The organism is Streptococcus sp. SM5 (genome assembly GCF_027497975.1).
The window spans coordinates 1-115,343 of record NZ_JAJNSC010000003.1; the positions used below are offsets into that span (position 1 = coordinate 1).

Annotated in this window: 103 protein-coding genes, 1 pseudogene and 1 other annotated feature (1 of these 105 running past the window's edge); of the genes and pseudogenes, 82 read left to right on the forward strand and 22 right to left on the reverse strand. The window is 40.6% G+C overall.

All coding sequences use genetic code 11. The annotated features are described in order from the left end of the window. The 21 genes from PAN07_RS02580 to PAN07_RS02680 form a co-directional block, all read left to right on the forward strand. The coding region (locus tag PAN07_RS02580; RefSeq protein ID WP_276593304.1) for a CorA family divalent cation transporter at window positions 1-187 on the forward strand (187 nt) is incomplete at its 5' end. Window positions 188-203: 16 nt separating this feature from the next. Beyond that, window positions 204-731, forward strand: a complete 528-nt coding sequence (locus PAN07_RS02585; protein ID WP_269796932.1) for a YqeG family HAD IIIA-type phosphatase — start codon at window positions 204-206, stop codon at window positions 729-731. 2 nt (window positions 732-733) lie between these two features. Further along, on the forward strand, window positions 734-1,840 hold the full coding sequence (gene yqeH / locus PAN07_RS02590; protein WP_269796933.1) for a ribosome biogenesis GTPase YqeH: 1,107 nt from the start codon (window positions 734-736) through the stop codon (window positions 1,838-1,840). A gap of 213 nt (window positions 1,841-2,053) precedes the next feature. Then, window positions 2,054-2,365 carry a ribosome assembly RNA-binding protein YhbY gene (gene yhbY / locus PAN07_RS02595; protein WP_000060171.1) on the forward strand — a complete coding sequence of 104 codons (312 nt, stop codon included), beginning with the start codon at window positions 2,054-2,056 and terminating at the stop codon, window positions 2,363-2,365. 50 nt (window positions 2,366-2,415) lie between these two features. Then, a complete protein-coding gene (locus tag PAN07_RS02600) occupies window positions 2,416-3,045 on the forward strand; it encodes a nicotinate-nucleotide adenylyltransferase (protein ID WP_269796934.1) in 630 nt (209 codons plus the stop codon). Next, on the forward strand, window positions 3,045-3,638 hold the full coding sequence (gene yqeK, locus PAN07_RS02605; RefSeq protein ID WP_269796935.1) for a bis(5'-nucleosyl)-tetraphosphatase (symmetrical) YqeK: 594 nt from the start codon (window positions 3,045-3,047) through the stop codon (window positions 3,636-3,638). The genes PAN07_RS02600 and yqeK overlap by 1 nt, the downstream gene beginning before the upstream one ends. Next, window positions 3,639-3,992, forward strand: a complete 354-nt coding sequence (rsfS, locus tag PAN07_RS02610; protein ID WP_269796936.1) for a ribosome silencing factor — start codon at window positions 3,639-3,641, stop codon at window positions 3,990-3,992. It abuts the gene before it with no gap. 110 nt (window positions 3,993-4,102) lie between these two features. Further along, complete coding sequence (locus tag PAN07_RS02615; protein WP_269797137.1) at window positions 4,103-4,843, forward strand: class I SAM-dependent methyltransferase; 741 nt, start codon at window positions 4,103-4,105, stop codon at window positions 4,841-4,843. Between the two features lie 9 nt (window positions 4,844-4,852). After that, window positions 4,853-5,950, forward strand: coding sequence for a nucleotidyltransferase (locus tag PAN07_RS02620; protein WP_269796937.1), 1,098 nt, complete (start codon window positions 4,853-4,855; stop codon window positions 5,948-5,950). Between the two features lie 209 nt (window positions 5,951-6,159). Next, window positions 6,160-7,773: a ribonuclease Y gene (locus tag PAN07_RS02625; RefSeq protein WP_269796938.1), complete on the forward strand. Its 1,614-nt coding sequence runs from the start codon at window positions 6,160-6,162 to the stop codon at window positions 7,771-7,773. A gap of 136 nt (window positions 7,774-7,909) precedes the next feature. Continuing rightward, window positions 7,910-8,536, forward strand: coding sequence for a guanylate kinase (gene gmk, locus PAN07_RS02630; RefSeq protein ID WP_000775049.1), 627 nt, complete (start codon window positions 7,910-7,912; stop codon window positions 8,534-8,536). 24 nt (window positions 8,537-8,560) lie between these two features. Continuing rightward, entirely contained in the window at window positions 8,561-8,875 is a 315-nt protein-coding gene (rpoZ, locus tag PAN07_RS02635; protein WP_004251389.1) for a DNA-directed RNA polymerase subunit omega, read from the forward strand. A gap of 84 nt (window positions 8,876-8,959) precedes the next feature. Next, window positions 8,960-11,356, forward strand: a complete 2,397-nt coding sequence (locus tag PAN07_RS02640) for a primosomal protein N' (RefSeq protein ID WP_269796939.1) — start codon at window positions 8,960-8,962, stop codon at window positions 11,354-11,356. Between the two features lie 12 nt (window positions 11,357-11,368). Further along, window positions 11,369-12,304 carry a methionyl-tRNA formyltransferase gene (fmt, locus tag PAN07_RS02645; RefSeq protein WP_269796940.1) on the forward strand — a complete coding sequence of 312 codons (936 nt, stop codon included), beginning with the start codon at window positions 11,369-11,371 and terminating at the stop codon, window positions 12,302-12,304. Beyond that, window positions 12,297-13,610: a 16S rRNA (cytosine(967)-C(5))-methyltransferase RsmB gene (gene rsmB, locus PAN07_RS02650; RefSeq protein WP_269796941.1), complete on the forward strand. Its 1,314-nt coding sequence runs from the start codon at window positions 12,297-12,299 to the stop codon at window positions 13,608-13,610. The genes fmt and rsmB overlap by 8 nt, the downstream gene beginning before the upstream one ends. 15 nt (window positions 13,611-13,625) lie before the next feature. Then, complete coding sequence (locus PAN07_RS02655; protein WP_269796942.1) at window positions 13,626-14,366, forward strand: Stp1/IreP family PP2C-type Ser/Thr phosphatase; 741 nt, start codon at window positions 13,626-13,628, stop codon at window positions 14,364-14,366. Continuing rightward, window positions 14,363-16,222, forward strand: a complete 1,860-nt coding sequence (gene pknB, locus PAN07_RS02660) for a Stk1 family PASTA domain-containing Ser/Thr kinase (RefSeq protein ID WP_269796943.1) — start codon at window positions 14,363-14,365, stop codon at window positions 16,220-16,222. The genes PAN07_RS02655 and pknB overlap by 4 nt, the downstream gene beginning before the upstream one ends. Before the next feature lie 106 nt (window positions 16,223-16,328). Next, window positions 16,329-17,090, forward strand: a complete 762-nt coding sequence (locus PAN07_RS02665) for a threonine/serine exporter family protein (protein ID WP_269796944.1) — start codon at window positions 16,329-16,331, stop codon at window positions 17,088-17,090. 1 nt (window position 17,091) lies between these two features. Next, window positions 17,092-17,541: a threonine/serine exporter family protein gene (locus PAN07_RS02670; RefSeq protein WP_075567996.1), complete on the forward strand. Its 450-nt coding sequence runs from the start codon at window positions 17,092-17,094 to the stop codon at window positions 17,539-17,541. Window positions 17,542-17,718: 177 nt separating this feature from the next. Further along, window positions 17,719-18,891: a hydroxymethylglutaryl-CoA synthase gene (locus PAN07_RS02675; RefSeq protein WP_269796945.1), complete on the forward strand. Its 1,173-nt coding sequence runs from the start codon at window positions 17,719-17,721 to the stop codon at window positions 18,889-18,891. Then, window positions 18,891-20,165 carry a hydroxymethylglutaryl-CoA reductase, degradative gene (locus tag PAN07_RS02680; protein WP_269797138.1) on the forward strand — a complete coding sequence of 425 codons (1,275 nt, stop codon included), beginning with the start codon at window positions 18,891-18,893 and terminating at the stop codon, window positions 20,163-20,165. Before PAN07_RS02675 ends, PAN07_RS02680 begins: the two co-directional genes overlap by 1 nt. A 39-nt stretch (window positions 20,166-20,204) precedes the next feature. Here the strand turns inward: PAN07_RS02680 and PAN07_RS02685 are convergent, their stop codons facing one another. Together PAN07_RS02685 and PAN07_RS02690 are read right to left on the reverse strand one after the other, a co-directional pair. Beyond that, window positions 20,205-21,170 carry a LacI family DNA-binding transcriptional regulator gene (locus PAN07_RS02685; RefSeq protein WP_269796946.1) on the reverse strand — a complete coding sequence of 322 codons (966 nt, stop codon included), beginning with the start codon at window positions 21,168-21,170 and terminating at the stop codon, window positions 20,205-20,207. Next, on the reverse strand, window positions 21,151-22,605 hold the full coding sequence (locus PAN07_RS02690) for a sucrose-6-phosphate hydrolase (protein ID WP_269796947.1): 1,455 nt from the start codon (window positions 22,603-22,605) through the stop codon (window positions 21,151-21,153). Before PAN07_RS02690 ends, PAN07_RS02685 begins: the two co-directional genes overlap by 20 nt. Window positions 22,606-22,970: 365 nt before the next feature. On the opposite strand from PAN07_RS02690, the gene PAN07_RS02695 reads away from it, so the two are divergent. Both PAN07_RS02695 and scrK read left to right on the forward strand, forming a co-directional pair. Beyond that, complete coding sequence (locus PAN07_RS02695; protein WP_269796948.1) at window positions 22,971-24,866, forward strand: sucrose-specific PTS transporter subunit IIBC; 1,896 nt, start codon at window positions 22,971-22,973, stop codon at window positions 24,864-24,866. 140 nt (window positions 24,867-25,006) lie between these two features. Continuing rightward, window positions 25,007-25,894, forward strand: a complete 888-nt coding sequence (gene scrK, locus PAN07_RS02700; protein WP_006148929.1) for a fructokinase ScrK — start codon at window positions 25,007-25,009, stop codon at window positions 25,892-25,894. A 43-nt stretch (window positions 25,895-25,937) separates the two neighbouring features. On the opposite strand, the gene PAN07_RS02705 is transcribed toward scrK, so the two are convergent. Next, window positions 25,938-27,128 (reverse strand): cation diffusion facilitator family transporter, encoded by a 1,191-nt coding sequence (locus PAN07_RS02705; RefSeq protein WP_045615335.1) that lies wholly within the window; start codon window positions 27,126-27,128, stop codon window positions 25,938-25,940. A gap of 269 nt (window positions 27,129-27,397) precedes the next feature. Here PAN07_RS02705 and PAN07_RS02710 point away from each other — a divergent pair, with 269 nt between their 5' ends. The 13 genes from PAN07_RS02710 (at window position 27,398) to PAN07_RS02770 (ending at window position 43,850) form a co-directional block, all read left to right on the forward strand. After that, a complete protein-coding gene (locus PAN07_RS02710) occupies window positions 27,398-30,082 on the forward strand; it encodes a cation-translocating P-type ATPase (protein WP_269796949.1) in 2,685 nt (894 codons plus the stop codon). 106 nt (window positions 30,083-30,188) lie between these two features. Then, the gene (locus PAN07_RS02715; RefSeq protein WP_269796950.1) at window positions 30,189-30,599 is read left to right on the forward strand and encodes a peptide deformylase; all 411 of its coding nucleotides are present in this window, start codon (window positions 30,189-30,191) and stop codon (window positions 30,597-30,599) included. Between the two features lie 45 nt (window positions 30,600-30,644). Next, a complete protein-coding gene (gene yaaA, locus PAN07_RS02720) occupies window positions 30,645-31,367 on the forward strand; it encodes a peroxide stress protein YaaA (protein WP_269796951.1) in 723 nt (240 codons plus the stop codon). Window positions 31,368-31,504: 137 nt separating this feature from the next. Next, entirely contained in the window at window positions 31,505-32,791 is a 1,287-nt protein-coding gene (locus PAN07_RS02725) for a homoserine dehydrogenase (protein ID WP_269796952.1), read from the forward strand. 1 nt (window position 32,792) lies between these two features. Beyond that, window positions 32,793-33,662, forward strand: a complete 870-nt coding sequence (thrB, locus tag PAN07_RS02730) for a homoserine kinase (protein WP_269796953.1) — start codon at window positions 32,793-32,795, stop codon at window positions 33,660-33,662. A gap of 122 nt (window positions 33,663-33,784) precedes the next feature. Then, a complete protein-coding gene (gene msrB, locus PAN07_RS02735) occupies window positions 33,785-34,723 on the forward strand; it encodes a peptide-methionine (R)-S-oxide reductase MsrB (RefSeq protein WP_269796954.1) in 939 nt (312 codons plus the stop codon). A 48-nt stretch (window positions 34,724-34,771) separates the two neighbouring features. Then, complete coding sequence (locus PAN07_RS02740; RefSeq protein ID WP_269796955.1) at window positions 34,772-36,496, forward strand: ABC transporter ATP-binding protein; 1,725 nt, start codon at window positions 34,772-34,774, stop codon at window positions 36,494-36,496. A 1-nt stretch (window position 36,497) separates the two neighbouring features. Next, on the forward strand, window positions 36,498-38,246 hold the full coding sequence (locus tag PAN07_RS02745; RefSeq protein WP_269796956.1) for an ABC transporter ATP-binding protein: 1,749 nt from the start codon (window positions 36,498-36,500) through the stop codon (window positions 38,244-38,246). A 121-nt stretch (window positions 38,247-38,367) separates the two neighbouring features. Next, window positions 38,368-39,627, forward strand: coding sequence for a TRZ/ATZ family protein (locus tag PAN07_RS02750; RefSeq protein WP_269796957.1), 1,260 nt, complete (start codon window positions 38,368-38,370; stop codon window positions 39,625-39,627). Between the two features lie 177 nt (window positions 39,628-39,804). After that, window positions 39,805-40,900, forward strand: a protein-coding gene (gene prfB, locus PAN07_RS02755) for a peptide chain release factor 2 (RefSeq protein WP_142324070.1) whose coding sequence is annotated in 2 segments (ribosomal slippage) — window positions 39,805-39,876 and window positions 39,878-40,900 — 1,095 coding nt in all. Because the reading frame shifts where the segments join, the coding sequence is not laid out codon by codon here. 15 nt (window positions 40,901-40,915) lie between these two features. Beyond that, window positions 40,916-41,608 carry a cell division ATP-binding protein FtsE gene (gene ftsE / locus PAN07_RS02760; protein ID WP_269796958.1) on the forward strand — a complete coding sequence of 231 codons (693 nt, stop codon included), beginning with the start codon at window positions 40,916-40,918 and terminating at the stop codon, window positions 41,606-41,608. Continuing rightward, on the forward strand, window positions 41,601-42,527 hold the full coding sequence (ftsX, locus tag PAN07_RS02765; protein WP_269796959.1) for a permease-like cell division protein FtsX: 927 nt from the start codon (window positions 41,601-41,603) through the stop codon (window positions 42,525-42,527). The genes ftsE and ftsX overlap by 8 nt, the downstream gene beginning before the upstream one ends. Before the next feature lie 168 nt (window positions 42,528-42,695). Then, the gene (locus PAN07_RS02770; RefSeq protein WP_269796960.1) at window positions 42,696-43,850 is read left to right on the forward strand and encodes an MFS transporter; all 1,155 of its coding nucleotides are present in this window, start codon (window positions 42,696-42,698) and stop codon (window positions 43,848-43,850) included. A 37-nt stretch (window positions 43,851-43,887) separates the two neighbouring features. Here the strand turns inward: PAN07_RS02770 and PAN07_RS02775 are convergent, their stop codons facing one another. Next, entirely contained in the window at window positions 43,888-44,514 is a 627-nt protein-coding gene (locus tag PAN07_RS02775) for a TVP38/TMEM64 family protein (protein WP_269796961.1), read from the reverse strand. A 135-nt stretch (window positions 44,515-44,649) separates the two neighbouring features. Between PAN07_RS02775 and PAN07_RS02780 the strand changes: the two genes are divergently transcribed. The 16 genes from PAN07_RS02780 (at window position 44,650) to dtd (ending at window position 64,263) form a co-directional block, all read left to right on the forward strand. Then, window positions 44,650-47,295 (forward strand): DEAD/DEAH box helicase family protein, encoded by a 2,646-nt coding sequence (locus PAN07_RS02780; RefSeq protein ID WP_269796962.1) that lies wholly within the window; start codon window positions 44,650-44,652, stop codon window positions 47,293-47,295. A 40-nt stretch (window positions 47,296-47,335) separates the two neighbouring features. Then, entirely contained in the window at window positions 47,336-47,740 is a 405-nt protein-coding gene (locus PAN07_RS02785) for a YbgA family protein (protein WP_269797139.1), read from the forward strand. Next, the gene (locus PAN07_RS02790) at window positions 47,724-48,089 is read left to right on the forward strand and encodes a TIGR02328 family protein (RefSeq protein WP_269796963.1); all 366 of its coding nucleotides are present in this window, start codon (window positions 47,724-47,726) and stop codon (window positions 48,087-48,089) included. The genes PAN07_RS02785 and PAN07_RS02790 overlap by 17 nt, the downstream gene beginning before the upstream one ends. Before the next feature lie 490 nt (window positions 48,090-48,579). Further along, window positions 48,580-50,829, forward strand: a complete 2,250-nt coding sequence (metE, locus tag PAN07_RS02795) for a 5-methyltetrahydropteroyltriglutamate--homocysteine S-methyltransferase (RefSeq protein ID WP_269796964.1) — start codon at window positions 48,580-48,582, stop codon at window positions 50,827-50,829. A 62-nt stretch (window positions 50,830-50,891) separates the two neighbouring features. Beyond that, window positions 50,892-51,758 carry a methylenetetrahydrofolate reductase [NAD(P)H] gene (gene metF, locus PAN07_RS02800; protein ID WP_269796965.1) on the forward strand — a complete coding sequence of 289 codons (867 nt, stop codon included), beginning with the start codon at window positions 50,892-50,894 and terminating at the stop codon, window positions 51,756-51,758. A 649-nt stretch (window positions 51,759-52,407) separates the two neighbouring features. After that, a complete protein-coding gene (gene pnp / locus PAN07_RS02805; protein WP_269796966.1) occupies window positions 52,408-54,630 on the forward strand; it encodes a polyribonucleotide nucleotidyltransferase in 2,223 nt (740 codons plus the stop codon). A gap of 14 nt (window positions 54,631-54,644) precedes the next feature. Further along, window positions 54,645-55,262, forward strand: a complete 618-nt coding sequence (gene cysE / locus PAN07_RS02810) for a serine O-acetyltransferase (protein ID WP_269796967.1) — start codon at window positions 54,645-54,647, stop codon at window positions 55,260-55,262. An 11-nt stretch (window positions 55,263-55,273) separates the two neighbouring features. Continuing rightward, window positions 55,274-56,140: a GNAT family N-acetyltransferase gene (locus tag PAN07_RS02815; protein ID WP_269796968.1), complete on the forward strand. Its 867-nt coding sequence runs from the start codon at window positions 55,274-55,276 to the stop codon at window positions 56,138-56,140. A 3-nt stretch (window positions 56,141-56,143) separates the two neighbouring features. Beyond that, window positions 56,144-56,905: a nucleoside phosphorylase gene (locus PAN07_RS02820; protein WP_269796969.1), complete on the forward strand. Its 762-nt coding sequence runs from the start codon at window positions 56,144-56,146 to the stop codon at window positions 56,903-56,905. Window positions 56,906-57,067: 162 nt separating this feature from the next. Then, window positions 57,068-57,589, forward strand: a complete 522-nt coding sequence (locus tag PAN07_RS02825) for a dihydrofolate reductase family protein (RefSeq protein WP_000301974.1) — start codon at window positions 57,068-57,070, stop codon at window positions 57,587-57,589. A 17-nt stretch (window positions 57,590-57,606) separates the two neighbouring features. Beyond that, window positions 57,607-58,950, forward strand: a complete 1,344-nt coding sequence (gene cysS / locus PAN07_RS02830; protein WP_269796970.1) for a cysteine--tRNA ligase — start codon at window positions 57,607-57,609, stop codon at window positions 58,948-58,950. Continuing rightward, the gene (locus PAN07_RS02835; protein WP_269796971.1) at window positions 58,943-59,329 is read left to right on the forward strand and encodes a Mini-ribonuclease 3; all 387 of its coding nucleotides are present in this window, start codon (window positions 58,943-58,945) and stop codon (window positions 59,327-59,329) included. The genes cysS and PAN07_RS02835 overlap by 8 nt, the downstream gene beginning before the upstream one ends. A 3-nt stretch (window positions 59,330-59,332) precedes the next feature. Continuing rightward, the gene (locus tag PAN07_RS02840; protein WP_269796972.1) at window positions 59,333-60,202 is read left to right on the forward strand and encodes a helix-turn-helix domain-containing protein; all 870 of its coding nucleotides are present in this window, start codon (window positions 59,333-59,335) and stop codon (window positions 60,200-60,202) included. Window positions 60,203-60,314: 112 nt separating this feature from the next. Further along, window positions 60,315-61,445 carry a sn-glycerol-3-phosphate ABC transporter ATP-binding protein UgpC gene (gene ugpC / locus PAN07_RS02845; RefSeq protein ID WP_142556692.1) on the forward strand — a complete coding sequence of 377 codons (1,131 nt, stop codon included), beginning with the start codon at window positions 60,315-60,317 and terminating at the stop codon, window positions 61,443-61,445. A gap of 127 nt (window positions 61,446-61,572) precedes the next feature. Continuing rightward, window positions 61,573-63,789: a bifunctional (p)ppGpp synthetase/guanosine-3',5'-bis(diphosphate) 3'-pyrophosphohydrolase gene (locus PAN07_RS02850; RefSeq protein WP_269796973.1), complete on the forward strand. Its 2,217-nt coding sequence runs from the start codon at window positions 61,573-61,575 to the stop codon at window positions 63,787-63,789. 30 nt (window positions 63,790-63,819) lie between these two features. Then, on the forward strand, window positions 63,820-64,263 hold the full coding sequence (dtd, locus tag PAN07_RS02855) for a D-aminoacyl-tRNA deacylase (protein WP_269796974.1): 444 nt from the start codon (window positions 63,820-63,822) through the stop codon (window positions 64,261-64,263). Between the two features lie 77 nt (window positions 64,264-64,340). On the opposite strand, the gene PAN07_RS02860 is transcribed toward dtd, so the two are convergent. The 5 genes from PAN07_RS02860 to PAN07_RS02880 all read right to left on the reverse strand — a co-directional run bounded on the left by PAN07_RS02860 (window position 64,341) and on the right by PAN07_RS02880 (window position 68,373). Continuing rightward, on the reverse strand, window positions 64,341-64,991 hold the full coding sequence (locus PAN07_RS02860) for a metal-dependent transcriptional regulator (RefSeq protein ID WP_269796975.1): 651 nt from the start codon (window positions 64,989-64,991) through the stop codon (window positions 64,341-64,343). Between the two features lie 238 nt (window positions 64,992-65,229). Continuing rightward, window positions 65,230-65,724 carry a thiol peroxidase gene (tpx, locus tag PAN07_RS02865; RefSeq protein ID WP_269796976.1) on the reverse strand — a complete coding sequence of 165 codons (495 nt, stop codon included), beginning with the start codon at window positions 65,722-65,724 and terminating at the stop codon, window positions 65,230-65,232. A 121-nt stretch (window positions 65,725-65,845) separates the two neighbouring features. Then, a complete protein-coding gene (locus PAN07_RS02870) occupies window positions 65,846-66,778 on the reverse strand; it encodes a metal ABC transporter substrate-binding protein (RefSeq protein ID WP_269796977.1) in 933 nt (310 codons plus the stop codon). Between the two features lie 27 nt (window positions 66,779-66,805). Beyond that, on the reverse strand, window positions 66,806-67,654 hold the full coding sequence (locus PAN07_RS02875) for a metal ABC transporter permease (RefSeq protein WP_269796978.1): 849 nt from the start codon (window positions 67,652-67,654) through the stop codon (window positions 66,806-66,808). Beyond that, window positions 67,651-68,373, reverse strand: coding sequence for a metal ABC transporter ATP-binding protein (locus tag PAN07_RS02880; RefSeq protein ID WP_269796979.1), 723 nt, complete (start codon window positions 68,371-68,373; stop codon window positions 67,651-67,653). The genes PAN07_RS02875 and PAN07_RS02880 overlap by 4 nt, the downstream gene beginning before the upstream one ends. A 179-nt stretch (window positions 68,374-68,552) precedes the next feature. On the opposite strand from PAN07_RS02880, the gene PAN07_RS02885 reads away from it, so the two are divergent. Next, window positions 68,553-70,445, forward strand: coding sequence for a M13 family metallopeptidase (locus PAN07_RS02885; protein ID WP_269796980.1), 1,893 nt, complete (start codon window positions 68,553-68,555; stop codon window positions 70,443-70,445). A gap of 38 nt (window positions 70,446-70,483) precedes the next feature. On the opposite strand, the gene PAN07_RS02890 is transcribed toward PAN07_RS02885, so the two are convergent. Together PAN07_RS02890 and PAN07_RS02895 are read right to left on the reverse strand one after the other, a co-directional pair. Beyond that, window positions 70,484-71,113, reverse strand: coding sequence for an MBL fold metallo-hydrolase (locus PAN07_RS02890; RefSeq protein WP_075567911.1), 630 nt, complete (start codon window positions 71,111-71,113; stop codon window positions 70,484-70,486). 115 nt (window positions 71,114-71,228) lie between these two features. Beyond that, a complete protein-coding gene (locus PAN07_RS02895; protein ID WP_269796981.1) occupies window positions 71,229-72,305 on the reverse strand; it encodes a DUF2974 domain-containing protein in 1,077 nt (358 codons plus the stop codon). A gap of 95 nt (window positions 72,306-72,400) precedes the next feature. Between PAN07_RS02895 and PAN07_RS02900 the strand changes: the two genes are divergently transcribed. From PAN07_RS02900 to PAN07_RS02920, 5 genes are all read left to right on the forward strand, one after another. Then, complete coding sequence (locus PAN07_RS02900) at window positions 72,401-73,078, forward strand: response regulator transcription factor (protein ID WP_269796982.1); 678 nt, start codon at window positions 72,401-72,403, stop codon at window positions 73,076-73,078. Further along, window positions 73,071-74,045: an ATP-binding protein gene (locus tag PAN07_RS02905; RefSeq protein ID WP_269796983.1), complete on the forward strand. Its 975-nt coding sequence runs from the start codon at window positions 73,071-73,073 to the stop codon at window positions 74,043-74,045. Before PAN07_RS02900 ends, PAN07_RS02905 begins: the two co-directional genes overlap by 8 nt. Before the next feature lie 324 nt (window positions 74,046-74,369). Beyond that, window positions 74,370-75,128 carry an ABC transporter ATP-binding protein gene (locus PAN07_RS02910; protein ID WP_006152604.1) on the forward strand — a complete coding sequence of 253 codons (759 nt, stop codon included), beginning with the start codon at window positions 74,370-74,372 and terminating at the stop codon, window positions 75,126-75,128. A 1-nt stretch (window position 75,129) separates the two neighbouring features. Then, window positions 75,130-77,118 carry an ABC transporter permease gene (locus PAN07_RS02915; protein ID WP_269796984.1) on the forward strand — a complete coding sequence of 663 codons (1,989 nt, stop codon included), beginning with the start codon at window positions 75,130-75,132 and terminating at the stop codon, window positions 77,116-77,118. 433 nt (window positions 77,119-77,551) lie between these two features. Next, the gene (locus PAN07_RS02920; protein WP_269796985.1) at window positions 77,552-78,601 is read left to right on the forward strand and encodes a DUF389 domain-containing protein; all 1,050 of its coding nucleotides are present in this window, start codon (window positions 77,552-77,554) and stop codon (window positions 78,599-78,601) included. A gap of 211 nt (window positions 78,602-78,812) precedes the next feature. Here the strand turns inward: PAN07_RS02920 and thrS are convergent, their stop codons facing one another. The 3 genes from thrS to PAN07_RS02935 all read right to left on the reverse strand — a co-directional run bounded on the left by thrS (window position 78,813) and on the right by PAN07_RS02935 (window position 81,889). After that, window positions 78,813-80,756, reverse strand: coding sequence for a threonine--tRNA ligase (gene thrS, locus PAN07_RS02925; protein WP_269796986.1), 1,944 nt, complete (start codon window positions 80,754-80,756; stop codon window positions 78,813-78,815). Between the two features lie 31 nt (window positions 80,757-80,787). Continuing rightward, window positions 80,788-81,186, reverse strand: a complete 399-nt coding sequence (locus PAN07_RS02930) for a hypothetical protein (protein WP_269796987.1) — start codon at window positions 81,184-81,186, stop codon at window positions 80,788-80,790. Between the two features lie 340 nt (window positions 81,187-81,526). Then, on the reverse strand, window positions 81,527-81,889 hold the full coding sequence (locus PAN07_RS02935; protein WP_269796988.1) for a hypothetical protein: 363 nt from the start codon (window positions 81,887-81,889) through the stop codon (window positions 81,527-81,529). 205 nt (window positions 81,890-82,094) lie between these two features. Between PAN07_RS02935 and rpsO the strand changes: the two genes are divergently transcribed. From rpsO to PAN07_RS02950, 3 genes are all read left to right on the forward strand, one after another. Continuing rightward, window positions 82,095-82,364: a 30S ribosomal protein S15 gene (gene rpsO, locus PAN07_RS02940; protein ID WP_001018251.1), complete on the forward strand. Its 270-nt coding sequence runs from the start codon at window positions 82,095-82,097 to the stop codon at window positions 82,362-82,364. Between the two features lie 468 nt (window positions 82,365-82,832). Continuing rightward, window positions 82,833-84,176 (forward strand): DEAD/DEAH box helicase, encoded by a 1,344-nt coding sequence (locus PAN07_RS02945; protein WP_269796989.1) that lies wholly within the window; start codon window positions 82,833-82,835, stop codon window positions 84,174-84,176. A gap of 173 nt (window positions 84,177-84,349) precedes the next feature. Further along, window positions 84,350-84,559 (forward strand): hypothetical protein, encoded by a 210-nt coding sequence (locus PAN07_RS02950; RefSeq protein ID WP_269796990.1) that lies wholly within the window; start codon window positions 84,350-84,352, stop codon window positions 84,557-84,559. 70 nt (window positions 84,560-84,629) lie between these two features. Here the strand turns inward: PAN07_RS02950 and guaA are convergent, their stop codons facing one another. Further along, window positions 84,630-86,192: a glutamine-hydrolyzing GMP synthase gene (guaA, locus tag PAN07_RS02955; protein ID WP_269796991.1), complete on the reverse strand. Its 1,563-nt coding sequence runs from the start codon at window positions 86,190-86,192 to the stop codon at window positions 84,630-84,632. A gap of 140 nt (window positions 86,193-86,332) precedes the next feature. Between guaA and PAN07_RS02960 the strand changes: the two genes are divergently transcribed. Together PAN07_RS02960 and metK are read left to right on the forward strand one after the other, a co-directional pair. Continuing rightward, a complete protein-coding gene (locus PAN07_RS02960) occupies window positions 86,333-87,031 on the forward strand; it encodes a GntR family transcriptional regulator (RefSeq protein ID WP_269796992.1) in 699 nt (232 codons plus the stop codon). 236 nt (window positions 87,032-87,267) lie between these two features. Next, the gene (gene metK / locus PAN07_RS02965) at window positions 87,268-88,458 is read left to right on the forward strand and encodes a methionine adenosyltransferase (protein ID WP_269796993.1); all 1,191 of its coding nucleotides are present in this window, start codon (window positions 87,268-87,270) and stop codon (window positions 88,456-88,458) included. Between the two features lie 58 nt (window positions 88,459-88,516). On the opposite strand, the gene PAN07_RS02970 is transcribed toward metK, so the two are convergent. The 5 genes from PAN07_RS02970 to PAN07_RS02990 all read right to left on the reverse strand — a co-directional run bounded on the left by PAN07_RS02970 (window position 88,517) and on the right by PAN07_RS02990 (window position 93,053). Further along, on the reverse strand, window positions 88,517-89,149 hold the full coding sequence (locus tag PAN07_RS02970; RefSeq protein ID WP_269796994.1) for a GNAT family N-acetyltransferase: 633 nt from the start codon (window positions 89,147-89,149) through the stop codon (window positions 88,517-88,519). A gap of 271 nt (window positions 89,150-89,420) precedes the next feature. Continuing rightward, entirely contained in the window at window positions 89,421-89,720 is a 300-nt protein-coding gene (locus PAN07_RS02975; protein ID WP_269796995.1) for a DUF1827 family protein, read from the reverse strand. A 63-nt stretch (window positions 89,721-89,783) separates the two neighbouring features. Further along, entirely contained in the window at window positions 89,784-90,233 is a 450-nt protein-coding gene (locus PAN07_RS02980; protein WP_269796996.1) for an NUDIX hydrolase, read from the reverse strand. Between the two features lie 84 nt (window positions 90,234-90,317). Beyond that, complete coding sequence (locus tag PAN07_RS02985; RefSeq protein ID WP_269796997.1) at window positions 90,318-92,582, reverse strand: ATP-dependent Clp protease ATP-binding subunit; 2,265 nt, start codon at window positions 92,580-92,582, stop codon at window positions 90,318-90,320. A gap of 240 nt (window positions 92,583-92,822) precedes the next feature. Beyond that, window positions 92,823-93,053 (reverse strand): DUF1797 family protein, encoded by a 231-nt coding sequence (locus PAN07_RS02990; protein ID WP_004253825.1) that lies wholly within the window; start codon window positions 93,051-93,053, stop codon window positions 92,823-92,825. 197 nt (window positions 93,054-93,250) lie between these two features. Between PAN07_RS02990 and PAN07_RS02995 the strand changes: the two genes are divergently transcribed. From PAN07_RS02995 to PAN07_RS03015, 5 genes are all read left to right on the forward strand, one after another. Further along, window positions 93,251-93,934 (forward strand): amino acid ABC transporter permease, encoded by a 684-nt coding sequence (locus PAN07_RS02995; RefSeq protein ID WP_269796998.1) that lies wholly within the window; start codon window positions 93,251-93,253, stop codon window positions 93,932-93,934. Beyond that, window positions 93,934-94,668 carry an amino acid ABC transporter ATP-binding protein gene (locus PAN07_RS03000; protein WP_269796999.1) on the forward strand — a complete coding sequence of 245 codons (735 nt, stop codon included), beginning with the start codon at window positions 93,934-93,936 and terminating at the stop codon, window positions 94,666-94,668. Before PAN07_RS02995 ends, PAN07_RS03000 begins: the two co-directional genes overlap by 1 nt. A gap of 530 nt (window positions 94,669-95,198) precedes the next feature. Continuing rightward, entirely contained in the window at window positions 95,199-96,056 is an 858-nt protein-coding gene (locus PAN07_RS03005) for a bifunctional methylenetetrahydrofolate dehydrogenase/methenyltetrahydrofolate cyclohydrolase (protein WP_346658441.1), read from the forward strand. A gap of 4 nt (window positions 96,057-96,060) precedes the next feature. Further along, window positions 96,061-96,834 carry an HAD hydrolase family protein gene (locus PAN07_RS03010; protein ID WP_269797001.1) on the forward strand — a complete coding sequence of 258 codons (774 nt, stop codon included), beginning with the start codon at window positions 96,061-96,063 and terminating at the stop codon, window positions 96,832-96,834. Window positions 96,835-96,889: 55 nt separating this feature from the next. Then, window positions 96,890-97,738, forward strand: a complete 849-nt coding sequence (locus PAN07_RS03015) for an NAD(P)H-hydrate dehydratase (RefSeq protein ID WP_269797002.1) — start codon at window positions 96,890-96,892, stop codon at window positions 97,736-97,738. 23 nt (window positions 97,739-97,761) lie between these two features. Here the strand turns inward: PAN07_RS03015 and PAN07_RS03020 are convergent, their stop codons facing one another. Next, a complete protein-coding gene (locus PAN07_RS03020; protein ID WP_269797003.1) occupies window positions 97,762-97,947 on the reverse strand; it encodes a hypothetical protein in 186 nt (61 codons plus the stop codon). 118 nt (window positions 97,948-98,065) lie between these two features. Here PAN07_RS03020 and PAN07_RS03025 point away from each other — a divergent pair, with 118 nt between their 5' ends. From PAN07_RS03025 to PAN07_RS03070, 10 genes are all read left to right on the forward strand, one after another. Further along, entirely contained in the window at window positions 98,066-100,525 is a 2,460-nt protein-coding gene (locus PAN07_RS03025; RefSeq protein ID WP_269797004.1) for a bifunctional DnaQ family exonuclease/ATP-dependent helicase, read from the forward strand. A 24-nt stretch (window positions 100,526-100,549) separates the two neighbouring features. Then, entirely contained in the window at window positions 100,550-101,773 is a 1,224-nt protein-coding gene (locus PAN07_RS03030) for an FtsW/RodA/SpoVE family cell cycle protein (protein WP_269797005.1), read from the forward strand. Between the two features lie 11 nt (window positions 101,774-101,784). Next, the gene (locus PAN07_RS03035) at window positions 101,785-102,333 is read left to right on the forward strand and encodes a DJ-1 family glyoxalase III (protein ID WP_269797006.1); all 549 of its coding nucleotides are present in this window, start codon (window positions 101,785-101,787) and stop codon (window positions 102,331-102,333) included. 257 nt (window positions 102,334-102,590) lie between these two features. Next, window positions 102,591-104,537, forward strand: a complete 1,947-nt coding sequence (gene gyrB, locus PAN07_RS03040) for a DNA topoisomerase (ATP-hydrolyzing) subunit B (protein ID WP_269797007.1) — start codon at window positions 102,591-102,593, stop codon at window positions 104,535-104,537. A gap of 78 nt (window positions 104,538-104,615) precedes the next feature. Further along, window positions 104,616-106,343: a septation ring formation regulator EzrA gene (gene ezrA, locus PAN07_RS03045; RefSeq protein ID WP_269797008.1), complete on the forward strand. Its 1,728-nt coding sequence runs from the start codon at window positions 104,616-104,618 to the stop codon at window positions 106,341-106,343. A 102-nt stretch (window positions 106,344-106,445) separates the two neighbouring features. Beyond that, the gene (gene pgdA / locus PAN07_RS03050; RefSeq protein ID WP_269797009.1) at window positions 106,446-107,834 is read left to right on the forward strand and encodes a peptidoglycan-N-acetylglucosamine deacetylase PgdA; all 1,389 of its coding nucleotides are present in this window, start codon (window positions 106,446-106,448) and stop codon (window positions 107,832-107,834) included. 100 nt (window positions 107,835-107,934) lie between these two features. Further along, window positions 107,935-108,065: a sequence feature (ribosomal protein L20 leader region), on the forward strand. Between the two features lie 15 nt (window positions 108,066-108,080). After that, window positions 108,081-108,611 (forward strand): translation initiation factor IF-3, encoded by a 531-nt coding sequence (gene infC, locus PAN07_RS03055; RefSeq protein ID WP_000848177.1) that lies wholly within the window; start codon window positions 108,081-108,083, stop codon window positions 108,609-108,611. A 32-nt stretch (window positions 108,612-108,643) separates the two neighbouring features. Beyond that, on the forward strand, window positions 108,644-108,844 hold the full coding sequence (rpmI, locus tag PAN07_RS03060; protein ID WP_001125942.1) for a 50S ribosomal protein L35: 201 nt from the start codon (window positions 108,644-108,646) through the stop codon (window positions 108,842-108,844). A 50-nt stretch (window positions 108,845-108,894) separates the two neighbouring features. Further along, entirely contained in the window at window positions 108,895-109,254 is a 360-nt protein-coding gene (rplT, locus tag PAN07_RS03065; protein ID WP_000124834.1) for a 50S ribosomal protein L20, read from the forward strand. 56 nt (window positions 109,255-109,310) lie between these two features. Further along, window positions 109,311-109,691: a VOC family protein gene (locus tag PAN07_RS03070; protein WP_269797010.1), complete on the forward strand. Its 381-nt coding sequence runs from the start codon at window positions 109,311-109,313 to the stop codon at window positions 109,689-109,691. A 17-nt stretch (window positions 109,692-109,708) separates the two neighbouring features. Here the strand turns inward: PAN07_RS03070 and PAN07_RS03075 are convergent. After that, window positions 109,709-110,215, reverse strand: a pseudogene (locus tag PAN07_RS03075) (hypothetical protein). Between the two features lie 133 nt (window positions 110,216-110,348). Between PAN07_RS03075 and PAN07_RS03080 the strand changes: the two are divergent. From PAN07_RS03080 to pyk, 4 genes are all read left to right on the forward strand, one after another. Next, window positions 110,349-110,783, forward strand: a complete 435-nt coding sequence (locus tag PAN07_RS03080; RefSeq protein WP_269797011.1) for a hypothetical protein — start codon at window positions 110,349-110,351, stop codon at window positions 110,781-110,783. 157 nt (window positions 110,784-110,940) lie between these two features. Beyond that, the gene (locus PAN07_RS03085) at window positions 110,941-114,042 is read left to right on the forward strand and encodes a DNA polymerase III subunit alpha (RefSeq protein WP_269797012.1); all 3,102 of its coding nucleotides are present in this window, start codon (window positions 110,941-110,943) and stop codon (window positions 114,040-114,042) included. A gap of 82 nt (window positions 114,043-114,124) precedes the next feature. After that, window positions 114,125-115,132, forward strand: coding sequence for a 6-phosphofructokinase (pfkA, locus tag PAN07_RS03090; RefSeq protein ID WP_269797013.1), 1,008 nt, complete (start codon window positions 114,125-114,127; stop codon window positions 115,130-115,132). A 62-nt stretch (window positions 115,133-115,194) separates the two neighbouring features. After that, a protein-coding gene (gene pyk / locus PAN07_RS03095; protein WP_269797014.1) for a pyruvate kinase crosses the window boundary here: on the forward strand, window positions 115,195-115,343 show its start. It continues 1,357 nt past the right edge of the window; only the first 149 of its 1,506 coding nucleotides appear in the window; the start codon lies at window positions 115,195-115,197; the stop codon falls past the right edge of the window.

A 115,343-nucleotide genomic window follows, 5' to 3' on the forward strand; every position in this document is an offset into this window, starting at 1 on the left:
TAGTTTGTCAATTTTGACTATTATCTCCGTCTTACTAGCAGTACTTGCGGTTATTACAGGTTTCTTCGGAATGAATGTTCCTCTACCATTTACAGAAGAGCCAAATGCTTGGATTTATATCTTAATGGCTAGCTTGATTTTATGGGCAGCCTTATCTCAATGGCTGAAGAAAATTACTAGAAAATAAAAGAAAAGGAGCCAAAATGGTGATTGAAAACTACATGCCAGACTTTGCTGTAGAAGCAGTATATGATTTGACAGTCCAAAGCCTGAAAGATCAAGGGATCAAAGCTGTTTTGGTCGATTTGGATAATACCCTCATTGCTTGGAATAACCCTGATGGGACTCCAGAGATGAAGCAATGGTTACATGACCTTCGTGATGCGGGTATTCGCATTATCGTAGTGTCTAACAACTCTAAAAAAAGAGTTCAACGTGCGGTTGAAAAATTTGGGATTGACTATGTTTATTGGGCTTTGAAGCCCTTTACTTTCGGGATTGATCGTGCCATGAAGGAATTCCACTATGAGAAAAATGAAGTGGTTATGGTTGGGGATCAGCTCATGACGGATATTCGAGCTGCCCACCGAGCAGGGATTCGTTCGATTTTGGTCAAACCCTTGGTCCAGCATGACTCTATCAAAACGCAAATCAACCGAGCTCGTGAGCGCCGTGTCATGAAACAAATCACTGAAAAGTATGGGCCTATCATATATAAAAAAGGAATCTAACTATGGAAGAAATTCTCTGTATTGGTTGTGGAGCAACCATTCAGACGGAAGATAAGACTGGTCTTGGATTTACACCTCAGTCAGCACTTGAAAAAGGTTTGGAAACCGGTGAAGTTTATTGCCAGCGTTGTTTCCGTCTTCGTCATTATAATGAAATCACAGATGTGCAGCTGACGGATGATGATTTCTTAAAACTTTTGCACGAGGTGGGAGATAGTGATGCCTTAGTAGTGAACGTCATCGATATCTTTGACTTTAATGGCTCAGTCATCCCAGGATTACCACGCTTTGTATCAGGTAATGATGTGCTCTTAGTCGGAAATAAAAAAGATATCCTACCTAAGTCAGTAAAGGCTGGGAAGATTAGCCAATGGCTCATGGAACGTGCCCACGAAGAAGGTCTACGTCCTGTGGACGTTGTTCTGACTTCAGCTCAAAATAAGCATGCTATCAAGGAAGTCATTGAAAAAATCGAGCATTACCGTAAAGGACGCGATGTCTATGTAGTTGGGGTGACTAATGTCGGTAAATCAACTCTTATCAATGCTATTATCCAGGAAATTACGGGTGACCAGAACGTCATCACAACATCACGTTTCCCAGGGACAACCTTAGATAAGATTGAGATCCCACTTGATGATGGTTCTTATATCTATGATACGCCGGGAATTATCCATCGTCATCAGATGGCCCACTACTTGACGGCTAAAAACCTTAAGTATGTCAGTCCTAAAAAGGAAATCAAACCTAAAACCTACCAGCTCAATCCTGAGCAAACCCTATTTTTAGGTGGCTTGGGACGCTTTGATTTCATTGCAGGAGAAAAGCAAGGTTTCACAGCTTTCTTTGATAATGAACTCAAACTTCATCGTACCAAGCTTGAAGGAGCGAGTGACTTTTACGACAAGCACCTTGGAATCCTCCTTACACCACCGAATAGCAAGGAAAAAGAAGACTTTCCAAAACTGGTCCAACATGTCTTTACTATCAAGGATAAGACAGACCTCGTTATCTCAGGACTAGGCTGGATTCGTGTGACAGGAACTGCCAAAGTAGCTGTCTGGGCCCCAGAAGGCGTCGCAGTCGTCACACGAAAAGCAATTATTTAAACACAGAAAGGAAAGGGTTGTCTTTATAAAGGCGAGCACTGCGAGCCCATAGAAGATACTTTTCGCCGTGGTGTTAGTTGGTACAAGTGATTGTACCAACTGCGGAAAATTTGAGACCTTAGGCTCAAATTTTAGTCATGAAAGTCCAGAGGACTTTGCTGACGTCCGTCACCACTTCAGAAAAGTATAAAAAGAAACTCTTTTAAATGAATTATGTCATTAACCTCAAAACAACGTGCCTTCCTCAACAGCCAGGCACACACCCTCAAACCCATCATCCAAATCGGGAAAAATGGACTCAACGACCAAATCAAAACCAGCGTTCGTCAGGCACTTGATGCCCGCGAATTGATCAAGGTTACTCTCTTGCAAAACACAGATGAAAACATCCACGAAGTAGCTGAAATCTTGGAAGAAGAAATCGGTGTGGATACAGTACAAAAGATCGGTCGTATCTTGATTTTGTATAAGCAATCAAGCAAGAAAGAAAATCGTAAAATTTCTAAAAAAGTTAAAGAAATTTAAAAATATACTCCAAAAAACTGTTTTTACAGAAGACTAAAGGAGATTAGCCTATGGCAATCGAATTATTGACTCCCTTTACCAAGGTAGAGTTGGAGCCAGAAATCAAGGAGAAAAAACGCAAACAAGTCGGGATTCTAGGAGGGAATTTTAACCCTGTTCACAATGCCCATCTGATCGTTGCAGACCAAGTACGACAACAGTTAGGACTGGACCAGGTCCTGCTCATGCCCGAATACCAACCTCCTCATGTAGATAAAAAGGAAACCATCCCTGAGCATCATCGTCTCAAGATGCTTGAGTTGGCGATTGAGGGGATTGAAGGGCTAGCCATTGAAACCATTGAGTTAGAGCGCAAGGGTATTTCCTACACCTACGATACCATGAAGATTTTAACAGAGCAACATCCAGATACGGACTACTATTTCATTATTGGTGCCGATATGGTAGACTATCTGCCTAAGTGGTATAGAATTGATGAGTTGGTGGAACTAGTTCAGTTTGTGGGAGTTCAGCGACCACGTTACAAGGCAGGGACTTCTTATCCGGTCATCTGGGTGGATGTGCCTCTCATGGATATTTCATCTAGTATGGTGCGTGACTTCATTGCCCAAGGACGAACACCCAACTTTCTCTTGCCTAAGCCAGTGCTAGACTATATCGAGAAAGAAGGACTTTACTGATGGCATACCAAGACTATATCAACTGTTCCCGTGAAGAATTGTTGGAAAAAATGGCAGAGCTTCTACCTGAAAAACGCTTAACCCATTGTCTGGGTGTGGAGCGTGCAGCCATTGAGCTTGCAGAACGATTTGGAGTTGATGCTGAGAAAGCTGGTTTGGCAGGTCTTCTTCATGACTATGCTAAAAAGCTATCAGATCAAGAGTTTCTAGACTTGATTGATCGATATCAGCTTGACTCTGACCTTAAAAATTGGGGCAATAATGTCTGGCATGGGATGGTTGGCATTTACAAGATTCAGGAAGATTTGGATTTACAAGATTCTGAAATCCTACGAGCTATTGAAATTCATACAGTTGGAGCTGGTCAGATGACGGACCTTGATAAGGTCATCTATGTCGCAGACTATATCGAGCACAATCGTGCCTTTCCAGGAGTGGAGCAGGCGCGTGAAATTGCTGAGCTATCGCTCAATAAGGCAGTGGCATACGAAACAGCTCGTACTGTGGAACATTTGGCTCATCAGGGATTCCCCATCTATCCCCAAACCCTTGAAACCTATAACGCCTTTGTGCACTATTTGAAAGAGGATTAAATGAACGAAAAAGAATTATTAGAACTAGTCGTGAAAGCGGCAGATGAGAAACGTGCCGAGGATATCCTCGCACTTGACGTACAAGAATTGACCAGTGTAACAGATTACTTTATTATCACTAGCTCTATGAATAGTCGTCAGTTGGATGCTATCGCTGATAATATCCGTGAAAAAGTTACTGAAGCAGGCTTTAAAGGTAGCCATGTAGAAGGTGATGCATCTGGAGGCTGGGTCTTACTGGACCTTGGTGGTGTCGTTGTGCATATTTTCTCAGAAGAAATGCGTGCCCACTATAACCTAGAAAAATTATGGCATGAGGCAGAGTCAGTAGATTTATCTGAAGCTTTGGCGTAGTAGATGAACTCAGTTGCAGTCAACTGGGTTTATTTGCTTAATTTAGAAGAAAATCGTTAGAAAGGTGAGAGCGAGTGGTGTTTGCCATGGACGCTCTTGGTATCATGATTATGGCAACATACGAAACCTTTGCGGCTGTTTACGATGCAGTCATGGATGATAGTTTATATGATAAATGGACTGAGTTTTCTTTGCGTCATTTACCTAAGACTAAGGAGAGAAAGAAACTCTTGGAGCTGGCTTGTGGCACAGGTATCCAGTCTGTGCGCTTTTCTCAAGCAGGTTTTGATGTAACTGGACTGGACTTGAGCGCGGACATGTTGAAGATTGCTGAGAAGAGAGCGGCATCAGCCAAGCAAAAGATTGATTTTATGGAAGGTAATATGCTGGATTTATCCAAGGCAGGTAAATATGATTTTATCACATGTTACTCGGACTCAATCTGCTACATGCAGGATGAGGTGGAAGTCGGGGACGTTTTTAAGGAAGTCTATAATGCCCTTAATGAAGATGGGGTCTTCATCTTTGATGTGCATTCGACCTACCAGACTGATGAGGTTTTTCCAGGCTATTCATATCATGAAAATGCAGAAGACTTTGCTATGCTTTGGGATACCTATGAAGATGATGCACCTCACTCCATCGTGCATGAACTGACTTTCTTTATCAAGGAAGCGGATGGTTCCTTTAGTCGCCACGATGAAGTGCATGAGGAGCGAACCTACGAAGTCTTGACCTATGATATCTTGTTAGAACAAGCTGGTTTTAAGTCCTTCAAACTCTTTGCGGACTTTGAGGACAAGGAGCCAACAGAAACTAGCACCCGTTGGTTTTTTGTGGCGCAGAAGTAGGAGATTGCCATGACCATTACAGGTATTATTGCGGAGTTCAATCCTTTTCATAATGGCCATAAGTATCTGCTAGACCAAGCAAATGGCTTGAAAATCGTTGCCATGTCTGGAAATTTCATGCAGCGTGGAGAGCCTGCTATCGTTGACAAGTGGATAAGGGCTCAAATGGCGCTGGAAAATGGTGCGGATTTGGTCGTAGAATTGCCCTTTTTAGTCAGTGTACAAGCGGCGGATTTCTTTGGTCAAGGTTCAGTAGATATATTGGCTCGTTTGGGGATTGATACCCTAGTCTTTGGAACAGAAGAAGTTCTGGATTACCAGAAAATTGCTGATTTATACGCAGAACGTGGTCAAGAGATGGAGAATTTTGTAGATAATCTACCTGATTCCTTCTCCTACCCTCAGAAAACCCAAGCCATGTGGAAGGAATTTGCAGGTCTTGATTTTTCTGGTGATACGCCCAATCATGTCCTAGCTCTTGCTTATGTCAAGGCAGTTGCTAGGCACAACATTGAACTTCATCCAATTCAACGTCTGGGAGCTGGCTACCATTCGGTAGACAAGGATGTGGACTTTGCCTCGGCAACAGCTCTTCGTCAGCATCAAAATGATCAAGACTTCTTAGAACGCTTTATGCCTTCTGTTGCCTTCTTTGAAAATGCTAGTAAGGTGAGTTGGGATAACTATTTTCCCTTGCTCCGCTATCAAATCTTGTCAAATCCAGATTTAAGTACGATTTATCAGGTCAATCAAGAAATGGCTGTACGCATTAAGGAAGCCATCAAAACAGCAAAATCTATTGAGGAATTGGTTGAGTTAGTGGCTACCAAACGCTACACCAAGGCGCGTGTGCGACGCCTCTTGACCTATATCTTGGTGCAGGCTAGAGAAAGTGACTTGCCAGAAGTCATTCATGTCCTAGGTTTTACCGAAAAAGGTAGACAACACCTTAAAGATTTGAAAGATCAAGTCCAGCTAGTTAGCCGAATTGGTAAAGAACCCTGGGATGCCATAACCCAAAAGGCAGACCGAATTTATCAACTGGGACACCCTAGTATAGCAGAACAAAATTTTGGTCGAGTGCCAATTAAAATCGAATCAAACTAAGTCTACTGAGAGGTAGGCTTTTTTGTTTTGTAAAAAATAAGTAAAAATATTTCTATTCAAATAGGCCTATTCTAATAAGGAAGTAAAAGATTTTCCACAAAAAAATGATCAAAACAACTTCCATTTAAGGTTTGTTAAAAATCAATTTTTGTGGTAGAATGTATAAGAATGTATGTCATTCGGATAAACAAATAAATTGAGGTAAAAACATGGAAATCATGACAATTGCGATTCTTGTTTTTGCCGTCATCATAGGTTTAGTCATTGGATATATCAGCATCTCAGCCAAGATGAAATCATCGCAAGAGGCTGCAGAGTTGATGCTTTTAAATGCTGAACAAGAAGCAACTAATTTACGTGGACAAGCTGAGCGTGAAGCTGATTTATTATTGAATGAAGCTAAACGTGAAAGTAAGTCTCTTAAAAAAGAAGCACTATTGGAGGCCAAAGAGGAAGCCAGAAAATACCGTGAAGAAGTGGACGCTGAATTTAAATCAGAACGGCAAGAACTCAAACAAATTGAAACTCGTTTGACCGAACGAGCAGCGAGTCTTGACCGTAAAGATGATAATTTAACGAACAAAGAACAAACTCTTGAACAAAAAGAACAAAGTATTTCTGATAGAGCAAAAAACCTTGATGCACGGGAAGAGCAATTAGAGGAAGTCGAAAGACAAAAAGAAGCTGAATTGGAACGTATCGGTTCCCTGACACAGACAGAAGCAAAAGATATTATCTTAGCTCAGACAGAGGAAAACTTAACTAAAGAAATTGCTAGTCGCATTCGTGAGGCTGAGCAAGAAGTTAAGGAACGTTCAGATAAGTTAGCCAAGGATATCTTGGCTCAAGCTATGCAGAGAATTGCTGGTGAGTATGTAGTCGAATCTACAAACTCTACGGTTCATCTGCCTGATGATACCATGAAAGGTCGTATCATTGGTCGTGAGGGACGAAATATTCGTACCTTTGAAAGTTTGACAGGGGTTGATGTTATCATTGATGACACACCAGAAGTGGTAACCTTGTCAGGTTTTGATCCTATCCGACGTGAGATTGCCCGTATGACGATGGAAACCTTGCTTAAGGATGGACGTATTCACCCAGCTCGTATCGAAGAGTTAGTTGAGAAAAATCGTCTAGAGATTGACAATAAAATCCGTGAATATGGTGAGGCTGCAGCTTATGAAATCGGAGCACCAAACCTTCACCCAGACTTGATGAAAATCATGGGTCGTTTGCAGTTCCGTACTTCATACGGTCAAAATGTCTTGCGTCACTCGATTGAAGTTGCTAAGTTGGCTGGTATCATGGCTAGTGAACTTGGTGAAAATGCGGCTCTCGCTCGTCGTGCAGGATTCCTTCACGATATCGGAAAAGCTATTGACCGTGAGGTGGAAGGTAGCCACGTTGAGATTGGTACTGAATTGGCTCGTAAGTACAAAGAACACCCAGTTGTTATCAATACTATTGCTAGCCACCACGGAGATGTAGAGCCTGAAAGTGTTATTGCAGTTCTTGTTGCTGCAGCGGATGCTCTAAGTGCTGCTCGTCCAGGAGCTCGTAGCGAGTCTCTTGAGAGCTATATCAAACGTCTCCATGACTTAGAGGAGATTGCAAATAGCTTTGAAGGAGTACAAAATAGCTTTGCCCTTCAAGCTGGACGTGAAATCCGTATCATGGTAAATCCAGGTCAAATCAAGGACGACAAAGTCACAATCTTGGCTCACAAGGTTCGTGAGAAAATCGAAAACAATCTCGATTACCCAGGAAATATCAAAGTAACCGTTATTCGTGAACTTCGTGCCGTTGATTATGCAAAATAAATAAGAAAGAGCAGTTGAAAAATTACTGCTTTTTTGTTACACTAGATAGAAAGATTGTAGTTACTAGAAATGCCTTTATACAGATAATCTTGCTCAGGTTTTTAGGTCATTTCACAAACTATCTAAAGGAGACATCATGGCAGACCGTGGCTTACTAATCGTTTTTTCAGGTCCTTCAGGAGTTGGAAAAGGAACGGTTAGACGAGAAATTTTTGAGAGTTCTGAAAATCAATTCCAATATTCTGTATCTATGACAACGCGGGCGCAACGTCCAGGTGAAGTGGACGGAGTTGACTATTTTTTCCGCACGCGTGAAGAATTTGAAGAATTAATCCGTCAAGGACAGATGTTAGAGTATGCAGAGTATGTAGGTAACTACTATGGAACTCCTCTGACCTATGTCAATGAAACCCTTGATAAGGGAATCGACGTCTTCCTTGAAATTGAAGTGCAGGGAGCTCTCCAGGTCAAGAAAAAAGTTCCAGATGCTGTCTTTATCTTTTTGACACCACCAGATTTGGAAGAATTGCAAGACCGTCTCGTAGGCCGTGGTACAGATAGTGCAGAAGTGATTGCCCAACGTATCGAAAAAGCTAAAGAAGAAATTGCTTTGATGCGTGAGTATGACTATGCTATTGTCAATGACCATGTTCCTCTTGCCGCAGAACGTGTCAAACGTGTGATTGAAGCAGAACATTTCCGTGTCGATCGTGTCATCGGTCACTATCAGGATATGCTACCAAAGTCTCCAACTATTCGATAAACTATAGAAAACAGGTACAAACAAATGATGCTTAAACCCTCTATTGATACCTTGCTTGACAAGGTACCATCAAAATATTCACTCGTCATCTTGGAAGCAAAACGTGCTCACGAATTAGAAGCTGGAGCAACTCCAACACAAGAATTCAAATCTGAAAAATCTACACTTCGTGCCTTGGAAGAGATTGAATCTGGGAATGTAACCATCCACCCAGATCCAGAAGGGAAACGCGAAGCTGTTCGTCGTCGTATCGAAGAAGAAAGACGATTGAGAGAAGAAGAAGAAAAGAAAATCAAAGAGCAAATCGCGAAAGAAAAAGAAGAAGGTGAAAAAATTTAAGGTTGGGGAGACTCAATCTTATTTTTTCTATTGCAAGAATACTCAATCAATTGAAACGATTTAAGAAGAGAAGGAGGTGAGGAAATGGCTATTGCAAAAATCATTGTCGATGTTCCCTTGATGCAGACAGATCAGCCCTATAGCTACAAGATTCCAGAGGAATTTGAAGGGATGCTGGAAGTTGGCATGCGAGTTCATGTACCCTTTGGGAAGGCTAATCGCTTGATTCAGGGAATTGTTCTTGGAATGGAACAAGAATCTGATTCAGATGTGGCAGACGAGGACTTGAAAGAGATTGCTGAGGTGCTGGACTTTTCTCCTGTCTTAACGGAGGAACAACTCTGGCTAGCTGAAGAACTACGTAAGTCAGTTTTTTCATACAAGATTTCTATTCTAAAAGCTATGCTTCCGGGATTTTTGAATTCTAGCTATGATAAGATCCTCTATCCTCTGGAAGGTTTGAGTCAAGAAGACAGAGACCGTTTGTTTGGTTCGCAGGAGTCTTTAGCATTTTCATCTCTTGATCTTGAGAAACAGGCTGAGATGATGCGGTTGACTCGAAAAGGTCTTTTAAAGTTAGAGTACCAGGCTGTAGACCAGAAGAAAGTTAAGACGCAGTCTTGGGTTGAAGTGAATCCTGATAAATTAGAAAAACTAGAAATCTCAAATCGTGCCAAGAAGAAATTGGAACTGCGAGAATATTTATTAGCACATCCTGCAACAGTTCCTTTGGCTGATTTGTTAGAATATTACTCACGGGAACAAGTTAACTTTTTTGTGGGACAGGGTGCTTTAACTATCCTTCAAAAAGAAGTCCAACGTTCAGCTGCCTACTTTGAAGGAATCGAGTCAAATCAAGCTCTAGAGTTAAACCCGGAGCAAAAAGAAGCCTGTGAGGCAGTTGTTGGAGCGATTGGTAAGCAACAGCCTCCCTTTCTACTTCAAGGAATTACAGGAAGTGGGAAAACCGAGGTTTACTTGCAGATTATCCAAGGAGCTTTGGATATGGGAAAAACAGCGATTGTTCTAGTTCCGGAAATCTCTCTGACACCTCAAATGACCGAGCGTTTTATTGCTCGTTTTGGTGATAAAGTTGCCATTCTCCACTCTGGCTTGTCCAATGGTGAAAAGTACGATGAATGGCGCAAAGTGGAGCATGGAGATGCTCAGGTAGTCGTTGGGGCTAGATCTGCTATTTTCGCTCCTTTGAAAGATTTAGGCGTTATCATTATCGATGAAGAGCATGAGGCCAGTTACAAGCAAGACAGCAATCCTCGATACCATGCTAGAGATGTGGCTCTTTTACGAGCACAGTACAATCAAGCAGCATTAGTCCTTGGTTCTGCAACGCCAAGTTTAGAAAGTCGTGCGCGTGCTGGTAAGGGTGTCTATCAACATCTACGTCTGACTCAACGGGCCAATCCTTTAGCGAGTATTCCTGAGGTTCAACTGATTGACTTCCGTGATTACATCGGGCAGAATGAAACATCAAACTTTACACCACCACTGATTGAGGCAATTCAAGATCGACTGGACAAAAAAGAGCAGGTTGTTCTCATGCTCAATCGCCGTGGTTACTCTAGCTTTGTCATGTGCCGGGAATGTGGGACCGTTGATACCTGTCCAAACTGTGATATTTCCTTGACGCTACACATGGATACTAAGACTATGAATTGTCATTATTGTGGTTTTTCTAAGGAAATCCCTCATGTCTGTCCCAACTGTCAGAGTCGTAGTATTCGATACTATGGAACGGGAACTCAAAAGGCCTACGATGAGCTAGCAGAACTCTTTCCTCAGGCTCGCATTCTGCGAATGGATGTAGATACAACACGTAAAAAAGGCAGTCACCAAGCTCTACTTGAACAATTTGGCAGTGGTGAAGCGGACATATTGTTAGGAACCCAGATGATTGCCAAGGGCTTGGATTTTCCAAATGTGACCTTGGTTGGTGTTCTCAATGCGGATACTGCCTTGAATCTGCCTGATTTCCGTTCTTCTGAGAGGACCTTCCAACTCTTGACCCAGGTAGCAGGACGAGCAGGACGAGCTGAAAAGGCAGGTCAGGTATTGATTCAGTCCTATAATCCACAACACTATGCAATTCGTTTTGCCAAGGATCAGGACTACGAAGGTTTCTATGCCTATGAAATGGGTATCAGACGTCAGTTGGGTTACCCACCTTATTATTTCACTATTGGGATTACCTTATCTCATAAAAAAGAAGAAGAGGTTCTTAGACGTGCTTATCAAGTGATGGGTATTTTGAGGTCTGGTTTGTCGGATGCTAGTATCATCCTTGGACCAACGCCTAAACCTATCGCTCGTACGCACAATCTTTATCATTATCAGATTTTAATCAAATACCGTATAGAAGATGAGCTTGGTCCGACACTCAACCAAGTTTTGGCCTTGACTCAAGAACGGGAAAATAGTGAACTGCGTCTCAGTATTGACCACGAACCGCAGCAATTTTTATAAGAAGGAGAAAATATGACGAAACTAATCTTTATGGGGACCCCCGAGTTTTCGGCAACCGTTTTGAAGGGGCTTTTGTCAGATGACCGCTACGAGATTGTAGCTGTTGTTACGCAACCAGACCGCGCTGTCGGCCGTAAAAAAGTCATCCAAGAAACCCCTGTAAAACAAGCAGCAAAAGAAGCAGGGCTTCCTATCTACCAACCAGAAAAATTATCGGGTAGTCCAGAGATGGAAGCTATCATGAATTTGGGAGCCGATGGTATTGTAACTGCAGCTTTTGGGCAATTTCTCCCAAGTAAACTCCTTGATAGCATGGATTTTGCAGTAAACGTTCATGCTTCGCTTCTTCCAAAGCACCGTGGTGGTGCTCCTATTCATTATGCCTTGATTCAAGGTGATGAGGAAGCAGGAGTAACCATTATGGAAATGGTCAAGGAAATGGATGCAGGGGACATGATTTCTCGTCGCAGTATTCCCATTACTGATGAGGATAATGTTGGAACTTTGTTTGAAAAATTGGCCATTGTTGGGCGTGATTTACTTTTGGATACTCTACCAGCTTATATAGCTGGTGAAATTCAGCCAGAACCACAAGATCCAAGTCAGGTTACATTTTCACCAAATATCAAACCTGAGGAAGAAAAGTTGGACTGGAACAAGACCAACCGTCAACTTTTCAACCAAATTCGTGGGATGAATCCTTGGCCTGTTGCCCACACTTTTCTAAAGGGAGATCGCTTCAAAATCTATGAAGCTCTGCCAGTAGAGGGTCATGGAAATCCGGGTGAGATTATTTCCATCGGTAAGAAAGAATTAATTGTCGCAACAGCAGATGGAGCTCTATCTCTCAGACAGGTTCAACCAGCAGGGAAACCTAAGATGGACATTGCTTCCTTCCTCAACGGTGTGGGACGTACCTTGGCAGTAGGAGAACGATTTGGTGACTAAAGTAGAAACTGCTAGAAATCTAGCTTTAGTAGTGTTAGAGGATGTTTTTATCAATCAAGCCTACTCCAATATCGCCTTAAATAAACACCTCAAGGGAAGTCAACTGTCAGCAACTGACAAAGGTTTGGTGACAGAGCTTGTTTATGGGACTGTAGCCCGTAAACTAACTTTAGAATGGTATTTGTCTCACTTTATTGAGGATAGAGACAAGCTAGATAGCTGGCTCTATGTTTTGCTTCTCATGAGCGTCTATCAACTCCAATACTTGGATAAGCTTCCCGACCATGCAGTGGTCAATGAAGCGGTAGAAATTGCAAAATCTCGTAAGAAAGGCAGCGAAAAACTGGTCAATGCAGTCCTTCGCCGTATCTTGCGAGAAGGTTTGCCAGATATTGCCAGTATCAAGCGTAAGAACAAGCGTGATTCTATCGCCTACTCTTTGCCAGTGTGGTTAGTTTCTAAACTAAAGGAAGAGTATGGTGAAGAGAGAGCGCAAGCGATTTTTGAAAGTCTACTAAAACGTAATAAAGCCAGTATCCGTGTGACAGATTTGAGCCGAAAAGAGGAAATTAAAGCTCTGCTTGATGCAAGTGATTCTGCTTTATCAGCTTCTGGTCTGGTTAAAGAGCAGGGGCATTTTGCGGGTCATGACTTGTTTGCTGAAGGGGCTATTACCATCCAGGACGAGTCTAGTCAACTCGTTGCACCAACACTAGAGCTACAAGGAGAGGAGCAGGTTTTGGATGCCTGTGCGGCTCCAGGTGGGAAAACAGCCCATATAGCCTCTTATCTAACGACAGGTCAGGTAACAGCTCTGGATCTCTACGACCACAAACTCACTTTGATTCAAGAGAATGCCCAGCGTTTAGGCGTAGCAGACCGTGTTCAAACACAAAAATTGGATGCCCGAAAGGTTCACGAGTTTTTTGGTAAGGATCAATTTGATAAGATTCTTGTTGATGCCCCTTGTTCAGGGATCGGTCTATTGCGTCGGAAACCAGATATCAAATACAACAAAGAAACTGCGGATTTCATGTCTTTACAGGAAATTCAGCTGGAAATATTAGGTAGTGTTTGTCAAACACTACGAAAAGGTGGTATAATAACCTATAGTACCTGTACTATAGTCTCGGAGGAAAACTTTCAAGTCGTTCAGACATTTTTAGAAAGACACCCTGAGTTTGAGCAGGTTAAACTAGAACATGAATGCAAAGATATCTTAAAAGATGGTTGTATCCTCATTACTCCAGAACTGTATGGTAGTGACGGGTTCTTTATCAGCCAATTTCGAAAGATATCTGATTAGGAAGGAACTGACACAATGGAAATTTCATTATTAACAGATGTGGGTCAGAAACGAAAAAACAATCAAGACTATGTCAACCTTTTTGTCAACCGAGCAGGTCATACGATGATTATCTTGGCTGATGGAATGGGAGGACATCGTGCAGGCAATATTGCTAGTGAAATGGCGGTAACGGACTTAGGTGTAGCTTGGGTGGATACTCAAATTGACACTGTAAATGAAGTTCGCGAATGGTTTGCCCATAATTTAGAAATTGAAAATCAAAAGATTTACCAACTAGGTCGTGATGAAGCTTACAGGGGTATGGGAACAACCTTAGAAGCACTTGCTATCATTGAGAATCAAGCTATTTATGCCCATATCGGTGATTCGCGTATCGGTTTAATCCGTGGAGAAGAATATCATCTTTTGACAAGTGACCATTCTTTGGTTAACGCATTGCTCAAAGCTGGACAATTAACTCAAGAAGAGGCAGATGCACATCCTCAAAAAAATATCATCACTCAATCTATTGGTCAAAAAGATGAAATTCAACCTGATATGGGAATTATCACCCTTGAACCAGGAGACTATATTTTGCTTAATAGTGATGGTTTAACCAACATGATTTCTGGAAGTGAAATCTGTGATATTGTAACAAGTGATATCTCACTGGATGATAAAGCAGCAACCTTGATTCGTTTTGCAAATAATGCCGGAGGGCTTGATAACATAAGTGTTGCCCTTGTTTCGATTAAGGAGGAGGCAGCACAATGATCCAGATCGGCAAGATTTTTGCCGGACGGTATCGAATTATCAAACAAATTGGTCGTGGAGGCATGGCAGATGTCTACCTGGCCAAGGATTTGATTTTAGATGGGGAAGAGGTAGCTGTAAAGGTCCTGAGGACCAACTACCAGACGGATCCTATAGCTGTTGCGCGTTTTCAACGGGAAGCGCGAGCTATGGCAGACTTGGATCATCCTCATATCGTTCGGATTACTGATATTGGTGAAGAAGATGGTCAGCAATACCTAGCTATGGAATACGTAGCCGGTCTCGATCTTAAGCGATATATTAAAGAACACTATCCTCTTTCAAATGAGGAAGCAGTTCGTATCATGGGTCAGATTTTGCTAGCTATGCGTTTAGCACATGCAAAAGGAATTGTTCACCGTGATTTAAAGCCTCAAAATATTCTCTTGACTCCTGATGGAACGGCTAAGGTTACTGACTTTGGTATTGCGGTAGCTTTTGCGGAAACCAGCTTGACTCAAACTAACTCTATGTTGGGCTCTGTCCACTATTTATCACCTGAGCAGGCACGTGGCTCTAAGGCTACGTTTCAGAGTGATATTTATGCCATGGGAATTATTTTCTTTGAAATGTTAACAGGGCATGTCCCATATGATGGAGATAGTGCGGTCACGATTGCCCTTCAGCATTTTCAGAAACCACTCCCATCTGTTATAGCTGAAAATCCTTCGGTACCACAATCATTAGAAAATGTTGTTATTAAAGCGACAGCGAAAAAATTAACGGATCGCTATCAAACAGTCTCTGAGATGTATGTTGACTTATTGAGCAGTCTTTCTCACAATAGACGAAATGAATCTAAACGTGTTTTTGATGATACAAGTAAGGTTGATACAAAAACATTACCAAAGATTCAGCAACAAACCTTGACAACGATTCCTAAGGTTGAACCAAAAGATAGTCGTCCTCAGACTAAGAAACCGAGTGTTCAAGCAGCTCCTAAACCTAAGGGAGTAGCTAAGCCGGTGAAGAAGCGTCGTTTTAAGGCTCGTTACTTGGTTCTCCTTGCTAGTTTTATTCTGGTGCTCTCTTCTATACTATGGATTATATCTAAGACGCCAGCAACTGTTGTGATTCCGAAAGTTGCAGGGCAAACAGTGGCTGAGGCCAAAGAAACTCTGAAAAATGCCAATTTTGAAATTGGTGAAGAGAAAAGCGAATCCAGTGATACAGTAGAAGAAGGACGAGTTATTCGAACGGATCCAGATGGAGGTTCATCTCGCAAAGAAGGAATTAAGATTAATCTGATTGTTTCATCAGGTAAACCTTCATTCCCGATAGGGAACTATATCGGACGAAAATCTTCAGATGTAGTAGCAGAGTTAAAAGACAAGAAAGTCCCAGAAAATCTAATTAAGATTGTTGAGGAAGAATCGAGTGAAACTGAACCTGGTCTTGTCATGAGACAAAGTTTGTCAGAAGGAACAACATACGATCTTAGCAAGGCGACTGAGATTACCTTGACAGTTGCAAAGAAGGTTACAACTGTTTCAATGCCTTATTATATCGGCTCAAGTCTTGAGTTTACAAAGAATAATTTGATTCAAGTTGTGGGTGTTAAAGAAGCTAATATTGAGGTAGTAGAAGTTTCTACAGTCCTTGAAGGAACTATTGAAGGAACTGTAATCAATCAAAGTCCAAAACCATATGAGGATCTTGATTTGAGTAAAACGCGTGTTAAAATTTCTGTTTATAAACCAAAACAAACGACAACTACTACAGTCACACCACAAGTACCTCATGAAAATAGAATCGAGGTAACACCTCCTCAAACTCGTGAGGCAGAAACTAGTCAAACAACACCTGAGCACAACTGAGGTAGCTAATACAGACTATTCATAAAACTTTGTCACAGAATTTGTGGCAAAGTTTTTTTTCTGAGGATTTTATGATAAAATAAAGGATATCAAAAAGGGGGAGAAAATGAAGGAATCAAAAGAACTCAATGCAGTGATTGATATCATTATGCTTGCAGGTACGATTTTACTTCGAAATGGTTCGGAAATTCATCGTGTTGAAGATACTATGATCCGCATTGCGCATTCACAAGGGATAATGGATTGCAATGTTTTAGCCATGCCGGCAGCCATTTTTTTCTCTATTGAAAATACCAATATCTCTCGTATGAAGCGAGTGACTTCGTCTCTTTATAACATTGAGAAAGTTTGTGATGTCAATCAAATTTCTAGACAGCTTGTCTTTGGACAAATTGATTTAGAGACAGCCTTTGCACAATTGAAGGATTTAAATGAAAAATCCTTGCCCTATACTAAAGTACAGTTAATCATTGCTGCAACTTTTAGTGCTCCATTCTTCTCCATTATGTTTGGCGGAAATCCTTATGATGCGATTGGTGCAGGAGTTGCGACTGTGTTTGCTTTTACTTTTTCACTTTATGTAGAAAAATTTATTCGCATCCCCTTTATGACTGCATTTGCAGGTGCCTTGGTCTTTGGTTTGATAGCACAATTCTGGGCTCGTTATTCTGGTTTACCTTCAACGGCAGACTTAATTATAGCAGGGGCTGTCATGCCTTTCGTGCCAGGGATTGCCTTGACCAATGCTGTGCGTGATATCATGACCAATCACATTAACTCTGGTATGAGCAAGATGTTTGAATCCTTGCTGATTACCCTTGCCTTGGGGGCTGGCACCTCTGTCGCCCTGGTACTCATGAACTACTAATATGAATTTGACAACATTTTTATTGCAAGCTCTAGCGAGTTTACTAGCAATTATCACTTTTTTAATCGTTTTAAACGTACAACGTTCTATGCTAATTCCTGGTGGAGTTTTAGGAATGTTTATCTGGTTGCTCTATCTAGTTCTTAAGGAGCCGACTAACGTCATTTTAGCAACTTTCATTGCTGCCGTAATTGGCTCATGTATTAGCCAGATTATGAGCATTATCTATAAAACACCTGCAGTTGTTTTTAGCCTTGCTATATTGGCGCCCTTAGTTCCAGGATATTTGTCTTATCGAACAACTTCATTCTTTGTTACAGGAGACTATAGAAATGCCATTGCTAGTTCTATGCTGGTTGTCATGTTAGCTCTTGTCATCTCAATTGGAATGGCCAGTGGGACAGTTATTCTAAAATTGTATCATCATTTAAAATCACATCGAACCATCTAAGGTTCGATTTTTAATTGAGTAAAACTATTAAACAGGAGTGATTCAGATGATGATTGATGAATGTTTAGAAAATAGTATGAGTTTTGGATTAAGGCTTTTTTCTCTATTTTGTTTTAATTTGTGATAAAATAGACTTGAACGATTTTTTACAATGAATGATTAAATACAGAGGTAAATATGACAATCGGTATTGATAAGATTGGTTTTGCGACCAGTCAATATGTCTTGAAACTACAAGATTTAGCAAATGCACGGGGGGTAGACCCTGAAAAATATACAAAAGGACTTTTACTAGAGGAGATTAGTATCGCTCCTTTGACTGAAGACATCGTAACTCTTGCAGCTAGTGCTGGGAATTCTATCCTGACAGAAGAAGAAAAGCAAGAAATTGATATGGTCATTGTTGCGACAGAATCTGGAATCGATCAAAGTAAGGCTGCAGCTGTTTTTGTGCATGGCTTACTTGGTATTCAACCTTTTGCTCGTAGTTTTGAAATCAAGGAAGCTTGCTATGGAGCGACAGCTGCTCTACATTATGCTAAGCTACATGTAGAAAATTCACCAAGATCAAAAGTACTTGTTCTTGCTAGTGATATAGCAAAATATGGTATCAATGCACCGGGTGAACCAACTCAGGGTTCAGGTAGTATCGCTATGTTGATTACTCAAAATCCACGGATCTTGAGCTTTAATGACGATAATGTAGCTCAGACTAGAGACATCAATGATTTCTGGCGTCCGAATTACTCGATTACACCCTTTGTAAATGGTGTATACTCTACCCAGCAGTATTTAGATTGTTTGCAAACTACCTGGGAAGAATACAAAAAACGCTTTAATTGGACTTTAAATGATTTTGTGGCAGTATGTTTCCACTTGCCGTATCCAAAATTAGCCCTCAAAGGTTTTAATAAGCTATTGGATGAATCATTGTCTCAGGAAAAACAAGAGCTCTTACAGAAACACTTTGACGCTTCTATCATCTATAGTAATCGAGTTGGTAATATCTACACAGGATCTCTATTTCTTGGATTACTTTCTCTCTTGGAAAATGCTGAAACATTGAAAGCTGGAGATAAGATTGCACTATTCAGTTACGGTAGTGGAGCAGTTTCTGAGTTCTTTAGTGTCGAATTGGTTGAAGGTTATGAGCAGTATCTAGATAAAGACCGTATCAAAGTGTTAGACCAGCGTATACCTCTCTCAGTCGAAGAATATGAAAAAGTATTCTATGAGGAGACACATCTTGATGGTTCAGGTTCTGCTAAACTCTCGGGCTATGAAGACCAAGAATATGCTCTGGTTGAAATTTTAGAACATCACCGTTATTATAGCAAGGTTGAAAAATGATGAAGATTAATTGGAGTGGATTTTCAAAAAAAACATATCCAGAACGTCTAGAAACGCTTAGGGATTCTGACTTGCTCTCTCATGAACTTCAGGATAATCTAGAGAAAAATGAGACTTTGAGTGTTGCCATTGCTGATCAGCTAAGTGAAAATGTAGTAGGGACTTTTTCTCTTCCCTACTCCATTGTTCCTGAGATAGTGGTAAATAATCAGGCCTATACTGTTCCTTATGTGACGGAAGAGCCATCAGTAGTGGCAGCAGCTAGTTTTGCATGCAAGATTATCAACAGATCTGGTGGTTTTTCTGCCCATGTTCATCAAAGACTTATGATTGGTCAGGTTGCTCTTTATCAAGTACCAGATAGAGAACAAGCTTGCCAGGAAATTCTGAATCAAAAAGACCAGCTACTTGAAATAGCAAATCAAGCTTATCCTTCAATTGTCAAGCGAGGAGGAGGAGCGCGTGACTTGCGAGTTGAGAAAGTTTCTGGACAGACAGATTTTCTGGTTGTTTATCTTCACGTTGATACTCAAGAAGCCATGGGAGCTAATATGCTTAATACCATGCTAGAGGCTTTAAAACCTCATCTTGAAAGTCTAAGCCATGGACAAAGTCTTATGGGAATTTTGTCTAACTATGCTACAGATTCTCTGGTGACATCTAGCTGTCGTATTGCTTTTCGCTATTTAAGTCCTAACAAGGATGAAGCGCGTGAATTGGCTGACAAGATAGTCTTGGCTAGTCATTTTGCTCAAGCAGATCCTTACCGAGCTGCTACCCACAACAAGGGTATCTTTAATGGGATTGATGCTCTCCTGATTGCAACAGGAAATGATTGGCGGGCTATCGAAGCAGGAGCCCATGCCTATGCCTGTCATGATGGTGCTTATCGAGGACTTAGCCACTGGACATTAGACATAGAGACAGAAGAGCTGATTGGAGAGATGACTCTTCCCATGCCAATTGCTACAAAGGGTGGTTCTATCGGTCTCAATCCTCGTGTTGTGCTCAGCCACGAACTTCTAGGTCAACCGTCTGCGAAAGAACTGGCACAAATTATTGTTTCTATGGGATTGGCCCAGAACTTTGCCGCACTAAAGGCCTTGGTTGGAGCTGGTATTCAACAGGGACATATGAAATTACAAGCTAAATCTCTAGCTCTCCTAGCAGGAGCTAAAGAAGCAGAAATACCAAAGCTAGTAGAAGGTTTGATTGCTGAAAAAACCTTTAACCTAGAAAAAGCAAAAAGTATTTTAGAAGCTTTACGCTCATAAGAAAAACTCAGACTAATCAAGTCTGAGTTTTTTATATGCTTAGACGCTTCTACCAGGCAAGAGGCTAACTGGTAAGAAATAACCAGTAGTAGCGACCTCTTTGCCCTCTATCTTTTGAAGGAGCAAATCAACTGTCAGGCGAGCAATTTCTTCCAAAGGTTGTTTGATGGTAGTGAGGTGAGGGTAGTAATTCTCGATAAAATAAGTCCCATCATAGCCAATTACTTTTAGTTGGTCAGGAACTGAGATTTCAAGTTCTTGAGCAATTTTGATAACCAAAATAGCAGTTAAATCATCCGAAGCAAAGATGGCGTCGGGTTTTTGTTTGGTTAAGATATTTTTTATTTCCATTTCTTTTCGAAGGGGTGAAAAGTCACTGGAAATATTGATAATGGGAGCCTTTGGTAAGATAGAAGCGAAACCTGCATGACGAAGTCCAGTTGGGGAATTGGAGTTGTCATTTCCTGTAATCATGATAATAGATTTAACTCTAGTTTTAGCCAAGGTCTGAGCTGCTAGGACTCCGCCAGCATAGTTGTCAGAAGAAACGACAGGAATATCTGGAGACAGGTTACGGTCAAAGGAAATGATAGGAGCAGTCACACGATTGTAGTCTTCGATACCTAAGTTATGACTTCCTGAAATGATACCGTCCACCTGATTGGCTTCCAACATTTCGATGTATTCACGTTCTTTTTCTGAATCGTGTTCACTATTACAAATGATGGTCTTGTAGCCTTTTTTGAAGAGTTCGTGTTCCAATTTATCAATTAACTCCGCGTAGAAAACATGGCTGATTTTAGGGAAAATTAGCCCAATTAATTTGGCAGACTTTCCTTGAAGACTGCGAGCTAGGTTATTGGGTTTATAGCCCAGCTCACGCATAGCATCATTGACTTTTTGAATGGTTTTTTCTGACAGATAACCCTTTTTGTTGATGACACGTGAAACGGTAGTAGGGCTGACACCAGCTAATTTTGCGACATCAGTTAGTTTTGCGACCATATTCTAATTCGTAGTATGTTCCAGTTGGGTTTCCAGATTTGATAAGGATCCCATTTTGGTCCGCATGCGGGAAGACACGACCAGAAAATACTCTTTCTCCTTTATTGATAAAAATTTCAAAGACTGAATTGTCGATGAAGATATTGACAGTAGTTGCTTGATTAGTAACTGAGCAAGAGCGAGTAGTTCCAAATTCTTGAGCATATTGCTCACCTGCTTGACTACGATCAACGATTACTCGGCCATTGACAAGGTCAAAATTGATAGATAGCCCCTTGCCGTCTTTGTCAGCAAAAAGGACAATTTCGCTTTGGCTATCGGCTTCTAAGTTAAGCTCAAGTTCGTAGGTGTTTTTGGTTTCAGAACGATTTGAAAATTCCTCTTTTGAAGCACGGAGGTCCTTGATGGTTGCTACAGGATACTGATAGAGTTTGCCATCTTTAATGGTTAATTCTTTGACCAATGAGAAAGTTCCTTGGTGATCAAAGCGATTAGATGGATAAGACACATCTGGTAAACCAAGCCAGCTGATTGCCAGGGCACGACCATCAGGAGCGTTGAAGGCCTGAGTAGCATAGGCTTCGAAACCATAGTCTAGATTGTGTAGTTCAGACACACCTACCATACGTGCATTTTCAGGATCGAAGGAAGCACCAATTTTATACATATTTGGATAGATATTGTCATAGTCAAGAACCTTTTTATCCAAACCTTGTGGGCAGTAGAGAAGGACAGGTTGTTCTCCGACAAAGACAAGATTTGGGCACTCCATCATATAGGCAGTGCGGTCATTGTTGAAGTCAAGGTCTCCGACTTCTTGCCAGTTTGTATAATCATTATCGATAGCCTTATAGAGACGGACAAACCCTTTTTTGTCCAAATCTTGACCACCGACGATAGCATAGTATTGTCCTTTAAAGTTAAAAATCTGTGGATCGCGGAAGTGGTCAGTAGCATCAGCTGGTTGATCAATCAAGACCTTATCAATCTTTTTTATGTTTCCGTCCTTATTCATCAAAGCACCAATCTGATAAGGATGGCGAATCCAGTTTTCATCACGGACATTTCCTGTATAAAATAGAAACAATTGATTGCCAAACTGCATAGCAGATCCAGAGTAAGCGCCGTGGCTATCCAATGGAGTATCAGGTAAGATTTTTACACCTGTTTCAGTAAAGTGAACCAAGTCGTCACTTTCAAGCTGAACCCAAGATTTCAATCCATGAGCTGCACCAAAGGGGAAGTTTTGGTAAAAGACAACCCACTTGCCATCAAAGTAAGAAAAACCGTTCGGATCGTTAAGGAGTCCTTGCTTTGGTTCGACGTGATAGGCAACATGCCATGGTGATTGCGCCATCTTTTCTTGGAGTTCTTTTCTTTCTTCTTGTGTCCAATCTTCATAGCGTCTATAACGACGCTCGGTAGTCCATTCCATTTATATTCCCTCCATAAATTCTACTATCTTTATAGTAAACGTTTCCTTATAAAAAAGCAAGTCTTTTATATCGAAGTTAAGAAAAAAATGTCAAACGATTGACAGATAATTAGAAACCTATTTTTATGAAAATCAATGAAAATATGAAAGTTTTTGAAAATATTCACATAAAAACATGTAGAGATAGGCGATTTTGAGAGAATTTTATTAAGAAAGTAGCAAAAACTATCAAAAATTTTAGCAATCAAAAAACTTTTTCTGCAAAACGCTTGACATATTTTTGAAAGATGATAAAATAATACTCGTAGGGCGAGTAAAATCGCTTTCAAACAAGAACAAATTTTTTTATAAGGAGATTTTTGCAAATGACCAATACAGAAATTGCAAAAAAAGTCATCGAAGCCTTGGGTGGACGTGAGAACGTCAACAGTGTAGCTCACTGTGCGACTCGCCTCCGTGTTATGGTAAAAGATGAAGCGAAAATCAATAAGGATGCTATCGAGAACTTGGAAAAAGTTCAAGGTGCTTTCTTTAACTCAGGTCAATACCAAATCATCTTTGGTACTGGTACAGTAAACAAGATGTACGATGAAGTCGTAGCTCTTGGGTTGCCAACATCTTCTAAAGAAGATATGAAAGCAGAAGCTGCAAAACAAGGAAATTGGTTCCAACGTGCCATCCGTACTTTCGGTGACGTCTTCGTTCCAATCATTCCAGTTATCGTAGCAACTGGTCTCTTCATGGGTGTTCGTGGTCTCTTGACTGCTCTTGGAATGACACTTCCAGAAGATGTGACAACTTATACTCAGATCTTGACAGACACTGCCTTTATTATCTTGCCAGGTTTGGTTGTTTGGTCAACTTTCCGTGTATTCGGTGGTAACCCAGCTGTTGGTATCGTTCTTGGTATGATGCTCGTTTCTGATTCACTTCCAAATGCCTGGGCTGTTGCGTCTGGTGGTGAAGTAACTGCAATGCAGTTCTTCGGATTTATCCCAGTTGTAGGTTTGCAAGGTTCAGTTCTTCCAGCCTTCATCATCGGGGTTGTCGGAGCTAAGTTTGAAAAAGCAGTTCGTAAGGTTGTTCCAGATGTACTTGACCTCTTGGTAACACCGTTTGTAACACTCCTTGTAATGTCAATCCTTGGATTGTTTGTTATCGGACCAGTCTTTCACGTTGTTGAAAACTACATTCTCATTGGAACAAAAGCTATTCTTAACTTGCCATTCGGACTTGGTGGTTTCTTGATTGGTGGAGTTCACCAATTAATCGTCGTATCAGGTGTTCACCACATCTTCAACTTGCTTGAAGTTCAATTGCTTGCTGCTGACCACGCTAACCCATTCAACGCTATCATTACTGCAGCTATGACTGCTCAAGGTGCTGCAACTGTTGCCGTTGGTGTGAAAACTAAAAATCCTAAACTTAAAACTCTTGCTTTCCCAGCTGCTCTTTCTGCCTTCCTAGGTATTACTGAGCCTGCTATCTTCGGGGTTAACTTGCGTTTCCGTAAGCCTTTCTTCCTTTCATTGATTGCTGGTGCAGTCGGTGGTGGACTTGCTTCAATCCTAGGACTTGCTGGTACTGGTAATGGTATCACAGTCATCCCAGGTACAATGCTTTACATTGGTAATGGACAACTTCTACAATACCTTCTTATGGTAGCTGTATCATTTGCACTTGGTTTTGCTCTTACTTACATGTTTGGTTACGAAGATGAAGTAGAAGAGGTTGCAGGAGCAATTTCTGAAGCTGAAACTGACCGTTTAACAGAAGAAGCAGTAACTGGTACCCTTGCTTCACCTAGTGAAGGTGTCATCCAAACTCCAATCGTTGGACAAGCGGTTGCTTTAGAAAATGTGAATGACCCTGTCTTCTCAAGCGGTGCGATGGGGCAAGGGATTGCAGTGAAGCCATCTGAAGGTGTTGTTTATGCTCCTGCAGATGCAGAAGTAACCATTGCTTTTGCAACGGGACATGCTTATGGATTGAGAACAGCTAACGGTGCTGAAATCTTAATTCACGTTGGTATCGACACTGTTTCAATGAACGGTGAAGGATTCAATCATAAAGTTGCCCAAGGTGACAAGGTTAAAGCTGGAGAAGTTCTTGGAACATTTGACTCAGCTAAGATTGCTGCTGCAGGACTTGATAACACAACAATGGTTATCGTAACAAACACTGCAGACTTTGCTTCAGTAAATCCAGTTGCTTCTGGATCAGTTGCTAAGGGTGACGCAATCATCGAAGTTAAAGCTTAATAAATCAAAAAAACGAACAAATGTCATGTTTGTTCGTTTTTGCTTGAATGGTAAAATTTACAGAGAAAAAACTAAAATATAGAGTAATTTTCCTTATGGGAATATGCTATAATAGAGAAAATAAATACAAGAGGTTTATCATGACAAAACTATACGGAAGTTTGGAAGCAGGCGGTACAAAATTTGTCTGTGCTGTCGGAGATGAAAACTATAATGTTGTAGAAAAGGTACAATTTCCTACAACAACACCTATTGAAACAATCGATAAAACCATCGAGTTCTTCTCAAAATTCGACAATCTTGCAGGACTTGCCATTGGTTCATTTGGTCCAATCGATATCGATAAAAACTCAAAAACTTACGGATTTATCACAACAACTCCAAAACCTAACTGGGCAAATGTAGACTTGCTTGGTGCTCTTCGTCGCGCTCTAAACGTGCCTATGTATTTTACGACAGACGTAAACAGTTCTGCCTACGGTGAGGTGGTTGCTCGTAATAATGCCGGCGGTCGTATCGAAAACTTAGTTTATTACACTATCGGTACAGGTATCGGTGCAGGTGTTATCCAACGTGGCGAGTTTATTGGCGGTGTTGGTCACCCTGAGATGGGTCATTATTATGTGGCTAGACACCCAATGGATATTGAAAAAGAATTTAAAGGTGTTTGTCCTTTCCATAATGGATGTTTGGAAGGTTATGCAGCTGGTCCAAGTTTGGAAGCTCGTACAGGTGTTCGTGGGGAAAACATTGAACTCAACAACTCTGTCTGGGATGTTCAAGCCTACTATATTGCTCAAGCTGCAGTGAATGCGACTGTAACTTTCCGTCCAGATGTTATCGTCTTTGGTGGTGGGGTTATGGCTCAACAACATATGCTTGACCGTGTACGTGAGAAATTCACAGCCCTACTCAATGGCTACCTACCAGTTCCAGATGTACGTGACTATATCGTGACTCCAGCTGTTGCTGGCAATGGTTCAGCTACACTAGGAAACTTCGTTCTTGCTAAGAGCGTTGCAAAATAAGAATATAGAAAAACTCCCAACTGAGAAAGTTGGGAGTTTTGCTTTAGTCTTTTTCTATTTTTGTTTCCTGATGGAAAATATTTTGCCAAGTTTCGTGGCGGCGCCAGATGCTGGTATGAATGGTATCACCGACTTGGTAGCGGATGAGTTTAGTCTTTTGACTGATAGAAGTCAAATGAAGCTCTTTAATGGCAGAGGTCAATTCTTTTTCAGCCGTATAGGCTCCCTTATCCAGTTCTTGTCCGTCCTGGCGAATATAAATGAAGTCTTCTGCAAGTAATTCCTCCAGTTGATTTCCTTGGTCAATCAGTTGCTCTCTCATGAGCAATTTTTTATAGACATTATCTAGAATTTCATCCTCAGGGATTGGTGCTGGTTCAATATGAATGTCTGTATCAAAGACACCAAAGCGTTCTGATAACATGGATTCGACCTGATCCGCAATTTCGTGACTTTCAAAAACAGAGAGATCTGGGTTCATTTCCAGAGTAATGTCCAGATAAATGTTGCTTCCGTAAGTACGACCTCGTTGTGATTTGACCTTGCTAATCTTAGGAATTTCCATGATAGCCTTTTGGTAATCTTCTAGCAAGTGTTCATCAAAACCATCAGAAAGGCTGAAGGATGACTCGATAAAGATATCATAAGCAGTTTTAAGAATAAAGAAGGTAATGATAATCGCAACCAACTTATCCACTATTGGATAGTTGAAGCTACTAGCCAGGATAGCAATAGAAGTTCCAAGAGATGTCACGGCATCTGACAGATTGTCCTTAGCTGCAGCCTTGAGGGCCTTGGACTTAGACTGCTTACTCAGATGGGTATTGTAGAGATAAACGGCAAACATGATGATAGCAGAGATGACTCCTAGAGTCGCCCCAAGTGGGTCAATGACCGTTTGCTCTCGGCTGAGTATCTTTTGAATGGTGTCACGTAGAACATCAAAGCCAACGTAAAACATGATGATGGAAGTGATGAGACTTGCCAAATCCTCTATTTTCCAGTGACCGAAGCGATGATCTCTATCTGCCGGTTGGCGAGCCAAACGAATCCCGATGAGGAGGGCCACGTTTCCAACGATATCTGAAACGTTGTTAAAACCATCAGCTACCAAACTGGATGAATGGAGCAAGTGTCCGGTTGCTAGCTTAGCTGCAGACAAGAATAGATAGGTCAAGATGCTGATAATGGCACCACGCTCAGCTAATTTTAAGTTTGAAACCGATTGATTCATCTAACTCCCCTTCTAACATTTTAGTATTCTTTCATTATACTGGTTTTCCAAGGAAAATTCAAATGTGGGAAGTAAGTTAAATACACCTCAAAACTTGAAAACTTTTGAAATTCTGATATAATAGAACTACTCAAGGGAGTAGCTGGCGGTTAACCGCGATAGTGTCGTCATTACGAATTATTTCCGGCACTATATTAAACAGCGAGACTTGTTTTTTTAAAAACAGGTCTCTTTTTTTGTAAAAAGAGGCCAAAAAGGAGGAGACTGTTTTGTCAAAAGAACAAAATAAAGACTTGTTTTACACACAGACCTCAGAAGAAGTCCTAAAGAACTTGGACTCATCTATCGAAGGTTTGTCAACTGCTCAAGCTCAAGAACGACTAGCGACTTATGGTCGTAATGAGTTGGAAGAGGGAGAGAAACGTAGCCTACTAGCTAAATTCCTTGATCAATTTAAGGATTTGATGATTATCATCTTGCTTGCGGCTGCGGCACTGTCTGTCATTACAGAAGGAATGGATGGTTTAACAGATGCCCTTATCATCTTGGCCGTTGTTGTCTTGAATGCTGCCTTTGGGGTTTACCAAGAAGGTCAAGCAGAAGCAGCTATTGAAGCTCTGAAAAATATGTCTAGCCCCATGGCCCGTGTTCGTCGTGATGGTCATGTGATTGAGATTGACTCGAAAGAATTGGTACCCGGAGATATCGTCTTGCTTGAAGCGGGAGATGTAGTGCCTGCCGATATGCGTTTGCTTGAAGCGGCGTCTCTTAAAATCGAAGAAGCAGCTCTTACAGGGGAGTCTGTCCCAGTTGAAAAAGATGTGACAGGACTTGTTGAAGCAGATGCTGGTATCGGGGATCGTGTTAACATGGCTTACCAAAACTCAAACGTAACTTACGGTCGTGGTATTGGGGTCGTGACCAACACTGGTATGTATACAGAAGTTGGTAAGATTGCGGATATGTTAGCCAACGCAGACGAAACTGAAACACCATTGAAGCAAAGCTTGGAACAATTATCTAAGGTCTTGACTTACTTGATTATTGTGATTGCAGTGATTACTTTCTTGGTTGGTGTCTTTGTTCGTGGTGAACATCCATTAGAAGGCTTGATGGTGGCGGTTGCTCTTGCGGTTGCGGCTATTCCAGAAGGACTTCCTGCCATTGTAACCATCGTTCTATCATTGGGAACTACAACCCTTGCCAAACGGAATTCAATCGTCCGTAAATTGCCAGCGGTTGAGACTCTCGGTTCAACAGAAATCATTGCATCTGATAAAACAGGTACTTTGACCATGAACCAAATGACGGTTGAAAAAGTTTATACCAACGGTCAATTGCAAAGTGCTGCAACTGAGATTACTGCTAACAATAATACCCTCCGTATCATGAACTTTGCCAATGATACAAAGGTGGACCCATCTGGTAAGTTGATTGGGGATCCAACAGAGACAGCCCTTGTACAGTTTGGTTTGGATCACAACTTCGATGTTCGTGAAGTCTTGAAGGATGAGCCACGTGTGGCTGAATTGCCATTTGACTCAGACCGAAAACTCATGTCTACCATTCATAAGGAAGCAGATGGCTCTTACTTTATCGCTGTCAAGGGTGCCCCTGACCAATTGCTCAAACGTGTGACTCGTATTGAAGTCAATGGGGAAGTTCGCCCAATCACAGAAGAAGATAAGAAAGCTATCCTTGCTATCAATAAAGACTTGGCTAAACAAGCCCTTCGTGTCTTGATGATGGCTTACAAGACAAGTAAGGAAATTCCAACCTTGGAATCTGAAATTGTTGAGTCTGACCTCATCTTCTCTGGTTTGGTCGGCATGATTGACCCTGAGCGTCCAGAAGCTGCAGAAGCTGTACGTGTCGCTAAAGAAGCAGGTATCCGTCCGATTATGATCACTGGTGACCACCAAGATACAGCGGAAGCTATCGCTAAACGTCTCGGTATCATCGATCCAAATGATACAGAAGACCATGTTTTCACTGGTGCTGAGTTGAATGAACTCACTGATGAAGAATTCCAAAAAGTCTTCAAGCAATACTCTGTTTACGCGCGTGTATCTCCTGAACACAAGGTTCGTATCGTTAAAGCTTGGCAAAATGAAGGTAAGGTTGTCGCTATGACGGGTGATGGGGTCAACGATGCGCCTTCACTTAAGACAGCTGACATCGGTATCGGTATGGGGATTACAGGTACAGAAGTTTCTAAGGGAGCTTCTGATATGGTCCTTGCTGATGATAACTTTGCAACCATTATCGTAGCGGTTGAAGAAGGACGTAAGGTCTTCTCAAATATCCAAAAATCCATCCAATACCTCTTGTCTGCTAATATGGCTGAAGTTTTCATCATCTTCTTTGCAACATTGTTAGGTTGGGATGTGCTTCAACCAGTGCATCTTCTCTGGATTAACCTGGTAACAGATACGCTACCAGCCATCGCCCTTGGTGTGGAACCTGCTGAACCAGGTGTCATGACCCACAAACCTCGTGGTCGTAAGTCTAACTTCTTTGATGGTGGTGTCTTCGGAGCAATCATTTATCAAGGGATCTTCCAAACCATGCTGGTTCTGGGTGTTTATGGTTGGGCTCTTCTCTTCCCAGAGCACCAAAGTCATACTGAAATCCATGCGGATGCCCTTACCATGGCTTTTGCAACTCTCGGTTTGATCCAATTGCTCCATGCCTTTAACGTTAAGTCGGTTTACCAATCAATCTTTAAAGTGGGACTCTTTACCAACAAGACCTTTAACTGGTCTATCCCAGTTGCCTTTGTCCTCTTTGTGGTGACGATTTTGGTTCCTGGATTTAATAATCTCTTCCACGTGTCACACTTGAGTTTGACTCAATGGATGGTGGTCGCCGTAGGAGCACTTATGATCGTGGTCCTTGTTGAGATTGTTAAAGCAATCCAACGAGCACTTGGAAAAGATAAAAACGCTATTTAAACAATTATGAAAAGTCATCTTCGGATGGCTTTTTGCTTTTATATATGGTAAACAGAGATTGATTTTATGCTATAATCAAGTTGAGAAAAAGATGGAGGAATAGTAGTTGGAAAAGAAAATTGTAAAAGATATCTTGTTTTTGTCGCAGGTATCTCAGCCTGCTAGTCAGGAAGATTTACCCCTAGCAAAGGATTTGCAGGATACCCTATTGGCTAACCGAGAAAGCTGTGTTGGACTAGCGGCCAATATGATTGGGGTACAAAAACGTGTCATTATTTTTAATATCGGAATGATTCCCATGGTTATGTTTAATCCAGTTCTCAAATCTTTTGAAGGACCATACGAGACAGAGGAAGGTTGTTTGTCTTTGGCAGGTGTAAGACCGACAACTAGGTATGAGAAGATTACAGTAAGCTACAGAGATTTCCATTGGCAAGAGCAAACCATTACCTTGGCAGGATTTCCTGCTCAGATTTGTCAGCATGAATTGGATCATTTAGAAGGTCGTATTATTTAGGCTCAAATCCTTGGTAGTCCTAAAAAAATATGCTACACTAACACTATGAAAATTCTAATCCCAACTGCAAAAGAAATGAACACTGAAATCCCTAGTTTAGAGGCTAGACCTTTACGTCCTGAAAGTCAGGCGGTGCTAGATGAATTAGCTAGATATTCTGCCCAAGATTTAGAGAGTTTTTATAAAATCTCTGCCGAAAAGGCGCAAGAGGAGTATGCCCATATCCAAGCCTTGAAAAATGGATTGGCTAGCAACTATCCAGCCTTGCACCTCTTTGATGGACTCATGTATCGCAACATCAAACGGGACAATCTAACCAAGAAAGAGCAAAACTATCTCGAGAAACACCTCATGATAACGTCAGCTCTCTATGGTGTGATCCCGGCCTTTGGACCCATTGCTGCCCACAGACTGGACTTTTTGATGAAACTCAAAGTCGCTGGAAAAAGCTTGAAAAATCATTGGCAAGTAGCCTATGAAGAGTCGATGAAGGGTGAAGAATTAATCTTTTCACTCTTGTCTTCTGAATTTGAAACTGTCTTCCCTAAAGAGGTCCGTGAAAAGATGGTGACCTTCAAGTTCATGGAAGAGCGAGATGGTAAATTAAAAATCCACTCAACCATTTCAAAAAAAGCCAGAGGAGCCTTCTTAACAGCCTTGATGGAAGGTCAGATAACTTCTGTAGAAGAGATTAAAGAGCTCAGCTTTGCAGGTTTCAACTATCGAGAAGACCTGTCTAGTGACAAGGAATTGTCTTTTGTAAAATAGCAAACATAAATCCTGCCCATGAATGTATCGGGGCAGTTTTTTTGTGATTTGATGCTCCTATTTTTAGTTTTGAATGGTAGGAATTTTCACACAATTTTGGTATAATAGGACTATTAGAAAATTTCGAGGAGACAAATATGTCAGTTAAGATTGCTTTACTTGGATTTGGTACAGTAGCCAGTGGTGTGCCATTCTTGCTGAAGGAAAATAGAGAAAAAATCGTTCAAGCGGCTCAGTCAGAAATTGAAGTAGCTAAAGTTTTGGTCAAAGACGATCAAGAGAAAGCCCGCTTGCTTGATGCAGGAAATGATTTTAATTTTGTAACAAATATCGATGAAATCTTGTCAGACAAAGACATCACGATCGTTGTTGAGTTGATGGGGCGTATCGAACCTGCTAAAACATTTATCACTCGTGCTTTAGAAGCAGGGAAACACGTCGTAACAGCTAACAAGGACCTTTTGGCAGTCCATGGTGCAGAATTGCTTGAGGTAGCCAAAGCTCACAATGTTGCCCTCTACTATGAAGCAGCTGTTGCAGGAGGTATCCCAATCCTTCGTACCTTGGTCAACTCACTAGCATCAGATAAAATCACACGTGTTCTTGGTGTTGTGAACGGAACATCTAACTTCATGATGACCAAAATGGTAACAGAAGGCTGGTCTTATGAAGATGCTTTGGCAGAAGCCCAACGACTTGGCTTCGCTGAAAGCGACCCTACCAATGACGTTGACGGGATTGATGCAGCCTACAAGATGGTTATCCTCAGCCAGTTTGCTTTTGGGATGAATGTCAAGTTTGAAGATGTTGGCCACCAAGGGATTCGCAACATCACTCCAGAAGATGTGGCAGTAGCTCAAGAACTTGGTTATGTTGTGAAACTGGTTGGTTCTGTTGAAGAAACAGCTTCTGGAATCGCTGCTGAGGTTACACCAACCTTCCTTCCTAAAGAACACCCATTAGCAAGTGTTAACGGTGTTATGAATGCTGTCTTTGTGGAATCTATCGGTATCGGCGAGTCTATGTACTACGGACCAGGTGCAGGTCAAAAACCAACTGCAACAAGTGTTGTGGCTGATATTGCCCGTATCGTTCGTCGTTTGAATGATGGAACAATTGGAAAAGCCTTTAATGAATACAGCCGCTCAGTGGTCTTAGCTAAGCCAGAAGATGTCAAAGCTAACTATTATTTCTCAATCTTGGCTCCTGACTCAAAAGGTCAAGTCTTGAAATTGGCTGAGCTCTTTAATGCGGAAGATATCTCCTTCAAGCAAATCCTTCAAGATGGCAAGCAAGAAGGCAAGGCTCGTGTCGTTATCATCACTCATAAAATCAACAAGGCACAGCTTGAAAAAATTACAGCATCTTTGAAGGGTGTATCTGAGTTTGAACTTCTCAATACCTTCAAGGTTTTAGGAGACTAAGATGAAGATTATTGTACCTGCTACAAGTGCCAATGTGGGTCCAGGGTTTGACTCGGTTGGTGTAGCTGTAACTAAGTATCTAGAAATTCAGGTTTGTGAAGAACGTGAAGAATGGATGATTGAGCACCAACTAGGCAAATGGATTCCCCGTGACGAACGTAATCTTTTATTGAAAATTGCTCTACAAATCGTTCCAGACTTACAACCAAGACGTTTGAAGATGGTTAGTGATATTCCACTTGCACGTGGACTAGGTTCCTCTAGTTCAGTCATCGTTGCAGGGATAGAACTGGCAAACCAACTCGGAAACCTCAAGCTAAGCCAGCATGAGAAGTTGCAATTGGCAACTAAGATTGAAGGCCATCCTGATAATGTTGCGCCTGCAATCTATGGAAATCTAGTTATTGCAAGCTCAGTCGAAGGTCAGGTTTCAGCAGTCGTAGCGCCTTTCCCAGAGTGTGCCTTCCTAGCCTACATTCCAAACTATGAATTGCGAACTCGAGATAGTCGCGGTGTCTTGCCCAAGAAACTTTCTTATAAAGAAGCTGTTGCAGCAAGTTCTATCGCTAACGTAGCAATCGCAGCTTTGTTGACTGGTGACATGGTCAAAGCAGGCCAAGCTATTGAGAGTGACCTCTTCCACGAGCGTTACCGTCAAGAACTGGTGCGAGAATTTGCGACCATCAAAAAAGTTGGCAAGAAAAATGGTGCTTATGCAACCTACCTTTCTGGAGCTGGTCCGACTGTTATGGTTCTAGCTGAGCCTGATAAGATGCCGAAGATTAAGGCAGAGCTTGAAAAACAACCGTTCAAAGGCAAGCTTCATGATTTGCAAGTAGACACACAAGGCGTGCGCGTCGAAGCAAAATAAATTTAGCAATAGGATGGGGAAACTCTCTATAGAGGGCTTCCTGTCCTTTTTTTGAAAATGAAAGAAGGAAAGTAAACTCTTTCCAGAATTTGACGACCGTTCTTGGTCAAGGAGGATTTGAAATGGCGGAAATATATCTAGCAGGCGGTTGTTTTTGGGGCTTAGAGGAATACTTTTCCCGTATTTCTGGAGTGTTGCAAACCAGTGTTGGTTATGCCAATGGTCAGGTAGAAACCACCAATTATCAACTGATCAAAGAAACAGATCATGCAGAGACTGTTCAAGTTATTTATGATGAAAAGGTAGTTTCGCTCCGTGAGATTTTACTCTATTATTTCCGAGTTATCGATCCCCTTTCTGTCAACCAACAAGGAAACGATCGTGGTCGTCAGTACCGCACAGGGATTTATTACCTAGATGAAGAGGATTTGCCAACCATCCATACGGTCGTTCGAGAACAAGAGCTTCTCATCGGTCGTAAAATAGCGGTAGAAGTGGATAAGCTTCGTCACTATATCCTGGCTGAGGACTATCACCAAGACTACCTCAAGAAAAATCCTGGAGGTTATTGCCATATCGATGTGAGAGATGCTGAGAAACCACTGATAGATGCCGCCAACTATGAAAAACCTAGTCAGGCAGTTTTACGAGAGAATTTGTCAGAAGAGTCTTATAGAGTTACTCAAGAGGCTGCGACGGAAGCTCCCTTTAGCAATGCCTACGACCAAACTTTTGAGGAAGGAATTTATGTCGATATCACGACTGGGGAGCCCCTCTTCTTTGCCAAGGATAAGTTTGCCTCAGGCTGTGGTTGGCCAAGCTTTAGCCGTCCTATTTCCAAGGAACTCATCCATTACTATCGTGACTTGACTCACGGTATGGAACGTATCGAAGTTCGGTCACGTTCGGGTAATGCCCACTTGGGTCATGTCTTTACAGACGGGCCTCAGGAACTAGGTGGCTTACGCTATTGTATCAATTCTGCTTCTTTACGATTTATCGCTAAGGATGAGATGGAAAAGACTGGTTATGGCTACTTGCTTCCATATTTGAACAAGTAAAAAGATGGTGGGTTTCCACCTTCTTCATTTTGTAAATAGAAGGGACATATGAAACAATTACTTTCTTACTTTAAACCCTACCTCAAGGAGTCTTTTCTAGCACCCTTGTTTAAGTTGTTAGAGGCTGTTTTTGAACTCTTGGTTCCCATGGTGATAGCAGGGATTGTTGACCAATCTATCCCTCAAAAAGATCAGGGGCACCTCTGGATGCAAATGGGTCTCCTCTTTGTTTTTGCAGTTATTGGCGTCCTAGTTGCCCTAGTTGCTCAGTTTTACTCAGCCAAGGCAGCAGTCGGCTTCACCAAGGAGTTGACCAATGACCTCTATCGTCATATTCTCTCCTTGCCCAAGGATAGTAGAGACCGTTTGACGACTTCGAGTTTGGTGACGCGTTTGACTTCAGATACCTATCAGATTCAGACAGGGATTAATCAATTCTTACGCCTCTTTTTAAGGGCGCCTATTATTGTTTTCGGTGCCATTTTCATGGCTTATCGCCTCTCGCCTGAATTGACCTTCTGGTTCTTGGTCATGGTTGCCATTTTGACCTTTGTCATTGTCGTGTTATCACGCTTTGTCAATCCTCTTTATAGCATTTTGAGAAAGAAAACAGATCAGCTGGTTCAGGAAACGCGCCAACAACTACAAGGGATGCGAGTGATTCGTGCCTTTGGTCAAGAAAAACGAGAAATTGAGAATTTCCAACGACTCAACCAAATCTATACGGCTATCCAAATGAAAACAGGATACTGGTCTAGTCTCTTGACACCCTTGACCTATTTGATCGTTAACGGAACTTTACTGGTGATTATCTGGAATGGTTATATTTCTATTCAGGGAGGCTGGCTCAGTCAGGGTGCTTTGATTGCCCTGATCAACTATCTTCTTCAAATCTTGGTTGAGTTAATCAAGCTAGCCATGCTGATCAATTCACTCAACCAGTCTTATATATCTGCCAAGCGGATTGAAGAAGTCTTCGCTGAAAAACCTGAAGATATTCATTCTGAGATTCAGGCAGGAAAAGTACATGGGCGTCAAGTATTACAAGTCATTCACTTGAGCTTTACCTACCCAGATGCAGCTCAGCCTTCGCTAAGGGATATTTCTTTTGATATGAAGCAGGGGGAGATTCTTGGGATCATTGGGGGAACCGGTTCTGGTAAGTCAACCTTAGTGCAGGTCCTACTTGGCCTCTATCCGGCAGATAAGGGAAGCATTTCCCTTTATCGAGATGGACAAAGTCCTCGCAATCTTTCTGAGTGGCGTTCTTGGATGGCCTATGTCCCTCAAAAGGTTGAACTTTTTAAAGGGACTATTCGTTCTAATTTGACTTTGGGTATAGATGAGGCAGTCTCTGACCATGAACTATGGCAGGCTTTAGAAATTGCCCAGGCCAAGGACTTTATTAGTGAAAAGGAAGGTCAGCTAGATGCAGTGGTTGAAGCGGGTGGCCGTAATTTCTCAGGTGGGCAAAAACAACGTTTATCGATTGCCCGAGCAGTTTTACGTCAAGCTCCTTTTCTCATCCTCGATGATGCGACTTCAGCCCTTGATACCATTACTGAGTCCAATCTTCTAAAGGCTGTTCAGGAAAATTTGCCTGATACTAGTTTGATTTTGATTTCCCAACGGACTTCGACCTTGAAAATTGCTGATCAAATTCTCCTTTTAGAAAAGGGTCAGCAATTAGCGCTTGGAAATCATGAGGAATTGATGAAGACTAGTCAAGTCTATCGTGAAATCAATGCATCCCAACATGGAAAGGAGGACTAGAATGAAAGGCAAACATGCAAGTCAAACTCTCAAACGTTTGGCAAAAGATTTAACAAGTCATCCCATCCTTCTTTTCCTAGCTTTCTTGGGAACCATTGTCCAGGTAGCCCTTTCTATTTATCTACCAATCTTGATTGGACAGGTGATCGACCAAGTCTTAGTCTATGGATCATCCCAGCTATTCTGGCAGATTTTCCTCCAGATGATCTTGGTAGTCATAGGAAATACGCTGGTACAATGGGCCAATCCTCTCCTCTATAATCGACTGATTTTCTTTTATACCAAAGATTTACGGGAGAAAATCATTGAAAAACTCCATCGTCTTCCGATTGCCCTTGTAGATAGACAAGGTAGTGGGGAAATGGTCAGCCGAGTGACGACAGATATTGAACAGTTGGCAGCGGGTTTGAACATGATTTTCAACCAATTTTTTATCGGAGTATTGATGATCTTGGTCAGCATCCTTGCCATGCTTCAAATTCATCTCTTGATGACGCTCTTGGTTCTACTCTTAACCCCTCTGTCTATGGTCATTTCTCGCTTTATCGCTAAGAGATCCTACCATCTCTTTCAAAAGCAGACAGAGACTAGGGGGATTCAAACCCAGCTAATCGAGGAATCGCTCACCCAACAGAACATTATCCAGTCTTTTAATGCCCAGGAAGAATTTATCGAGAGACTTCATGAGGCAAATGACAACTACGCAGGTTATTCTCAGTCGGCTATCTTTTATTCATCGACAGTCAATCCTTCCACCCGTTTTGTCAATGCCCTCATTTATGCTCTACTTGCTGGTGTTGGAGCCTTGCGCATCATGGCAGGTTCTACTTTGACAGTTGGACGTTTAGTGACCTTTTTGAACTATGTGCAGCAGTACACCAAGCCTTTTAACGATATTTCATCTGTCTTAGCCGAGTTGCAAAGCGCCTTAGCTTGTGCAGAACGTGTTTATGCTGTTCTAGAAAGTCCTGAGGTTACAGAAACTGGTCAGGAAGAGTTGAACAGCGACCAAGTCAAGGGAGCTATTGCCTTTAAACATGTTTCTTTTGGTTACAATCCTGAAAAGATACTGATTAAGGATCTGTCTATTGATATTCCAGCAGGTAGTAAGGTTGCTATCGTTGGACCAACAGGTGCTGGGAAGTCTACCCTTATCAATCTCCTCATGCGATTTTATCCTATTAACTCAGGAGATATTTTGCTAGATGGTCATTCTATTTATGACTATACCCGAGCATCTCTTCGACAGCAGTTTGGAATGGTGCTTCAAGAAACTTGGCTCAAGCAAGGAACCATTCATGACAATATTGCTTTTGGAAATCCTGATGCTAGCCGAGAGCAGGTCATTGCAGCAGCCAAGGCAGCTAACGCAGACTTCTTTATCCAACAATTGCCCCAGGGCTATGATACCAAGCTTGAAAATGCAGGTGAATCACTGTCAGTCGGTCAGGCTCAGCTCTTGACCATCGCACGTGTCTTTCTATCCATTCCTAAGATTCTCATCTTAGACGAGGCAACTTCCTCTATCGATACTCGGACGGAGGTGCTTGTTCAAGATGCCTTTGCCAAACTCATGAAGGGGCGAACAAGCTTTATCATCGCCCACCGTTTATCGACCATTCAGGATGCTGATTTGATTCTTGTCTTGGTAGATGGTGACATTGTAGAGTATGGTAACCATCAAGAACTCATGAGGAGAAAAGGCAAGTATTATCAAATGCAGCAAGCAGCAGCTTTTGATTTAGATTGATAGCACTAGCTTTAAAATGACTCGTTTTTATAAACCAAAAGTTGCCTTAGGGTGACTTTTTTGTTACAATAGCTAGAAAAATTGTGATATTTAAATTGTAACTTAGAGAAGGAGAAGCACCATGAAAGTCTATCAGCATGTAAATATCGTGACTTGTGACCAAGATTTCCACGTCTATCTGGATGGGATTTTAGCTGTCAAAGAATCTAAAGTCGTCTATGTCGGTCAGGAAAATCAAGAGATTCTCGAGCAAGCAGAACACATCATAGATTATCAAGGTGCCTGGATTATGCCTGGCTTGGTTAACTGCCATACCCACTCTGCTATGACAGGTTTGAGAGGCATTCGTGACGATAGTAATCTCCATGAATGGCTAGAGGACTATATCTGGCCAGCTGAGGCAGAGTTCACGCCAGAGATGACCACAAAGGCCGTCAAAGAGGCTCTGACTGAAATGCTCTTATCAGGAACGACAACCTTCAATGACATGTATAATCCTAATGGAGTGGATATAGCTAAGATTTATGAGGTAGTCAAGGCTTCCAAGATGCGTTGCTATTTCTCTCCAACCCTCTTTTCTTCAGAACTGGAGAAGACAGATGAGACCATAGTCAGAACTCGAGCTATCATTGAGAGAATTAAAGGCTACCAGGATCCCAAGTTCAAGGTGATGGTGGCCCCTCACTCGCCCTACAGTTGTAGTCGAGATTTGCTGGAGGCAAGTCTTGAGCTAGCAAAAGAAGAGAATATTCCTCTTCATATCCACGTGGCAGAAACCCAGGAAGAGTCAGGCATTATTCTGAAACGCTATGGCAAACGCCCATTAGCCTTCCTAGATGAGCTCGGATATTTAGATCATAAAGCTGTCTTTGCCCATGGTGTGGAGTTAAATGAAGCAGAAATTACCCGCTTGGTAGATTCGCAAGTCGCTATCGCCCACAATCCTATCAGCAACCTCAAGCTAGCCTCAGGCATTGCACCAGTCGTCCAACTTCAAAAAGCAGGAGTAGCAGTTGGTATTGCAACTGATTCAGTTGCTTCTAACAATAACCTGGATATGTTTGAGGAAGGGCGGACTGCAGCACTCTTACAGAAGATGAAGAGTGGTGATGCCAGCCAATTTCCAATCGAAACTGCCCTCAAGGCACTGACGATCGAGGGTGCTAAGGTACTAGGAATGGAAGACGAGATTGGTAGTTTAGAAGTCGGCAAGCAGGCTGATTTTCTCGTCATCCAACCGCAAGGAAAAATCCATCTCCAACCTCAAGAAAACATGCTGTCTCACCTAGTTTACGCTGTCAAATCCAGTGATGTTGATCATGTCTATATTGCTGGTCACCAAGTTGTGAAAGACGGACATGTACTAACTGTTAACTTGTAAAAATAAGCATAAAATCTCTAAATCTCATGAGAAAAATCTTATGAGATTTTCTTATTTTACTAGTAATATCAAGGCTTTTACTAAGTATTCAAGTCTTGTATTTAGAAATTTTCAAAAAGCAAATTAGATAAATAAGAGAACTTATGGTATAATAAAAAGATACAAAAAGGAGTATTTATGGACATTTCAGAAATCCGTCAAAAAATTGACGCCAATCGTGAAAAATTAGCTTCTTTTAGGGGGTCTCTTTGACCTCGAAAGGTTAGAAGAAGATATTGCCATTTTGGAAAACAAAATGACTGAGCCTGATTTTTGGAACGATAATATCGCGGCCCAAAAAACATCGCAAGAATTAAACGAACTAAAAAACACCTATAATACTTTCCACAAGATGGAAGAATTGCAGGATGAAGTTGAAATCTTACTAGACTTTTTGGCAGAGGATGAATCTGTCCGTGAAGAGTTAATCGAGCAGCTGGGGACTTTGGACCAAATGATGACCAGCTACGAGATGACCCTTCTTTTGTCTGAGCCTTATGACCATAACAATGCTATCCTTGAGATTCACCCAGGATCTGGAGGAACAGAGGCTCAGGATTGGGGCGATATGCTCCTTCGGATGTATACTCGCTATGGAAATGCCAAGGGATTCAAGGTTGAGATTTTGGATTACCAAGCAGGTGATGAAGCGGGAATCAAGTCAGTGACCCTATCATTCGAAGGGCCAAATGCTTATGGCCTCCTCAAGTCAGAGATGGGAGTTCACCGTTTGGTGCGTATCTCACCATTTGACTCAGCCAAACGTCGCCACACCTCTTTTACTTCTGTAGAAGTTATGCCAGAGTTGGATGATACCATCGAAGTAGATATCCGAGAAGATGATATCAAGATGGATACTTTCCGCTCAGGTGGAGCAGGTGGACAGAACGTCAACAAGGTTTCGACCGGTGTTCGTTTGACTCATATTCCGACAGGAATTGTCGTAGCATCGACTGTTGACCGTACCCAGTACGGAAACCGCGACCGTGCTATGAAGATGCTTCAAGCTAAACTCTACCAAATGGAGCAAGAAAAGAAAGCTGCTGAGGTAGACTCACTTAAGGGAGAGAAAAAAGAAATTACATGGGGAAGCCAAATTCGCTCCTATGTATTTACCCCTTATACTATGGTCAAAGACCATCGTACTAGCTTTGAAGTTGCGCAAGTAGATAAGGTAATGGATGGAGACCTAGACGGTTTCATCGATGCTTATCTAAAATGGCGTATTAGTTAATAGAAAGGAAGTCACATGTCAATCATTGAAATGAGAGATGTTGTCAAAAAGTATGACAACGGGACTACAGCCCTACGTGGCATCACTGTAAATATCGATGCAGGAGAATTCGCCTACATCGTAGGACCTTCAGGTGCAGGGAAATCAACTTTTATCCGTGCCTTGTATCGTGAGGTAAAAGTCGACAAAGGGAGCTTGCAAGTTGCTGGCTATAACCTTGTTAAAATTAAAAAGAAAGATGTTCCAATGCTACGTAGAAACGTAGGAGTAGTCTTTCAGGACTACAAATTGTTACCAAAGAAAACTGTTTATGAGAACATTGCCTACGCAATGGAGGTAGTTGGGGAAAGACGTCGTAATATCAAAAAACGTGTTATGGAAGTCTTGGATCTTGTTGGTTTGAAACACAAGGTGCGTTCGTTCCCTAATGAACTTTCAGGTGGTGAGCAACAGCGTATCGCCATTGCCCGTGCTATCGTAAACAATCCTAAGGTTTTGATTGCCGACGAACCAACAGGGAACTTGGACCCAGATAACTCATGGGAAATCATGAATCTCTTGGAACGAATCAATCTTCAAGGTACAACAGTATTGATGGCGACCCACAACAGTCAAATCGTAAATACCTTACGCCACCGCGTTATTGCCATCGAAAATGGTCGCGTGGTACGTGATGAAGCGAAAGGAGAGTACGGATACGATGATTAGTAGATTTTTCCGTCACCTATTTGAGTCTTTAAAGAGTTTAAAGCGTAATGGGTGGATGACCATTGCTGCCATTAGTTCAGTAATGATCACCTTGACCTTGGTTGCAATCTTTGCTTCAGTTATCTTTAACACTGCAAAATTAGCAACTGATATTGAAAACAACGTCCGTGTAATGGTCTATATCCGTAAGGACGTTGAGGACAATAGTGAAACGATTGTAAAAGAAGGCCAAACAGTTACCAATAATGACTACCACAAGGTCTATAATGCCCTCAAGTCTATGTCAGCAGTTAAAAATGTAACTTTCTCAAGTAAGGAAGAACAGTATGACAAGCTGACTGAAACCATGGGTGAAGAGTGGAAGGTTTTTGAAGGAGATGCCAATCCCCTTCACGATGCCTATATTGTAGATACCAATTCACCAAGTGATGTTAAGAAAGTAGCTGAAGATGCTAAAAAGATTGAAGGTGTTTCTGAGGTCCAAGACGGTGGTGCCAATACAGAACGTCTCTTCAAGTTGGCTTCATTTATCCGTGTTTGGGGCTTGGTTATTGCAGGACTCTTGATCTTTATCGCAGTCTTCCTGATTTCAAATACCATCCGAATCACTATCATTTCACGTAGTCGTGAAATTCAGATTATGCGTTTGGTTGGTGCTAAAAACAGCTACATCCGTGGACCATTCTTGCTGGAAGGTGCCTTTATCGGATTGTTGGGAGCAGCTCTTCCATCAGTTTTGGTTTACTTTATCTATAATAAAGTCTTCCAATCTGTTAACCCGTCATTGGTTGGTCAAAACCTATCATTGATTACACCTGACATCTTTAATCCAGTTATGATCGGTCTTTTGTTTGTTATCGGTATTTGTATCGGATCACTTGGATCAGGGATTTCAATGCGCCGATTCTTGAAAATCTAAGACAATCTTATATAAAAAATATAAAAAAGCAGGATGCAATCAAGAACTCACTGAGTCTGATTGCCCTGCTTTTTCTTTTTATCTCTATAGCCAGTCGCTTGCCAATTTTGGGGAAACAGTGTATGATAGGGAAGTACCTTTTAGGCTAAAAAGAAAAATGAGGATAAGATGAAACAATTTTTGGAAAAGCTGAGTATACTCTCTCTGTCACTAGTATTGATCACATCGTTTTCAATCTCAAGTGCTCTACCAGCTATGTTTGACTATTATCAAGGCTATTCGACAGGTCAAGTTGAGCTCTTAGTTAGCTTACCTTCCTTTGGAATAATGGCTATGCTTTTACTGAATGGAGTTTTGGAGCGAATCTTTCCTGAACGTCTCCAATTGACCCTGGGTCTCTTGATTTTATCGATTAGCGGGACTGCACCTTTCTGGTATCAGGGTTACTATTTTGTCTTTGCGACACGCCTACTTTTCGGGATTGGTGTAGGGATGCTGAATGCCAAGGCTATTTCTATCATCAGTGAACGCTATCACGGAAAAACTCGTATCCAAATGCTTGGTTTTCGTGGGTCTGCCGAAGTCGTAGGAGCATCCATCTTAACCTTAGCAGTTGGTCAACTCTTAGCATATGGCTGGACAGCTAGTTTCTTGGCCTATGCCGCAGGCTTGGTAGTCTTGGTGCTCTTTCTTTTATTTGTCCCTTACAACAAGGAAGAAATTCATGAGTCCAAGCATCAGACAGAAGAAGCTGTAAGATTGACTGCTTCTATGAAAAAGCTCATTTTCTTCCTTGCTATTGCAGCCGCAGTGATTGTATGTACCAATACTGCTATCACCTTCCGCATCCCTAGTCTTATGATTGAGGCAGGCTTTGGGGATGCTCAGTTGTCCAGTTTGGTACTTAGTGCTATGCAGTTGATTGGGATTCTAGCTGGAATCAGCTTTTCTTTCCTGATCTCGACCTTCAAGGAAAGACTTCTATTGGTCGCTGGTGTCACTTTTGGTATCGGGCAAATCATCATTGCTCTTTCCCCTTCACTCTGGGTGGTGGTTGCAGGTTCTATCCTAGGAGGATTTGCCTACAGCATTGCTCTGACGACAGTCTTTCAGTTGATATCTGAGCGAATCCCAGCAAAACTCCTCAATAAAGCAACTTCATTTGCTGTTTTGGGATGTTCTTTTGGAGCATCATTAACACCCTTCGTTCTTTCAGGGATTGGCTTGGTGACTACAGATGGTCGATTGACCTTTATTATCCTAGGAGCATGGATGATTGCAACATCAGTCATTGTTTCTATTTTTTTGAAAAAAGAAGTTTAACAAAAAACTCAAGGATGTAGGTTCCTTGAGTTTTTTGTTATTTATTAGAAAGCATCTGCCAAAAAATATCGATGATATAAGTCAAGCCATAGGTATAAACAACTAAGGTAAAAGGCTTTGTCAAGATGATGATAGTCATATAGCGTTTGAAGCTCATCTTGGTCAGGGCAGCCAGCATACAGAGAAAGTCCGCAGGACTGACAGGCCAGATCATCATAAAGATAAAGAAACGGTCAAAGCGATTGCCCTTATCTAACCAACCGATATACTTATCATAGGTCCGTTTGCTGACGACTGATTGGACAAAAGGCGCACCATAGAGCCTTACTAGGTAAAAGATAATAGCACAACCAATGACGATGCCGATATAGTTATAGATAGTCCCCACGATATGCCCATAGATGAAAACACCCGCAACAGATGTCAGAGCACCAGGGATAATAGGAACAACTGTCTGTAAAATCTGTAAAAAGATAAAGAGTGGAGGCCCCCAGATACCTGCCTGTTGGATAAAGGCAGATAGAGTTTCCTTGGAGTGCAAGATCCCAGCTTGATAGGCCCAGATACAGAATATTAAAGTACCAACTCCACCGATGATGGATGAAATATTAATTGCTTGCTGTAGAAGGGGAGAAACAGCTTTCATTTCTTTATCGTGTGACATGTAAACTCCTCTTAAATAGTATAAATCTACTATACCATATTTTGAGGAGAAAGACTACATGGGTACTTCGTGTGACTTTGCCTCAAGTATGGTAAAATGAGAATAAGAAAATGACAGCTTAGAATGAGGGAAATCATGTTAGGATTGAAGTTTAATGGCACTTGGCGCAACTACCAAAAACAGGTATTGGACAACTTTCAAGAATACCAAGCAGATGGTCATGTCCACTTGGTGGCAGCGCCAGGTTCTGGTAAAACAACTATTGGTATCGAGTTGATTGCCCGCTTTGATAAACCAGCTCTGGTTTTGGTGCCGACGGTTACCATTCGGGAACAATGGGTGGATAGGATTCGCCAGGCCTTTTTAGAGGATGAGGACCAGGTCACAAGTCTCGTGTCTCAAAATCTCAAGGATATGAAGCAAATCACCATCGCCACCTACCAAGCCTTTCACAGCGCTATGCAACAGGTGCAATCTCAAGAGGATAATGGCGAGGTTGAGGACTTTGTCGGCTTTGACCTGATTGCTAGACTCAAGGAAAAAGGCGTCGAAACCCTCTGCCTGGACGAATGCCATCACTTGAGAAATGAATGGTGGAAAAGCCTAGAAGACTTCCGTAAAAATTACCCGCAACTACAAGTCATCTCACTCACTGCAACACCGCCATATGACAGTGAGCCAGAACTCTGGGATCGCTATCTCCAGATGTGTGGCGAGATCGACCAAGAAATAACAGTGCCAGAACTGGTCAAGGAAGACACCCTCTGCCCTCACCAGGACTTTGTCTATATCTGTTTTCCGACCAAGGAAGAAGACAAGCGCTTGGAAGAATTTGAGGACACCAAGTGGCAGTATGTCAGCCAACTAGTGGTTGATCCTGATTTTCAAGAGTTGATTAAGAGTTCCAAGGTCTTCAAAGAGGAAATCTCTGCGGATATGCTCCTCGAAGATCCCAAGTATCTATCAGCCCTCCTCATTTATCTACAGGCTCAAAAGCTAGAAATTCCTAAGCACTTACGAGATTTACTGGGGGCGGAAGGCTTGCCTGCTCTTAATTACTACTGGCTGGAAGTTCTCTTGCAAGGCCTTCTCTATCAGACACCCGACTGGTATGAGGATCCACAGGAGACAAAGAAAAAGATAGAAGCCGATTTGAAATCAAGAGGACTGATTGAAAAACGTCAGGTCTTCTTGGTCAAATCCAAGGCTAATGACCAAATCCTCAATCAATCTCTAGGAAAACTGGCTGGTATTGCTTCAATCTTTGAAACCGAGTATGCCAGTCTAGGTCAGGACTTGAGACAGTTAGTCTTGGCGGACTATATCCGCAAGGATTTTGCCAGTTATCTGGGGGATGACCAAGCACCAATCACGCAATTAGGTGTCCTCCCTTACTTTGAAACCATTCGCCGCAGTGCGCAAAAACAAGGTCTTTCTGTCCCTATAGCAGTCCTTTCAGGTAGTGTCGTGATCATACCGACCAGTGTCAAAACAGAACTCGAAGCCCTCATCCCAAATACCAACTTGACCTTCTCAGCCATTGGAAAACTTGACCAAGATGCCTATCTCCAAGTAGGATTTCCATCCAGCTTTAAGGGGATGGTTGCCGCAGTGACTGAGCTCTTCCAACGTGGTTCTATCCAGGTCTTGGTCGGAACCAAGTCTCTCTTGGGAGAAGGATGGGATGCACCTTGTGTCAACTCTCTCATCCTAGGAAGTTTTGTCGGAAGCTTTATGCTCAGCAATCAGATGCGGGGCCGCGCCATCCGTATCTGGCCAGGACATCCAGATAAGACCAGCAATATCTGGCACCTAGTAGCCATCAAACCTTACAAAAATCCAGCCTTTTCTAATGAAAATCAAGAAGAACAAGACCTCAATCCATATCAGGACCTGCAGACTCTTGCCCGTCGGATGGACCACTTCCTTGGCTTGTCCTATAAGGAAGATACCATTGAAACAGGTCTGGATCGCTTGAACTTTCCTGAGTTCCCATTTAAGAAAAGGAAACTCGAAGACTATAACGAGAAGATTATGGAACTATCCAAGGATCGCGCCTCCCTTCGTAAAAAATGGCAGGAATCTCTCATCGTTGCTGATAAGATTGAAATTGTCAATGAAGTAGCGACCGACAGCAAACGAATCCCTCTGCTTGCCCTAGCAGATGCTGAAAAGTGGCTTCGCTATGCTCTGATGGTATTTGCCATTAGTCTCCTGACCTATGTCTTTAGACTAACCTTCTTTACCTTGCCATGGCTGACAGCTCTTTGTGTCCTCTTCCTAGCTATCACAGCCTTTCGTTATTATAACTACAAGAGTCCCTATAAACGCTTGCGCCAGATTGGAGAAGCTATCCGTAAGGTTATGGTGACTGCAGGGCATTTGTCTGATGACCAGTCGCGCGTGCAGGTCGATGAGGACAAGGAAAGCTTTAATGTTTTCGCCTATCTAAAAGGTGGCAGTATGAGAGACAAGGAACTCTTTTCAAAGGTTTTAGGAGAATTCTTTGCGCCAGTGGATAATCAACGCTACCTCTTAGTAGCTCAAAAAGCACCAACCGGCCAGTCCAAGTATTTCGTAGTTCCTAGCCTCTTTGAAAAACGTAAGGAAGATGCCCAGCTCTTCCAAAATGCCGTCGCACCACACATAGGCAACTACCAACTCGTCTACACCCGTAACGAAGCAGGTAGAAAAATCCTGCTCGAAGCCAGACTAAAATCCTTAGCCAACAAAAACGACCGCATCATTACCAAGAAAAAGGTCAAAAGTGCTTTGAAATAGGAAAAGTACTTTTTGACTCAAACATGGTATAATGTCAGTTATGAATAACAACAACCAACGTGCCCTTTGTCAGCAACTCTGGGCGGAAAATAAATACCTTGTTTTGAGCCATTCCAGCAATATTTACAAAGATATTCGCCAGTATCTCAAGCAAGAAGTGGTGGAGCTGAGTCAGGTTCAGGAGATGATTGACCGTGCCTGCCAGATTCCAGAACACAGGGGTCAGGTTTGCAATGCCTTTCAGCATATTTGGGGCTATTTTAAAAAGCAAGCCAGTCCTGATGAGCGCAAGGACTATATGCTCTTGCTGGATCGCTATCGCTTTGGTCAGGCTTCCAAGCAAGACTTGATTGCTAGAACTAGAGATTTGCTTGAGCGTTACCCAAATGCTTATCTGCAAGATTCTGCCCTGCTGAAAGGAGACTCCCATGAGACTTTGGCATGAAGCTTTGATACCACAACTTCCCCGTCCTCAGCTCTTGGGGCAACATCGAGAGTGTTGCGCCCTGCGTGGCAATGGCTGGGGCAGAAAGCATGCGACGGTTGACTATGTCTTTACCCACTCGCCCTATCGTCTCTATGCCTATCATCGTTTGATTATGGAGGAGATGGCTGACCGAGGCTACAATGTCAGTCCAGAGTGGCTGGACAAGAACTACCGAGGCAAGACCTGTCCTTCCTATGAAGACTTAGCAGAGGAAAAGCTGAAAAGTCCTATCTATAGCGAACATGACGCTGCCTACTATGAGGAATGTCTGGCTAATCTTCGAGAGAAGGGGGTAGAGCTGGAGTAATAGTTATGGTACCTCAATTTTATAATTATGAAGGATTATGGTTTTTTAAATTAAGGGGGAACGAAGTGAGCTTTTATAGGATATTTCCCGCTATAGTGGTATTCTAGATAACAATTTATTATTATCTAGAACGGGATTTTTGAGACACTATGGCTCAAAAATTAGGGATGAAATTACGAAGTAATTTGCTCCCGTCCGCACTTTTTCAGGGAAATATCAGAATTATAAAAGAAAAATCAACCTATAGTCTTTTCTAATACCAAGCCATAGGTAGCTTTCAATTCACTATTTTTTTGCGAAGAACATAGCAACCTTGAAAGGTTACTAATCTATATCTATCAAAGGATTTGGGGAATCTTCTCTAAATCTTTTTTTGTGCTCTAAATCGAGATATAGTTTGAAACTATATCAAAGCCTAATTTTTTACAATTATACAGACAGTTTCTTTTCTGTTAAGATAGTTTCAACAACAATTTTTGGAGGACAAAACATGTCAACTACAATTATCGGTTTCCCTCGTTTGGGTGAATTCCGCGAATTAAAATTTACAACTGAAAAATACTTTAGAAAAGAAATCTCAGAAGAAGAACTCTTGGCTGCGGCTAAAGAATTACGTGCTAAACACTGGAACATTGTCAAAGAAAAAGGCATCACTGAAATCCCATCAAATGACTTTTCTCACTATGACAACTTCCTAGATGCAGCCTTCCTTTTCAACGTAGTTCCTGCATCCGTTCAAAACTTGGAATTATCAGAACTTGAGCGCTACTTTGCTTTGGCTCGTGGTTACCAAGGTGAAAAAGGGGATGTTCGTGCCCTTCCGATGAAAAAATGGTTTAACACTAACTACCACTATATCGTTCCTAAATTTGAAAAAGACACTCAAGTAAAATTGGCTGGTCACAAGATCTTTGATGAGTTCCAAGAAGCCAAAGAATTGGGTCTTAACACTCGTCCTGTCCTTGTAGGTCCATTCACTTTCCTTCAATTGTCAGATTTTGAAGAAGGTGTTAAAGCAGAAGACTTTGTAGATAGCTTTGTAGCTGCTTACCAAGAAGTTTTTGCAAAATTGGCTGAACTTGGTGCGGCTCGTATCCAATTGGACGAAGCTGCTCTTGTCAAAGACTTGACAGCTGAAGAAAAAGCTCTCTTCTTGAACATCTACAACAAACTCTTGGCTGATAAAAAAGGTCTTGAAGTCTTGCTTCAAACATACTTCGGTGACGTGCGTGACGTTTACGCTGACCTTGTGAAATTGCCAGTAGATGCTATCGGTCTTGACTTCGTTGAAGGTAAGAAAACTCTTGAACTCGTTAAAGGTGGCTTCCCAGCTGACAAGACTCTTTATGCAGGTATTGTCAATGGTAAGAACATCTGGCGCAACAATTACGAAAAGAGCTTGGCTATTCTTGAGCAAATCCCAGCTGAAAACATCGTCTTGACTAGCTCATGCTCACTTCTTCATGTGCCATTTACAACTGCTAACGAAGAATTTGAACCAGCTATCTTGAACCACTTTGCATTTGCAGTTGAAAAATTGGATGAGATCCGTGACTTGGATGCTATCCGCAACGGTCAAGGAGCAGAAGCTCTTGCAGCTAACAAAGAACTCTTTGCGACTGAACGTGTTGGTGAAAATGCGGAACTTCGTGCTCGTATCGCTGGATTGACTGACGCAGACTACACTCGTTTGCCAGCCTTTGCTGAACGTGAAGCAATCCAAGAAGAAGCTTTCAAACTTCCAGCTCTTCCAACAACAACTATTGGTTCATTCCCTCAAACTAAGGAAGTTCGTGCCAAACGTTTGGCCTTCCGTAAGGGTGAATTGTCAGCAGAAGATTATGACAAGTTCTTGGCAGAGCAAATCGACGAATGGATTAAATGGCAAGAAGAAGTTGGATTTGACGTGCTTGTACACGGTGAATTCGAGCGTAATGACATGGTTGAGTACTTCGGTCAAAACTTGTCAGGTTACCTCTTCTCTAAGAATGGTTGGGTACAATCATACGGTATGCGTGGGGTTAAACCACCAATCATCTGGGGCGATGTCACTCGTCTCAACCCTATCACTGTGAAATGGTCTAGCTACGCACAAAGCCGTACGGACAAACCTGTTAAAGGTATGTTGACTGGACCTGTTACCATCCTTAACTGGTCATTCCCACGTGAAGACATCTCTATCAAGGATTCTACTCTTCAAATCGCTCTTGCAATCAAGGATGAAGTTCTTGACCTTGAAGCTGCAGGCGTGAAAATCATCCAAATCGACGAGGCTGCCCTTCGTGAGAAATTGCCACTTCGTCGTAGCGACTGGTACGAAGACTACCTTGACTGGGCTATTCCAGCCTTCCGTTTGGTTCACTCAACTGTAGCACCAGACACACAAATCCACACTCACATGTGTTACTCAGAATTTACAGATATCATCCCAGCTATCGACAACATGGATGCAGACGTTATCTCATTTGAAGCTAGCCGTTCAAACCTTGAAATCTTGGACGAACTCAAAGCGAAAAACTTCCAAACAGAAGTTGGACCTGGGGTTTACGATATCCACTCACCTCGTGTGCCTAATGAAGGCGAAATCGACCACACAATCGAAGCTATCCTTGCGAAAGTACCTAGCAAGAAAGTATGGATTAACCCTGACTGTGGTTTGAAAACACGTGGTATCCCAGAAACTAAAGAAAGCTTGATCCGCCTTGTAGAAGCTGCTAAAGCTGCGCGTGAGAAATTGTAAGAAAAGACAATTCTCCCTACACGGTTGATCAGTAAGAAATCAACTAGAAAAGGTTTATACATATGTCACGTCAAACACCGTCCCTCTCATTTGAAGTTTTCCCTCCAAACCCAGAAGTAGGCAATGATAAAATTATTTCTGCACTGCAAAATATGCAGGATTTAGCACCACACTTCATCAGTGTGACTGCCAGTAATAATAAATTTAATATCAAAGAGACGACGGTTCGTTTGGCTGACTATATCCAAAATGACTTGAATATTAAGACCATTGCTCACTTGCCAGCCATTTACTTGACTAAGGATAAGGTTGCTGAAACCATTAGAGATTTGGACAAGGTTGGCGTACAGAAGATCTTGGCCCTTCGTGGAGATATCATTCCAGGTGTTGAGCCACAGAAGGATTTCTGTTATGCGACAGACTTGATTGAGTTCATCAAGGAACAGGCCCCACACTTTGATATCATTGGTGCTTGTTATCCTGAAGGACATCCAGACTCGCCAAATCAAATCTCAGATATCCAAAATCTTAAGAAAAAAGTGGATGCAGGATGCTCTAGTCTAGTAACGCAACTTTTCTTTGATAATGAGCGTTTCTACGATTTCCAAGATAAGTGTACCTTGGCTGGAATTGATGTTCCCATTCATGCAGGGATTATGCCAATCCTTAACCGTAACCAAGCCCTTCGTCTTTTGAAGACTTGTGAGAATATCCATCTCCCACGTAAGTTTAAGGCTATCTTGGACAAGTATGAGAATGACCCTGAGTCACTCAGAGCAGCAGGACTTGCCTATGCCGTAGACCAAATCGTGGACTTGGTAACGCAAGACGTTGCAGGTGTGCATCTCTACACTATGAACAATGCAGATACGGCTCAGTACATACATCAAGCAACCCATGCCTTGTTTAACCATCAGCCTGTAAAATAATAAAAAGCAAACCATTCTTTTCTGATGAGAAGAATGGTTCCTTTTTTATAGAAAAGACCGTACTTTTTAAGAAAAATATGATAAAATAGACTCTGTACGTACTTGATACAAAGATGAGGGTATTTAAGCTATGAAAGTTTTTTTATAGATGATTAGGTTTGTATTAAAACCTGATAATAAGTGTCTATAAAAAAAGAACAAAGTGAGTATTAAAAGATATTTCACGCTATAGTGGTATCCTAGAGAATAACTCTGTTATTTTCTAGGACGGAATTTTTTAGACTTCTGGCTAAAAAATTAGGGATGAAATTCCGAAGGAAGTTGCCCCCGTCCGCACTATTCCAGTGAAATATCAAAAAAATTCATAATTGAATTTTGGCCTCATTTCTTAGGAAAAAAGACAAGCTTCCTTACACTCATCGAGTGCAGCGTCACCTTCCTATTTTTCTACAGAAATGTTCGGCAAGCCGAACCGTCCAAAATATCTTGATTAATTGAACTCGGCCGAAAAGCTGTGTAAAAAAGATAAACTGTCTTGTCTTCATCGAAGACTTCGTCAGTTTCCTATTTTTACTTTGCTTTTGACGGCCTTAGTATCTTGATCTTTGTAGGCAAGGCGTATAATTTTATCAATCCAAAGGGGATTAAAATGACAAAACAAGTGTTTCAAACGACTTTTGCGGGTCGTGAGTTAATCGTAGAGACTGGTCAGGTTGCTAAGCAAGCAAATGGCGCTGTTGTCGTTCGTTACGGTGAGTCAACTGTCTTGACTGCAGCCGTTATGTCTAAGAAGATGGCAACTGGGGACTTCTTCCCGCTCCAAGTTAACTACGAAGAAAAAATGTATGCAGCTGGGAAGTTTCCTGGTGGCTTTATGAAACGTGAAGGACGTCCTTCAACAGATGCGACTTTGACAGCGCGTTTGATTGACCGTCCAATCCGTCCAATGTTTGCGGAAGGTTTCCGTAATGAAGTACAAGTGATCAATACAGTTCTTTCTTACGATGAAAATGCATCGGCACCAATGGCAGCTATGTTTGGTTCATCATTGGCCTTGTCTATCTCAGATATTCCATTTGACGGACCAATCGCTGGAGTACAAGTAGGTTATGTCGATGGTGAAATCATCATCAACCCAACTCAAGAACAAGCAGAGCGCTCTCTTCTCGAATTGACAGTAGCCGGTACTAAGCACGCTATCAACATGGTAGAGTCTGGTGCTAAAGAATTGTCAGAAGAAATCATGCTACAAGCTCTTCTTAAAGGACATGAAGCCGTTAAAGAATTGATTGCCTTCCAAGAAGAAATCGTTGCTGCTGTTGGAAAAGAAAAAGCAGTGGTTGAGTTGCTTCATGTAGACGCTGAATTGCAAGCCGAAATCATTGCGGTCTACAATAGCGACCTTCAAAAAGCGGTCCAAGTAGAAGAAAAATTGGCTCGTGAAGCCGCAACTCAAGCAGTCAAAGACCAAGTTACTACAGTTTACCAAGAAAAATATGCGGACCACGAAGAGTTTGACCGTATCATGCGTGATGTAGCTGAAATCTTGGAACAAATGGAACATGCAGAAGTGCGCCGTTTGATTACAGAAGACAAGGTTCGTCCTGATGGTCGTAAGGTTGATGAAATTCGTCCTTTGGATGCAGTGGTCGACTTCCTTCCTCGTGTACACGGTTCGGGTCTCTTTACTCGTGGCCAAACTCAGGCCCTTTCTGTCTTAACTTTGGCACCAATGGGTGAAGCACAAACTATCGATGGTCTAGATCCAGAACACAAGAAACGCTTTATGCACCACTATAACTTCCCACAATACTCTGTAGGGGAAACTGGCCGTTACGGTGCACCTGGTCGTCGTGAAATTGGTCACGGTGCTCTTGGTGAGCGTGCTCTTGCTCAAGTATTGCCAAGCTTGGAAGAATTCCCATACGCTATCCGTCTGGTAGCAGAAGTATTGGAATCAAATGGTTCTTCATCTCAAGCATCTATCTGTGCGGGAACACTTGCCCTTATGGCTGGTGGTGTGCCAATCAAGGCACCAGTAGCAGGGATTGCTATGGGCCTCATCTCAGATGGTAACAACTATACAGTGTTGACAGATATCCAAGGTTTGGAAGACCACTTTGGAGATATGGACTTTAAGGTTGCAGGTACTCGCGACGGGATTACTGCCCTTCAGATGGATATCAAGATCCAAGGGATCACTGCAGAAATCTTGACGGAAGCTCTTGCTCAAGCCAAGAAAGCTCGTTTTGAAATCCTTGATGTGATTGAAGCTACTATTCCTGAAGTTCGTCCAGAATTGGCTCCAACAGCTCCGAAAATTGATACCATCAAGATTGATGTGGACAAGATTAAAATTGTCATCGGTAAGGGTGGAGAAACCATTGACAAGATCATCGCTGAAACAGGCGTTAAGATTGACATCGACGAAGAAGGAAATGTATCTATCTACTCTAGCGACCAAGATGCAATCAACCGTGCCAAAGAAATCATCGCTGGTTTGGTACGTGAAGCCAAAGTGGATGAAGTTTTCCATGCCAAAGTTGTTCGTATCGAGAAATTTGGTGCCTTTGTCAACCTATTTGATAAGACAGATGCCCTTGTACATATCTCTGAAATGGCTTGGACACGTACCAATAATGTAGAAGATTTAGTTCAAATTGGTGATTTTGTAGATGTGAAGGTTATTAAGATCGATGAAAAAGGTCGTGTAGATGCTTCTATGAAAGCACTCTTACCACGTCCTCCAAAATCTGAACATTCAGAAGAAAAAGGTGAAAAGGGGCATCGTCATGTCGGTCGTCCTCGTCACCATCATAAGGACCATAAACCTAAGAAAGAAACTACAGAAACACCAAAAGATTCAGAATAAGAAAGGAGAAATGTATGGGATGGTGGCGTGAAACCATTGATATCGTAAAAGAAAATGATCCAGCGGCTCGTAGCACCTTGGAAGTCTTGCTGACTTACCCTGGAGTTAAGGCCTTGGCTGCCCACCGTCTCTCTCATTTTTTCTGGAAACACGGCTTTAAGCTCTTAGCTCGCATGCACAGCCAGTTTTGGCGCTTTTGGACGCAGATTGAGATACATCCAGGTGCTCAGATAGATTCAGGTGTGTTTATTGATCACGGAGGAGGTCTGGTCATAGGGGAAACAGCCGTCGTTGAAAAAGGTGTGCTCCTCTACCATGGTGTGACTCTCGGAGGAACTGGTAAGGATTCTGGTAAACGCCACCCGACCATTCGCAAAGGAGTTCTCATTTCTGCTCATGCCCAAATCATTGGACCTGTTGAGATAGGTGAAAATGCTAAAGTTGGTGCTGCTGCAGTCGTTGTAGCAGATGTACCTAGTGATGTGACTGTGGTTGGAGTTCCAGCCAAGATTGTTCGAGTTCATGGCCAAAAGGATGAGCTAACTATTCATGAGGTTGAAGGAAAACGGGAATACTACGTCAATAAACTTGAGCAGGCAAGAGATGCTAGTCATAGATCGTCTGAGCTGTAGAGGATATCTATATGATTCAAGCAAGAAATAAGTTAAGCCAAGAGGAGTTATCTGAGGCGAAAAAACTAATTAACTGTTGCCAAGCCTATGATGGAACTTATCGTGATCCTTATCTTTCTAACATGCTCAATTTTAACCCCGATATGCCCGCCTTTTTCCTTTATTATGAAAAAGGTGAACTTGTTGGCCTATTAACCGTCTATGCAGATGACCAAGATGTGGAAGTAGCAATCCTGGTCCACCCCAATCATCGTCGTCAAGGAATTGCGCGGGCTTTGTATAGAAGTTTTGAGAAAGAAACGACATCTTATCCAATTGAGTCTGTGACTTTTCAGACAGAGCGTGTTTTTCTAGAGCGCCATCCTGATTTTGTCAATAACTGGGGACTGGTCGAGGATGAAGAGACAGAAACCTGGTTAGGTAAGGATAGAAGACCTTATCCGTTAGCAACTGTTTCCAATCTGGACGTTTTGTTAGCAGATCGTTCTTATCAGGATCAAATTAGTCAGTTAAGATTTCAGGCATTTTCAGAGGAACATGAATCTAAAGAAGTTGTGGATAGATATGTCGCTAAAGCTCTGAAAGATCCAGAAAGTCGCCTATATATTTTATTAAAAAACGGTCAGGTTATTGGAACTTGTACAGTTGATTTATCGAGTAATACGAATTACCTCTATGGTTTAGCAATAGCTGAGCTTGAACGTGGGCAAGGCTACGGAAGCTATATAGCAAAATCCCTCGTCAACAAACTGATTGAGCAAAATGACAAGGAGTTTCAGATTGCCGTGGAAGATAGCAATGTAGGTGCCAAACGTTTGTATGAAAAGATTGGCTTTGTTAAACAGACCCAGGTGGTTTATCTGAATGCGAAAGAGTAATAAATGCTATTAGAAGAATTTGAAAATGTACCTGCTGTTATCGAGCCAACTGATCGAAGCCTCCTTAGTGGTGGAGAAGTTTGTGATACCATTATCTTGTCTTTTAATGGAGAAATCCTTGAACGAGTAAAACAGATAGATGGTGTCTACGAAGGTGGCTACCTTACCAATCTAAATGGCAAACTGCCATGGTATATCTATGAAAAAGATGGGAGTAAGGTAGCAGTTGCTATGGCTACTATTGGAGCTCCAATGGTTGTTGGACTCTTAGAAGAACTAAAAGCAAGAGAATTTAAGAACTTTATTGTTTTGGGATCTTGCGGAGTTCTAGACCAGTCTATTCAAGCAGATAGGATTATCTTACCAAGCTCGGCTTTACGTGATGAAGGTACTAGTTATCACTATGCTCCAGCAAGTGATGAAATAGCCTATGAGCAATCTCTACTCTTAACTATGGAAAAAGCCTTGGATAAAGCTGGCATTGAGCATATTCGAACAAAGTCTTGGACCACAGATGCCTTCTATCGTGAGACAGCTGCTAAGGTCAAACGAAGACTAGCAGCAGGAGCTAGAGTTGTAGATATGGAAGCTTCAGCTATCATGGCCTGGGCTCAATATCGACTAGCCAATGTCTATCAATTTTTCTACACAGCTGACTATGTCGACCATCAAAATCACGAATGGGATGCTAGACGCGAGGATAGAAAAGCGGATGCTATGACTTTCTTTGAGATAGCATTAGTAATTGCTAGAGATTTGGATTGAAACTACTCTCTAATAATAGGTACGAATTGGAATTACTGTTGTCTGGCTTATTTTCCTTGTCCAGCAAGGATTTTGCTGAATACTTTGATTAGCTTAGGTCTAATCATCTGGGTCTATCCAGCTAAGTGAAGGCGAAGCAGAACTAGAAAGGGAACTACAAGAATGGCAGTATATTTTTACGGCTGTATCACCATGGATGGCTACTTGGCAGACAGCCAGCACAGGATAGACTGGCTGCATCAGCTTGGTTCTGTAGAGGATACAGGCTATGATGACTTTTACAGACAAATGGATATCACCATCATGGGCAAGCGGACCTTTGAGGAAATCCAAGATTTGCAAGATGTAGAAAGTTTTTATCAAGCTACGGAAAACTATGTCTTTACGCATGATAGGCACCTTCCTGTCAGCAATTACCAGCCAGTAGCTGGGGATGTGGTGGACTTTGTTCACCAGATTGACAAAGGCAAAAATGTCTTTGTGATTGGTGGTAATTCCTTGGTAGGACCGCTCTTGGATGCGGATCTTTTCGACCACCTCATTATTCAGATAGCGCCCCTTATCCTGGGAAAGGGGGTTCCACTCTTTACCCAAGAGGAGGGGCAGCGCTTTTACCAACTGGATAGCCTCAGACAATTTGGCCCTTTTGCAGAGCTGGTTTTCAGCCGAAAAAGTCAGAAATAGAGAAGGGAGTTGACCGCATGATTAAAATTTACGACACCATGTCTCGTGATTTGCGAGAATTTGTCCCAATCGAGGACGGTAAGGTTAAGATGTATGTCTGTGGGCCTACGGTATACAACTATATCCACGTGGGGAATGCCCGTTCGACGGTGGCTTTTGATACCATTCGTCGCTACTTTGAGTACCGTGGCTATGAGGTTGCCTATATTTCCAACTTTACCGATGTGGATGATAAGATTATCAACCGTGCCAAAGAAGAAGGCATCACACCTCAAGAAGTAGCTGACAAGTATATCGCTGCATTTCGTGAGGATGTTACTGCCTTGGGCGTCAAGCCTGCTACCCGTCATCCACGAGTAGTCGAGTTTATGGCTGACATTATCCGTTTTGTGGAAGACCTGATTGAAAAAGGCTATGCCTATGAGAGTCAGGGCGATGTCTATTTCCGTGTGGAAAAATCCCACAACTATGCTAAGTTAGCCAATAAAACCCTAGAAGACTTGGAGTTAGGTGCTTCAGGTCGGACAGACGAAGAAACAGCTCGTAAGGAAAATCCTGTAGACTTTGCTCTTTGGAAAGCAGCCAAACCAGGTGAGATTTCTTGGGACAGCCCATGGGGGCCTGGTCGTCCAGGCTGGCACATCGAATGTTCGGTTATGTCAACGGAGATTTTAGGCGATACCATCGATATTCACGGTGGTGGAGCTGACCTTGAGTTTCCTCACCATACCAACGAAATTGCCCAATCTGAAGCTAAAACAGGCAAGACTTTTGCCAACTACTGGATGCACAATGGCTTTGTCAACATCGACAATGTCAAGATGTCCAAGTCTTTGGGGAACTTCATTACGGTACACGATGCCCTCAAAACTATCGACGGTCAAGTGCTTCGTTTCTTCTTTGCGACTCAGCATTACCGCAAACCTATCAACTTTACGGAAAAGGCTGTGCGTGATGCCGAGACCAATCTCAAGTATCTAAAGAACACCTATGAGCAACCATTTACTGGAGAAGTAGATTCTCAAGAGTTGCAAGCTTTTAAAGATAAGTTCGTGGCTTTCATGGATGAAGATTTCAATACAGCAAATGGTATCACAGTCGTCTTTGAAATGGCCAAATGGATCAACTCGGGTAACTATGATGCAGTGGTTAAGGAGACTCTTGCGACTATGTTAGAGGTCTTTGGTATTATTTTTGTCGAGGAAGTTTTGAATGAAGAGATTGAAGCCTTGATTCAAAAACGTCAAGAAGCGCGTGCCAATCGTGATTTTGCGACAGCCGACCAAATCCGAGACCAACTAGCTGATCAAGGGATTAAGCTACTGGATACCAAGGATGGAGTGAGGTGGACACGTGATTGATGTCAATCTCATTAACGGGATTGCCCTAGCTTTTGAAGGAGATGCGGTGTATTCTATGTATATTCGTCGTCATCTCATCCTCAAAGGTATGACCAAGCCCAATAAACTCCACCAAGAGGCTACCAAGTATGTTTCAGCCAAGGCTCAGGCTCGTTTGATTTCACTGATGTTGGAGGAGCAAGTCCTGACTGAGAAAGAAGAAGAAATCTATAAACGAGGGCGTAACACCAATAGCCATACCAAGGCAAAGAATGCTGATGTTGTCACCTACCGTATGTCTACAGGTTTTGAAGCTGTCATGGGTTATCTCCATATGACTGAAAATATGGAGCGATTAGAAACCTTGATCTCTTGGTGCATCCAAAAAGTGGAGGAATAGCATATGTTAGCAAAAGAACTACTAGATTGGTTTCCAGATGGTAAAATCTTAGATCAACCAGTAGACAAAGAAGATTATCTTTGCCTATCTTTGTCAAATAATCAGTGGCTTTTGCTGGAGGAAGCTAGTCTGAGTGAACGTGAAAAACAATTGGTTTCTCTCTTAACCCAGCAGGAACAATCTGTCTCGCTCAATCCTTGGTATAGCCATTTGATTGAAGGTAAGGGCCAAGCACCTCAAACTTTCAAGAAAATACAGCTTGTATATTGTCATTTATCTTATTTCCAACAGGAGAATCTCTCTTCTTGGTTAGATATGATGCGAACCCTGTTTCCAAATTACTTGACTACGATTCAGGTAGGGGCTCAGGATTATCTCTTTGTTCTCCAGCAGGATAAGTATATCTCTGTTCGTTCGATCTTATCAGATACTCTCGAAGCAGTAGAGTATGACTTTGGGCTTCGTCTGTCGATTATGTTGGGGCAGGTCTGGTCACAGAATGCTCAACAATCCTTGTCAGACTTAATCAAGGCTGAGCGTGAGCTCTTTAAGACTTGGTGGCGTCAAGGTCATCAAGGGGTTCAGACTTTTTCTCAACTCTATCTATGGAGCCTTGGAGAAAAACAGGTTGACCTTAGAATTATCAAGGACTACCTTCGCCAGTTGATTCAGGACCAAGACCAGATTCAGGAAATTATTTTGTCTCTTTGGGACAATAGTGCGGTTCTGACAAAAACAGCTCAGCAGTTGTATTTGCACCGTAATTCTCTCCAGTACAAGATTGATAAATGGGAAGAATTAACAGGGCTCCAATTAAAGGATTTGACGGATTTAACACTCTGTTATCAACTCATCTTACCAGATATCCTATAAAGTTTTGTGCAAGTTGCACAGAACTTTTTTTGTTTTTTGGTCAACTTGCCATAGAATGATAAAGCGTTTTCATATATAATAAAACTATCAAAAACAAAAGGAGTTCTCCACAATGGTAGAATTAAATCTTAAAAATATTTACAAAAAATATCCAAACAGCGAACATTATTCAGTTGAAGACTTCAACTTGGATATCAAAGACAAAGAATTTATCGTTTTCGTAGGACCTTCAGGATGTGGTAAATCAACTACACTCCGTATGATTGCAGGTCTTGAAGACATCACAGAAGGTACTGCATCTATCGATGGTGTGGTTGTCAACGACGTAGCTCCAAAAGACCGTGATATCGCCATGGTATTCCAAAACTACGCTCTTTACCCACACATGACTGTATACGACAACATGGCTTTCGGTTTGAAATTGCGTAAATACAGTAAAGAAGATATCGACAAACGTGTACAAGAAGCAGCTGAAATCCTCGGATTGAAAGAATTTTTGGAACGTAAACCTGCTGACCTTTCTGGTGGTCAACGTCAACGTGTTGCCATGGGTCGTGCGATCGTCCGTGATGCAAAAGTGTTCTTGATGGATGAGCCTTTGTCAAACTTGGATGCGAAACTTCGTGTATCAATGCGTGCTGAAATCGCTAAAATCCACCGTCGTATCGGAGCTACAACTATCTACGTAACTCACGACCAAACTGAGGCGATGACACTTGCAGACCGTATTGTTATCATGTCAGCTACTAAGAACCCTGCTGGAACAGGTACTATCGGACGTGTTGAACAAATCGGTACTCCTCAAGAAGTTTACAAAAACCCAGTTAACAAATTCGTAGCAGGATTCATCGGAAGCCCAGCTATGAACTTCATCAACGTTAAATTGAACGGTGACCATATCGTTGGTGATGGCTTTAACTTGAAAGTTCCAGAAGGAGCTTTGAAAGTTCTTCGTGAAAAAGGTTATGAAGGTAAAGAATTGATCTTCGGTATCCGTCCAGAAGACGTGAACGCTGAGCCTGCTTTCCTTGAAACATTCCCAGAATCAGTTGTTAAAGCAACTATCTCTGTATCAGAGTTGCTTGGTTCTGAATCTCACCTATACTGCCAAGTTGGTAAAGATGAGTTTGTTGCAAAAGTTGATGCTCGTGACTACTTGCAAGCAGGTGCAACAGTTGAACTTGGATTTGACCTAAACAAAGCACACTTCTTCGATGTAGAAACTGAAAAAACAGTTTACTAAGATAAAATAAATGATCAAACACTGCTAGAAATTTTCTAGCAGTGTTTTTCTTATAAAGCTCTAGGTTCTTCTAGTTTTCTTATTGTCGAAAAAGTGATAAAATGGTAGGAAGAACTGGAGAGTATGCATGCCCAAAGAAGTAATTTATTCAGGCGATGAAGTTGTCGCTTTAACACAAAAATATTTATCGAAGGAAGATGTGGCTTTTGTGCATAAGGCCTTGGTTTATGCTGTTGAATGCCACAGTGGTCAGTATCGTAAATCCGGCGAACCCTATATTATTCATCCCATTCAGGTGGCAGGGATTTTAGCTAAGCTCAAGCTAGATGCCGTGACGGTTGCCTGCGGTTTTTTACATGACGTGGTAGAAGACACAGATGCTAGCTTGGATGATTTAGAGAGAGTTTTTGGTCATGATGTTCGCATTATCGTTGATGGGGTTACTAAATTAGGGAAGGTCGAGTACAAGTCTATCGAAGAGCAGCTGGCTGAAAACCACCGCAAGATGCTCATGGCTATGTCAGAGGATATCCGTGTTATCTTGGTTAAACTATCTGACCGTTTGCACAATATGAGAACTCTCCATCACCTCCGTAAAGATAAGCAGGAACGAATTTCTAGAGAAACCATGGAAATCTATGCTCCGCTTGCTCACCGACTAGGGATTTCAAGTGTTAAGTGGGAGCTTGAGGACTTGTCATTTCGTTATCTCAATCCAACAGAGTTTTACAAGATTACCCATATGATGAAGGAGAAGCGTAGAGAACGGGAAGAATTGGTCGATGAAGTTGTGACCAAGTTGGAGGAATATACTTCCGAACGAAACCTCTCAGGGAAAATCTACGGTCGTCCAAAACATATCTACTCTATCTATCGTAAGATGCAAGATAAGAAAAAGCGTTTCGAGGAAATCTATGATCTGATTGCCATTCGCTGTATCTTAGAGACTCATAGTGATGTCTATGCTATGTTGGGTTATGTGCATGAGTTATGGAAACCAATGCCTGGGCGCTTTAAGGACTATATCGCCAACCGTAAGGCCAATGGTTACCAATCAATCCATACCACTGTTTATGGACCAAAAGGCCCTATTGAATTCCAGATTCGTACTAAGGAAATGCACGAGGTTGCTGAGTACGGGGTTGCTGCACACTGGGCTTACAAAAAAGGAATCAAGGGACAGGTTAATAGCAAAGAATCTGCGATTGGGATGAACTGGATCAAGGAGATGATGGAACTTCAAGATCAGTCCAATGATGCTAAAGATTTCGTAGAGACGGTCAAAGAAAATTACCTAGCAGAAGAAATCTACGTCTTTACTCCAGATGGAGCTGTTCGTTCACTTCCAAAAGACTCTGGACCTATTGACTTTGCCTATGAAATTCATACCAAGATTGGTGAAAAAGCAACAGGTGCCAAGGTTAATGGTCGTATGGTTCCACTTACTACAAAATTGAAAACAGGCGACCAGGTTGAGATTGTTACTAATCCAAATTCCTTTGGACCAAGTCGTGACTGGCTTACCATGGTCAAGACCAGCAAGGCTCGGAATAAGATTCGTCAGTTCTTTAAAAATCAAGACAAAGAATTATCGATCAATAAGGGCCGTGAAATGCTCATCAGTCAGTTTCAAGAACATGGCTATGTAGCTAATAAATTCATGGATAAGCGACATATGGATGAGGTGCTCCAAAAAACTAGCTATAAGACAGAAGAATCTCTCTTTGCTGCAATTGGTTTTGGAGAAATTGGTGCCATCACAGTCTTTAATCGCTTAACTGAAAAAGAACGCCGTGAAGAAGAGCGTGCTAAAGCTAAGGCAGAAGCAGAAGAGTTGGTTAAGGGTGGGGAAGTCAAGGTAGAGAACAAGGACACACTTAAGGTGAAGCATGAGGGTGGGGTTGTCATCCAAGGTGCTTCAGGTCTCTTGATTCGGATTGCCAAATGTTGTAATCCTGTTCCAGGTGATGATATTGTTGGTTATATTACCAAAGGTCGAGGAGTTGCCATCCACCGTGTTGACTGTATGAACCTTCGTTCGCAGGAAAACTATGAGCAGCGTCTTTTAGATGTTGAGTGGGAAGATCAATTCTCAAGTAAAGAATATATCGCCCACATTGATATCTATGGTCTCAATCGTACAGGTCTTTTGAATGATGTGTTACAAGTCTTGTCAAATACGACCAAAAACATCTCTACTGTAAACGCCCAGCCTACCAAGGATATGAAATTTGCAAATATTCACGTTTCTTTTGGGATTTCAAATCTTTCAACTCTGACAACAGTAGTTGATAAGATTAAGAGTGTACCAGAAGTCTACTCAGTCAAACGGACCAATGGTTAAGTATGCTCGATACAGTCAGAAAGGATTTCTATGAAAATCATCGTTCAGCGAGTCAAACAAGCTCAGGTATCCATTGAGGGGCAAGTTTATAGCCAAATCAAGCAAGGTTTATTACTCCTAGTGGGAGTTGGTCCTGAAGACCAACTAGAAGATCTAGACTATGCGGTGAGAAAGCTTATCAATATGCGTATATTTTCGGATGCAGAAGGAAAGATGAACCTGTCAGTCAAGGATATTGAGGGAGAAATCCTCTCTATCTCTCAATTCACTCTTTTTGCAGATACAAAGAAGGGCAATCGCCCAGCATTTACAGCTGCTGCCCAACCTGGTATGGCTGAGGCTTTTTACCAAGACTTAAATCGAGAACTAGCCAAGGAAGTTCCTGTTGAGACAGGTGTCTTTGGAGCTGATATGCAGGTGGAACTGATCAATGATGGTCCAGTAACCATCATTCTAGATACCAAGAATAGATAAGAAAACCAAGCATACAAGCTTGGTTTTTGTTTATCTATGAAAACCCTAAAAGACAAAGCTTCTAGGGATAAGGGGAGTTAGTTCATTTTTTCAATATAGAGTTGCTTAGCGATTTCGAGGCTGACTTGAAGTTCTTCATTCTTGTGAATTAGAGTAAAAGTATTACTGAAACCATCAAACTGTTTGACTTGAAGTTGATCGCCAATATGGATGCCATGTTTTTCCAAATATTGAAGAAGTTCAAAGCTATCATGGACTCTTGTGAGAAGGTAGCTTCCTGCTTCGTTGATATCAGAAAGTGGCAGGTTATTGATCTCAACCAGAAGTTCACCCTTGGCAGGAATAGTACCACCATGAGGACAGGTCTTTGGAAAACCTAACATACTTTCCAATCTCTCCACAAAAAGGTCTGATACAGTATGTTCTAACACTTCAGCTTCTTCGTGGATCTGATTGCTAGTATAGTCTAAGTGGTGAACTAAGAATACCTCAATGAGTCGGTGTTTGCGATAAAGCTCAGAAACTAGTTTCAAACCAATGTCTGTCAGCAAATAGCCATTTTCTTTATTCTTTAGAATGAGATTTTCAGATTGCATGCGCTTAATCATTTCAGTTACCGCCGGAGGAGATACCTGCATCCGAGCAGCAATTTCTTTGTTGGTGATTTTAGGAACTTCCATGCCAATCTCATAAATACATTTTAAGTAATCTTCTTTATTTGGTGTCATTCGCATTTCCTTGTTTATTATCTCCATCTAGTATACCAAAAAAGAGGCTGGGACAAAAGTCCTAGCCTCTCAATTGTCTTTGGATTGTCGAGCAAGACGCAGTGGTTGAGTGGACTCTACTACGCTGATTTCATCAGCTTTTATAGCCCTACTCAACTGTGCGGAGGTGGGACGACGAAATCGAATTCTAACGAATTACCGATTTCTGTCCCACTCTCTATTGCTACAAGAGCTGGACTTAGTTGAGTTCTTTTGCAGCAGCAATAGCGGCTTCAAAGTCTGGCTCGCTGTTGATATTATCCACGTATTCGACGTAGCGGATGGTATTATCGGTATCGAGAACAAAGACGGCACGTGCAAGGAGATGCCATTCGTTAATCAAGAGGGCATAATCACGTCCGAAAGAATGGTCAAAGTAGTCTGAAAGCATGATGGCATTGTCAAGGCCTTCAGCCCCACACCAGCGTCCTTGAGCAAATGGTAGGTCCATAGAAACGGTAAGAACGACGGTGTTGTCAAGGTTGGCAAGTTCTTGGTTGAAACGACGTGTTTGCGTTGAGCAGATACCAGTATCGATAGAAGGGACAACACTCAAGACTTTTTTCTTTCCATCAAAGTCAGCTAGCGTTTTTTTAGAGAGATCGGTTGTCGTAAGAGAAAAGTCAAGTGCCTTGTCTCCGACTTGCAGTTGTTTACCTGTAAAGGTTACAGGATTTCCGAAAAAAGTGGTCATGAAACTACTCCATTCTTTTTTCTTTTATTTTACCGAGAATTATCAGATTTTTCCAATGATTTGACCGAAAACTGAACAGACAAAAAACGCCAATACAAGGTGAATGACGTTTTTTAAATGATTATTTAGACAATCCTTCAGCAATCTTTTCAAGGTTGTATTTCATCATGTTGTAGTAGCTGTCGCCTTCTTTACCTTCTTCAGCGATTGAGTCCGTAAAGATTTGAGCATAGATTGGGATGTTTGTGTCTTTAGAAACTGTCTTCATTGGACGATCATCGACACTGGATTCAACAAATAGAGATGGAACCTTCATTTGGCGAAGTTTTTCAACCAAAGTCTTGATTTGGTCAGGTGTTCCTTCTTCTTCAGTATTGATTTCCCAAATGTAAGCACTTGGTACACCGTAAGCTTTAGAGAAGTATTTGAAGCATCCTTCGCTGGTTACGATAAGTTTCTTATCAGCATCAATAGCGTTAAATTTATCTTTGGCTTCCTTGTCAAGCTTGTCTAATTTTTCAGTGTATTCTTTGAGATTCTTTTCGTAGAATTCCTTGTTGCTAGGGTCTTTAGCGATGAGTTGCTTAGCAATATTTTGAGCATAGATGATCCCATTTTCAAGATTGAGCCAAGCGTGTGGGTCTTCTTTCCCTTTTTCATTTTGGCCTTCTAGGTAGATGACATCAACGCCTTCGCTAACTGCAAAGTAGTCTTTGTTTTCAGTTTTCTTAGCATTCTCAACTAATTTTGTAAACCAGGCATTTCCACCTGTTTCAAGGTTGATACCATTGTAGAAGATTAAGTCGGCTTGCGATGTTTTCTTGACGTCTTCTGGTAGTGGCTCGTATTCATGTGGGTCTTGTCCTACGGGAACGATACTATGAAGGTCAATCTTGTCTCCAGCAATATTTTTAGTAATATCAGCGATAATTGAGTTTGTAGCTACAACCTTTAATTTTTGGTCGCTTGCGGCCGTGTCTTTTTTTCCAGTTGCACAAGCAGTTAGGCCGATGATGGAAAGAAAAAGAACTAGTAATGCACCTAATTTTTTCATTATATTCCTCCAGAGGGTCTACCCTCATTATTGTTTGATTTTTTTATTTTTCAGTTTCAGATAACGTTGTTTTGGTGCGATAAAGAAACTGATGAGAAAGAAACTTGCAGATGTCAGCACGATACTTGAACCTGCAGCCAGGTTAAAGCTATAACCGATAAAAAGTCCCAAGACAGAAGCTAGAGCTCCCAAGCCTGATGAAAGAAAAATCATGGTCTTTAGACTATTGGCGTAAAGATAAGCTGTCGCAGCTGGAGTAATCAGCATTGCTACGATAAGGATGGTTCCGACACTTTGCATGGCAGTCACTGACACCAAGGTCAAGAGTACCATGAGTAGATAGTGGTAGAAATTAACTGGCATGCCCATAGCTTTGGCTAGGAGTTCATCAAAGGATGTAATCAAGAGTTGCTTGAAGAAAATCCCGATAATCAATAGAATGAGAGCTCCCATACCGATGGTAATATACATGTCTATGTCTTGCACGGCCAAGATATTCCCAAAGAGAATATGGAAGAGGTCAGTCGAGCTTTTAGCCACACTAATCAAGATAATGCCAAGAGCCAATAAAGATGAAAAGGTAATCCCAATGGCAGTGTCACTCTTGATAATAGAGTTCCCCTTGATGTAGGTGATGATGACAGAGGCAAGCAGTCCAAAGATGATAGCACCAATAAAGAAGTCAATTCCTAAAATAAAAGAAAGAGCTACACCAGGTAAGACAGCGTGCGAGATAGCATCCCCCATAAGAGACATCCCACGGAGAATGATGAAGCATCCAACCGCTCCAGCAACAATACCAATCACAACAGCTGTAATCAAGGCATTTTGGAGAAAGTGGAAGTTCTGCAATCCATCAATAAATTCTGCAATCATAGGTCACCTCCATTGAAAAAGAGTCGGTCACCATAAGCTTGTTTGAGATTGGCTTGGGTGAAGGTCTCCTTTGTTGGACCAAAGGCAATTAGCTCCTTGTTGAGAAGGAGTACCTGGTCAAAATAATGGGCAACCTTGCCGAGGTCATGGTGAACGATAAGGACAGTCTTGCCAGCTTTTTTAAGATCTCTCAGCGTGTTCATGATGATTTCTTCACTGACAGAGTCAATCCCCACAAAGGGCTCGTCTAAGAGAATATAATCAGCATCTTGAACTAGACAGCGGGCAATCAATACACGCTGAAATTGACCACCAGAGAGTTGACTAATCTGACGATCTGCGTAGTCAGAAAGTCCAACAATTTCTAGTGCTTCAGCCACCTTTTCCCAGTGCTTTGCCTTCAAGGTGTGAAAGAGTGGAATGGATGGATAGAGTCCCAGAGAGACACATTCTTTTACCTTGATAGGAAAGTTGTAGTCGATATGAATTTTTTGCTCGACATAGGCAACTTTCTTAAGAGATTTTTTCATTTCTTTATCATCGATAAAAGCATGTCCTTCATGTGGGATAATTCCCAGCATACCTTTTAATAAGGTTGATTTACCAGCGCCGTTTGGACCAATAATTCCGGTAATCGTTGGTCCGTGGAGCACTAGTGAAATATTCTTTAGTGCCAACGTTTCTTTGTAGGAGACACTGAGGTTTTCGATACGTATCATACAGTTGTAATCCTCCTGTCTTTTAATATACCTTAAAAAAAAAATTAAGTCAAGTTAATTTTCTTAAAAATTTAAAATATTAATGATGAAATCAATCAAGAAGAGACGGCATTTTTAATTGCATTCCTCAGGGATTTTTGCTAAGCTAAGAATAAGTGAAAAATGAAAGCGAGAACAAGATGACACGTTATCAAGATGATTTTTATGATGCTATAAATGGTGAATGGGAAAAGACTGCAGTCATTCCAGCCGATAAATCACGAACAGGTGGTTTTATCGACCTTGACGAAGAAATCGAAGAGTTGATGCTAACAACGACGGACAAGTGGTTGGCTGGAGAAGATGTTCCAGAAGATCATATCCTAGCAAACTTTGTCAAATACCACGCTATGGTGAGAGATTTCGATAAGCGAGAAGCTGATGGAATTGAGCCAGTCCTTCCTATGCTTAAGGAATACCAGGATTTGGAAAGTTTTGCGGATTTCGCAAGTAAACTAGCAGCATTTGAATTAGCTGGTAAGCCAAACTTCCTTCCATTTGGAGTATCACCAGACTTTATGGATGCTAGAACCAATGTTCTCTGGGCTAGTGCTCCAGGAACTATCTTGCCTGATACAACCTACTATGCGGAAGACCATCCTCAGCGTGAGGAATTATTGAACCTTTGGAAAGAAAGTACTTCTAATCTCCTCAAAGCCTATAACTTCTCAGATGAAGAAATCGAGGATTTATTAGAGAAACGATTGGAATTGGACCGCCGTATCGCAGCTGTAGTCCTCTCTAACGAAGAAAGTTCAGAATATGCCAAACTTTACCATCCATATTCTTATGAAGATTTCAAAAAGTTTGCGCCTGCCTTACCTCTCGATGACTTTTTCCAAGCAGTGATTGGTCAAACTCCAGATAAGGTTATCGTAGATGAGGAACGTTTCTGGCAAGCAGCAGAGCAATTCTATAGTGAAGAAGCTTGGCCTTTACTCAAGGCAAGCTTGATCTTGAGTGTGGTCAATCTTTCAACAAGCTATTTGACAGATGAGATTCGCATTTTGTCAGGTGCTTATGGCCGTGCCCTTTCAGGAGTTCCAGAAGCCCAAGACAAGCGCAAGGCTGCTTACCACTTAGCCCAAGGACCATTCAAACAAGCTCTTGGTCTTTGGTATGCCCATGAAAAATTCTCTCCAGAAGCCAAGGCGGACGTTGAGAAAAAAGTGGCAACTATGATTGATGTTTATAAGGAACGCTTGGCTAAGAACGATTGGCTGACACCTGAAACACGAGAAAAAGCTATCGTCAAACTCAATGTTATCAAGCCTTATATTGGTTATCCAGAAGAGCTACCAGCTCGCTATAAGGACAAGGTAGTGGATGAATCTGCTAGCCTCTTTGAGAATGCTCTTGCCTTTGCGCGTGTGGAAATCAAGCACAGCTGGAGCAAATGGAACCAGCCAGTTGACTACAAGGAGTGGGGAATGCCAGCTCACATGGTTAATGCCTACTACAATCCACAAAAGAACTTGATTGTCTTCCCTGCTGCTATCTTACAGGCTCCATTCTATGACTTGCATCAGTCATCTTCTGCCAACTATGGTGGTATCGGAGCGGTTATCGCCCATGAAATCTCTCATGCCTTTGATACAAATGGGGCTTCATTTGATGAAAATGGTAGTCTCAAGGATTGGTGGACAGAGAGCGACTACGCAGCCTTTAAAGAAAAAACACAGAAGGTTATCGACCAGTTTGATGGTCAAGAATCTTACGGTGCAAAAATCAATGGCAAATTAACTGTATCCGAAAACGTTGCCGACCTAGGAGGAATTGCTGCTGCCCTTGAAGCTGCTAAGAGAGAACCAGATTTCTCAGCTGAAGAGTTCTTCCATAACTTTGCTCGTATCTGGCGTATGAAAGGTCGTCCTGAGTTGATGAAACTAATGGCCAGTGTTGACGTGCACGCACCGGCTAAACTTCGAGTTAATGTCCAAGTGCCAAACTTTGATGACTTCTTTACAACTTATGATGTCAAAGAAGGCGACGGAATGTGGCGTGCACCTGAAGACCGCGTGATTATCTGGTAATCAAAAAACCAAGGATGATTGTCCTTGGTTTTTATATTTTAGAAAAAGGGATTAAATACTTTTTCATGGGCGATAGTCGTAGCAGGTCCATGGCCTGGGTAAACATCATAGTTTGGTAGGGTGAAGAGCTGATTGCGAATACTGTCAAGCATTTGCTCCAAACTACCTGTTGGGAGGTCATCACGGCCAATTGTCTCACGGAAGAGCGTGTCTCCGGTTAAGACCAAGTTTCCATCTGGGAAAACAAGTGAAGCTCCACCGATAGAGTGGCCTGGAGTTGGTAAGACGGTAAAGCGGAATTCTTCAATCTGGTATTCTTCATGAAAAACATAGGTGTGTTCAGCTGGTCTACACACGACATCCGCCATATCATCGTGACGAGGAAGCCCAGAAAGATTATCAACAGGAGTATAGAGCCAAGAAGCTTCACTTTCTGCTACATAGACTGGAGGATTTCCAAAAGTATCTCTAACCAAATCTAGACTTAAGATATGGTCATAGTGGGTATGGGTCAGGAGAATAGCGCAGATAGGTTTGTTAATGGTCTCAATAACGCTACGAATCTCAGCCCAATGGCTACCTGGATCAACCACAATCAAGTGATTCTCACCTTCAATGTAGTAGGTGTTTTCATAAGCAACAGGATTCACGGTTCTGTGAATTTTCATAAGTTCTCCAATCTCATAGAATATACTGCTACTAGTATAACACAGAACAGTAAAATTAGGAAAAAATAGGAACAAACAAGAAAGTCCCTCCAGAAAGGAAGGGACTTTTAACTCATTAAAAATGATTTTTCCAGGCTTGGAAGCGGGCATCCAGTAGGAGTTGTGTCAGGTTTCTTAAGATTTCAACTTGTTGAGGCTCTAGTGTTTGAGCTTGGGAAACCAGTTGATGAATGTGCTCGATAGCACCGGTAGAAGATAAATCATTGATAGAATTGATCCCAGACTCTAAAATAGTTCCAAAGAAGAGATTGAAATAGAGCTCAAGTTCTTCATCCGGGACACTGTCCATCCATTCCTTTAGAGCGTCTTTGATTTGTAGACTTTCTCTACTAATTTCCTCTAGTTGGACAAAGTGAGTTCCTTCAGTTTGCCAGCTGAAAGTATTGTGTTGGGCGATACCACCTAAGGCCAGACTGCGCACAACAATAGGAGTATCAGGAACTTCAAGCATCATTCCAATGACGGATCCCTGGGGGACATAACGGTGAATTTTTGGGATTACTTCCTGATAGCCGCTGGTTTCAGTCAGATGAGCCTGCAAACCTGGAGCATCGTAAGTATAAACTGCAGATATTTTTTCCTGCAAATCAGGTTGGATTTGACTGGCAGCATAGACGGCTAGATTACCACCTTTAGAATGTCCGGCAATGATTACTTCTTGCTTTGGATATTGTTTAAAGAAATCTTCCAAGTATTCAAGAGCATGTTTTTGGGCAGGGATTTCCTTCATATAGGTCATATGGAAATCTTCCTTCCAGCCAATAATACTATCGTCTGTGCCACGAAAGACAATCAGATAGGTATCTAGATTCAGACGATAGGTCATCGCAGCGAATTGCTTTTGAAGTTCCACATCAATATCGTTGACGAAGTTGGAGAGCTTACTATTTTTAAAACGCTTATGTTGGGAGAGTTGGTCTAAAAGTTGCAGACGTTCTTTATTGGTCAACATGGTGCTTTCTCGCGGAACACGTGTTGCGACATCGCTTAAACGATTGACAGGCTGGTCCAATAAGTCATCAAAAGGAAGATAAGTCAGCTCTGTCAAAGCAAGTATATCCAGTTCATTTAAGGGAAGATCATAAAAAGAATCGTATTGAACATCAGTTAGATAGTTAAAAATATTGGCCATGAGAATTCCTTTCTTAACTTTTATCATATCAGATTTACATCAATTTCGCTAGTAGTCAGGAGAATTTTGCTATAATATAGAAAAAGGAGGAGCAGATGCATAAGATTTTACTAGTAGAAGATGATCCAGTAATCCGTCAACAAGTTGGGAAAATGCTCTCCGAATGGGGTTTTGAAGTAGTCATGGTAGAAGACTTTATGGAAGTTCTAACGCTATTTGTTCAATCTCAACCTCATCTGGTTCTTATGGATATTGGTCTTCCCTTGTTTAATGGCTATCATTGGTGCCAGGAAATCCGTAAGATTTCAAAAGTTCCCATTATGTTTCTGTCTTCTAGAGACCAGGCTATGGACATCGTGATGGCTATTAATATGGGAGCTGACGATTTTGTGACCAAGCCTTTTGACCAGCAGGTCCTTTTAGCTAAGGTACAAGGATTATTGCGCCGCTCTTATGAATTTGGAAGGGATGAAAGTCTCTTGGAGTATGCAGGGGTTATCCTCAATACCAAGTCTATGGATGTGCACGTCAATGGAAAAACTATCAGTTTAACAAAGAATGAATTTCAGATTTTACGTGTCTTATTTGAGCATGCAGGCAATATCGTGGCGCGTGACGATTTGATGCGGGAACTTTGGAATAGTGATTTCTTCATCGATGATAATACCTTATCCGTTAATGTCGCTCGCTTGCGCAAAAAACTGGAGGAAGAAGGTTTGATTGGTTTTATTGAAACCAAGAAAGGAATAGGGTACGGGTTGAAACATGCTTGATTTTAAAAGTTTTTTTCTAGCTTATATCCGTTCGCGTAGACGTTTTTTTGCTTTTATTCTATCGCTTACAGGTTTGCTTTTTCTCTTTGAAATCTTGTTTGATAAGCAAGGGCCCTACTTTAACTATTTCTTCTTTCTATCTACATTTTTGACATTTTTGTTTCTGGTATTTGATTTCTTGATAGAATTGCAACGCTACCGTAAGGAACTGTTCTACGGCGAAAGAGAAGCCAAGTCACCAATGGAGCTCTTACTAACTGAAAAATTAGAGAAAAGTGAAGAGGAACTTTATCAAAAGAAATCAGATGCGGAAAATCGCTATAATGACTTGGTGGACTACTATACTCTCTGGGTGCATCAGATAAAAACACCAATTGCGGCCAGTAAACTCCTCGTGAGCGAGGTGGCAGATCGCCAATTGAAGCAACAGCTAGAACAGGAGATTTTTAAGATTGATTCCTACACCAACCTCGTTCTCCAATACCTACGCTTAGAGAGCTTCCATGATGATCTGGTGTTGAAGAAAGAAAATGTAGAGGATTTGGTCAAGGAAGTCATTCGCAAATATGCCATTTTCTTTATCCAGAAAGGTTTAAGTGTTAATCTGCATGACTTGGATAGAAGCATTGTGACGGATAAAAAATGGCTGTTGGTAGTCATTGAACAAATCCTGTCAAATAGCCTTAAGTATACTAATGAAGGTGGAATTGAAATCTATATGGATGGTCAGGACCTTTGTATCAAAGATACTGGGATCGGCATTAAAAATAGTGATGTTCTTCGAGTCTTTGAACGCGGATTTTCAGGTTACAATGGTCGTATGACCCAGCAGTCATCTGGACTTGGTCTCTATTTAACCCAGAAAATTAGCCAAGAATTAGGTCATCAAATCCGTATCGAATCTGAACTTGGTCAAGGAACAACGGTGAGGATTAAATTCTCTGAAGTGAATTTACTGATTGAATGAAAAGAATTGTGAAGAGCTTGGAAGAAACCTTTCAAGCTCTTCTTTAGACCTTGATATAGTGAGAAAAAAGGCTTCAATTAGATAAAAAATGTAATCTTACAAAAATGTAAGATTAAAGCTCCATTTGTAAGGTTATGTTATGGAACCAACTCTTTTTTTAGAGTACACTTATATCATAAAGATAAAGGAGCGAAACTATGAAAAATATTTTACAAAAGAAACAAACAAGTAAACCGAGTCCAAAGGATATCGAGCGAGTTGAGCTCGGCATTCAAATGATGCAGGCTCAGTTTCAATTAATGGGATATTAAGAAGGAGATTATCATGACACTATTAGATGTAAAACACGTTCAAAAGATTTATAAAACTCGCTTTCAAGGCAACCAAGTAGAAGCCCTGAAAGATATTCACTTTACCGTTGAAAAAGGCGACTACGTTGCTATCATGGGTGAGTCTGGATCCGGTAAATCAACCCTACTCAATATTCTAGCTATGCTTGACAAGCCAACGCGTGGACAGGTCTTCCTAAATGGAACTGACACAGCTACCATTAAAAATTCCGAAGCATCAAGCTTCCGTCGTGAAAAGTTAGGCTTTGTCTTCCAAGACTTCAATTTGTTAGATACGCTTTCTGTTAAAGACAATATCTTACTCCCTTTGGTATTGTCTAGAAAGCCTATTACAGAAATGATGAAAAAATTGGTCGTGACGGCCGAAAATCTTGGCATCAACCAATTGCAGGAGAAGTACCCTTATGAAATCTCTGGAGGGCAAAAACAACGGGTTGCAGTTGCACGAGCTATCATCACAGAACCAGAAATTCTCCTTGCGGACGAGCCAACAGGTGCCCTAGACTCTAAATCATCTGCAGCCCTCCTTGATATCTTTGATCAGATCAACGAACAAGGGCAAACCATTCTCATGGTAACTCACTCGACAGCTGCGGCCAGCCGTGCAAAACGTGTTCTTTTCATCAAGGACGGTATTCTCTATAATCAAATTTACCGTGGTGAAAAGACGGATCGTCAGATGTTCCAAGAAATCTCTGACACCTTGACTGTTATGGCAAGTGAGGTGAACTAGTATGTTTCGATTAACCAATAAGTTGGCCATTTCCAACTTAATCAAAAACCACAAACTCTATTATCCCTTTGCACTGGCTGTTCTCTTAGCAGTCACTATCAGCTATCTCTTTTACTCTCTGACCTTCAATCCCAAGATTGCGGAAATCCGTGGAGGTGAAACGATTCAAGCTACTCTTGGATTTGGTATGTTTGTCGTCACCCTTGCGTCAGCCATTATCGTCCTCTATGCCAATAGTTTTGTCATGAAAAATCGTTCTAAGGAACTAGGAATTTATGGCATGTTGGGCTTGGAGAAGCGCCATCTGATTAGTATGACTTTTAAGGAACTCTTGATATTTGGGCTAGTAACAGTCACTGCTGGGATTGGTATTGGTGCCCTCTTTGACAATCTGATTTTCGCTTTCTTGCTCAAACTGATGAAATTAAAGGTTGAACTGGTCGCTACCTTCCAGATGAAAGTTGTCATTACAGTACTTGTTGTTTTTGGCTTGATTTTCCTAGGCCTCATGTTCCTAAATGCCCTTCGAATCGCCCGCATAAATGCCCTCCAGCTCTCACGTGAGAAAGCTAGTGGTGAGAAAAAAGGTCGTTTCCTACCTCTCCAAACTATTCTTGGTTCTATTAGTTTAGGGATTGGCTATTATCTTGCCCTTACGGTAAAAGATCCCCTTACAGCTCTCACAACTTTCTTCCTAGCTGTTTTACTAGTTATCTTTGGGACCTATCTCTTGTTTAATGCAGGGATTACAGTTTTCCTTCAAATCTTAAAGAAAAATAAAAAATACTATTACCAACCAAATAATCTCATCTCAGTGTCCAACTTGATTTTCCGTATGAAGAAAAATGGGGTTGGACTGGCAACTATCGCAATTTTGTCAACCATGGTTTTGGTAACCATGTCAGCAGCGACAAGCATTTTCAATGCCTCAGAAAGCTTTAAAAAAGTTCTAAATCCTCATGATTTTGGGGTTTCAGGGCAAAATGTTGAAAAAGAAGATTTGGACAAACTCTTGAGCCAGTTTGCAAGTGACAAAGGTTATACGATTAAAGAGAAAGAAGTGCTTCGTTATACTTACTTTGGTGTTGCGAACCAAGAAGGAACTAAGTTAACCATTTTTGAAAAAGGACAAAACCGTGTCCAACCCACAACAGTTTTCCTGGTATTTGACCAAAAAGATTATGAAAATATGACTGGTCAAAAACTTTCTCTATCAGGCAATGAGGTCGGACTCTTTGCAAAGAATGAGGGAGTTAAAGAACAGAAAGCTCTAACTCTAAATGACCATCAATTTTCTGTAAAAGAAGAATTTAATAAAGATTTCATTGTCAACCATGTCCCAAATCAGTTTAATATTTTGACTGCTGATTACAATTACCTTGTTGTGCCTGATTTACAAGCCTTTTTGGATCAATTCCCAGATTCGGCTATCTATAATCAGTTTTACGGTGGCATGAATGTAAATGCCAGCGAAGAAGAACAACTCAAGGTCGCTGACGAGTATGAAAAATATCTACAAAAGTTTAATGCTCAATTAAACACTGAAGGTAGCTATGTTTATGGTAGTAATCTATCAGATGCTAGTGCTCAGATGAGTGCCCTCTTTGGTGGTGTTTTCTTTATCGGTATTTTCCTATCCATTATCTTTATGGTCGGAACTGTTCTGGTCATCTACTATAAACAAATCTCAGAAGGTTATGAAGACCGTGAACGTTTTGTCATCCTGCAAAAAGTGGGCTTGGATCAAAAACAAATCAAACAAACCATTAACAAGCAAGTCTTGACTGTTTTCTTCCTCCCTGTAATATTTGCTTTCCTACACTTGGCATTTGCCTATCATATGCTAAGTTTGATTCTTAAGGTCATTGGGGTTGTGGATACAGCCATGATGTTAAGCGTAACTCTTTCCATTTGTGGTATCTTTGCTTTAGTCTATGTCCTAATCTTTATGATTACTTCAAGAAGCTATCGTAGAATTGTTCAAATGTAAAAATAGGAACATCAAAAAAGCAACAGCTGAAACAGTTGTTGCTTTTTTAGTAGCTGGGATTTTGTACCAGGTTTTTATCTCTTATTTCTCAACACGCAATTTGTTGGCGATATCAGCTAGGATTACTGCTACAAACTCATCATGTTTAAACATTAAAACGGTATCTACTTTCAGAGGAGATATCGTTTTTCTTCTTCTTCTTCGGATAGGGAAACAAAAATTTCTACCTTTCTCTCTCTCCTAAATTACTTGATTTCTTCAGAGAAAGGCTGTAAAATTTTTGATATAATGTTTAAGGATGGACTGATGGATAGTTAAAAGATAATGATAAAAAGAATCACAGGTAAGAATTAAAAACATGTCAGTTTGGACAGAAGTCTCTCTACCATCATCCATGCAGAAACAAGATTATATGAAATAAAAGGAGTAACCAATGTCCGGAAACTATTCAACACGTGAATTCCGCGAGAAACTATATGATGACCTTCATGTTCGATTAAGAGATACACTGATTTTGATGTGTTCGATTTTTATTGCCTCTATAGGTCTAAATATGAATTCAACAGCTGTCGTTATTGGAGCCATGCTGATTTCCCCTCTTATGACACCGATTGTTGGACTGGGGTTTGGTTTAGCTATTTTTGATACGCGTTTAATCAAGCAATCTCTAGAGGTTTTATTTACTCAAGTATTGGTCAGTTTGCTTGTATCGACTCTGTATTTCTGGATTTCTCCCTTATCTTATGCAAGTAGCGAGTTGATTGCACGAACCTCTCCAACCATTTGGGATGTTCTCATTGCTATCGCGGGTGGGATAGCAGGTTTCATTGGTTCAAGGAAAAAAGAAGCAAACAATATCGTACCAGGAGTAGCCATCGCAACAGCTCTGATGCCACCTATCTGCACTGCAGGATATGGTTTAGCTAATGGAAATGTACGATTTTTATTTGGGGCTCTTTATCTTTTCTTGATCAACTGTGTCTTTATCATGATAATCAACATTGTTGGAACAAGATTTTTGATGAGAAAATCTCCCTTAAGTTCATTTAATGAGCTAAGCATTAAAATGAAAATTGGGTTGATATCCTTGATTGTATTATTGGTCCTTCCAGCCAGCTATTCAGCAGTCACTCTGACGATAGATCAAGCGCGAAAAGAAGGGATCAAACAGTTTGTAGAAAATGAGTTCGCCAATCATACGATCATTAATCAAGTCTACAAGTCAAGTAATAATGAATTGGTCTTGACAGTTGTTGGAGATCCGATTTCAGAAGAAGAATTAGAAACCATTCGCCAAAAACAAGCCTCTTACGGCATTCAATCTGTTCAATTGAAAGTCAAGCAATTCCATAATTCGGCAAAATTAGATAGTGAGACGATTAAGGAATTTTACGAAAACATTGACAAGTATATCGAACAAAAACTCTCTGAAAAAGATTTACAAAACGATCGCGCAAAAGAAAATGAAGCAGACAAGGACTGAGGATAGTCAACTTATCTAACTCATGGATGCAAATCTTGGGAGGATATCCTATATCCAAAAGTTAATGGATAGAAAGGATTGTTGATGAGGATACTATTTGTGGTGGTTTGATCAATCACTATTAGCTCAGCTTAATCAAAATATAAAAAAGCAACAACTGAAATAGTTGTTGCTTTTTAGGTGGCTGAGATTTTGTTCCAGGTTAAATGGTTTATTTCTCAACACGAGACTTGTTAGCGATATCAGCTAGGATAGCTGCTACAAATTCATCTACTGGGACAGTGTTGGTTTCTTTTTGTCCATAGCGACGAACGTTGACAGTTCCGTCTTCCATTTCCTTATCACCAACAATCAGTTGGTAAGGAATCTTGCTAGTTTGTGAAGCACGGATCTTGAATTGCATTTTTTCGTTGCGTTCATCCACATCAGCACGGACACCACGGTCACGGAGCTTCTTAGCTACTTCCCAAGCGTAGTCCACATGTTTCTCGTTAGAAACTGGGATGAGGGTTACTTGGTGTGGTGCCAGCCATGTTGGGAAGGCACCCTTGTAGTTCTCAATCAAAATCGCTGTGAAGCGTTCCATAGTTGAGATAACCCCACGGTGGATCATAACTGGGCGATGTTCTTCACCATCAGCTCCGATGTATTTAAGGTCGAAGCGTTCTGGAAGCAAGAAGTCAAGCTGAATCGTAGAGAGGGTTTCTTCTTTTCCAAGGGCAGTCTTAACCTGGATATCCAATTTTGGTCCGTAGAAGGCTGCTTCACCTTCAGCTTCAAAGTAGTCAACACCCATCTCATCAAGGGCAGCACGAAGCATGGTTTGAGCATTTTCCCACATTTCATCGTTATCAAAGTACTTATGAGTATCTTGAGGGTCACGAAGAGAGAGGCGGAAGCGGTATTCAGTCAAGTTGAAGTCTTCATAAACATCGATGATCAACTGAAGAGCACGTTGGAATTCTTCTTGGATTTGTTCAGGAGTTACAAAGAGGTGACCGTCGTTGAGAGACATTTCACGCACACGTTGAAGACCAGTGAGAGCTCCAGATTTTTCGTAACGGTGCATCATCCCGATTTCAGCGATACGGATTGGCAATTCACGGTATGAGTGAACATGGTGCTTGAAGACTTGGATGTGGTGTGGACAGTTCATTGGACGAAGAACGAATTCTTCACCGTCCCCCATGTCCATAGTTGGGAACATGTCTTCTTGGTAATGATCCCAGTGACCAGAAGTCTTGTAGAGCTCAACTGAAGCAAGTGGTGGAGTGTAAACGTGTTGGTAGCCAGAAGCCAACTCTTTATCGACGATGTAGCGCTCCAACTCACGACGGATTGTCGCACCATTTGGCAACCAGAATGGAAGACCTTGACCAACTTCTTGAGAAATCATAAAGAGGTCAAGCTCTTTACCAAGTTTACGGTGGTCACGTTCTTTAGCTTCTTCACGCATTTGAAGGTAGTTCTTCAAGTCTTTCTTGTCGAACCAAGCTGTACCGTAGATACGTTGCATCATAGCGTTGTCGCTATTTCCACGCCAGTAAGCACCAGCTACGTGGAGAAGGTGGAAGATTTGGATGCGGCCTGTTGAAGGGACGTGAGGGCCACGACAGAGGTCTACATACTCACCTTGACGGTAGATGGTCAAGCCACCCTCGTCTTCTGAGTGCTCTTCGATCAATTCCAATTTATATGGGTCGTTCTTGAAGATTTCACGCGCCTCGTCTTTAGTCACTTCTTCACGGATAGATGGGAAGTTTTCTTTAACGATTTTTTGCATTTCTTCTTCGATGCGAGGAAGGTCTTCGTTAGAGATTTGACCAGCTTGGTTATCTGTATCGTAGTAGAAACCATCTTCGATAGCTGGACCGACACCCAAATGAATGTCTGGGAAAAGGCGACGAGCTGCTTGGGCAAATAAGTGAGCAGCTGAGTGACGCAAGATATCAAGAGCGTCTTCGTGATCAGGTGTCACGATTTCGATGCTTCCATCTTCAGTGATCGCACGAGTCGTGTCGATGAGTTTGCCGTTGAATTTACCAGCAAGAGCTTTTTTAGCTAGGGAATTGCTGATTGATTGAGCAATTTCAAAAGTTGTAATGCCAGATTCGAATTCACGAACAGCGCCATCTGGGAAAGTAATCTTAATCATGTGATTTCTCCTTATCTATTATCCAAATATTTTAAGAATCTATTCTTTTATTGTAATAGTTTGTTTCTAGAATTTTTTGTAGCTCAGTTTTATGCCAGCCTGCGCCAATCATTATCTTATTAACATTAAATTCAAAACTCTGTTTATCATTCATCGAAAATTTAAGTTTATATCCTATAAACAGGCGCTTCTTAAATTGATATGCTTGGATGTCTTCTGCTGAAAATTCTCCTACAATGTCTCCTAATTTCCCCATAGGTGTAATAGAAATGATGTAGATTCCTGTATCGGTAAAAACAATTAAAAAGTAGGCATTTGCAGTGCCTCCCAAGCGCTGAGTTCCATAGACCGCATGCAGCGACTCAGCTACGCTAGAATCTAAGCCATGTTTCATTAAATAAGCCTTAATCTCTTCAAATTTGAATCCCATATAGATCTCCTTTATTCATTTTTTTTAATATTTCAACATAGGAAAAGTCCTCTCTCGCCACCCCAAAAGTAACAAAAGAAAAATGAAAATAAAAAGCGACATCCTAAAAAGGACGTCGCAACGTGGTTCCACCTTCATTTATGTTCCTCAAAAAAGAGGGACACCTCTGATTGGCTCTATCGTGGCCACCGTTTTATGTTTGCATAAAAGTCAGTAGAGTAGTATCAGTATAGTCTTCCTATGCGTTCTCAGCAACCACGCACTCTCTGGTAGAAAGGGTCTAAGTGACTTGTCTCTATGCATTATTATAGCATGATTGTGAGATTTTTCAAGGTTTTTGTTAAAGTTTTTTGTTTTTCAGTTTTTGCACTAGATTCTTAATAGTGGCACCGACAGCCATACCCGCGAGGGCAAAGATTTCATAGGCTAGGAAGTAGAGAAGGATAAATTCTCCGAAAGTAATGATGGTAAAGCAAAAGAGCAAGCCAACTCCAATTAACCACCAAACTGAGAACTTGAAACGATAAGAGTAGAATAGTGATACTATGAAAGTCACTAGTGGAGAGAAGATAATAACGTTACCGATGGTGAGCTCCTTCAAGATATAATTTTCAGTAATAGACCATAATAACAGCTCATAAAGTGGCCAATAAAAGAAAAATATGACCAGATAGTAGGGGAGATATTGCGAGAATTTACGCATGGTAATCACCTCTCTTTTCAAGATGTCAACTTAGATATCCTTCCTATAACTATTATAGCACTTTTGCGGTAAGAATAGTAAATCAGTTGACAAAGAACTTAGTTATTGGTAGAATAAGAACTGTCGTAAAGACAAATAACTTCTTCTTGGTTACAGGCATGCCAACCTGTCACTCGGATGAAGCCAAATAAAAAGGAGAAACATCATGGCAATCTCAAAAGAGAAAAAAAATGAAATCATCGCACAATATGCACGTCACGAAGGTGATACAGGTTCAGTAGAGGTTCAAGTTGCTGTCCTTACTTGGGAAATCAACCACCTTAACGAACACATCAAACAACACAAAAAAGACCATGCTACTTACCGTGGATTGATGAAGAAAATCGGTCGCCGTCGTAACTTGCTTGCATACTTGCGTAAAAACGACGTTAACCGTTACCGTGAGTTAATCAACTCTCTTGGACTTCGTCGCTAATCTTGCGTCTAAAACGTTTCTATACTTCGTTGGCTTCGCCTCGATGTACCATCAGTACAATCTTCGGCTTGCCGCCTAGTCTATAAACGTTTTATCCAGCAAGAATAGAGCCCTCTGACTTCAGAGGGCTTTTTGTCTTTGCCAAGTGCTTAGGCCGTGTTCAATTGAGCATATCTTGAAAATAAGGCTACTCTAGTTGAGTAGCTTTTATTTTTGTCACCATACCTCGATATACTTAAGTATAATCTTCGGTTACGGTTCCTAGCACTGTAAGGTAAAATAAATCAGACATGTCTCCCGTCAGGGAGATTTTTTGTTTCACCAGGATTTTAGCCCGAGCTCAAATCGCCCTCTGAAGTCAGAGGGCTTTTTATTTTTGTCACCTTACCTTAAATGGTCTAAATAACAATGCTACAGTAATGGATGAAAATATGGTATAATCATAAGATAGATAGAATCGAGGAAATTATGTCATTTACGAAATTTAAGTTTAAAAAATATATAGAGGAAGCATTGGAGGAGTTGAAGTTTACGACTCCTACCGAGGTTCAGGAAAAATTGATTCCTATTGTCCTGGCAGGTCGTGACTTGGTTGGTGAATCAAAAACAGGTTCAGGAAAGACACATACTTTCTTGTTACCGATTTTCCAACAATTGGATGAGGAGAGCGATAGTGTTCAAGCAGTGATTACTGCGCCAAGTCGTGAGTTGGCTACTCAAATCTACCAAGCAGCTCGTCAGATTGCATCACATTCAGATGTTGAGATTCGTGTTGTGAACTATGTGGGTGGGACAGACAAGGCCCGTCAGATTGACAAATTGGCAAGTAATCAACCACATATCGTTATCGGAACACCAGGTCGTATCTATGATTTGGTCAAGTCTGGTGATTTGGCCATCCACAAGGCTAAGACCTTTGTAGTCGATGAAGCCGACATGACTCTAGATATGGGATTTTTGGAAACAGTTGATAAGATTGCAGGTAGCCTTCCGAAAGACTTGCAGTTCATGGTCTTTTCAGCAACTATTCCACAAAAACTGCAACCATTCTTGAAGAAATACTTGTCAAATCCTGTCATGGAGAAAATCAAGACCAAGACAGTTATCTCTGATACCATTGACAACTGGTTGATTTCGACCAAGGGTCGTGACAAGAATGCTCAGATTTATGAGTTGACGCAAGTTATGCAACCTTATCTAGCCATGATTTTTGTCAATACCAAGACTCGTGCGGATGAATTGCATACATACCTAACAGCTCAAGGCTTGAAGGTGGCTAAGATCCATGGAGACATTGCTCCTCGTGAACGCAAACGGATCATGAATCAGGTGAAAAATCTTGATTTTGAGTATATTGTAGCAACTGACCTGGCTGCGCGTGGGATTGACATCGAAGGTGTCAGCCACGTTATCAACGATGCTATCCCTCAAGACTTGTCTTTCTTTGTCCACCGTGTTGGACGAACTGGACGTAATGGTCTACCAGGTACAGCCATCACCCTCTATCAACCAAGTGATGACTCAGATATTCGTGAGTTGGAGAAATTAGGAATTAAGTTTGTACCTAAGGTGGTTAAAGACGGAGAATTCCAAGACACTTATGACCGTGACCGTCGTGCCAATCGTGAGAAGAAGCAGGAAAAACTGGATATCGAAATGATTGGGCTGGTTAAAAAGAAAAAGAAAAAAGTCAAACCAGGCTATAAGAAGAAAATTCAATGGGCGGTCGATGAAAAACGCCGTAAAATCAAGCGTGCTGAAAGTCGTGCCCGTGGACGTGCAGAACGTAAAGCTAAACGTCAAACATTTTAGAATTGAGACAGTAAAACCAAGTGGTTTTACTGTTTTTTTATAGTTCTACATCGGGATTGACAGAATTCATCAGTAGATGATATTGGGAAAATGATCATTTAATCTAAACATTCTTTTAATTTTCTGAAGTTTATAATATACTTAAATTAAAAGTAGATTGTAGGAGAAGTTAAATGAAAGATTTTAAAGATTTTATTGCTGGGATTGGTGAAATAAATGTTATTGTTTATTTGATATATGTGTGTACTGGTCTCGCTCCTCTCTTTCATATATTGATTATTGGTTCAGAAGTGACTACTGGAAAAATAGTTTTAACTATCTTAGGCGTACTTTATGCTATCTTTTTAACGATTGCTAGAATTTATCGAAAGTTTTTCTGGTAAGAATCATCATGAAATATTAAAATCCCATCAGAAATTCTCTGATGGGATTTTAGACTTTAATATTATGATTTTACTCCCACTCAACAGTTGCAGGTGGTTTACTTGTAATATCATAGACGATACGGTTAACGTGGTCAACTTCATTTACGATACGAACTGAGATTTTTTGGAGAACTTCCCAAGGAATCTTAGCGAAGTCAGCTGTCATTCCATCGATAGAAGTGATAGCACGGATAGCGATGGTATAGTCATAAGTACGGCCATCACCCATAACACCTACGGAACGAACGCCAGTATTAACAGTGAAGTATTGCCAGATATCGCGGTCAAGACCAGCCTTTGCGATTTCTTCACGAAGGATAGCGTCTGATTCACGAACAGTTTCAAGTTTTTCTTCAGTGATTTCACCCATGACACGGATAGCAAGACCTGGTCCTGGGAATGGTTGGCGCCATACAATGTGGTCTGGCATACCAAGCTCAGTACCGAGGGCACGAACTTCATCTTTGTAAAGAGTGTTAAGGGGTTCGATGAGTTCAAACTGCATGTCTTCCGGAAGACCACCCACATTGTGGTGAGACTTGATGGTTTGAGCAGTATCTGTACCAGACTCGATAACGTCTGTATAGAGTGTTCCTTGTGCCAAGAATTTCACGTCTGTTAGCTTGCTTGCTTCATCATCAAAGACATAAACAAACTCGTTACCGATAATTTTACGTTTTTGTTCAGGATCAGAAACACCAGCCAATTTATCAAGGAAGCGTTTGGCAGCATCTGCTTTGACAATGTTCAAACCAAACTTACCACCAAGCATATCCATAACTTGGTCAGCTTCTCCTTTACGGAGAAGACCGTGGTCTACAAAGATACAGATTAATTGATCTCCGATGGCTTTTTGGAGAAGAACTCCAACAACAGAAGAGTCAACACCACCTGAAAGACCAAGGAGAACACGTTTATCTCCAACTTTTTCACGGATTTGTTTGATTTGCATATCGATGAAGTTATCCATAGTCCAGTCACCTTTGGCACCACAGATATTCAAGGCAAAGTTACGCAAAATATCATAGCCGTGAACTGAATGACGAACCTCTGGGTGGAATTGGATACCATAGATTTTCTTATCTGGGTTTTCGATAGATGCGTACGGACAGTCAGCTGATGTACCAGTACGAACGAAATCAGCAGGAATTTCTGTAACAGCATCACCATGGCTCATCAAGACAAGTTGCTCATCTGGTGTACCAGCAAATAGTGGAGATTCAGTATGAGTCAGTTTTGATTGACCGTATTCACGGTTACCAGCGTCACCTGCAGGAACAACTTTACCACCAAGCTTGTGGGTTAATAGTTGCATACCATAGCAGATTCCCAGAATTGGAATTCCCAGTTCGAAAATTTCTGGATCAATATCAAATGATCCTTCTTCGTAAACAGAGTTTGGACCACCTGAAAGTACAATCCCGATAGGATTGATAGCACGGACTTCGTCAGCCGAAATCTTGTGACTTTTTAGTTCTGAAAAGACACCAATCTCACGGATACGGCGTGAGATAAGTTGGTTATACTGGCTACCATAGTCCAATACGATGATCTTTTCGACATCTTGCAAATCAGTTGAAATGTTGGTCATCTTTTCCCTTTCTTAAAAGAAATATCTTCTTGAATATTCTATCATAAAAGGGTTAGAATTACCAACTAAACAAGTGAGGTTTGACTTTTGTCTATGAGATAAGGTACAATGGAAAAAACGAAGAAAAGAAGTGATCAAGCATGTTACCAGCTTATATGAAAATTCACGACCAAATCAAGAAAGATATTGACGAGGGAAATTGGAAAATTGGAGAAAGACTCCCAAGCGAACGAGATTTAGCAGAGGAATTTTCGGTTAGTCGTATGACTTTGCGTCAAGCTATCTCTCTTTTGGTTGAAGAAGGAGTTTTGGAACGGCGTGTTGGTAGTGGGACCTTTGTTTCAAGTACACGTGTTCAGGAAAAAATGCGTGGAACAACTAGTTTTACTGAGATTGTAAAAGCTCAAGGAAAAACTCCATCTAGTCACCTGATTTCTTATCGTCGAACCATTCCAAATGAGCAAGAAGTGGCTAAACTAGGTTTACTGCCAAGTGATAATATCATTCGTATGGAACGTGTCCGCTATGCTGATAAGGTTCCTGTTGTTTATGAAGTGGCATCTATTCCTGAGAAATTTATCAAAAATTTCAAAAAAGAAGAAGTAACCAAGCACTTCTTTCAAACCTTACAAGAGCATGGTTATCGAATTGGTAAATCTCACCAGACTATATACGCACGTTTAGCCAAAGAAAAGATAGCTCATTACCTAGAAGTTGAAAAAGGGCATGCTATTCTAGGTCTGACACAGGTTTCTTACTTTGATGACGGAACGGCTTTTGAGTATGTAAAGAGCCAATACGTCGGAGAACGGTTTGAATTTTATCTAGAAAATAATTAGTTTATAACATCACTCTTAGAGTAGAAACTCATCTATTTTAAGAGTTTTTATTTGGTTAAGATTAGAAAACATTTTCCTAGTAAGAAAAATAGCAATCATACGAGTATTTTTCAAAGATTCGTGTTATAATAGTTAGGTTATATGGTCCCGATAAGGTGGTGGGATTGATTGTAAATACTCTTCCTACCAGTTCTTTGTAACTCTATAACGAATATTTTTTAAGGGGGGACATTTTTATGTCAGAACGTAAATTATTCACGTCTGAATCTGTATCTGAGGGGCATCCAGATAAGATTGCAGACCAAATTTCAGATGCTATCTTGGATGCTATTTTAGAGCAAGATCCAGAGGCGCACGTTGCTGCTGAAACAGCTGTTTATACTGGTTCAGTGCATGTTTTTGGTGAGATTTCAACGACAGCTTATGTAGATATTAACCGTGTGGTTCGTGATACCATTGCTGAGATTGGTTATACCAATACAGAGTATGGTTTTTCTGCGGAGACGGTGGGAGTTCACCCATCACTTGTTGAGCAGTCACCAGATATCGCTCAAGGGGTTAATGAAGCCTTGGAAGTTCGTGGAAATGTAGACCAAGATCCACTTGACTTGATTGGAGCAGGTGACCAAGGTCTCATGTTTGGGTTTGCGGTGGATGAGACAGAAGAACTCATGCCTTTACCAATCTCACTTAGTCACAAGTTGGTTCGTCGTTTGGCAGAACTTCGTAAATCTGGTGAGATTAGCTATCTTCGACCAGATGCTAAATCACAGGTCACTGTTGAGTATGATGAAAATGACCGTCCAGTGCGCGTGGATACAGTTGTTATTTCAACCCAACATGATCCAGAAGTGAGCAATGAGCAAATCCATGAAGATGTGATTAACAAGGTTATCAAAGAAGTCATTCCAGCTTCTTACCTGGATGATGAGACTAGGTTCTTTATCAATCCAACAGGTCGTTTCGTTATCGGAGGACCTCAAGGAGACTCTGGTTTGACTGGCCGTAAGATTATCGTAGATACCTATGGTGGTTACTCACGTCACGGTGGTGGTGCCTTCTCTGGTAAGGATGCGACTAAGGTGGACCGTTCAGCTTCTTATGCAGCTCGATATATTGCTAAAAACATTGTTGCTGCAGGTCTTGCTAAGAAAGCAGAAGTTCAATTGGCTTACGCAATCGGTGTAGCCCAACCTGTATCTGTCCGTATCGATACCTTCGGTACTGGTACAGTAGCGGAAAGCAAGCTTGAAAAAGCAGCACGTCAAATCTTTGACCTTCGCCCAGCAGGAATCATCCAAATGCTAGATCTCAAACGTCCAATTTACCGTCAAACAGCGGCTTATGGACATATGGGACGTACAGATATTGATCTTCCATGGGAACGCTTGGATAAGGTAGAAGCCTTGAAAGAAGCAGTTAAATAACATAAAAAAAGATTGGTTAAGGACCAATCTTTTTTTGATATGAAAAATCAAAAGATTCTTAGTTATCTATTGTTTTTACAAATGCCCAGTTCCCAACTGATTTTGTACCATAATCCAACATCATAAAGTCTAGTAAAGTGAAGTTATTCTTTTTGTAAAAGAAGACGTTCTTATCAATACTTGTAATTAGGCCTAAACGTTTGCATCCCTTGGCTTTGACATAAGGTACAACACAATTTTCTAGGAAAGCACTACCGATACCTTGACCTTGGATAGATTTGTTTACTGCTAGCATCATTAAATACCAATCAAAGTTTCCTGATTTTTTCAAGTGTTGTTCAGAACGATCTACTAAATCGAGATATTTCAATAGGTTTCTCGGTGTGATGTATCGAAAGAGTTTGATGACACCATTTAACAAATAGGATAGAATGGTAAAATCCTTCTGTTGTAAAAGGGCAACTGCTATGATTTGCCCTTCTTTTTCGGCAACAAGACAGGTTTCTCCTTTGATATAGAGTCTGGTTAGAAGACTTTCCATTAGTTCTAAAAATGCAGGATAGTATTCTGGTTTCTTTAAATCGTCTTTGATTAGAGCTGTAAACGGATAGTCCATGAAAGCATCAGCCAAAACTTTCCCAATCTTTTGGAATTCGTCTATTCTGGCTTCCCTGTATAAAATCTTTTCCATCTTAAACTCCTTATCAAATTTCTAATACTATTATAACTGAAATAATCATAATTTTCGAATTAGACAACTTTTTACATAAAAATATAACTAATTTTCATTTTATTAGAATTTGGATTGAAAGTCAAATTTAGGAGGAATTACAAAAACTTTGCAAATTGAGGTAAATAGGTATCTCAATATAGCATAGGATATTGCAAGATAAGAAAATCTTTAGTGAATAAAAAAAGCCCCAAGATTCTAATCTTGGGAGTAGTTTAAATGGCTATTATATTTATTTTATTGGAATTGAAATTTCGATTAATTTGTCAGAATAAAGTGTTTTGATGTTTGCTTCATCAATAATTTGTTTATCAATCTTGCGACTCAAGAAAAATTCTTGAATTTTCTCGATTTCTTTTTCACGAATAGCTCGATGTTTATTGGAAATGAGGATTTCGTAATGAAGCGGTGCTTGGGTAAAGATAACATCTGTATTTCCTGCAGAATAGACTTCCACAAGAGTTGCGTCAGTACTTTCTAGTTGATTTTTAACAAGACGAGAGTGTGAATTAGTAGTATTAATAAGCTTCATAGGGATTCCTCCTGTAATTCTATGTCTATTATAGCACTTTTTAGAAAAATTGGGAAAGTTAACTTAAATTTGGTGTTGCTTTTTCCATGCTTCGATAGCCCATTTATGACTACCTCTTTTTAGATTTGCAATAGCTTCATCTATTGGAAACCAAGCGATATGATTAAAGTCTTCCAAAGGTTTTTGAACCTCTTGGTAAGAAGTAGCTTCATAAAGAAAGGCAGGATTGTAAAAATGAGTATCACGATGACTAGAGTAGAAGTACTCGTCAGCTTGTCCATAATAAGTACCAATTTCAGCAGTGAAACCTAATTCCTCGATTAATTCCCGTTTAAGAGCTTCCAAGTGATCTTCACCTTCTTCAATCTCTCCACCTGGTAGGAACCAAGCACCATTTGGAGCTTGAACTAGGATAATCTTTTCCTTGTTTGAATCTGGTATGACTGCATAAACACCATATCTGTTTTTGTATGTAACCCCTTCTTTTCTCTCTCCAAATGTTGGATTTGTCATAGATTTCTCCTTCATGAGTGCGCTTTCTTTCTATCATATTAAAGAATGTTCTCACTGTCAAGTAAGAACATTCTTTTCTTAGTATTAGTCAGTCGCTTCAACTTTTTCTAGCTTGTTTTTGGATTTAATTATGATTTTTCCATTGCTGGTCATGACAGCTTTTAACTCTTTTTCACTTGGATTTTCAAGGTAGAAGTCTGTAATAGCATCTTCAATATAGTCTTGAATCGTGCGGCGTAATGGACGAGCCCCCATTTTCGGATCATACCCCAAATCGACCAACTTTTCCTTAACCTTGTCAGTAACATCTAAAGAGATGTTGTTACTTGCGAGACGTTTGTTGACATCATCTAGCATGAGGTCAACGATTTGAAGGAGATTTTCCTTGCTGAGGGCCTTAAATTCGATAATGCCATCAAAACGGTTCATGAATTCGGGACTAAAGAAGTTGCCTAATTCTCCAAGGACAGAGTTGGTACGGCCTTCTCTAGATGCACCAAATCCGACGCTTGCTTCAGCTTTTCCTGTACCTGCATTTGAGGTCATGATTATGATGGCATCCTTAAAGCTAACAGTGCGCCCTTGACCGTCCGTTAAGCGCCCGTCATCTAAGACCTGAAGGAACATGTGCATGACATCAGGGTGGGCTTTTTCTACTTCGTCCAGTAGAATAAGTGAATAAGGATTGCGACGAACCTTTTCAGTCAGTTGTCCTGCTTCTTCATAGCCGACATAGCCTGGGGGAGCACCAACTAGTTTTGCAACACTATGTTTCTCCATGTATTCACTCATATCGAAACGAATCATGCTATCTGCTGACCCGAAGAGTTCGATAGCCAGCTGTTTAGAAAGTTCCGTTTTACCGACACCAGTAGGACCAACAAAGAGGAAGCTACCGATTGGACGGTTTGGAGTACCGAGACCAACCCGGTTACGACGAATAGCTTTAGCCAATTTATCAACAGCATCATCTTGACCAATAACATGCGCCTTGAGGTCATCTGCTAAGTTGATGAGTTGTGATTGTTCTTTTTCTTTGAGGTCACCAACTGGAATATTAGTCTTTTGTTCGATGATGTGTTCAATCGTTTTTTCGCTAATAATTGGAGTGTCCTGATCCGTAACCTTAGTTTTTTGCATTTCCTTATATTTAGCAATCTGATCACGGAAGTAGGCAGCTTTTTCAAAGTCTTCATCTCTAGTAGCTTGCGCTTTGAGATTTTCAGCTTCGATTAGGCGTTGGTCAATCACTTTAGGATCAACAAAGTTTAGGGTTAGGTTCATTTTAGAACCAGCTTCATCCAGAAGGTCGATGGCCTTGTCTGGTAAGAAACGATCTTGGATATAACGATTAGAAAGAGTAGCAGCAGCCTCGATAGCACTGTCGGTATAATGAACGTGGTGATAATCTTCGTATTTCTTTTGAATACCTTTGAGGATAGTAATAGTTTCTTCCACAGTTGGTTCATCAACCTTGACAGGTTGCATACGTCGTTCGAGGGCTGCATCTTTTTCAATGATGCGGTATTCATTGAGAGTAGTAGCACCAACAAGTTGAAGTTCGCCGCGAGCAAGGGCAGGTTTGAGGATATTACCGGCATCCATATTACCATCTCCTGCAGAACCAGCACCTACAATTTCATGAATTTCGTCGATAAAGAGGATGATGTCCTCGCGTTTACGGATTTCCTCCATGAGTTTTTGCATGCGTTCTTCAAATTGACCACGAACACCAGTACCTTGGACAAGACTTACTACATCTAAACGGATGACTTCTTTGCCTTGGAGTTTATGGGGAACATCACCATCAACAATTTTCTGGGCTAGACCTTCAACAACGGCAGTTTTTCCGACACCAGGTTCTCCGATGAGGACAGGATTGTTCTTAGTTCTACGGTTTAGAATTTCAATAACACGAATGATTTCTTCATCACGGCCGATGACAGGATCGATATTTCCTTGGCGAGCAATCTCTGTCACATTGATACCATACTCATCCAAAAGACCTTTTTCTTTATTGGGTGGAGGAGTTTGTGCTGGACCACGATTCGGGGAACCAAAACTGCCATTACCACCAAAGCCACCGTTGCCACCATAACCGCCTCCTGACTGAGTCGGAGGTGTATTTTTAGATGTAGGATTGAAGTTTCTGATATCCTTAAAGAAGTCGCCAAATGGATCAAAGTCTTGGTTGCTTAGATCAGTAATTCCTTTAAATAATGAGTTATTTGGGTCAGTTTTGATAATTTTATAGCAACTTTGACAGAGGTCAATCTGTTTTTGTTGGCCATTGAGATTTGTGTAAAGATGAATCGTTGAGTCATTGATTTTACAGTTTTGACAGAGCATACATCTACCTCATTTCTTTACGTCTATTGACCAAATTTGAAAGGTCAAAATTAGTCAAAGAACTATATAGTCTAATTATATCATGAATGAAGGGCAATTCAAGTAAAAAGATTGATTGCAGGGTTTTTGGATAAAAATCTAGGATTTGTAGCTTTAACTATAAGAAAAAATCCCATTTGTAGTACAAAAAGGATTCTTGTTGGTCAGAGTGGGAAATAGGTCCCACTACTAAATCAAAGATTAGTATAAAAGTTCGTAGATTTCCATGGCAATCAAGTCGATGCTATCAAATGTATAAGTTTCACGAGCTTCTACATCACGAAGTGTAAAGAGCGGGCCGTTTTCTTCATCGTGGTTAAAAGCTACTTCAGCCACAACAACGCCTTCACGCTCAAAATTACGTTTTAAGTTACCACCATCTTTTGTCATCGCTTCAAGACGATTGATGATTCTAACCAAATGTGATTCCATTATGATTCTCCTCCATTTCTTATCGTTACTATTTTACCATAAAGCATAGTTACTTGACTAGAAAAAAACAAAGAAATCTTGCTATTTCTCATACTTTTTGAAATTTTAAAAAAAAAAAGATAAAATATTGCATTTTTATTCACTTTGTGTTATACTCATACAAGTTTTTGAGATTAAGATTAGAAAGAAGTCGATTTATGAATTTTTCATTTTTGCCAAAATACTTACCTTATTTTAACTATGGAGCTCTTGTGACGGTATTTATTTCCATCTTAGTAGTCTTTTTTGGAACCCTCGTTGGAATCTTGTTGGCCTTTGCCCAACGTTCAAAATTTAAACCCCTTGCCTGGTTGGCCAATCTTTATATCTGGATTTTTCGTGGGACACCCATGATGGTTCAGATTATGATTGCCTTTGCTCTTATGAGTATCGATGCTCCAACCATTCAGTTTGGAATTTTTGGCATTGAACTTTCTCGTTTGATTCCAGGGATTATCATTATATCCATGAATAGTGGTGCCTATGTTTCGGAGACCGTTCGAGCTGGGATCAATGCGATCCCTAAAGGTCAGCTAGAGGCTGCCTATTCGCTAGGAATTCGCCCTAAAAATGCTATGCGTTATGTTATCTTACCTCAGGCCATTAAGAATATCTTGCCAGCCTTGGGGAATGAGTTTATCACTATTATCAAGGATAGTTCGCTCTTGTCGGCAATCGGTGTTATGGAGCTGTGGAATGGAGCAACGACAGTGTCGACAACGACTTACCTGCCTTTAACTCCTCTCTTGTTTGCAGCCTTTTACTACCTGATTATGACCTCTATCTTGACAATGGGCTTGAAGGCTTTTGAAAAACGTATGGGACAAGGAGATAAAAAATAATGTCAGAAACACTTATAAAAATTGAAAATCTTCATAAAAGCTTTGGAAAGAATGAAGTTTTAAAAGGGATAAATCTTGAAATCAAAAAAGGGGAAGTAGTGGTCATTATCGGACCTTCTGGTAGCGGTAAGTCTACCCTCCTTCGCTCGATGAATCTCCTTGAAGAAGCCACTAAAGGAAAGGTTATCTTTGAAGGAGTAGATATTACCGATAAGAAAAATGACCTCTTTGCCATGCGGGAAAAGATGGGTATGGTTTTCCAGCAATTCAATCTTTTTCCAAATATGACTGTTATGAAAAACATTACTCTTTCGCCAATAAAGACCAAAGGAGAAAGCAAGGAAGTAGCAGAGAAGAGAGCGTTGGAACTTTTAGAAAAAGTTGGTTTACCTGATAAGGCAGATGCATATCCACAAAGTTTGTCAGGTGGTCAGCAACAACGGATTGCTATCGCTCGTGGTCTCGCAATGGAGCCAGATGTGTTACTCTTTGACGAACCAACTTCAGCCTTGGATCCTGAAATGGTAGGAGAAGTACTTTCAGTTATGCAAGATCTTGCTAAGTCAGGGATGACTATGGTCATTGTGACCCATGAAATGGGCTTTGCACGTGAGGTGGCGGACCGTGTTATCTTTATGGCAGATGGTGTTGTTGTCGAAGACGGAAGTCCAGAGCAAGTCTTTGAGCAGACGCAGGAACAAAGAACCAAGGAATTTTTGAGTAAGGTTTTGTAAGAGTTGTAAAATTATATCCATTTCGACTTTTTTTTAGGTGGATAGTTCGACAAGTTAGAGCAAAACTTCATTACTTAGTTTAGATTAAAGTTACAAATAAAAAGTAGGCATCAGCAAATGCTGATGCCTACTTTTTTGTAGTTAAAATAAGAAGGTAATGCTTGTAAGTATACCTAATACTGCGAAAATAATTTTCCAAACTTGTTGGTTCTTTTTGAAAAGCTTATCAGAGGATAGTGTTAGTATCAGAAATATAAAAAATAGTATATATTTATTAAAGATTGGAATGACTTTCCTCCTTTTATTGTAAGACTTCCTTTACTTACATTATACATTATATTTGATGCAGAATCAAAAATTAATATCTTTATTCTGTGGAGTTCCTCTATCCTCCAGTAAGAGAATGACTAGTTATCCAACTGAGCTTTTTCTTATAGTTTCAGACTATAAGGTCTCTTAGAAAAGAAGTGTTAGAATGCCGGGCTATTTTTTGTTATAATAGAGAATATTTGTTAGAAATGAGAAAATACATGACACAGATTATTGATGGGAAGGCTTTGGCAGCAAAGTTACAAGGACAATTAGCTGAAAAAACGGCTAAACTAAAAGAAGAGACAGGCTTGGTGCCTGGCTTAGTCGTTATTTTAGTAGGGGATAATCCTGCTAGCCAAGTTTACGTTCGCAACAAGGAACGCTCAGCAATTGCAGCAGGTTTCCGTAGTGAAGTCGTTCGTGTTCCTGAGACCATTACCCAAGAAGAATTGTTGGATTTGATTGCCAACTACAATCAGGATCCAGCTTGGCATGGGATTTTAGTTCAGTTGCCTTTACCAAAACATATCGATGAAGAAGCTGTTCTATTGGCTATTGCCCCTGAAAAGGATGTGGATGGTTTCCATCCACTCAATATGGGTCGTCTCTGGTCTGGTCACCCAGTCATGATTCCATCAACACCAGCTGGTATTATGGAAATGTTTCATGAGTATGGGATTGAGCTGGAAGGAAAAAATGCGGTCATTATTGGTCGTTCTAATATTGTTGGGAAGCCCATGGCTCAGTTACTTTTAGCTAAAAATGCAACTGTTACCTTGACCCACTCTCGTACACAAGATTTAGCAACAGTTGCTTCGAAAGCAGATATTCTTGTAGTAGCTATCGGTCGTGCTAAGTTTGTGACTGCTGACTTTGTCAAACCAGGTGCAGTTGTCATTGATGTAGGGATGAACAGAGATGAAAATGGCAAGCTTTGTGGAGATGTTGACTACGATGCTGTTGCACCAATTGCTAGTCATATCACTCCTGTACCTGGTGGAGTTGGACCTATGACCATTACCATGCTAATGGAACAGACTTACCAGGCAGCGCTTCGTACACTGAACAAGGACTAGGAAGATGAAATTCGTATTTGATCTGGATGGAACGCTATCTTTTGACTACATGACCATAGATGAGGAGATTAAGCAGGTTCTTTTAAATGCTAGCGATTATGGACATGAGCTTGTATTTGCCTCAGCTCGCTCTTATCGAGATTGTTTGGGCTTATTAGGTACTGAACTTAGTCAGCGTTTGGTTATAGGTTTGAATGGAGGCGTAGGCTATTATCTAGGGAAAGCCATCTATGAGAGAAATCTTGATGCTAGAGTTTATCAGACGCTAGTGGATTATTGCCAGACCTATAATCTCCCTTTCTTTGCAGATGATTGCTTTGACTATAGTGGTCAGATCGTGGAGAAGATTCCATTTATCTCTAGTGTGGATCCCCTAAAGGTAGCTCGTCATCAGAAACTCGAGGACTTGGGGACTCCGATTAAGGTAGTCGTTTATATGGGAGACCATGAGGATTTGCTTGATGATCTGCTTGGTCAGTTAGAAAGATTGGGGCAGGCTCATATGTCCTATCATGCCCATGAAAAGTGCCTTTATGTTAATCCCTTGAACACTCATAAGGCGACAACTGTTGAAAAGTTATGTGGAGAGAACTTCATTGCTTTTGGCAATGACCAAAATGATATTGAGCTGTTTAAGACATCTCTTTATTCAGTTCAGATAGGAGACTTTGCTGGCCTTACTCCATATGCAGATGAAACGTTAGAGCTAAAAGGAGAATCTTCTCCAGCAGTGGCAGCTAAAATCTTACAGACCTTTGAGGAATTTAAGGGAAAATAGATAGAAGGAGGTTTGAACCTCCTTTTATAGTATAATGGAGTGAGAGGAAAAAACGATGAAAGAGATTGATCAATCCCTACTAGAAAAGGTTATCATTGAGCGTCCTCGTTCTAGTCATAAGGGAGACTATGGTCGTCTTCTCTTGATCGGGGGGACTTATCCCTATGGGGGAGCGATTATTATGGCCGCCTTAGGGGCTGTTAAAAGTGGCGCAGGATTAGTGACCGTAGCAACGGATAAGGAGAATATTCCTGCTCTACATAGCCATCTTCCTGAGGCAATGGCTTTTGCTCTTGACGATAAGCAATTATTTGAGCAACAGTTAGAGAAAGCGAATGTTGTCTTGGTTGGACCTGGACTTGTGGATGATGAGCGTGGAGAACAGCTTCTACAAACAGTTTTTGATCATTTAGACCAAGACCAGACCCTCATACTGGATGGTGGTGCCCTATCCATTTTAACTAGAATGGGAATGAAATTTCCTAAAGCCCACCTTGTTTTAACGCCACATCAAAGGGAATGGCAAGTCTTGTCAGGCTTAGAATTAACTTCTCAAGGAGCCAAGGAAACAGGAGAAGCTTTGGTGAGTTTTCCTTCAGGAACGATTCTAGTTCAAAAAGGTCCTGCGACTCGAATCTGGCAAGCCGGGCATGCAGATTTTTATCAGCTAAGTGTTGGTGGTCCTTATCAGGCGACTGGAGGAATGGGAGATACCCTAGCTGGGATGATTGCTGGCTTTGCAGGTCAATTCCCACAAGTAAGTCTCTATGAAAGGGTCACTGTAGCGACATATCTGCACTCAGCAATTGCTCAAGAATTAGCTGAGGACAACTTTGTAGTTCTGCCAACCACGATTAGTCAACATATTCCTGCATTCATGAAGAAAATACAAAAAGACACCTGAAAATATCAGGTGTCTTTTAAGGATTAGAAGAGTCCTTTAACTTTGTCAACAAGACCGTCAAGTCCTTCTGAACCTGAAATCAAGTCTTGTGCTTGGCTCAAGTAATCACCGAGTTGATCTTTATTCTCTTCGATGAAAGATTTAGCAGCTTCGAAATCTTTTGTTTCGATTAATTCTTTAACTTTGTTAAATAAATCCATTGGGTTCATGATGTTCCTCCTTTTCAACAATTCTATTCAATCATTTTTTTTAAAATCTTGCAAGAAACTTGACTCTTCAAATAAAGTTCATGGGTGTCAAATGGTTTAAAATTTGATATAATTTTTAATGATGAATTTTAGAAATGATCGGTATGTAGTTGTAGATTTAGAAGCAACAAGTACTGGAAGTAAGGCAAAAATCATCCAAGTGGGAATTGTAGTCATTGAAGATGGTGAAATCGTTGAGCAATATGCTACAGATGTCAATCCACATGAACACTTGGATTCTCATATCAAAGAGTTAACGGGTTTGACTGATAAGCGTTTGGCAAAGGCTCCGGAGTTTTCTCAGGTAGCAGGAAAGATTTTTGAGCTGGTCAAAGACGGTGTTTTTGTCGCGCATAATGTTCAGTTTGATGCAAACTTATTGGCAGAATTCCTATTTTTTGAAGGTTATGAACTTCGAACGCCTCGAATTGATACAGTTGAACTGGCTCAAGTATTTTATCCTCAATTCGAGAAGTATAATCTCGGTATTCTTTGTCAAGAGTTGGGTATTCCCCTAGAGCAAGCCCATTCTGCCCTGTCTGATGCACAAGCAACTGCAGAACTTTTTCTCTGCATGAGGCAAAAGATGTTTCAACTACCTAAAGGCCTGTTGGAGCGTTTATTAAGTTTATCAAATAGTCTATTATATGAATCATATTTAGTAATTGAGGAAGTTTATCAGAAGCAATCTCTCTTAGTCGAACATGATTTGGTAGAAGTGCAAGGTCTATTTTTGAGAAAAGAAAAACCAGTCCTTTCTCCACGCAAACTTTCTCAAGATTTCCAGACCAATATTGCCTTATTGGGTTTGGAAGAGAGACACCTACAAGAACGCTTTGCAAAAAAGGTTCAAGAGTTTTTAAAGGAGGAGACAATCTCATTTATTCAGGCTCAAACTGGAATTGGGAAAACCTATGGTTACCTTTTGCCCGCCTTAGCTCTTGAGAATAAAGAGGGTATTCTCCTTAGTGTACCTACTAAAATTCTCCAAAATCAGATTATGCAAGAAGAAGCTAGAAGATTGGAAGAAGTCTTCCATCTTTCAGTCCATAGTCTCAAAGGGCCACAAAATTACTTGAAGCTAGATTCATTTTATACAGCTATAGAGGAAGAAGAGTCCAATCGTTTGTATACTCGTTTCAAGATGCAACTCTTAGTTTGGTTGACTGAGACAGAGACGGGAGACTTAGACGAGATTGGTCAGCTTTATCGTTATCAACAATTTTTGCCAAATCTAATTCATGATGGCAAACTCTCCAAAGATTCCCTCTTTTGGCTAGAGGATTTTTGGAAACGAGGGCAGAGTAAGGCACGTAGTTGCCAATTATTGGTGACCAATCACGCATATTTGGTTACCCGTTTGGAAGATGATCCAAGTCTTTTAGAGGGGCGTCTCTTGATTTTAGATGAAGCCCAGAAAATCTTGCTGACATTGGAAAATCTTTCTCGAAAATCTTATTTGCTTGCAGATTTGCTAGAACAATTAGACCAAGAACTATCTACAGAAGAAGGCATGCTTGAAAGACGATTGATGGAGAGTATTCGATTTGAGCTTTGTCATCTGATGGATCAGTTTCTATCTGGGAAACGGAGAATGTGTCCAAGCAGTACCATTTCAAAGCTGCGACAAGATTTTTCTGAGTTAGATATGCCAGTTTTCCAAGAGTATCAACAGTTTTTCTGCTCAGATGGTGAATTTTGGTTATCCGCTTCAGAGTTTTCTAGTAAGAAGATTGAAATTTCTTCTAGTCGTCATCAACGTCTGCTCTTTTCTGAGATCTTTCCATACTCCTGTCAGCTATTAGGTATATCTGCAACTTTAGAAATTAGTAGTAGGGTTTCTTTGCCAGAATTACTAGGATTCCCTGATGCTGCCTTTGATAGACTAGATGAACAATTTCAAGAGAATCAAGAAATCATAGTTGTGAAGGATTTTCCATTGGTGACCGAAACTTCTCAAGAAGATTATGCTCAAGCTCTTGTCAATCTGATTGAAGAAGTAACAAGCTTGAAAGAGTCTATCATAGTATTATTTACTTCGAGAGAACTTTTGTTAAAAGTCTCTGATTATTTGTCAATTCCTCATTTAGCCCAGTATAAGCATGGAGAACCAGCTCAGCTAAAAAAACGTTTTGAAAAAGGGGAGCGAGAGATTTTACTGGGTGCAGGTAGTTTTTGGGAGGGAGTTGATTTTTCAGCTCATCCTCGTGTCATTGAGGTGGTGACGCGTCTACCTTTCCAAAATCCTGAAGACCCCTTTACCAAAAAGATGAATCAGGAACTGCGGTTGGAAGGTAAAAATCCTTTCTATGACTATCAACTTCCTATGGCTATTATTCGTCTCAAACAAGCCCTTGGTCGAACAATGAGACATTCCAATCAGAGTTCTAGTGTCCTTATTCTAGACAGTCGTATGGTGACCAAACGATACGGTAAACAAATCGCGAGGTCTTTAACTCAAAATTGTCGACTGGAAGAAACGAATCGAGACCAAGTCATTTCTAAAATAGCTCAATTTTTTAAAAATCATAGAAGATAACCAGAAAGTATGAAGGAGGCCTTTATGAAACGTCCTCTCGACTCTCGAGTCGATTATAGTTTGATTTTACCGGTGTTTTGTTTGCTAGTAATTGGTGTGGTAGCTATTTATATAGCTGTTAGCCATGATTACCCAAACAATATTTGGTCAATACTTGGACAGCAACTAGCATGGATTGCCCTTGGAATTATTATTAGCTTTGTTGTCATGTTCTTTAACACCAAGTTCTTGTGGCAAGCTACCCCATATCTTTATGGCTTAGGATTGATTCTAATGGTTCTACCCCTAAACTTTTACAATCCGAGACTTGTAGCGGCTACTGGAGCGAAAAACTGGGTATTTTTCGGAGGGATGACTCTATTTCAACCTTCTGAATTTATGAAAATATCCTATATTTTGATGTTGGCTTATATCATTGTGACCTTTATAAAGAACCATAAAAAAGATGCACGAACCATTGGATTGGACTTTCTCCTAATTCTATGGATGGTAATCTTTACGATTCCTGTTTTAGTTTTGTTGGCCTTACAAAGTGACCTTGGGACAGCTCTCGTCTTCGTTGCAATTTTTGCCGGGATGGTCTTGTTATCAGGAGTTTCTTGGAAAATTATTATCCCGGTTTTTCTAACAGCTATATCTGCTATTGTTGGATTTTTAGCCATCTTCATCACGAAGGATGGACGAGCATTTTTGCATCAAATTGGGATGCCGACTTATCAAATTAACCGTATTTTAGCATGGTTAAACCCTTTTGATTATGCACAGACAACAACCTATCAACAGGCGCAAGGTCAAATTGCTATTGGTAGTGGGGGCTTGTTTGGTCAGGGATTTAATGTTTCCAATTTACTAATACCAGTTAGAGAGAGTGATATGATTTTCACAGTGATTGCGGAGGATTTTGGTTTTATCGGTTCCGTTATTGTGATTGCCTTGTATCTACTCTTGATCTATCGTATGCTTAAAATCACCCTCAAATCTAACAATCAATTTTATACATACATCTCAACAGGTTTTATCATGATGTTGCTATTCCATATCTTTGAAAATATTGGTGCCGTTACAGGTCTACTTCCTTTGACGGGAATTCCGTTGCCTTTTATTTCTCAAGGAGGATCGGCCATCATTAGTAATTTAATTGGTGTTGGTTTGCTCTTATCTATGAGTTATCAAACTCACCTTGCTGATGAGAAAAGTGGTCGAGCCAAGTTTAAACGTAAAAAAGTCGTTTTGAAAAAGGTCAAATAAGGAGGATAAGAATGTCTAAAGTTGCTGTTATGTTAGCCAATGGTTTTGAAGAAATTGAAGCCTTGACAGTTGTGGATGTTTTACGTCGAGCAAATATTACTTGTGAAATGATTGGCTTCGAAGAAAAGGTCACTGGTTCACATGGTATTCAAGTCAGTGCAGATTTAGTATTTGAGGGAGACTTATCAGACTATGACTTGGTGGTTCTTCCTGGAGGGATGCCTGGCTCAGCTAATTTACGCGACAATGAAGTCTTAATAGCTGAGTTGCAGGGTCTGAATCAAGCTGGTAAGAAGTTGGCAGCAATTTGTGCAGCACCAATTGTCCTAAATCAAGCGGGACTTCTTAGCGGAAAAAAATTCACTTGCTATGATGGTGTTCAAGAACAAATTGCTGACGGAAGTTATCTCAAGGAAACAGTTGTGGTAGATGGCAATATCATTACCAGTCGTGGTCCTGCAACAGCTTTAGCTTTTTCATATCACTTAGTTGAAATGCTAGGTGGAGATGCAGAAAGCTTACGAAAAGGGATGCTTTATCAGGACATTTTTGAAAAATGATAAAAAAGAGAGAGGGATTTTCTATAAAAAGAAAATTTCTCTCTCTTTTACTATTAAAAATAAAGGAAATATTCGCTTTTTTAATGGAAAAATGGTATAATGAGGAGGTGTAAAGTATCACGATTATAAATGGTTTTGACCAATTTTTAGTTGTCTTACTATGGAGCTTTTAATACGATGTATGCCTTCAGATTGAGACATGTTGAAACTATCGTGGTACACAAATAAAGTGTTGACTTGTAAGAAAAAGGAAAAAAATGACAGAAGATATTAAAAACCAACAGGCACAAGATTATGATGCCAGTCAAATTCAAGTTTTAGAAGGTTTAGAAGCAGTTCGTATGCGTCCAGGGATGTATATTGGATCGACTGCCAAAGAAGGTCTTCACCATCTAGTCTGGGAAATTGTAGATAACTCTATCGACGAAGCTTTGGCGGGATTCGCTAGTCATATCGAGGTCTTTATTGAACCGGATGATTCCATTACTGTTGTCGATGATGGTCGTGGAATTCCTGTTGATATCCAAGAGAAAACAGGACGTCCTGCCGTTGAAACAGTCTTTACTGTTCTTCACGCTGGAGGTAAATTCGGCGGTGGCGGATACAAGGTATCTGGTGGACTCCATGGTGTAGGGTCATCCGTTGTAAATGCTCTTTCAACACAGCTGGATGTTCGCGTTCATAAAAACGGTAAGATTCATTACCAAGAATACCGTCGTGGACATGTTGTTGCAGACCTTGAGGTGATCGGGGATACGGATAAAACAGGAACAATCGTTCACTTTACTCCAGACCCAGAAATTTTTACTGAGACAACGACATTTGATTTTGATCGATTAAACAAACGTGTTCAAGAACTTGCTTTCCTAAACCGTGGTCTTCAGATTTCTATCACAGACAAGCGAGAAGGTCAGGAAAAAACAAAACATTACCACTACGAAGGTGGAATTGCTAGCTATGTTGAGTACATCAACGAAAACAAGGATGTTATCTTTGATACACCAATCTACACAGATGGTGAATTGGATGATATTACAGTGGAAGTTGCTATGCAGTACACAACTGGTTACCACGAGAATGTCATGAGTTTCGCTAACAACATTCATACCCATGAAGGTGGAACCCATGAACAAGGTTTCAGAACTGCCTTGACTCGTGTTATTAACGACTATGCCCGCAAGAACAAACTCCTTAAGGATAATGAGGATAATCTGACAGGTGAGGATGTCCGTGAAGGGTTGACAGCCGTTATCTCTGTTAAACATCCAAATCCTCAGTTTGAAGGTCAAACCAAGACCAAACTTGGAAATAGTGAAGTTGTTAAAATCACGAATCGTCTTTTCAGTGAGGCATTTTCAGATTTCTTGATGGAAAATCCACAGATAGCTAAGCGTATCGTAGAAAAAGGTATTCTAGCAGCTAAGGCTCGTGTGGCAGCAAAACGTGCACGAGAAGTGACTCGTAAGAAATCAGGTTTAGAAATTTCTAATCTTCCTGGTAAATTGGCAGATTGCTCTTCAAACAATCCAGCTGAAACAGAACTCTTCATCGTCGAAGGAGATTCAGCCGGTGGTTCTGCTAAATCTGGGCGTGATCGTGAATTCCAAGCAATCTTACCAATTCGTGGTAAAATCCTCAATGTAGAAAAAGCTAGCATGGACAAGATTCTTGCCAATGAGGAAATCCGTAGCTTGTTTACAGCTATGGGAACAGGATTTGGTGCTGAGTTTGATGTTAGTAAAGCTCGCTATCAAAAACTGGTTATCATGACAGATGCCGATGTCGATGGTGCTCATATTCGAACACTCTTGTTAACTCTGATTTATCGTTATATGAAACCCGTTCTAGAGGCAGGATATGTTTATATCGCTCAACCACCGATTTATGGTGTTAAGGTTGGTAGTGAAATCAAAGAGTATATTCAGCCAGGAGCAAATCAAGAAAAACAATTACAAGAAGCATTGGCTCGATATAGTGAAGGTCGATCAAAACCTACAATTCAGCGCTATAAAGGTCTTGGAGAAATGGATGATCACCAACTTTGGGAAACTACCATGAATCCGGAACATCGTCTCATGGCTCGTGTATCAGTGGATGATGCTGCAGAAGCAGATAAGATTTTTGATATGCTCATGGGAGACCGCGTGGAACCACGTCGAGAATTTATTGAGGAAAATGCCATCTATAGTACTCTTGACGTATAAAAGTGTGGAAAGTGTTTCCACTATTAAAAAAATATGATATAATCAATACAATTGTGTCAAGTATAAAAGGAGTTTGATATGTCTGATAATCAATTGATTATTACTTTGATTGCAGTTGCCGCTCTACTTATTGTTGCTTATGTAATGGCAATTTTAATTCGTAAACGCAATAGTAGCAGACTTGCAGCTTTGGAACAAAGAAAAGAAGAACTTTACAACCTTCCTGTTAATGATGAGGTAGAGGCTGTGAAAAACATGCATTTGATTGGTCAAAGTCAAATTGCATTTCGTGAATGGAACCAAAAATGGGTTGATTTGTCCTTGAATTCATTTGCTGATATTGAGAATAATCTCTTTGAAGCTGAAGGATTTAACAATTCTTTCCGATTTTTAAAAGCTCGTCAACAAATCGAGCAAATTGAGAGTCAGATTAGTCTGATTGAAGAAGATATTGATTCTATTCGTAAAGCTTTAGCAGATCTTGAAAAACAAGAATCAAAAAATAGTGGGCGTGTACTTCATGCATTAGACTTGTTTGAAAATCTACAGCACAAAGTAGCAGATAATTCGGAACAATATGGTGCAGCTTTACCTGAGATTGAAAAACAACTGGAGCATATCCAATCTGAGTTTTCTCAATTTGTAACCTTGAACTCTTCTGGAGACCCTGTTGAAGCTGCTGGTGTTTTAGATAGTACCGAAAATCATATTCTTGCTTTAACTCATATTGTTGATCGAATTCCAGCTATTGTAGCTAAACTGACAACTGAGTTACCAGAACAATTAGAGGATTTAGAGTCGGGTTATCGTAAGCTTTTAGATGCAAACTATCAATTTGTTGAAACAGATATCGAATCTAGACTTCAACTTTTGTATGAGGCATTAAAAAATAACCATGAAAATCTTCGAAAACTAGAACTTGACAATGCCGAGTATGAAAATGCTCAAATCCAAGAAGAAATTAATGCGCTTTACGATATCTTCACACGTGAAATTGCTTCTGAAAAAGCTTTTGAAAAATTGATGTCTACGCTTCCTACTTATCTTGGACATTTGAAAGAGAATAACGAAGTTCTTGTTAAAGATATGGAGCGTCTAGGTAAGACATACTTACTTTCAGAGAGCGACGTGAACCGTGTTCGTCGTCTGCAAGCTGATATTACAGCAATGAGTACGACTGTTGAAGAGATGACAAGTGAACAATCTGAAGTAACAGAACCATACTCTATCTTGAAAGAACGTTTAGAAAATCTTCAAACTACATTAAAAGATATTGAAGATGATCAAATCGGTGTTAGTGAGCGTTTGGTTCAAATTGAAAAAGATGATGTAAATGCTCGTCAAAAAGCAAATGTTTATGTAAACCGACTACATACCATTAAGCGCTACATGGAAAAGAGAAATCTTCCAGGTATTCCTCAAAAATTCTTGAAACTATTCTTTGATGCAAGCCATAGTACAGAGGATCTAATGGCTGAATTGGAACAGTCGCAGATTAATATTGAGTCTGTTAATCGTGTTCTAGAGATTGCAACAAATGATATGGAAATTTTGGAAGCTGAAACGTACAGTATTGTTCAAAATGCTACTTTGACAGAGCAATTACTACAATATTCTAACCGATACAGATCATTTGATGAACGTATCCAGCAGGCTTTCCATGAAGCCTTGCATATCTTTGAGACAGAGTTTGATTATCAAGCTTCTTTTGAAAAAATATCTCAAGCTTTGGAACTTGCTGAGCCTGGTGTAACTAATCGCTTTGTTACATCTTATGAAAAAACAAGAGAAACGATTCGTTTTTAAAAAATAAAATCCTAGAAAATTCTAGGATTTTTCTTTTTGTATCGAATCAAGTCGGGTACACTTTTCATTGAAATTATAGTTTAAATTTGATATGATAAGACTATGACAAAAAAGAGAACAACCCGAAAGACAGATAACAAGAATAATGGGAAATTAGGCTTCCTTGTAGGACTTTTATTTTTCATAATACTTGCTTTAGGTGGGGCAATCACCCACAAAGTACTAACTAAACAGAATTTTGCACAAAAGATTGAAGCATTAATATCTGAAAAAGATAGTGCTTATTATCAAGGTAGTCAAAAAGATCATTTCCGCAAAGATAAATCAGAGATTATTACCTACTATCCAATGAGTGGAGATAGTATTATTACCTCTGTAAAAGATGTCATGATAAAAGATATCACAGATAAGGTAGAAGGAAAAGAGCATCTGATTTTCTATTATTCAGAAAAAGGAGATTCTTCCTTCAGAGGAATTGAAAATCGACTAGTAAAAAAACAAGTCTATGATTTGTCGAATTCTAATGTTGTAGAATTGGAGAATACAACCTTAAATCAGCTGTATCTTAAAGAAGATGGAAATCTCTTCACTCTTGATCAATTCTTCAATGATTCTTCGACAGCTAAAGGAAAATTATTAGAGGATATTAAATCAGCTCTTCTTGATAAGAAAGTAGAGCAAACACTTGTAAATCAAGTTATAGCTGACTTTTCGAACACGGATTTATCTAATTGGAAATTTGCCTACAAGGATAGTCAACTTATCCTTTACCCGATAAACCAAACTGGAAACGCAGAAGGAATTGGACTTCTTATTTCTGACTATTTTGAACTGATTAATGTAGCTTATTTATCAGAAAAAGATGCTAAACTATATGAGACTATTCAAGGTGAAAAGCATAAAAAAGTTGTAGCTTTAACCTTTGATGATGGCCCAGATGGGAATACGACTCCTCAAGCTTTGGATATCTTAGCCAAGTATCATATAAAAGCAACCTTCTTTGTGCAAGGGAAGAATATAGCTGGTAATGAGTCTATTCTAAAACGAATGAAATCAGAAGGACATGAGGTAGGTAATCATAGTTGGAACCATCCAGTCTTGACGAAACTTTCTCTAGAAGATGCAAAGAAACAAATTACAGATACAGAATCTGCAATTACCAGTGTTCTTGGAACTAGTTCTAAATTGATGCGTCCGCCTTATGGAGCAATTTCTGATGATATTCGAAACGGTATAGATTTAAGCTATATATTGTGGAATGTAGACAGTTTGGATTGGAAGAGTCTGAATGAAACAAAAATTTTAACAGAAATTCAGCACCAAGTTAGCAATGGATCTATTATTCTGATGCATGATATCCATCAACCATCGATCAATGCGCTTCCACGAGTTATTGAGTATTTGAAAGAACAAGGTTATAGTTTTGTGACCGTTTCAGAACTTCTCAATTCTCGATTGCAACCTCATCATGTCTATTATTCTCGTGAGTAGTGAATGATGACTATAGGCTTTTATAGATTTTTAATTTAAAGATAGAAAAAAATAACTTTTATCTTGACAAACTAGGGAAAACTTGATATGATATAAAAGTTGAGAAAAGCAGAAGTGAGAACTTCTCGCCTTGCGACTAACGTTGTCTGGCCCCTACGGATCAAGTTTCAGAAATGAACTATAATCATGTAGTGCGGATTTGCGTTAGCAAGTCCGCTCTTGTTTTTCTCTAAAATAAAAAAAGAGGTGAAAACCATAGCAAAGCAAGACTTATTCATCAATGATGAAATTCGTGTACGTGAAGTTCGCTTAATCGGTCTAGAGGGTGAGCAATTAGGTATCAAACCACTTAGTGAAGCGCAAGCACTTGCGGATGAAGCGAACGTGGACTTGGTTCTTATTCAACCTCAAGCTAAACCTCCTGTTGCGAAAATTATGGACTATGGCAAGTTCAAATTTGAGTACCAGAAGAAACAAAAAGAACAACGCAAAAAACAAAGCGTTGTGACCGTGAAAGAAGTTCGTTTGAGCCCAGTTATCGACAAGGGTGATTTCGAAACTAAACTTCGCAATGCTCGCAAGTTCCTTGAAAAAGGGAACAAAGTGAAGGTATCCATTCGCTTTAAAGGGCGTATGATCACCCATAAAGAGATTGGTGCAAAAGTTTTAGCCGAGTTTGCTGAAGCAACACAAGATATTGCTATCATTGAACAACGTGCTAAAATGGATGGTCGCCAAATGTTCATGCAGTTGGCACCAGCAACTGACAAAAAATAATTGTCGGAAAGTCAAATAAAGGAGAAAAAATCATGCCAAAACAAAAAACACACCGCGCATCAGCTAAACGTTTCAAACGTACAGGTTCTGGTGGACTTAAACGTTTCCGTGCTTACACTTCTCACCGTTTCCACGGAAAAACTAAGAAACAACGTCGTCATCTTCGTAAAGCATCTATGGTGCATTCAGGAGATTTCAAACGTATCAAAGCAATGCTTACTCGCTTGAAATAATCGCGTATTTGTAAGTAAAGAATTCTAGGAAATATTTGGAGGAAATATAAATGGCACGTGTTAAAGGTGGCGTTGTATCACGCAAACGTCGTAAACGTATTTTAAAATTAGCAAAAGGTTACTATGGAGCTAAACACATCTTGTTCCGTACTGCAAAAGAACAAGTAATGAACTCTTACTACTATGCATACCGTGACCGTCGTCAAAAGAAACGTGACTTCCGTAAATTGTGGATCACACGTATCAATGCGGCAGCTCGTATGAACGGACTTTCATACTCACAATTGATGCATGGTTTGAAATTGGCTGAGATCGAAGTTAACCGTAAAATGCTTGCTGACTTGGCTGTTAACGATGCAGCAGCTTTCACAGCTCTTGCAGATGCAGCTAAAGCAAAACTTGGTAAATAATTAATTATAAGACTGGTACAAGTTTGTCCCAGTCTTTTTTAAACAAAGGAGAAAAAATGGCTTCAAAAATGTTACACACTTGCTTGCGAGTAGAAAATCTTGAAAAATCAATTGCTTTCTATCAAGATGCTTTTGGTTTTAAGGAATTACGTCGTAGAGACTTTCCAGACTATGCTTTCACTATTGTTTATCTAGGACTTGAGGGTGATGATTATGAGTTGGAGTTGACTTACAACTATGATCACGGCCCTTATGTTGTTGGTGACGGTTTTGCTCATATCGCCCTAAGTACACCTGACCTTGAGGCTTTACATAAAGAGCATAGCGACAAGGGCTACGAAGTAACGGAACCTAAAGGACTTCCAGGAACTCAACCTAATTATTACTTTATCAAAGATCCAGATGGATACAAGGTAGAAGTGATTCGTGAAAAATAATAAAAACTCCTCATTTGTCAAATTGAGTTAGACAATTTCACCTGCCTCAGAAAAACTTGATACGGAGGTTGGTAGTTTAAGGACTTCCTTGGGATTTGATTTCTCTTATCAGCTACAGCTGATAAGAGTGTTTGAGAAAGTATGCTGAAATCTATCTGCATAAACCGCTAGAATGTTCATTTAGTCAGGTCAACCAGGAACCACAAAGAAAATGTAAATGTCCTGTTTGTTAGAATTTGGTTTCCAATTCGAGAATTCCTTTCCGTAATCAAAAGTGATGGATTGGATAAACTCTTGTACTGGTCTGGTGAACTGGGTGCTTTTTCGGTCACAATGGCTCTTGTTGGCTTTGTAGAGTTGATAATAGTCATAAGTCGAATGACTGGTTTTCAGAAAATAGATAAGATTAAAATGGTTGGTTGCGCTCTTCCAATTGACTTTGCAATATCACAAACCTTTTTACCTTCTTGGTAATAAGCCTCTATCATTACAAGTTCATTTGTAGTAAGATAAGTGTAGGTCATTTATGTTAGTTTCTTTCAGACAAATGTGAGCGTTTGTCTGAAAGAAACTAACATAGATGGCTTTTTCTATCTAGCTTAATTTGACAAATTGGGATATAATAAAAATAATGAAACAAATTAGTGGGAGAAAAAGATGTCAGACCAAAAACCAAATGTAGAGCTAAACAAAGAAGAAGATAAACTAATTGTAGAAAATAATTCGGTGGAAGATATGCAGAATGGTCCAAAAGCTGTCAAGAAACCTTCGGCTCTTCTATCTTTCTCATTTTATTTGGCTCTTACCTATATTCTTCTAATTATATCTATTGCTTTAGTTGATGGTCCATGGGGAATTGTATTCTTGATTTTTCTAGGTCCTAATTTAATTGCTTACGCTATAGCAACTATCTTAACAAGGGTAGGAATCAAGAAAGTAAATAAAACGGTCTTGTATACGAGTGCAGGATTTTATTTGCTTTCCGGACTTTTAGCATTCGACCCGGATTGGCAGATGTTTAGGGTTTTTCCTTATCTCTCACTAGTCCTAGTTCTAATCGGGATATTTTTAACGAAAGATACAAGTAACTAAGTTAAAAAAGCTAGGCGCAACTCTTCTTCGAACTTATTTCATAACATAAAACCATAGCCTTTTAGGCTATGGTTTTTTAGTTTAATGATTAGAAAGAAATTGTGTTTCTATTTTCTAAAATGGTATAATATAAAGAGAATAAGGGAGGTGGTAGTGAGTGATTGCCCAACTAGATACAAAAACGGTATATAGCTTTATGGAGAGCATGGTTTCTATTGAAAAATATGTCTCTATCGGAAAAGAATATGGCTATAGATCTTTAGGAATTATGGATGTGGATAATCTTTATGGAGCCTATTATTTTATTAAAGAGTGTCAAAAGCAAGGTATTCAACCACTCTTAGGTCTTGAAATGACAGTCTACCATGAAGAAAATCCCGTCAATCTCCGCTTTCTAGCACTATCTAACCATGGTTACCAACAACTCATGAAACTTTCTACTTTAAAGATGAGAGGAAAAAAGGAATGGACTGATTTTTCTTCTAATTTAAAGGATATTTGTATTATTGTTCCCTACTTTGATGGACTTGACCAACTAGATCTCGGATGTGATTATTATATTGGAGTTTTTCCAGATAGTCCTCAAAGGGATTTCTCCCGTCCTGTTTTCCCTCTTTACCGTGTAAATTCATTTGAAGCAGAAGATGTAGAAACACTACAAATGCTAAAGGCTATCAAGGAAAATGTGACTCTTCGTGAAGTAGACATACAGTCCCAACAGGGCTTGTTTATACCTGCTCATCGTTTAGAACAAGTTTTTCGAGAAAAATTCCCCAAGGCTGTAGAAAATTTACTGTTACTGACTAAAGAAACCGAGTATAAGATTGATAGCAGTCTTAAACTTCCAAGATTTAATGCTAAGAGACCTGCTGTAGAGGAGCTTAGAGAAAAAGCAGAAAAAGGTTTAGAAGTCAAAGGACTAACGTCTGAAGTTTATAAAAATCGTTTAAATCAAGAATTGTCAGTTATTCACGACATGGGATTTGATGATTATTTCTTGGTGGTTGGAGATCTTTTACAGTTTGGTCGTTCTCAAGGTTATTATATGGGAATGGGACGTGGTTCTGCTGTAGGGAGTCTTGTAGCCTATGCTTTGGATATTACAGGAATTGATCCTGTAGCTAAAAATCTAATCTTTGAACGCTTTCTAAATCGTGAACGTTATACCATGCCAGATATAGATATTGATATTCCAGATATCTATCGTCCAGAGTTTATTCGCTATGTTCGTGACCGTTATGGTAGTATCCATGCTGCTCAGATTGTCACCTATTCAACCTTTGGAGCCAAGCAAGCCATCCGAGATATATTTAAACGTTATGGTGTTCCAGAGTATGAATTGACTGCCATTACCAAAAAAATTGGACCAAAGGATACTCTGACTGATGCCTATACTAAAAATCTTAGTTTTAGGCAGTTGATTCAAAGCAAAATAGAATATCAAAAGGCCTTTGAAATCGCTAAAAAAATAGAAGGCTATCCGAGACAAACTTCCATTCATGCTGCGGGTGTAGTTATTAGCGATAAAACCCTAACGGATTACATTCCACTTAAGTATGGTGAGGATATGCTGATTACTCAGTATGATGCTCATGGAGTCGAAGGCAATGGTCTTCTGAAGATGGATTTCTTGGGTCTACGAAATTTAACATTTGTTCAAAAAATGCAAGAGTTATTGCTTAAGACACAAGGAATATCCTTGAAGATTGAGGAGATTGACCTTGAAGACAAAGAAACTTTGGCTCTCTTTGCTGCAGGTAAAACAAAAGGGATCTTTCAATTTGAACAACCAGGAGCTATTCGTCTTCTTAAACGAGTGAAACCTGAGAACTTTGAAGAAGTGGTTGCTACGACTTCTTTAAATAGACCAGGAGCTAGTGATTATATTGACAACTTCGTTGCAAGAAAGCATGGTAAGGAAAAAGTCACTGTACTTGATCCTATTCTAGAAGATATTTTGGCACCAACCTATGGGATTATGCTCTATCAGGAGCAGGTAATGCAAGTAGCTCAGCGTTACGCTGGTTTTAGCCTAGGTAAGGCTGACATTTTGCGCCGGGCTATGGGGAAAAAGAATGCTGCTGAGATGCATCAGATGGAAGAAAGTTTCATTCAAGGTGCACTTAAAAAAGGTCATACTGCTGAGCAAGCCCAGCAAGTATTTGCAGTTATGGAAAAATTTGCGGGCTACGGATTTAACCGTTCGCATGCTTATGCCTATGCAGCTTTGGCATTTCAACTTGCCTATTTCAAAACACATTATCCGTCAATTTTCTATCAAGTGATGTTGAACTATGCGAGTAGTGATTATATTGTAGATGCTCTGGAGATGGGCTTTGAACTTGCTCCTTTATCTATTAATACAGTTCTATTTCAAGATAAGTTAGCAGATAAGACAATTCATCTAGGTCTTAAGAGTATTAAGGGAATGCCTCGCGATTTTGCCTATTGGATTATTGAGAATCGCCCATTTTCTAGTGTTGAAGATTTTATCACACGATTGCCGAAAAATTATCAAAAAATAAGTTTATTAACTCCCTTGATTGAGACTGGCTTATTCGATAAATTTGAGAAGAATCGGAAAAAAATCTTATCCAACTTACCTACTTTATTTATTTTTGTGGAAGAGTTAGGAAGCCTTTTTGCAGACAGCAACTATAATTGGACAGAAGCAGATGATTACACTGAAATTGAGAAATTCCAAAAAGAGCAGGAATGGTTAGGTGTGGGGATCAGTCAGCATCCTTTAGTTGCTTTAGCTAAAAAAGCCATCTATCCTATCACTAGCTTATCTGACTTATCTGAGGGACAAACAGCTACAGTGCTCGTTGAGATTCTATCGATTCGTGTTATTCGAACAAAAAAAGGTGAAAATATGGCCTTTTTGAAAGTCAGTGATAGTAAAACAAAAATGGAAGTAACTGTTTTTTCAGAGCGATATCACCAAATGAGAGACCAGCTACAAGAAGGAAAATTTTACTATATGAATGGTAAGGTCCAATCTCGAGATGGGAAGCTCCAGTTCATATTAAACAATCTTAAAGAAGCAGTTCATGAACGATTTTGGATTCAGGTAGCCAATCATGACCATGACCAAGAAATTTATCATATTTTAGAAAAATATGAAGGTCAGATACCTGTCGTTATTCGCTATGAAGAAGATCAAAAAACTGTCCTTGCTTCAAGCTATTTTGTCGCTAAAGATATAGCTTTAGAAGAATCTTTGAGTGGGATTGTTATGAAAACGATTTATCGTTAAAATTTACGGAAAATAGAAGAATTTTCATTTTAATTGTGATATAATCAGGGAGAATGTTAAAGGAAAAAGGAGCAAAAACCAAATGAAACGTATTGCTGTTTTAACAAGTGGGGGAGATGCCCCAGGTATGAATGCTGCTATTCGAGCGGTAGTTCGTCAAGCCCTTTCAGAAGGCATGGAAGTATTTGGTATCTATGATGGATATGCTGGTATGGTTGCCGGTAAAATTTCTCCACTTGATGCTGCTTCAGTGGGAGACATCATTTCTCGTGGTGGTACTTTCTTGCACTCAGCTCGTTATCCTGAGTTTGCACAACTAGAAGGTCAACTTAAAGGAATTGAGCAATTGAAGAAACACGGAATTGAAGGTGTTGTTGTTATTGGTGGAGACGGTTCTTACCATGGTGCTATGCGCCTGACTGAGCATGGATTCCCTGCTATTGGACTTCCTGGAACAATCGATAACGATATCGTAGGTACTGACTTTACAATCGGATTTGACACTGCAGTAACAACTGCAATGGATGCAATCGATAAAATTCGTGATACATCATCAAGTCACCGTCGTACTTTCGTTGTTGAAGTAATGGGACGTAACGCAGGTGATATCGCTCTTTGGGCAGGTATTGCAACAGGTGCTGACGAAATCATCATCCCTGAAGAAGGTTTCAAATTTGAAGATATCGTAGCAAGCATCAAAGCTGGATATGAACACGGTAAAAAACACAACATTATCGTTTTAGCAGAAGGTGTCATGTCAGCAGCTGAATTTGGTCAAAAACTAAAAGAAGCTGGCGATACAAGTGACCTTCGTGTCACAGAACTTGGTCACATCCAACGTGGTGGTTCACCAACTGCTCGTGACCGTGTATTGGCATCTCGTATGGGCGCACACGCTGTTAAACTCCTTAAACAAGGAATCGGTGGAGTAGCTGTTGGTATCCGTAATGAGAAGATGGTCGAAAATCCAATTCTTGGAACAGCAGAAGAGGGAGCTTTGTTCAGTTTAACATCTGAAGGTAAGATTGTTGTCAATAACCCACATAAAGCAGATGTTGAATTATCTTACTTGAACAAGAGCTTGTCTTAATCCTACAAATAATTAAAATAAAAAAACAACAAAGTTGTACTATATAAAGGAGTCTTATAAATATGAACAAACGTGTTAAAATCGTTGCTACATTAGGTCCTGCGGTAGAAATCCGTGGTGGGAAAAAATTCGGTGATGATGGATACTGGGGTGAAAAATTAGACGTTGAAGCATCAGCACAAAACATTGCAAAATTGATCCAAGCTGGTGC

What these genes read in the sequence shown, in the direction of transcription:
- PAN07_RS02585 (WP_269796932.1), top strand. Translation starts at nt 204, where the DNA reads ATGGTGATTGAAAACTACATGCCAGACTTTGCTGTAGAAGCAGTATAT.
- yqeH (WP_269796933.1), top strand. Translation starts at nt 734, where the DNA reads ATGGAAGAAATTCTCTGTATTGGTTGTGGAGCAACCATTCAGACGGAA.
- yhbY (WP_000060171.1), top strand. Translation starts at nt 2,054, where the DNA reads ATGTCATTAACCTCAAAACAACGTGCCTTCCTCAACAGCCAGGCACAC.
- PAN07_RS02600 (WP_269796934.1), top strand. Translation starts at nt 2,416, where the DNA reads ATGGCAATCGAATTATTGACTCCCTTTACCAAGGTAGAGTTGGAGCCA.
- yqeK (WP_269796935.1), top strand. Translation starts at nt 3,045, where the DNA reads ATGGCATACCAAGACTATATCAACTGTTCCCGTGAAGAATTGTTGGAA.
- rsfS (WP_269796936.1), top strand. Translation starts at nt 3,639, where the DNA reads ATGAACGAAAAAGAATTATTAGAACTAGTCGTGAAAGCGGCAGATGAG.
- PAN07_RS02615 (WP_269797137.1), top strand. Translation starts at nt 4,103, where the DNA reads ATGGCAACATACGAAACCTTTGCGGCTGTTTACGATGCAGTCATGGAT.
- PAN07_RS02620 (WP_269796937.1), top strand. Translation starts at nt 4,853, where the DNA reads ATGACCATTACAGGTATTATTGCGGAGTTCAATCCTTTTCATAATGGC.
- PAN07_RS02625 (WP_269796938.1), top strand. Translation starts at nt 6,160, where the DNA reads ATGGAAATCATGACAATTGCGATTCTTGTTTTTGCCGTCATCATAGGT.
- gmk (WP_000775049.1), top strand. Translation starts at nt 7,910, where the DNA reads ATGGCAGACCGTGGCTTACTAATCGTTTTTTCAGGTCCTTCAGGAGTT.
- rpoZ (WP_004251389.1), top strand. Translation starts at nt 8,561, where the DNA reads ATGATGCTTAAACCCTCTATTGATACCTTGCTTGACAAGGTACCATCA.
- PAN07_RS02640 (WP_269796939.1), top strand. Translation starts at nt 8,960, where the DNA reads ATGGCTATTGCAAAAATCATTGTCGATGTTCCCTTGATGCAGACAGAT.
- fmt (WP_269796940.1), top strand. Translation starts at nt 11,369, where the DNA reads ATGACGAAACTAATCTTTATGGGGACCCCCGAGTTTTCGGCAACCGTT.
- PAN07_RS02655 (WP_269796942.1), top strand. Translation starts at nt 13,626, where the DNA reads ATGGAAATTTCATTATTAACAGATGTGGGTCAGAAACGAAAAAACAAT.
- pknB (WP_269796943.1), top strand. Translation starts at nt 14,363, where the DNA reads ATGATCCAGATCGGCAAGATTTTTGCCGGACGGTATCGAATTATCAAA.
- PAN07_RS02665 (WP_269796944.1), top strand. Translation starts at nt 16,329, where the DNA reads ATGAAGGAATCAAAAGAACTCAATGCAGTGATTGATATCATTATGCTT.
- PAN07_RS02670 (WP_075567996.1), top strand. Translation starts at nt 17,092, where the DNA reads ATGAATTTGACAACATTTTTATTGCAAGCTCTAGCGAGTTTACTAGCA.
- PAN07_RS02675 (WP_269796945.1), top strand. Translation starts at nt 17,719, where the DNA reads ATGACAATCGGTATTGATAAGATTGGTTTTGCGACCAGTCAATATGTC.
- PAN07_RS02680 (WP_269797138.1), top strand. Translation starts at nt 18,891, where the DNA reads ATGAAGATTAATTGGAGTGGATTTTCAAAAAAAACATATCCAGAACGT.
- PAN07_RS02685 (WP_269796946.1), bottom strand. Translation starts at nt 21,170, where the DNA reads ATGGTCGCAAAACTAACTGATGTCGCAAAATTAGCTGGTGTCAGCCCT.
- PAN07_RS02690 (WP_269796947.1), bottom strand. Translation starts at nt 22,605, where the DNA reads ATGGAATGGACTACCGAGCGTCGTTATAGACGCTATGAAGATTGGACA.
- PAN07_RS02695 (WP_269796948.1), top strand. Translation starts at nt 22,971, where the DNA reads ATGACCAATACAGAAATTGCAAAAAAAGTCATCGAAGCCTTGGGTGGA.
- scrK (WP_006148929.1), top strand. Translation starts at nt 25,007, where the DNA reads ATGACAAAACTATACGGAAGTTTGGAAGCAGGCGGTACAAAATTTGTC.
- PAN07_RS02705 (WP_045615335.1), bottom strand. Translation starts at nt 27,128, where the DNA reads ATGAATCAATCGGTTTCAAACTTAAAATTAGCTGAGCGTGGTGCCATT.
- yaaA (WP_269796951.1), top strand. Translation starts at nt 30,645, where the DNA reads ATGAAAATTCTAATCCCAACTGCAAAAGAAATGAACACTGAAATCCCT.
- PAN07_RS02725 (WP_269796952.1), top strand. Translation starts at nt 31,505, where the DNA reads ATGTCAGTTAAGATTGCTTTACTTGGATTTGGTACAGTAGCCAGTGGT.
- thrB (WP_269796953.1), top strand. Translation starts at nt 32,793, where the DNA reads ATGAAGATTATTGTACCTGCTACAAGTGCCAATGTGGGTCCAGGGTTT.
- msrB (WP_269796954.1), top strand. Translation starts at nt 33,785, where the DNA reads ATGGCGGAAATATATCTAGCAGGCGGTTGTTTTTGGGGCTTAGAGGAA.
- PAN07_RS02740 (WP_269796955.1), top strand. Translation starts at nt 34,772, where the DNA reads ATGAAACAATTACTTTCTTACTTTAAACCCTACCTCAAGGAGTCTTTT.
- PAN07_RS02745 (WP_269796956.1), top strand. Translation starts at nt 36,498, where the DNA reads ATGAAAGGCAAACATGCAAGTCAAACTCTCAAACGTTTGGCAAAAGAT.
- PAN07_RS02750 (WP_269796957.1), top strand. Translation starts at nt 38,368, where the DNA reads ATGAAAGTCTATCAGCATGTAAATATCGTGACTTGTGACCAAGATTTC.
- ftsE (WP_269796958.1), top strand. Translation starts at nt 40,916, where the DNA reads ATGTCAATCATTGAAATGAGAGATGTTGTCAAAAAGTATGACAACGGG.
- ftsX (WP_269796959.1), top strand. Translation starts at nt 41,601, where the DNA reads ATGATTAGTAGATTTTTCCGTCACCTATTTGAGTCTTTAAAGAGTTTA.
- PAN07_RS02770 (WP_269796960.1), top strand. Translation starts at nt 42,696, where the DNA reads ATGAAACAATTTTTGGAAAAGCTGAGTATACTCTCTCTGTCACTAGTA.
- PAN07_RS02775 (WP_269796961.1), bottom strand. Translation starts at nt 44,514, where the DNA reads ATGTCACACGATAAAGAAATGAAAGCTGTTTCTCCCCTTCTACAGCAA.
- PAN07_RS02780 (WP_269796962.1), top strand. Translation starts at nt 44,650, where the DNA reads ATGTTAGGATTGAAGTTTAATGGCACTTGGCGCAACTACCAAAAACAG.
- PAN07_RS02785 (WP_269797139.1), top strand. Translation starts at nt 47,336, where the DNA reads ATGAATAACAACAACCAACGTGCCCTTTGTCAGCAACTCTGGGCGGAA.
- PAN07_RS02790 (WP_269796963.1), top strand. Translation starts at nt 47,724, where the DNA reads ATGAGACTTTGGCATGAAGCTTTGATACCACAACTTCCCCGTCCTCAG.
- metE (WP_269796964.1), top strand. Translation starts at nt 48,580, where the DNA reads ATGTCAACTACAATTATCGGTTTCCCTCGTTTGGGTGAATTCCGCGAA.
- metF (WP_269796965.1), top strand. Translation starts at nt 50,892, where the DNA reads ATGTCACGTCAAACACCGTCCCTCTCATTTGAAGTTTTCCCTCCAAAC.
- pnp (WP_269796966.1), top strand. Translation starts at nt 52,408, where the DNA reads ATGACAAAACAAGTGTTTCAAACGACTTTTGCGGGTCGTGAGTTAATC.
- cysE (WP_269796967.1), top strand. Translation starts at nt 54,645, where the DNA reads ATGGGATGGTGGCGTGAAACCATTGATATCGTAAAAGAAAATGATCCA.
- PAN07_RS02815 (WP_269796968.1), top strand. Translation starts at nt 55,274, where the DNA reads ATGATTCAAGCAAGAAATAAGTTAAGCCAAGAGGAGTTATCTGAGGCG.
- PAN07_RS02820 (WP_269796969.1), top strand. Translation starts at nt 56,144, where the DNA reads ATGCTATTAGAAGAATTTGAAAATGTACCTGCTGTTATCGAGCCAACT.
- PAN07_RS02825 (WP_000301974.1), top strand. Translation starts at nt 57,068, where the DNA reads ATGGCAGTATATTTTTACGGCTGTATCACCATGGATGGCTACTTGGCA.
- cysS (WP_269796970.1), top strand. Translation starts at nt 57,607, where the DNA reads ATGATTAAAATTTACGACACCATGTCTCGTGATTTGCGAGAATTTGTC.
- PAN07_RS02840 (WP_269796972.1), top strand. Translation starts at nt 59,333, where the DNA reads ATGTTAGCAAAAGAACTACTAGATTGGTTTCCAGATGGTAAAATCTTA.
- ugpC (WP_142556692.1), top strand. Translation starts at nt 60,315, where the DNA reads ATGGTAGAATTAAATCTTAAAAATATTTACAAAAAATATCCAAACAGC.
- PAN07_RS02850 (WP_269796973.1), top strand. Translation starts at nt 61,573, where the DNA reads ATGCCCAAAGAAGTAATTTATTCAGGCGATGAAGTTGTCGCTTTAACA.
- dtd (WP_269796974.1), top strand. Translation starts at nt 63,820, where the DNA reads ATGAAAATCATCGTTCAGCGAGTCAAACAAGCTCAGGTATCCATTGAG.
- PAN07_RS02860 (WP_269796975.1), bottom strand. Translation starts at nt 64,991, where the DNA reads ATGACACCAAATAAAGAAGATTACTTAAAATGTATTTATGAGATTGGC.
- tpx (WP_269796976.1), bottom strand. Translation starts at nt 65,724, where the DNA reads ATGACCACTTTTTTCGGAAATCCTGTAACCTTTACAGGTAAACAACTG.
- PAN07_RS02870 (WP_269796977.1), bottom strand. Translation starts at nt 66,778, where the DNA reads ATGAAAAAATTAGGTGCATTACTAGTTCTTTTTCTTTCCATCATCGGC.
- PAN07_RS02875 (WP_269796978.1), bottom strand. Translation starts at nt 67,654, where the DNA reads ATGATTGCAGAATTTATTGATGGATTGCAGAACTTCCACTTTCTCCAA.
- PAN07_RS02880 (WP_269796979.1), bottom strand. Translation starts at nt 68,373, where the DNA reads ATGATACGTATCGAAAACCTCAGTGTCTCCTACAAAGAAACGTTGGCA.
- PAN07_RS02885 (WP_269796980.1), top strand. Translation starts at nt 68,553, where the DNA reads ATGACACGTTATCAAGATGATTTTTATGATGCTATAAATGGTGAATGG.
- PAN07_RS02890 (WP_075567911.1), bottom strand. Translation starts at nt 71,113, where the DNA reads ATGAAAATTCACAGAACCGTGAATCCTGTTGCTTATGAAAACACCTAC.
- PAN07_RS02895 (WP_269796981.1), bottom strand. Translation starts at nt 72,305, where the DNA reads ATGGCCAATATTTTTAACTATCTAACTGATGTTCAATACGATTCTTTT.
- PAN07_RS02900 (WP_269796982.1), top strand. Translation starts at nt 72,401, where the DNA reads ATGCATAAGATTTTACTAGTAGAAGATGATCCAGTAATCCGTCAACAA.
- PAN07_RS02905 (WP_269796983.1), top strand. Translation starts at nt 73,071, where the DNA reads ATGCTTGATTTTAAAAGTTTTTTTCTAGCTTATATCCGTTCGCGTAGA.
- PAN07_RS02910 (WP_006152604.1), top strand. Translation starts at nt 74,370, where the DNA reads ATGACACTATTAGATGTAAAACACGTTCAAAAGATTTATAAAACTCGC.
- PAN07_RS02915 (WP_269796984.1), top strand. Translation starts at nt 75,130, where the DNA reads ATGTTTCGATTAACCAATAAGTTGGCCATTTCCAACTTAATCAAAAAC.
- PAN07_RS02920 (WP_269796985.1), top strand. Translation starts at nt 77,552, where the DNA reads ATGTCCGGAAACTATTCAACACGTGAATTCCGCGAGAAACTATATGAT.
- thrS (WP_269796986.1), bottom strand. Translation starts at nt 80,756, where the DNA reads ATGATTAAGATTACTTTCCCAGATGGCGCTGTTCGTGAATTCGAATCT.
- PAN07_RS02930 (WP_269796987.1), bottom strand. Translation starts at nt 81,186, where the DNA reads ATGGGATTCAAATTTGAAGAGATTAAGGCTTATTTAATGAAACATGGC.
- PAN07_RS02935 (WP_269796988.1), bottom strand. Translation starts at nt 81,889, where the DNA reads ATGCGTAAATTCTCGCAATATCTCCCCTACTATCTGGTCATATTTTTC.
- rpsO (WP_001018251.1), top strand. Translation starts at nt 82,095, where the DNA reads ATGGCAATCTCAAAAGAGAAAAAAAATGAAATCATCGCACAATATGCA.
- PAN07_RS02945 (WP_269796989.1), top strand. Translation starts at nt 82,833, where the DNA reads ATGTCATTTACGAAATTTAAGTTTAAAAAATATATAGAGGAAGCATTG.
- PAN07_RS02950 (WP_269796990.1), top strand. Translation starts at nt 84,350, where the DNA reads ATGAAAGATTTTAAAGATTTTATTGCTGGGATTGGTGAAATAAATGTT.
- guaA (WP_269796991.1), bottom strand. Translation starts at nt 86,192, where the DNA reads ATGACCAACATTTCAACTGATTTGCAAGATGTCGAAAAGATCATCGTA.
- PAN07_RS02960 (WP_269796992.1), top strand. Translation starts at nt 86,333, where the DNA reads ATGTTACCAGCTTATATGAAAATTCACGACCAAATCAAGAAAGATATT.
- metK (WP_269796993.1), top strand. Translation starts at nt 87,268, where the DNA reads ATGTCAGAACGTAAATTATTCACGTCTGAATCTGTATCTGAGGGGCAT.
- PAN07_RS02970 (WP_269796994.1), bottom strand. Translation starts at nt 89,149, where the DNA reads ATGGAAAAGATTTTATACAGGGAAGCCAGAATAGACGAATTCCAAAAG.
- PAN07_RS02975 (WP_269796995.1), bottom strand. Translation starts at nt 89,720, where the DNA reads ATGAAGCTTATTAATACTACTAATTCACACTCTCGTCTTGTTAAAAAT.
- PAN07_RS02980 (WP_269796996.1), bottom strand. Translation starts at nt 90,233, where the DNA reads ATGACAAATCCAACATTTGGAGAGAGAAAAGAAGGGGTTACATACAAA.
- PAN07_RS02985 (WP_269796997.1), bottom strand. Translation starts at nt 92,582, where the DNA reads ATGCTCTGTCAAAACTGTAAAATCAATGACTCAACGATTCATCTTTAC.
- PAN07_RS02990 (WP_004253825.1), bottom strand. Translation starts at nt 93,053, where the DNA reads ATGGAATCACATTTGGTTAGAATCATCAATCGTCTTGAAGCGATGACA.
- PAN07_RS02995 (WP_269796998.1), top strand. Translation starts at nt 93,251, where the DNA reads ATGAATTTTTCATTTTTGCCAAAATACTTACCTTATTTTAACTATGGA.
- PAN07_RS03000 (WP_269796999.1), top strand. Translation starts at nt 93,934, where the DNA reads ATGTCAGAAACACTTATAAAAATTGAAAATCTTCATAAAAGCTTTGGA.
- PAN07_RS03005 (WP_346658441.1), top strand. Translation starts at nt 95,199, where the DNA reads ATGACACAGATTATTGATGGGAAGGCTTTGGCAGCAAAGTTACAAGGA.
- PAN07_RS03010 (WP_269797001.1), top strand. Translation starts at nt 96,061, where the DNA reads ATGAAATTCGTATTTGATCTGGATGGAACGCTATCTTTTGACTACATG.
- PAN07_RS03015 (WP_269797002.1), top strand. Translation starts at nt 96,890, where the DNA reads ATGAAAGAGATTGATCAATCCCTACTAGAAAAGGTTATCATTGAGCGT.
- PAN07_RS03020 (WP_269797003.1), bottom strand. Translation starts at nt 97,947, where the DNA reads ATGAACCCAATGGATTTATTTAACAAAGTTAAAGAATTAATCGAAACA.
- PAN07_RS03025 (WP_269797004.1), top strand. Translation starts at nt 98,066, where the DNA reads ATGATGAATTTTAGAAATGATCGGTATGTAGTTGTAGATTTAGAAGCA.
- PAN07_RS03030 (WP_269797005.1), top strand. Translation starts at nt 100,550, where the DNA reads ATGAAACGTCCTCTCGACTCTCGAGTCGATTATAGTTTGATTTTACCG.
- PAN07_RS03035 (WP_269797006.1), top strand. Translation starts at nt 101,785, where the DNA reads ATGTCTAAAGTTGCTGTTATGTTAGCCAATGGTTTTGAAGAAATTGAA.
- gyrB (WP_269797007.1), top strand. Translation starts at nt 102,591, where the DNA reads ATGACAGAAGATATTAAAAACCAACAGGCACAAGATTATGATGCCAGT.
- ezrA (WP_269797008.1), top strand. Translation starts at nt 104,616, where the DNA reads ATGTCTGATAATCAATTGATTATTACTTTGATTGCAGTTGCCGCTCTA.
- pgdA (WP_269797009.1), top strand. Translation starts at nt 106,446, where the DNA reads ATGACAAAAAAGAGAACAACCCGAAAGACAGATAACAAGAATAATGGG.
- rpmI (WP_001125942.1), top strand. Translation starts at nt 108,644, where the DNA reads ATGCCAAAACAAAAAACACACCGCGCATCAGCTAAACGTTTCAAACGT.
- rplT (WP_000124834.1), top strand. Translation starts at nt 108,895, where the DNA reads ATGGCACGTGTTAAAGGTGGCGTTGTATCACGCAAACGTCGTAAACGT.
- PAN07_RS03070 (WP_269797010.1), top strand. Translation starts at nt 109,311, where the DNA reads ATGGCTTCAAAAATGTTACACACTTGCTTGCGAGTAGAAAATCTTGAA.
- PAN07_RS03080 (WP_269797011.1), top strand. Translation starts at nt 110,349, where the DNA reads ATGTCAGACCAAAAACCAAATGTAGAGCTAAACAAAGAAGAAGATAAA.
- pfkA (WP_269797013.1), top strand. Translation starts at nt 114,125, where the DNA reads ATGAAACGTATTGCTGTTTTAACAAGTGGGGGAGATGCCCCAGGTATG.